Here is a 115,343-nt window from a genome sequence, read left to right on the forward strand (position 1 = left end):
GCAGTCAGGATGGGAGCCGCCTCGGGCCGACGTCCGGCCGGGGCCCGGTGACGGCCTTCAGCACCGCACGGGCGCCCAGCACCTGGACGCCGTTCTCACCCACCAAGACGGGGTCGAGCCGCAACGCCGCGACCTGCGGATGCGCGTCGGCCAGCCGCCCGATCCGGCACAGCAGCTCCTCCAGTTCGGCCACCGCCACGGGCGGGTAGCCGTGCGCGCCGAACAGCAGCGGCGCGGCCTTGGGGGCCCGGACCAGCCCGGCGGCGTCTTCAGCCGTGAGCGGAGCGAGCCGGTAGGCGTCGTCGCCGAGCAGCCGGGCGGCGATCTCGCCCAGTCCGAACGACACCACGGCCCCGAAGTCCCGGTCCTGCACCGAGGTGATCACGGTCGGCACCGCGGGCTGCGGGGCCATGCGCTGGACCGCCAGCCGCGGCCCGGCGACCCCTGCCAGGTCCGTGTACGCCCGCGCGACCGCCGCCGCGTCGGGCAGCGCCAGGCGGACCGTCCCGGCGCGACCGGTGCCGTCCCACTTGACCACCACGGGAAAACCCAGCCGCTCGGCCGCCGCGACCGCCTCCTCGGGCGAGCCCACCGTCTCCGAGGGCCAGACCTCGACGCCGTAGGTCCGCAGCAGGGCGGCGGCGTCGATCTCGACCGGCTCCTCGGCCGCCCCCTGGACGATCTCCCGGGCGGCGACCACGTCGACGCCGCCCAGTTCGGGGATGCTGCCCTCGTCGCCGCGGCGCCACTGCGCATGGCGTACCGCCAGAGCAAGGGCCCTGACCGCCTCCTCGGGCGCCGGATACGACGGGATCGAACCCCGTGCGGGACCCTCTCCGGGCGCGCGCAGCGCGGCCGGGACCCCGGCCTCGCCCCGGAAGGTGGCCAGCACCGGCTTGCCGCTCTCCCCCGCGACCCGCACCAGTTCGGCGGCGACCTCGGCGTCGGGGCCGGGCACCGGCGGCATGTAGACGACCACGGCGGCGTCGACGTCGGGGAGGACCGAGGCGAGCGCCGCGCCGAACTCGGCGGCCCCGGCGCGGGCGCCCAGATCGGCGGTCGAGGGCGCGAGGCCCGCGCTGACGCAGGCGTGGGCGGCCAGCCGGGCCAGGGCGTCGGAGTTGCTGACGATGCCGACGCGCGGCCCCTCGGGCAGGGGCTGGCAGGCGAGCAGCTGGGCGACGTCGAACAGCTGGGTGAGGTCGTCGACGCGGATCACCCCGGCCTGCTCGAACAGGGTCGACACGGCGTCGTCGGGCAGCCCGAACTCGGCGGCCTGCGACTTGACCGCCACGATCGGCTTGGTGCGGGAGATGCGCCGGGCCAGCCGGGTGAACTTGCGCGGGTTGCCCATCGACTCCAGATAGAGGAGGACGACCTCGGTCGCCGGGTCCTCCTCCCAGTACTGGAGGAGGTCGTTGCCGGACACGTCGGCCCGGTTCCCGGCCGAGACGAAGGTGGAGATGCCGAGCCCGCGCTGGTCGACGCGGTGCAGCAGGGCGGTGCCGAGCGCGCCCGACTGGCTGAAGAAGCCGATGCGGCCGCGCGCGGGCAGCCGCCCGGCGAGGGTGGCGTTGAGCTTGATCGACCGGTCGGTGTTGGCGATGCCGAGGCAGTTGGGCCCGACGACCCGCATGCCGTAGGCGCGGGAGATCCGCACCAGCTCCTGCTCGCGCGCCAGCCCCTCCTCGCCCGTCTCGGCGAACCCGCTGGAGACCACGACCAGCCCCTTCACGCCCTTCCGCGCGCACTCCTCGACGACGTCGAGCACGCTCTCGGCCGGCACGGCCACCACCGCCAGGTCGACCTCGCCGTCGATCGCGGCCATGTTCTTGTACGCCCGCACGCCCGCGACCGCCCGCACCTCTCGGTGCACCGGGTAGACCGGCCCGGTGAACTCGGCCCGCAGCAGGTTGCGCAGCACGGTCTGGCCGATCCCGCCCGGCTCCCGGCTGGCCCCGATGACGGCGACCGACTCGGGCTTGAGCAGCCGGGCGATCGACCGCGCCTCGGCGCGGTGTTCGCGCCCGGTCACGACCTCGACCGAGTCGGGGGTGCTGGCGAGGTCGAGGGTCATCCTGACCACGCCGTCCTCGAACGTGCTCTGCGCGGTGTACCCGGCCTGCCGGAACATCTGGGTCATGCGGTGGTTGGCGGGCAGCACGTCGGCGATGAAGGTCCGGATGCCGCGTTCCCTGGCGGCGGCCCGCAGGTGTTCGAGCAGCACCGCCGCGAGCCCGCGCCCCTGGTGGGCGTCCTCGACCAGGAAGGCCACCTCGGCGTGGTCGGCGGGCTTGACCCGGTCGTAACGGACCACCGCCACCATCTCGGTTCCGATGGTCGCGATCAGGGCCAGCCGGTCGTTGTAGTCGACCGTCGTGAAGCGCGTCACCTCCCGGTCCGAGAGGCGCGGACGGGGCCCGAAGAAACGGAAGTAGATCGATTGGGCGGAGAGACGGGAGTAGAAGGAACGCAGGAGTTCGGCGTCATCGGGGCGGATGGGCCGCAGGTGAGCGGTGCCGCCGTCGGAGAGGACGACGTCGGCCGCCCAGTGCGGCGGATGCGCGGGTTCCACCTTTCGAGGGTATCTGTGCACAAACGCGGTGGTTGGGCAACGGATCCGCATCGACTGTGTACGAGTGTCCGCCTCACCCCCCACGAAGCTTGCAGAAGCTGTTAAGTTTCCGGGGTCAGCGTCGATTTGCAGTAAGCAAGGTGGTGACATCATGACGCGGGTCGTCGTGGTGGGCGATCTCATGACCGACGCGGTCGCCCGCGCCAGGTATCCGCTCGCCCGGGCAAGCGACACTCCGGCCGTGGTGACCATGCACGGCGGTGGTTCGGGGGCGAACATCGCCTCGTGGCTCGCCGTCGAGGGTTCCGAGGTCGCCTTCATCGGGCGTCGCGGCGCCGACATCACCGGCCGCAACCGCGACATGGAGCTGATGGGCTACGGCGTCGACGCCCGGCTCGTCATGGATCCCGAGCGCCCCACCGGCACCTGTGTCGTCCTGGTCACCCACAAGGGTGAGCGCACGATGCTCTCCGACCCCGGCGCCAACGCCGCGCTGTCGCCGGAAGACCTGCCCCGCGACCTGTTCACCCAGGGCAGTCACCTGCACATGTCGGGTTACACGCTGATCTGCGAGGGCTCTCGCGACGCCGGGCTGGCCGCCCTCGACCTGGCCCGCCGGGCGGGCATGTCGATCTCGGTCGACTGTGCCTCCTCCGCGCCGGTCGAGCGCACCGGCGCCGAGCCGTTCCTCGAGTGGACCCACGGCGCGAAGCTGCTGTTCGCCAACGCCGACCAGGCCAAGGTGCTGACCGGCCGCGACGACCCCGAGGCGGCGGCCAAGGTGCTGACCGCCTGGTTCCCGCAGGTCGTGATCAAGTGCAACGCCGACGGCGCGCTCTGGTTCAGCAACAACCGGTCCGAGGCCGTCAAGGTCCCGGCCGAGCAGGTCGAGCGGGTCGTCGACGGCACCGGCGCGGGCGACGCGTTCGCCGCCGGGTTCCTGCCGAGCTGGCTCGACGGCAAGCAGCCGGCCGACGCCCTGGCGGCGGGCAACGCGCTGGCCGCCAAGTGCCTGGCCAACCTCGGCGCCCGGCCCCGCCTCTAGCCGAAAGTACGCCCGATCACCGGCTTTTGGAACGATCGGGCCGGAGCCGTTGGCGCGATGTGAACGGGTGCCTTGGATCGCGACGATCTGAGGCATGACCGCCAGACGTCTGTGGATGTTGCCCACCGGGCTCGTGCTGCTCGCCCTCGTCCCTTCCCTGGCCGGGGGTCTCCGGCTGGCCGAACTCTCCGGCGGCGGGCCCGTCACGCCCGGAAACGCGCGTTTCTTCGACCTGCCGCTGCCGGTCGTGGCGCACATCGTCGGCGCGGTGGTCTACGCGCTGCTCGGGGCGTTCCAGTTCGTCCCGTCCCTGCGGCGCGGCTCGTGGCACCGGCGGGCCGGGCGGGTGCTGGTGCCGGCCGGGCTCACGGTGGCCCTGAGCGGGATCTGGATGGCCCTCGCGTACGACATGCCCGCCTCCGACGACGGGCTGCCGATGACGATCATGCGCGTGGGCGTCGGCGGGGTGATGGCCTTCGCCATCGGCTACGCCGTCGTGGCGGTCCGCAGACGGGACTTCGCCACCCACCGGGCCTGGATGATCCGCGCGTACGCCTTGGCGATGGGCGCCGGCACCCAGGCGTTCACCCACATCCCGTTCGCCGTCGCCGGGGTCACCCCCGACGACACCGGGCGGTTCGCCGCGATGGCCGCCGGGTGGGCGATCAACGCGGCGGTGGCCGAGTGGGCGATCAGGCGTTCCTGATCCGGCCGGTCTCGTAGGCCCACATCGCGATCTCGACCCGGTTCCGGGCGCCGAGCTTGGCCATGAGGCTGGCGACGTGGGTCTTCACGGTGCTGACCGAGATGTGCAGTTCGTCGGCGATCTCGTGGTTGGTCCGCCCCCGGGCCACGGTCGTGATGATCTGCTCCTCCCGGTCGGTCAGCGGCTCGAACGGCTGCACCGGGTCGGCCGTGCCCGCGAAGGCGCGCAGCAGGCGGGCCGTGACGTTGGGCGCGATCAGGGCGTCGCCGGCCGCCGCGGCCCTGATCGCCTGGGCGAGCAGCGCCGACCCGGCGTCCTTCAGCAGAAAGCCCCGCGCGCCCGCGCGCAGCGCGGCGTAGACGTACTCGTCGAGGTCGAAGGTGGTGATGACGACCACCGCGACCTCGTGGGAGAGCTCGCGGGTGGCGTCGATGCCGTTCATGCCGGGCATGCGGATGTCGAGCAGGCACACGTCGGGCTTCAGCCGGCGGGCCAGTTCGACCGCGCGGCGGCCGTCGGCGGCCTCGCCGACGACCTCGATGTCGTCCTGGGCCTCCAGGATCATCACCAGGCCGGTCCGGACGATCTCCTGGTCGTCGGCCACGATCACGCGAATGGTCATGCGGTCCTCGGGAGCACGGCGGTGACGGTCCAGCCACGGCCGGGGGCGGGACCCGCCTCGCAGGTGCCGCCGAGGAGGGTGGCCCGTTCGGCCATGCCGAGCAGACCATAACCCGTCGCGCCGGGGGCCGGGGCGTCGCCGTCGTCGGTGACCCGCAGCCTGACCCGGTCTCCGTCGGCCGCGACGAGCACGTGGATGCGGGTGGCGTGGCGGGCGTGCCGCCGGGCGTTGGTGACCGACTCCTGGGCCAGCCGGAAGATCGCGGCGTCGGTCGGCGGCGGCAGCGCGCCGAGGTCGCCGGCCACCTCGACGTCGACCGGCACGCCCGAGCCCTTCTGCAGCTCCGGCAGGTCGGCGACGCCCCTGGCGGGGTCGAGGTCGGCGGGGTGGCGCAGCACCCGCACCATCGTCCGCATCTCGGCCAGCGCCCGCGACGCCTCGGCCTCGATGACCTTCAGCGCCTCGACGGCCGCGCCGGGATCCTTCTCCGCGCGGGCCAGCCCGGCCTGGGCCCTGATCGCCATCGCCGACACGTGGTGGGCGACGGTGTCGTGCAGGTCGCGGGCCAGGCGTTCGCGTTCGAGCAGCTTCACCTGCTCGCGGTCGCGCTGCTGGACCCTGACCCGGAACCGGACCGCGATCCCGGCCAGCAGCGCGATCGAGACGACGGCGAGCGCGCCGACCAGGTCGGCCGGCGCCGGGACCGACAGCACGACGTTGGCCGCCATCAGCGCCGCGCCCGCCAGGATCTCGCGCCCCGACCCCCACCGGCCGAGCGTGTAGGGCAGGATCAGCAGGAACACCGCCGTATGGGTGTCGTCGGGGCGGCCCATCAGCAGGTCGGCCACGAGGGTGCCGCCGAAGGCGAGCCCGGCCACGAGCAGCGGATGGGAGCGCCGCCACCACAGGGTCGGCACCAGCGCGAGCGTCAGCGCCACGACCGGCCACGGCAGTTCCGGCCGCAGCACCCCTTCGAGCACCACGGCCGGCGCCAGCACGCCGATCAGCGCGTAGTCACGCCAGACCCTCTTGGGGGGAGGCGGAAGCGGGCGCGGCTCGGTCCACACGCCGTCATGGTACGAGTTCGCACCCGATCGCGGATCCGCCCGGAGTACTACCGTTTCCGAGGGTCACCGTGCCCGTCCGGCCCTGGTGTTCGATCGTGTACGTCCCCCGGAAGCCCCGCAGCGGGATGCGGCCCTCCTCGTCGGTCCGCATGGTCGTCTCGGGCATCCACCACTCACCCCTGACGAGGTCGCGCAGGGCGTGGAAGGAGGGCTTGGGGCTGCCGTCCTTCCGGACGAAGCCGCCGGGGGCGCCGAGCCATTCGCCGTCCTGGATGCCCCAGTAGGTGATCGCCCGGACGGCCGGGTGGCCGACCAGGGTGCGGTAGTGGCGGACGATCTCGTCGGCCTGGCGCTCCTCGCCCTCGGGGGTCGAGGGCCAGTCGTCGATCTGGTAGTCGTTCAGGTCGACGATCTCGGGCGGCATCAGGTGCCCCGACACGATGGTCGTCTCGGTGAAGTGGATCGGCAGGCCGTACCGGGAGAAGCGGTCGAGGGTCTCCAGGGTGCGCTCCTCGCCCCAGTAGCCCTGGTGCATGTGGCTCTGCAGGCCGAGCGCGTCGATCCGGACGCCCGCTTCGAGCACGCCCTCGATGAGGCACTCGTAGGCGGCCGACATGTCGAAGTCGTTGAGCAGCAGGGTCGCGCCCGGGTTGGCGTGGCGGGCGGCGTCGAAGACCATCCGGATCATCGGGATGCGGCCGATGTCGCGGCACAGGTGGGTGATGCCGTTGGGGTACTTGTCGAAGATCGGCATGATGACGACCTCGTTGATCACGTCCCACATGTCGATCACGCCGGAGAAGTCGGTGACCTCGCGGGTGATGCGGGCGACCTGGGCGGCGGCGATCTCGCCGTTGTTCAGATCGAGCAGCCAGTCGGGGGCCAGGGTGTGCCAGGCCAGCGGGTGACCCTTGACGGGCACGCCCCGGTCTTTGAAGAACCAGGCCATCTCCATCAGCTTCTCGGTCTGCGGCCTGCCCATCTCGCCCTCGAACTGGCCCCAGTAGAAGGGCAGCGTGGCGAAGTTGAACAGCTCGAACCAGTGGTCGGCCAGCGGGATGTCGCGATCGAAGCCGGTGCAGCCGAACAGGAACTCGTGATCGGTCTGCCTGACGAGAACGTCCTGCCCGGCGACGGGGTTCTGGTCGGCGGTGACGGTGACGAGGGCGTCCGCGACGCGGTGGGAGGGAAGCACCCCTCCCCTATACCTACGTGGCGGTCGCCAACACCAGGGGGAGCACGACCGGTGCGCCCGCGTGCCGGATCTGTGCGGCGGCGAGCGTCAGCGTCCAGCCGGTGTCGGCGCGGTCGTCGACCAGCAGGACCGGGCCCTGAGCTTCGGCGATCTGCCCCGCGAGGTCGCGGGGCATGGCCAGGGTGGCCCTGATCGCCTGGACCCGCTGGTTGCTGTTGAACTGCCTGCCCGGGGCGCCGGCGCGGTAGCCGAGCTCTCCCAGATAGGTCAGGCGGCCGACCTGGGCGAGGCGCTCGGCGAGGCTGCGTACCAATCGGGGCTTGGAGACGGACGGCACGCTGACGACGGCGACCGGCCGCTGCTCCCAGCCCCAGCCCTTCAGCACCTCGACGACGGCCCCGAAGACGTCGTCGGGGATCTCGGCGTCGGGACCGGCCAGGAGTTCCCGCAGCCGGGTGCCCCAGCCGATGTCGGTCAATCTGCCGAGCGCGCGGCCGGTGCCGGCGGACAGTTCGGGCTTGATGCGGCCCTTGAGGTCGTCGAGGCCGGTCGGCCACTGGCGGCGGGGTTCGAGGTCGACGCCGGGCCGGACCAGCCGGTCGTGGGCGCTCTTGACGGCGCTGTCGGCGACGCCGGAGTCCCACCAGGAGCCGGTGCAGTTGTCGCAGCGGCCGCAGGGGGTGGCGGTGTCGTCGTCGAGGTGGCGGCGCAGGAACATCTCGCGGCAACCGTCGGTGGTCAGGTAGGCGAGCATGGCCTCCTGCTCGGCGGTGCGCTCGGCGGCGACGCGCTTGTAGCGGTCGGCGTCGTAGGCCCAGTCTTCGCCGGTGGCCTCCCAGCCGCCCTTGACCCGGCGGACCGCGCCGTCGACGTCGAGGACCTTGAGCATCATCTCCAGGCGGGTGCGGCTGAGGTCGACCCGGCTCTCCAGGGCGGCCGTCGAGAGGGTCTGGTCGCCGAGCGCGGCCAGGGCGGCTCTCACCTGGTTCTCCGGCGGGAACGCCAGGGATCCGAAATAGGCCCAGATGTCGCGGTCTTCCGTACCGGGAAGCAGGATGACCTCGGCCCGCGCCACCCCGCGCCCGGCGCGGCCGACCTGCTGGTAGTAGGCGACCGGCGACGGCGGCGCACCGACGTGGACGACGAACCCGAGGTCGGGCTTGTCGAAGCCCATCCCGAGCGCCGAGGTCGCCACCAGCGCCTTGACCCGGTTGGCGAGCAGGTCGTCTTCGGCGGCGAGCCGCTCCGACGGTTCGGTCTGCCCCGAGTAGGCCACCACCGGGAACCCCTGGTCGCGCAGGTAGGCGGCGATCTCGGAGGCGGCGGCGACGGTCAGCGTGTAGACGATCCCGGAGCCCGGCAGCTCCTTGAGCGCGGTCGCCAGCCAGGCCAGCCGCTTCTCGGGCCCGCCGGGGTTGACCACCGACAGGCGCAGGCTGTCGCGTTCGAGCGGCCCGCGCAGCACGAGCGCGTCGCCGAGCTGCTCGGCGACGTCGCGCGTCACCCGCGCGTTGGCGGTCGCGGTCGTGGCCAGCACCGGCACGCCGGGCGGCAGCTCTTCGAGGAGGGTGCGCAGGCGGCGGTAGTCGGGCCGGAAGTCGTGGCCCCAGTCGGAGATGCAGTGGGCCTCGTCGACCACCACGAGCCCGGCCGACTCGGCCAGCTCGGGCAGCACCTGGTCGCGGAACTCGGGGTTGTTCAGCCGCTCGGGGCTGACCAGCAGCACGTCGACGAGCCCCTCGGCGACCTGGCCGTAGATCTTCTCCCACTCGCCCGGGTTGACCGAGTTCACGCTGACGGCGTGGATCCCGGCCCGCTCGGCGGCGGCGATCTGGTTGCGCATCAGCGCCAGCAGCGGCGAGATGATCACCGTCGGCCCCTCGCCGAGCTCGCGCAGCAGCGCGGTGGCGATGAAGTAGACCGCCGACTTGCCCCAGCCGGTGCGCTGCACCACCAGCGTGCGCCTGCGGTCGAGCACCAGCGACTTGATCGCGGTCCACTGGTCGTCGCGCAGGGTCGCGTGGTCGCCCGCGAGCGCCCGCAGGCGCTCCTCGGCCTCCTCGCGCAGCATCTCCTCTTCGCTCACGGTGTCCTTAGTACCAGTAAATTCCTCCTGTGGACGTCACCACCTGGTACCTCGAACAGACCTCCCCCTCCGATCTGCGCCCCGCCCGGCCCCCGCGCGACGACGTCGACATCGTCCGGGCCGAGATCCCGTCGGCCGCCTTCCACCGGTTCCTCTACGGCGCGGTGGGCGGCGGCTGGCAGTGGACCGACCGGCGGTCGTGGACCGACGACCAGTGGCTCTCGTGGCTCGACCTGGGCGTGGAGACCTGGGTGGCCTACCTGCGCGGGACGCCCGCGGGCTACATCGCCCTCGAACCGCAGGGCGCCTCGGTGGAGGTCGCCTACTTCGGGCTCCTCCCCTTCGCCATCGGCAAGGGCCTCGGCGGCCACCTGCTGCACTACGGCGTCGAGCGGGCCTGGAAGCTCGCCACCGAGCGGGTCTGGGTGCACACCTGCTCACTCGACTCCCCGGCGGCCCGCGGAAACTACGAGGCCAGGGGATTCCGCCTGTACAAGACGGAAGTCTCGAAGGTCTGAGTCGCGGGCGTCGGTGGGGACCGGCAAAATGTTCGACATGGCCCGACGAACCACCAGCCCCCCGCCCGACGAGGACTTCGAGGAGCGGATCGTCGACATCGACGTGTCCGCGGAGATGCGCACCAGCTTCCTGGAATACGCCTACAGCGTCATCTACCAGCGCGCGCTCCCCGACGCCCGCGACGGGCTCAAGCCCGTGCAGCGGCGCATCCTCTACTCGATGAACGAAATGGGGCTGCGCCCCGACCGGGGCCACGTGAAGTCGTCCCGCGTCGTCGGCGAGGTCATGGGCAAGCTCCACCCCCACGGCGACGGCGCGATCTACGACGCGCTGGTCCGCCAGGCCCAGCCGTTCTCGATGCGGCTGCCGCTGGTCGACGGCCACGGCAACTTCGGCTCGCCCGACGACCTGCCGGCCGCCATGCGCTACACCGAGGCCCGCCTGTCCGACGCGGCGATGCTGATGGTGCAGTCGATCGACGAGGACACGGTCGACTTCAAGCCCAACTACGACGGCCAGGAGACCGAGCCCTCGGTCCTGGGCTCGGCGTTCCCCAACCTGCTGGTCAACGGCTCGACCGGCATCGCGGTCGGCATGGCGACCAACATGGCCCCCCACAACCTGGTCGAGGTCGTGGCGGCCGCGCGGCACCTGCTGAAGCACCCCGACGCGACGCTCGACGACCTGATGAACTTCATCCCGGGCCCCGACCTGCCCACGGGCGGCTACATCAACGGCCTGTCGGGCATCCACGACGCCTACCGGACCGGCCGCGGCACCTTCAAGATGCGGGCCACCGCGACGATCGAGAACGTCACCCCGCGCCGCAAGGGCCTGGTCGTCACCGCGCTCCCCTACAACGTCGGGCCCGAGCGCGTCGTCACCAAGATCAAGGAACTGGTGACGTCGAAGAAGCTGACCGGCATCGCCGACCTCAAGGACCTCACCGACCGGCACAAGGGCCTCCAGCTGGTCATCGAGATCAAGAACGGCTTCAACCCCGAGGCGGTGCTCGAGGAGCTCTACCGGCTGACGCCGATGGAGGAGACGTTCGGCATCAACAACGTGGCCCTCGTCGACGGCCAGCCGCGCACCCTGGGCCTGCGCGAACTCCTGTCGGTGTACGTCGACCACCGGATCGACGTCGTGCGCCGCCGGTCCCTCCACCGCCGCCGCAAGCGCGAGGAGCGGCTCCACCTGGTCGAGGGCCTGATCGTGGCCCTGCTGAACATCGACGAGGTCATCCAGGTCATCCGCAACGCCGACGACTCGGCGGCGGCCCGAACGGGCCTGATGGAGCGCTTCGAGCTCAGCGAGATCCAGGCCAACTACATCCTCGACACCCCGCTGCGCCGCCTGACCCGCTACGACAACCTGGAGCTCGACAAGGAGAAGGCGACGCTGACCCGCGAGATCGCGGAGCTCACCGAGATCCTCTCCTCCGACCTGAAGCTCCGCAAGGTCGTCTCCGACGAGCTCGCCCAGGTCGCCAAGACCTACGGCACCCCCCGCCGCACCCTGCTGCTGGAGGGCGGGGTGGCCGCGCTCGCGCCGGTGCCCCTGGAGGTCGCCGACGACCCGTGCCTGGTCCTGCTCTCCTCCACCGGCCTGCTGGCCCGCACCGCCGACGCCTCGCCGCTGCCCGCCGAGGGTGAGCGCACCGTCCACGACGTGCTGGTGTCGGCCGTGCGCTCGACGGTCCGGGGCGAGGTCGGGGTGGTGACCTCGCTCGGCCGCATGATCCGGGTGAGCGTGGTCGACCTGCCGACCCTGCCGGCCTCGGCCAACCCGCCCTCCCTGGCGGGCGGCCACCCGGTGGCCGAATACGTCTCGCTGGCCGCCGACGAGACCGTGGTCGGCATCGGCTCCCTCGACCCCGACGGCCCCGGCCTGGCCATCGGCACCGAGCAGGGCGTGGTGAAGCGGGTGGTGCCCGACTACCCGGCCAACCGCGACGAGTTCGAGGTCATCGGCCTGCGCGACGGCGACGTGGTGGTGGGCGCCGTCGAGCTCACCTCAGAAGACCACGACCTGGTCTTCATCACCTCCGACGCCCAGCTGCTGCGCTACACCGCGACCAACGTCCGCCCGCAGGGCCGCCCGGCGGGCGGCATGGCCGGGATCCGGGTCGAGCCCGGCGCGAAGGTCATCTGGTTCGGCGCGATCGACCCGGCGCGGGAGTCGCGCGTGGTGACCATCGCCGGTTCCTCGACCGCCCTGCCCGGCACCCAGATCGGCGGCGGCAAGATCTCCGACTACGCCGAGTTCCCGCCGAAGGGCCGCGCGACGGGCGGCGTGCGCGCCCAGCGTTTCCTCAAGGGCGAAGACGTGCTGCTGCTGGCCTGGGCGGGCCCCGGCCCGGCGAAGGCGGTGTCGTCGGTCGGCAAGCCGGTGCCGCTGCCCGACGAGATCGGCCGCCGCGACGGCTCGGGGGTCAGGCTGACCCACACGGTCGCGGCCATCGGCGGAGCCCTGTGAGTCAGGCCAGCTTCGTCTCGTAGGCGGCGCGGAGGTCCTGCCAGCCGTGGTCGAGGGCGTCGTCGCCCACGACCCGGCCCTGGGGCGTGCCCGACAGGAGCAGGTCGGCGGTGTCGAGGCAGACGTGCCAGCCGGCCGCGTTGCGGGCCGCCCAGTCGGGGCCGGGCATCGTGTGCGACAGGCGCAGGCGGGTGCCCGACTCCGTCGGCTCCAGCTCCCAGCGGAGCAGGTCGCCGCCCCACGTGTATTCGAGCACGGCGGGGCGGTCGGCCCTGACCACCGTCTCCTCGGTGCCGGCGCCGTCCATGACCAGGGTGGCCTCGCCCGGGGCGCCGAGATCGCGGTCGGGCTCGAACGGGGCCCACTCCCGCAGCTGACCCGGTGCGGTCAGCGCGGCCCAGACCTTCTCCGGGGGGTGGCGGAGGTCGCGGGTGAAGACGAGGGTCCAGCGGCCGTCGTCTGCCGGGTGCGCGGTGACGTCTGCGAGTTCCATGGGCTACTCCTGGCGGTCGAGGTGGGCTTCGAGGGCGTCGAGGCGGTCGTCCCAGAGGCGGCGGTAGGGCGCCAGCCATTCGTCCAGGGCCGCCAGCGGGCGCGGCTCGACGCGGTAGATGCGCTGTTGCGCGGCCGTGCGCGAAGAGACCAGCCCGGCCTCGCGGAGCACCTTGAGGTGCTTGGAGACGGCGGGCTGGCCCATCGACAACTCCCGCACGAGCTCGCCGACGCTGCTCTCCGACCGGCGCAGCCGGTCGAGGATGCGGCGCCGGGCCGGCTCGGCGAGTACGGCGAACACGTCCACCCTCTTATATTCCCCTTCAGGAATATAAGCCGTCAATCGCAGAGGCAGAACAGGTGGCCCGCCGGGTCGAGGTAGACGACGAAGCCCTCCTCGTTCCCCGGCTGGTGGTGGTGCTTGACCGCCCCGAGCGCGGAGACCCTCTTCCCGGCCTCGACCAGGTCGTCGACGACGACGTCGAGGTGGGCCTGCTGCGGGTGGTCGACCTGCGGCCAGACCGGCGGCACGTAGTCGGGGGCGAGCTGGAACGCCATGCGGATCGGACCGCCGTCGCCGATCGTGACCCAGTCGTCGTCCTCCTTCACGATCTCCCAGCCGAGGAGTTCGGTGTAGAAGCCGGCGAGGGCCTTGGGGTCGGGGCAGTCGTACACGAACGAGTGGAGGGTGGCGATGGCCATGGACGTCTCCTGCTTTCCCGTGACAATGTAACCGGCTAAGAACTTATACCGGTGTTGCCGGATATAGCCAGACAATTACCCCGATCCCCGAGGCTCATGCGCCCGCTACCGCGTCAGGGACGCCAGCAGCAGCGCCGGGTCGCCGCCCGCCCAGTCGGCCAGCAGCTGCGACTCGCGGTCGCCCGGCTCGAACCCGTCGGGCTTCAACATCCCGGCCTCACACAGGGCCACGATCACCGGGTCGTCCTCCGGCAGCGTGTCGACATAACAGGCGGCGTCGATGAGCGCGAGGGCCAGGCGGGCGTTGCGGCCCTCGTCAGACGGCTCCACGCGGTCGAGACGGTTCCGGGCGCGGGCGCGGAGATGGTCGGACAGGGGCGCGGTGGTGCTCATGCTCTCGGGTCTCCTCAGACGGTCGGCGACTTTACGTCACGGATAATTACCTAGGGTGACACGAGTTCGGGGGTCCTTCATCGCATTGGTAGACCCCGGGAAAGGTCACGAATGCGGTCTGCGGGAACATTCCGTACATGAACGGTGCCTTCGATGATCTGCTGTCGGCCAACGAGACCTACTCCGCCACGTTCACCGGTTCCGACCTGACCGGCACGGCGGCCCGCGGACTGGCCGTCGTCACGTGCATGGACTCCCGCATCGACCCCCTCGGCCTGCTGGGCCTCAAGCCCGGCGACGCCAAGATCCTCCGCAACGCGGGGGCCCGCGTCACCGACGACGTGCTGCGCACCCTCGTCGTCGCCGTGTTCGTCCTCGGCGTCAACCGGGTCCTCGTCATGCCGCACACCGACTGCGGCATGACCAAGGTCACCGACGACGACATCCACGACCTGGCCCTGGCCCAGGGGGTCGACACCCGGAGCCTCGACTTCCACACCGTCCCCGACCAGAACGCCGCCCTGCGGCACGACCTGATCCGCATCCGCACCAGCCCGTTCCTCGACGGCGTGGTGTCCGTCGGCGGCGCGATCTACGACGTCCGGACCGGGAAGCTCACCCCGATCGAGGAACTCCGCCGGGACGCCGCGGCCTAATGACCGAGCTCGACCGGATCCTCCGGTTCAAAGAGGATCACATCCGCTCCCAGGCCGACGACGTCCAGGAGCACCTCTTCGGCTTCGCCGTCCGCAATCTCCGGTACGCCGCCTCGCACCACCACAACAAGGTCGTGATCACCGGCCCGGCGGACGCGGCGGAGATCCTGGCCCTGGCCGACCACGCCCTCGACGGGTCGGCCCACCGCCTCGTGGAGATCCACCACGAGCCCACGGCCCTGGTCGCAGCCGCGGCGCTGACCGAGGCCGGCTACGACCGGGAGACCAACCTCCTGATGCGCCACCAGGGCCCCCTGCCGCCCCCAGCGACCGGCGTGGCGGTGGTGACCCTGGAAGACCTCCACGGGCCCGTACGGGCCAGCTGGGCCGCCGACCTCCCCCAGCTCACCGACGAGGAACTCGACCAGCTCACCGACCGCCGCTCCACCCTCCTCCAGGAGGCCTACGAGACGACCTTCCTGGCCGTGCGGGACGGAGGGACGATCGTCTGCCACGGCGACCTGTACGTCCACCGGCCCTCAGGGGTGACCCAGTTCGAAGACCTGTCGACCCACCCCGACCACCAGCGCCGGGGCCACGCCCGCGCCGTGGTGACCGAGGCGATCCACCGGGCGGGCGACTTGCTGCTGTTCCTGGAAGCCGACGGATCGGACTGGCCGAAGGACTTCTACGGCCGCCTCGGCTTCACCCCGGTGGGCCGAACCCACCACTTCCGCCGCATGGTGTGACCGCCGGCAGCCCGAATGCGGAGACCTGGCCGCCCTGTCAGGCCGACCGGCGCATCACGCCGGGCGTCGGAGCGACGGTCGCGCGCAGCTGCCGAGGGGTCTCCTGACAGACGCGGCAGACCGCGTCACCGCGAGCGGCGTGGCAGCACGTGCGCGGACCCCGTCAGGTGCCGGAAGCCCCTGACGGGTGGTCCAGGCGGCGTCGTCAGGCGTCGATGTGGTCGCGGTCGATCTCGGAGGCCGAGCTGACGATGAACTCGCGCCGGGGCGCGACGTCGCTTCCCATCAGCAGGTCGAAGATGCGCTCGCCCTCTTCGACGTCTTCGATCCGGATGCGCCGCAGCACGCGGTGGCGCGGGTCCATGGTGGTCTCCGCCAGCTGGTCGGCGTCCATCTCGCCGAGACCCTTGTAGCGCTGGGGCGGTTCCTTCCACTTCTTGTTCCGCTTGCGGAGCCCGGCCAGCACCTTGTGCAGTTCGGCGTCGGAGTAGCAGTAGATGTACTTCTCCTGCCCCCGCCCCGGATTGGTCAGCTCCACCCGGTGCAGCGGCGGCACCGCGGCGAAGACCCGCCCGGCCTCGACCATCGGCCGCATGTAGCGGTGGAACAACGTCAGCAGCAGGCACCGGATGTGGGCGCCGTCGACGTCGGCGTCGGCCATCAGGATGATCTTGCCGTAGCGGGCCTGCTCGATGTCGAAGGTGCGGCCCGAACCGGCCCCCACCACCTGGATGATCGCGGCGCACTCGGTGTTCTTCAGCATGTCGCTGACGGACGCCTTCTGCACGTTGAGGATCTTGCCCCGGATCGGCAGCAGCGCCTGGAACTCCGAGTCGCGGGCCAGCTTGGCGGTGCCCAGCGCCGAGTCTCCCTCGACGATGAACAACTCGCTGCGGTCGACGCCGTCGCTGCGGCAGTCGACCAGCTTGGCCGGCAGCGCCGAGCTCTCCAGCGCGGTCTTGCGCCGCTGGTTGTCGCGGTGCTCCCGGGCCGCGATGCGGGCCTTGGCCGCCGCGACGATCTTCTCCAGGACCGCCCTGAGCTGCTGCTTGGCCCCGCGCGGCGGGTTGGTGAAGGTCTCGCGGAGCTCCCGCGAGACGACGGTCGAGACGATGCGGGTCGCCGCGGAGGTGCCGAGCACCTCCTTGGTCTGCCCCTCGAACTGCGGCTCGGCCACGCGCACGGTCACCACGCCGGTGAGACCTTCGAGGATGTCCTCTTTGGTCACGCCGTCGTCGTTGGCCCGCAGCAGCCGCGACTCACGCAGTAACTCGTTCATGGTCCGGACCAGCGCGCGCTCGAAGCCGAGCACGTGGGTGCCGCCCTTGGGCGTGGCGATCACGTTCACGAACGACCGCACGGTCGAGTCGTAGCCCTTGCCCCAGCGCACCGCGACGTCGACGACCATCTCGCGCTCGACCTTGGTCGGCGTCATGTGGCCCTGCTCGTCGAGCACCGGCACGGTCTCGTGGAAGTGGCCCTGCCCCTGCATGCGCAGCACGTCGCAGACGGCCTCGTCGCGGGCCAGGAACTCGGTGAACTCGCTGATGCCGCCGTCGAACCGGAAGGTCTCCTCGGTGGCCTCGTCGGCCCGGCTGTCGCGCACCGACAGCGTCAGGCCGGGCACCAGGAACGCCGTCTGCCGCAGCCGGACGTGGATCTCGTCGAGCGAGACCTCGGCCTCGGGCAGGAAGATCTGCCGGTCGGCCCAGAACCGCACCCGCGTGCCGGTGACCCGCGAGCCGAGCGGCCCGCCGTCGCGCAGGCCCGACTTCTTCTTGAACTTGGCCGAGGGGCCCTCGCCGTCGAAGATCCCGGGCACGCCGCGCCGGAAGCTGATCTCGTGGACGCGCCCGTCGCGGTCGACCTCGACGTCGAGCCGGGAGGACAGGGCGTTCACCACCGAGGCGCCCACGCCGTGGAGGCCGCCGGACGCGCCGTAGGAGCCGCCGCCGAACTTCCCGCCGGCGTGGAGCTTGGTGTAGACCAGCTCGACGCCCGGGAGCCCGCTCTTGGGCTCGACGTCGACGGGGATGCCCCGGCCGTCGTCACGCACCTCGATCGACCCGTCTGGATGGAGCTCGACCTCGATGAGGGAGCAGTATCCGGCCAGCGCCTCGTCGACGCAGTTGTCGACGATCTCCCACAGGCAGTGCATGAGCCCGCGGCTGTCGGTCGACCCGATGTACATGCCCGGGCGCTTGCGGACGGCTTCGAGACCTTCCAGAACCGACAGATGACGAGCCGTGTAACCCGTCTCCGCTACCGTCACTCCAGCTCCCACGCTCAACAGTCGAACACGCGTACGCAGCTTAGCGGTAGGCGTGGTTTTACGCCTACCAGCTTGCCAGCTGTCGAGGGCTTCTCGTTACCTGCGGTGTGATCCACGTCACCTTTCGGAACATTCCGCTCTCGGCGTAGTCAGGAGGTGATTGGGAACGCCCTCATCCGGTTAGATGTTGTCCCAAGTGACTGTGACGCCAACATCCCCGGTCAACGGGGTGACCCGAAAGGCGATACGTGACTGGAGCTCTCGCCCCCACCAAGCCGCTGACCGCCCTAGACCGCTGCGACCGATGCGGCGCTCAGGCCTACATTCGCGCGACTCTTCCGGTAGGCGCCGAACTCCTGTTCTGCGCACACCACGGCCGACAGCACGTGGCCGCATTGCGCGACAAGGGCGCTGAGATCCAGGACGAGTCGGCCCGACTCAGTACCACACCCGCCTCCGCCGCTCCTGACGAGCGGTGATCCGGCGGCCGAAATCGACGACGACGGCGTGACCAGGCTCTCCCTGGTCACGCCGTTCGTCATTCTCTCTTGCGTTGCCGCTGGCCTGGGGTTTCGGCCCTAGGCTGGGCGGGTGCTGATCCTCCTGCCGCCCTCGGAGGGCAAGGCGGCCTCCGGCCGGGGTCGTCCCGTCGATCTCGACGCGCTGAGCTTCCCCGAGCTGACCTCCGCCCGTGAGAAGGTCCTCGACGCCCTCGTCGAGCTCTGCCACTCCCCCGAGCAGGCCCACCAGGTCCTCGGCCTGCCCCCGGGCCTGGCGGGCGAGATCGTCCGCAACCAGGGCCTGCGCTCGGCCCGGACGGTCAAGGTCGCCGATCTCTACACCGGCGTCCTCTACGACGCCCTCAGCCTGGCCACGCTCGACTCCCAGGCCAGGGCGCGGGCCACCAAGCGGCTGGTCGTCTTCTCGGGGCTCTGGGGCGCGCTCAGGCTCGGCGACCGGGTCCCGCCCTACCGGCTCTCGATGGGGGTGCGCCTCCCGCCCGTGGGCGGCCTGGCCGCGTTCTGGAAGCCCAATCTCGCCCCGATCCTCGACGGGGGCGGCGGGCTCGTGGTCGATCTCCGGTCGTCCACCTACGCGGCGGCCTGGAAACCCAAGAGGGAGAGCGTCGCGGTGCGGGTCCTGCGGCCGGACGGCACCGTCGTCAGCCACATGGCCAAGCTGACCAGGGGCCTGATCGCCCGGTCGCTGGTGGAGAGCCCCGCCCCGGCGAAGGACGCCGGCGAGCTCGCCCACCTGCTGACCAGGCTCGGTCACGCCGTCGAGCTCCACCCGGGCAGGCTCGACGTGGTGCTCAGTTCGTGATGACGTTCAGTTTGTTGCAGGCCCGCTGAAACTGGTTCTCCGGCTCTCCGCCGAGGTGCGACCACGGCAGCCTGCTGAACCGGCCGCCCGTCCGCGTGAGATGTCCTCTTGCCGGACGTCGCAGGTCGGACAGGAAGAACGCGGCCCCGAAGGCGTTGTGGGCCTCGATGGAGCGGGGATGGGCGGGGCCGATCCGGCGCTGCGACCACTGGCCGGCCGCCGCGACGATCTCCCGTTGGGCGTCGAAGCCGAACCAGGCGCCGCGTGACATGGGAGTGCGGTCGGCGGCGGCGTTCTCGAAGTGGGCCAGCGGGATCAGGGCCGGCAGGGGGCTGCCCTCGGGGGCCTTGGCGACCACCGCGCGGGCGAATTCCATCATCTCGGCCGAGCTGCCGCCCCAGGCGGGCGAGAGGGTGATCAGCCGGGCCACGTTGGCCGGATAAAGCGTGGGCCAGCGGCGGGCGCATTCGTACCAGACCGAGTCCTTGTCGGTCCGGGGTCGTTCGAGGCCGACGGCGAGCCAGAGCATCGACTCCCACGGGACCGGGTCGGCGGGCATCAGCCCGGCGGCGGTGACGAGCGGCTGGCGGGCCGACTCCATCGCGGTGTGGTAAGCCTCCAGCCGGCGGGCCTGCACGGCCCGCGCCTTCACTTCGGGTTTTATCTCGAACGCTTCCTCGATTCTGGTCCGGCCGAGCCACAGCCATAAATCGGGATTCGACTGGTCCCGGGCGATGAGGCTTTCGATGCCGCGGCTCATTCCCATCGCGGCGCGGGAGAGGGCCTCTATACGCAGGGCGCGCACTTCGGGATCGCCTCTGGTGGCGGCCAGGAGGGGGATGGCCGCCTCGACGTTACGGCGCTGAACGGCCAGAACCGCCTCGTCCAGCATGATGTCCGCCCATGGGCGGTCCGGGATCACTCGTGGCCCCCGAGCACGTGCTCGATCCACTTCGATTACTCCCATGGGGCGGCAGCATAGAAGTGACCGGTCGATCAGGCGCAACCATCGTGTTACACCCACGTAAAAACAGAACGTAAATACGGCCCGGCGCGCATATCGCACGCCGGGCCGTATTTACGGATATCCGTTAGTCGAGGTAGTCGCGCAGCACCTGCGAACGGGACGGGTGACGCAGCTTCGACATCGTCTTCGACTCGATCTGGCGGATGCGCTCGCGCGTCACGCCGTAGACCTTGCCGATCTCGTCGAGGGTCTTGGGCTGACCGTCGGTCAGACCGAACCGCATCGAGACGACGCCCGCCTCGCGCTCGGACAGGGTGTCCAGAACGCTGTGGAGCTGCTCCTGGAGCAGCGTGAAGCTGACGGCGTCGGCCGGGACGATGGCCTCGGAGTCTTCGATCAGGTCACCGAACTCGCTGTCGCCCTCCTCGCCGAGGGGGGTGTGGAGCGAGATCGGCTCGCGGCCGTACTTCTGGACCTCGATGACCTTCTCGGGGGTCATGTCGAGCTCGCGGGCCAGCTCTTCGGGCGTGGGCTCGCGGCCCAGGTCCTGGAGCATCTGGCGCTGCACGCGGGCCAGCTTGTTGATCACTTCGACCATGTGGACCGGGATGCGGATGGTCCGCGCCTGGTCGGCCATGGCCCGGGTGATCGCCTGCCGGATCCACCACGTGGCGTAGGTCGAGAACTTGTAGCCCTTGGTGTAGTCGAACTTCTCGACGGCGCGGATCAGACCGAGGTTGCCCTCCTGGATCAGGTCCAGGAACAGCATGCCGCGGCCGGTGTAGCGCTTGGCCAGCGAGACCACCAGACGGAGGTTGGCCTCCAGCAGGTGGTTCTTGGCCCGGCGGCCGTCTTCGGCGATCCACTCGAGCTCGGCGCGGACGTCGACGGGGAGCTGGTCACCGTCGGTGCCCAGCTGCTCCTCGGCGAACAGGCCCGCCTCGATGCGCTTGGCGAGCTCGACCTCCTGCTCGGCGTTGAGCAGGGGGACCTTGCCGATCTGCTTCAGATAGTCCTTCACCGGGTCGGCGGTGGCGCCGGCGGCGGCGACCTGCGCCACGGGGGCGTCATCGTCGTCGTCGGTGAGGATCAGGACTTCTTCTTCGACCTTGGCGACGACTTCGGCGCCCTTGGGCTCTTCGGTCGTCTCCTCTTCGGAGTCGCCCTCGCCCTCGGACTCCTCGGACTCGACGTCGACTTCGACGTCTTCGATGTCCTCGATGTCGAAGTCTTCGATGTCGACGTCTTCGATGTCGTCGTCGTCTTCGGACATCTCGGCCGACTTGGGCTTCGAGTCGGCCTTGCCCGCGGGGGTCGTGGCGGGACCCGTGGCCGGTGCGTCGGCCTTGGGCTTCGCGGCGGGGGCGGTCTTCTTCGCGGACGCGGTGGGCTTCGCAGCCGGGGCGGCCTTCTTGGCGGCCGGCTTCTTCGCGGCCGGAGCGGGCGCCGGATCGGTCACCACGGCGGTGACGGTCTCGGGCTGCGACTCCTTGGCGGCGGCGGCCTTGGTGGACGTCTTCTTCACGGGCGCGGCCTTGGTGCGGCTCTTCGCGGGGGGCTTCGCCTTCTTCGGCCCCGCGGAGTCTTCGGCGGTGAGCCTGACGATGATGCCCTCTTTGCTGAGGCTACGCAGGATTCCGGCGACTTGCGGTACCGGAATGTCCGCTTCCTCGACGGCCCGGCGGACATCCTCGGCTTCGAGGAAACCCTGCGAGCGCCCACGCTCGAGGAGCTGCTGAATCACTGGCTCGTTCAGCTCCGACGGCTTCGAGCGAGTCGAACTTGCAGGCGACACGAACACCTCTCGAACGAACGCATGGCGAGAATGGACCCAGGTGGTTGCTTCTTTTCCGATGGCGAGGCCGCGCGGAGGGCGACAAACCATTCTGGCACGCCGCGACACCCCGTACGGCCACCTCCGGCCGGTTGCCCTCCACCCTAGGCCGACCGAGACACTGGTGCGTACGGAAGCCGGTCACCGATACCCGAAAGCAACCGTTATGACTGATTCATTCAGTCACTCTTCGTGGCAGCGGGGACATGAACCGCAAGCACCGTGACGTCATCATCCTGTTCATACCCGGACAACATCCGGTCCACCAGGAAATCAAGCAACATATGGGGACTTGTCAAGATCTCCTCAGGGGCTTCCGCGACGACCGCGGAGAGCTCCCGCAGGCCCGCGTCCAAGCCCCGCTTGCGGTTTTCGACGAGACCGTCGGAGTAGAGCACCGCCGTGTGGCCGGGCGGCACGGCGAACCGGAACTGCTTGCGGCTGGTGGCCCAGCCCAGAGGGGTGCCGGGCTGGTCGCTCTCCTGGAGGATCGCGGTGCCCTGCGGGGAGACCAGCAGGGGCGGCGGGTGACCCGCGAGCGCGAGGGTGCCCTCGCCCGTGGTGGGCTCGACGACCATGTAGGCCAGCGTCGTGACCTGCTCTTCTTCCTCGGTCGCCTCGAAGACGCGGTCGAGGCCGGTGAGCACCGCCGCGGGCGGCGGGTTGGTCAGCGCCAGGGCCCGCATCGCGTTGCGGATGCGGCCCATTCCGGCGGCGGCCTTGACGCCCTTGCCCATGACGTCGCCGACCACGGCGGCCACGCGGCCGTCTTGGAGCACGAAGGCGTCGTACCAGTCGCCGCCGACCTGGACGTGGCGCGAGCCCGAGCGGAAGCGCTGGGCCAGCACGAGGCCGCGCACGACCGGCAGCCGCTCGGGCAGCAGGCTGCGCTGGAGCGTTTCGGCCGTGCGGTGCTCGCGCTCGAACAGGGTGGCCCGCTCGACGGCCAGCGCGCACTGACCGGCCAGGGCCTCCAGGAACACCCCGTCTTCCTGGGAGATCTTCTGGGGGCGGGTGAAGGAGAAACGGAGCGCTCCCAGCGCGCGGCCGGCGGCCAGCAGCGGGAGGCCCACCCAGGCCCGTTCCTGGGTGTGGGCGAGGAAGCCGTTGATCTGGTCGGTCTCGCCGCCGGCGTCGGTGAGCTGGGCGCGCAGGCTGTCGGGCGACTCGGCGAAGACCGGCCGGCGGCTGTTCACGGCCATGGTCATGACGCTGGAGCGCGACAGTGAGATGTCCTCGCCGGGGGCGCCGCCCGCGTCGGGGATCGCGCCGGAGTTGATCACCTTGAGGGTGCCGCGGTCGGGGTCGAGCAGCGCGACGGCGGAGTGGTCGGCGGCCAGGGCGGTGCGGCCGACGTCGATGATGACCTGGACGACCTGCTCGACCGTGAGCGCCTCGGCCAGTATTGCCGTCGCGCCCTGGAGCCGGGCGGTGCGCAGGGCGGCGGCGCCGAGCTGGTCGGTCAGGCGGCCGCGCATCTCCTCGGCCTCACGCTGGGCGGTGACGTCGGAGTTGGCGCCGACCCACTCGACCACGCGGCCGTGGCGGATGATCGGGACGGCCCGCACCTCGAAGTCGCGGTAGCCGCTGGCGCGGGTGCGGACGCGGTAGCTCCACTCGAACATGGTCCGGCCGCGCAGGGCCTCGCGCCAGGCCTCCTCGGCGGCCGGGCGGTCGTCGGGGTGGACGGCGTCGAGCCAGCCGTGGGCGAGGTACTCCTCCAGCCCCTGGCCGGTGATGGCGCGCCACTGCGGGGCGTCTTCGACGACCGCGCCGCTGGGCGAGGTGATCCAGACGAGCTGCTGCTGCGACTCGACGAGCGAGCGGTAGCGCTCCTCGCTGCGGCGCAGGTCTTCTTCGGTGGTCTGGCGCTCGGTGACGTCGACGCCGAACAGGGAGGTGCCGATCGCGGCGCCCTCGTCGTCGTGGAGCGGGAAGAACGAGATGGTCCAGTGGCGGGCGTCGCCGTTCTCGGCGCGGGTGCGAAGGCGCTGGTCGGTGACGGGAAGACGGTCGTCGTTGATCCTGCGCAGCGCGGAGTCGATCACGGTGGCCAGGTCGGCCGACAGGATGTCGGCGGGGAGGCGGTCGATATGCCGGTCGACAGCGATCCCGGTCAGCTCGGTAAAGGTCGAGTTGACACGGACAAAACGGCCAGTGGTGTCGAAGAAGGCGAAGGCGTAGGGAGCCTCCGACATGAGGCCCTTGAACAGGGCAGAGTCTGAGATGTCCAAACCCGACTCCCGGGGACGGGGCACGGAGGTTTCGGCGCTCATGGTCGGCACCTCCGTCGCGTGCCAGGGTCTCCCACGAGGCACATCTCCATAACTGTATTGAGTAGCGCAGTGCTGCCCTACATCATCGGCGATGGGCACGCGCGGACGGAAGCCCCGCCCGGCATGCGGTCAACGCATCCTGTCAAAAAAGCGCCACCTCGCGCAGCAAGATCTGACTTACTTTTTGGCGGCCTTCTTCGCTTCCTGCTTGGTCGCCCGCACTTTGGCGAGGCTGCCGGCGTCGACCACGTCGGCGACCGACCGGAACGCCCCCTCCTCGCCGTAAGCCCCCGCGGCCTCGCGCCAGCCCGGCGGCTGCACGCCGAGCTGTTTGCCCAGCAGCGCCAGGAAGATCTGCGCCTTCTGCTTGCCGAACCCGGGAAGGCCCGTCAGGCGGCGCAGCAACTCGGCTCCGCTGCCCGCGTCGGCCCAGACCCGCTCGGCGTCGCCATCGTAGTGGTCCACCAGATGGGCCGCCAGTTGCCTGATCCGCCCGGCCATCGAGCCGGGATAACGGTGCACGGCCGGTTTCGCCGAAAGTATCGCGGCGAAGGCCTCCGGGTCCATCGCGGCGATCTCATGGGCGTCGAGATCGTGGCCCAGCCGCTCGGTGATCGTGTAGGGCCCCTGGAAGGCCCACTCCATGGGGATCTGCTGGTCGAGCAGCATTCCGATGAGCAGGGCCAGACCACTGCGTCCGAGGAGTTCGTCGGCCTCGGGACGCTGTGTTAGCCGGATGTACATGTTTCCAGCTTCGCACGCGTCACCCGGGTGTGTTTGGCTCATGTAACAAAACCACGCGGAGGGTTGACACCAGCGCGGAAAGTTATGGAATGAGAGACGGCACTTTCGCCCGACAACCGGTGCCCCACCGAGCACCGGAATTCCCACATTCAGCGAGGATGCCTGCCTCTATGCCTACTCTCGCCACGAGCTCCACAGCCGCCACGACACGCGCTGGAACACGTGAGGCCGTCACCGCCCGGCTCGCCGAGGAATTCCTCACCGTCCCTTTGGTCACCGTCGAACGGTGCGTCGACGACGTCTGCGCCTGCACCGAGCACCTCGGTGTCGACGTCACTCCCGTGAGCATCGAACGCATCGCCCGGGAACACCTTCTCGCCCTGGTCAACTCCGCGCCTCCGAGCAGGAGATAAATAACGGGGTAGTCACCGGGCCGCGTTACGGTGCCTTTTGGCGTCGTAATGCGAGAAGGTAGAACAGTGAGTCGAAGACGGAGACGAGATCCCCGGGAAAATCCGCCGGACGACGTCTTCGCGGAGATGCTCCTCGCGGCCCGCGAGCTGCTCGCCGTCAGGAGTCCGCTGGACGCCGAGCTCATGGTGTCCGACATGCTGGGCGCCTGGTGGGGGAAGCGGCTCCGCGGCGGCGACGTGGAGCAGATCCTCGGAGAGGGCCTCGTCGACTACGCCGCCAAGGCGGGCACCCCCGCCGCGCTCACGCTGCTGATCTCGGTCGCCTACCTCGGCACCGCCCGGCAGGCCGCCAAGGCCGAGGGGGCCGCGCTGGCCCTCATGGAGTCCGACGTCGCCCGTCCCGGCTGGGCCGACCGCGTCGGCGCGGTCAAGCCGCAGGGCTGCTACGTCTCCCGCGACGTCTACGGCGACCAGGACACGGTGGTCAGCACCTTCGCCTACAACGGCGACGACACCCACGCGCTGGTGCTCGTCGTCGACTACAACATGCGCGGCATGGCCCGCGACGCCTGGGTCTCCACGCAGGTCGACAAGCTGCTGGAGCAGGCCGGCCTCGAAGCCGCGGGCAACCCGATGTTGCGGTTCGAGGAGATCGAGCCGCAGCAGGCGCGGGCGCTGCTCGAGTTCGCCATGAAGGCGGCCAGGGAAGAGGCCTACGACCGCAAGGCCCCCAAGGTCGTCAGCGACAGCTACTCGGCCTACCACGCCTTCGCCCGGTCGCGGATCAAGGCGCTGCCCCCCGGGCGCAAGCGGCCGGCCCCGGCCCACTCCGAGGCGCCGTACACGAGGGAGCGGCGGGCCATGCTCGGCGCCGAGTTCCTGGCGAGCGACGCGGCCGAGAACCTGAGCGACCCGTCGGCGGCCTCGCGCTGCGCCGACCACATCATCGACTACGGCTGCGACCAGGATTTCGGCCGTCCGCATCGGGTCAGCCCGGCCAAGTGCGAGACGTTCCTGCTCGACTGGCTGCCCCGCAAGATCATGCTGACCCCGGCCGAGCAGGACGCCATGCCCCACGTGCTGGCCGCCTGGGTGCGCTTCGCGGGCTCCCGCATCGGCCTGCCCGACCAGGCGATCAGGGCGACCCTCGACGCGGTGTGGGAGGCGACCGCCCGGTTCAGCGTCGCCTACCGCGACCCGACCTCGTTCGGGCTCGACCGGGAGCTGGTCGAGCGGCTGCTGCCCGACGGCGACCTGTCCGCGCTGGCGCGGCGGGCGTTCGTGTTCCCGGTCCTCCAGGGCATGTACGGCGACGTCGAGCTCGACCGCCTCAACCCGGCCGACGAGGCCGACCGGCGCATCCTGCTCGAAATGGACCACGCCGGGGAGTTGTCGCGGCCCGACTTCGCCGAGCACCTGGCCTGGCACGAGGAGATCGCCAAGCGCCTGTGGGACGGCGACCCGCCCCAGATGTGGGAGGCGGCGCAGCGCCTGATCGACCTCGGCCACGACCGCCACGACGTCTTACACGTGCTGATCGAGATCGCCGAGCGCATCGGCGACCACCCCGACGAACTCGCCGCCGCCCTCGACGACATCGCCGACATCCCCGACGAGCCGCCCATCTAGGCTGGGGATCATGACGATCGACCTGAACGCCGACCTCGGCGAGGGGTTCGGGGCCTGGAAACTGGGCGACGACGACGCTCTCCTGGAGATCGTCACCAGCGCCAACGTGGCCTGCGGCTTCCACGCGGGCGACCCCCTGACGATCCGCCGGGTGTGCGAGGCGGCGGTCGCCCGGGGCGTGGCGATCGGCGCCCAGGTCTCCTACCGCGACCTGGCGGGGTTCGGGCGGCGGGAGATGGACGTCCCGGCCGAGGAGCTGCGGGCCGAGATCCTCTACCAGCTGGCCGCGGTCGACGGGATCGCGCGGGCCGTCGGCGGGCGGGTGACTTACGTCAAACCGCATGGAGCGCTCTACAACCGGGTGGTCTGGGACCCTGTGCAGGCCCGCGCCGTGGTCGACGCGGTGACCGACTACGGCCCGCTGCCGGTGCTGACCCTGCCGGGGTCGGCGGTCCACGGGCTGGGCGCGCCGACCGTGGCCGAGTGCTTCGCCGACCGCGCCTACACGCCCGAGGGCACGCTGGTGTCCCGGCGCGAACCCGGCGCGGTCCTGCACGATCCCGGCGAGGTGGCCGCGCGGGCGGTCCGGATGGCCCGCGACGGCCTGGTGACCGCCGTCGACGGCTCGGAGGTGCGGGTGGTGGCGCGGTCGATCTGCGTCCACGGCGACACCCCCGGCTCGGTCGGCCTCGCCCGCGCCGTCCGCGACGCGCTCGCCGACGCGGGCGTGACCGTCGAGGCGTTCGCGTGATCCGGCGCGTGGGCGAACACGCCCTGCTCGTCGAGACGGGCTCCCTGGCCGCCTCCCACCGCCTCGACGCCCGCCTGCGGCTGCTCGTCGACGTGGACGAGATCGTCCCGGGCCCCGAGACGGTGCTGGTCGTCGGCGGCCGCGCCGACCAGCTGATCCCGCTGATCGAGCAGCTCGACCACGGCCCCGTCCACGACCTCGACGGGGAGACGGTCGAGATCCCGGTCGTGTACGACGGCGCCGACCTCGCCGACGTCGCGGCGCTGGCGGGGATCTCGGTCGACGAGGTGATCGCCCGGCACACGGGGTCGGAGTTCGTGGCGGGCTGGCTGGGCTTCGCGCCCGGGTTCGCCTACCTGGTGGGGCTCGACCCCTCGCTGCACGTCTCCCGGCTCGACCGGCCCCGGACCGCCGTGCCGGCCGGGGCGGTGGCGATCGCGGGGGCGTACTCGGCGGTGTATCCGGCGGCCTCGCCGGGCGGCTGGCGACTGCTCGGGCACACGACACTCCCGGTCTGGGACGTGACCAGCGACTCCCCTGCCCTGCTGAAGCCGGGCACCCGGGTCAGGATGGTCGCGACGTGACCGAACGACGAGATCACGAAATTTCCGGCGGGGGCAGTCAAAGGCCCGAGTTGTCCGATGCCGAAGAAACCAAGGACAGCACAGGCCCGGATCACGCAGCCGGTCATGAGCCCGGGTTGTCCGGTGCGGAAGAACACAAGGTCAAAGCAGCTTCGAATCACGAAATTTCCGGCAAGGGCAGTCACGAGACCACGTTGTCCAGTGCTGAAGGAATCAAGGACAGCGCAGGCCCGAATCGCGATATATCCGGGCGGAGCAAGTTCCCGGGAGGTCGCGACGGCCGGGACCACGGGGTGGCCTCTGTTGTCGAGGTCGTCGTTCCGGGTCCCTACGCGACCGTTCAGGACTTCGGGCGGCGGGGGTTCGCCCATCTCGGTGTCCCCCGGTCCGGGGCGGCCGACCTTCCGAGTCTGCGGCTGGCGAACCGGCTGGTCGGGAACGCCGAGGATGCCGCCGCGGTCGAGCTCACCTTCGGGGGCGCTGTGCTCAGGTTCGCCCGGGGGGCGTGGGTGGCGTTGACCGGGGCGCCGGTCCGGGCGTCCAGGGGCGGGATGTGGGCGCCGTTCTGGGTGCCCTCTGGCGAGACCCTTGAGATCGGGGTGCCCTACGAAGGGCTGCGGACCTACGTCGCGGTGAGGGGCGGGATCTGGGTGCCTCCCGTGTTGGGAAGCATGTCGACCGACTCGCTCTCGGGGCTCGGGCCGGCGCCGCTCGAACCGGGAACGGTCCTGGCGCTCGGGGAGCCGGTGTTCGGGTTGCACGCCGACGTCGCGCCGCAGCGGTCCATCTCGGCCGAGCCGACCGTCGGGGTGGTGCGCGGGCCTCGTGACGACTGGTTCACCGACGACGGGTTCGCCACGTTGTGCGCGGGGGCGTACAGGGTGAGTCAGGACAGCAACCGGGTCGGGGTGCGGCTGGCCGGGACGGCGCTGCGGCGGGCGCGGGCTGGGGAGCTGCCCAGTGAGGGCATGGTCGCGGGGGCGATCCAGGTGCCGCCCGACGGGCAGCCGATCGTGTTCCTGGCCGACCATCCGCCGACCGGCGGCTATCCGGTCATCGGCGTGGTCGCCTCGGCCGATCTGCCGAAGGTGGCTCAGCTCAGGCCCGGTGACCGGCTTCGGTTCCGGGCGGTCAGATAGGGGTCACCACCACTTTCAGGGGCTTGCCCAGGACGTCCACGACCTTCTCGGCGGCCTGTTCCACGCCGGGGGCCTGCTCCAGCATCGTGGCGGTCAGCACGCCGTCGCGGGCGTCCCAGGTGCCGACGACGCGGCCCCGGTGGACGACGACCGGGGAGATCCACCCGGCCGTGCGGCTGACGGCCGCCTTCGCCGCCGCCGGGAGGAGGGGCTCCAGGTCGCGGGGGGCGCCCATGACGTATTGGTCGAAGCCGGGCAGCAGGAAGGTCTCCTCCGACGGGCGGGTGGCCATCAGCTCGTCGACGTGTTCGGGGAGGACGGACAGCTCCCTCCCCTCTACGGTGATGGTCGCGGGGGCCAGGTCGGCGAACCATCTGCGCAGGACCGCGCGGCGGGTGAGGCCGCGGAACAACCATCCGTCGAAGGCGGCCATGTCGGCGGGGCCGTGGGCGCCCAGGAAGGCGCGCAGCAGCTCGACGCCGCCCTCTTCGGCCGACATCTCCCCCACCTTCGGCGGCGCGGTGAAGGTCACCTTGCCGCCGCGCGGCACCCCGTGGCAGAGCTCGCCGAGGAAGCTCAGCGGCTTGAACAGCTGGCCCCAGCCGGAGGCCATCTTCTCGCGCAGGTGCTCGTCGCCGGTCACCTCGATCACGGCGTCGACCAGCTCTTCCCTGGTCAGCGGCCCCGCGGCGAGCGCCTCGGGCACCGCGCCGATGATCGCTTCGAGCTCGGCGGCCGACACGCCGCTGCCGCGATACCAGGACGGTTTGTCCCAGTAGCGGAGGGTGCCCAGCACCGCGCGGTAGACCGGCCACGACGCGGTCGGCAGCAGGTGCAGGGTGCCCCTGATCGACCACGTCTTGATCAGGGTCTGGTCGGTGTGCAGGGCCTGCTCGATCTCCGGCCCGGCCGGGCGGCCGAGCCGGAGGGAGAGCGCCAGCTCGGCCGAGGACGCGACCTGGGCCTGCACGCCGCAGAGCCGTTCGGCCACGGCCACCGCGCCGGGGCCGGGAGAGGTCACGAACTGGCGGCCGAGCCGCCACGCCAGCACTTGGGGCCACGTCAGGTCCATGGCCCGCACGCTAGCGGACGGCTACGACACGAATCCGATGTCGGCGTAGTCGAGGTCGCGGAACCCGCGCGCCCCGACGTTGGCCAGCTCGGCGTCGACGGCCACGGTCTGCGGCCGCTGGTAGAGGGGCAGCACGTTGACCTCGCGCCACACCAGCCGGTCGGCCTCGTTGACCAGCTTCAGCGCCTTGGCGGGGTCGAGTTCGGCCATCGCGGCCCGCAGCTTGGCGTCGATCTCGGCGTTGCCGCTGCGGCCCAGGTTGGCGTTCCACGAGATGTCGTCGCCCTGGGAGCGCACGCCGTCGGCGTAGGTGCCGTAGGAGGCCGAGACCGGGAAGGGGGTGCCGACGTACGAGAAGGGCGCGATGTCGTAGTTGCCGGGGATGACGTACTTGGTGAAGAAGTCGTTGCTCGGCACGGTCTCGATCGTCAGCTTGACGCCGAGCTTCGCCAGCATGGCCTGGGTGATCTCGCCCTCCGAGCGGGCCAGCTGGAGGCCCGACGGGATGACGAAGCGCAGGTCGAGCTGCTTGCCGGCCTTCTGGCGGACCGCGCCGCTCATGCGCCAGCCGGCCGCGTCGAGCAGCGCGCCGGCGCGGGCGGGGTCGGGGCCGGCCAGTTCGCCCGCGTTGGGGCGGTAGCCCTGCTGGCTGTTCATCAGGAAGTGGTTGTCGAGCAGCGTGACCGGCCAGTTGAGGCCCTTCAGGTCGCTCTTGGCGATGACCGCGCGGTCGATGCCGAGCGCGATGGCCTGGCGGACCCGGATGTCGGTCAGGATCGGGCTCTCGCCGTTGAAGGTGAAGTGGCGGAAGTCGGGACCGGCCGCCTGGCGGACCACCGCGCCCTCGGCCGACTTGGCGCGGGAGAGGTCGGCCGCCGACGGGCCGATGTCGAACACGTCGAGCTCGCCGTTGGCGAAGGCGGCGACGCGGGCGTCGGACTCCAGCCCGCGGAACACGATCGCGTCGAGCTTGGCGGGCTCGCCCCACCACTTCTGGTCGCGGTTGAGGGTGATCGTCTTGGCCCGGGTGTCGAAGGCGCCGAACCGGAACGGGCCGGCCGTGGCCGGGATCTTGCCGACCCAGCCGGCGTTGAAGTTCTGCGGCGAGGCGGTCGCGCTCTTGGGGTAGAGCGGCGCGAACAGCGAGCGCCAGTCGCCGAACGGCCGCGCGAAGGTGACCACGACCTGGAAGTCGTTCCTGCCCCTGGCGACCGAGGCGATGTCCTGGTAGCCGGTCACGTTGGCGACGTGGAAGGCCGGGTCCTTGCCGCGCAGCGCCCGCCACTGGGCGTCGTAGTCGGCCCAGGTGATCGGCTGGCCGGTCGACCAGCGGGCCTTGGGGTTGAGGGTGTACGTCACGACCTGCTTGGGCGAGGTCGCCGTCACGTCGGCCGCGGCCACGTAGTCGGGGTCGAGCGCGGGCACCCCGTGTTCGTCGGCGCGGAACGGGCGGGGCATGAGGGCGTCCATGACGGTCTTGACGTTGGTGTGGTTGCCGTCGATGTGGTTCTGGTTCCACTGGGCCGGATATTCGGTCAGGCCCCAGCGGAGGGTGCCGCCGGTCTTGAGCTTCTCGCGCGCGGTCAGGTTGAGGTCGGCCGCGGTGACCGGGGCGGCCTGCTCGCCGGGTGCTCCCGGCTGGGCCGCGCAGGCGGCGGTCGTCAGGGCCAGTAGCAGGGCGCATGCGCGTTTCACGGTGCTTCTCCTGGATGGTGGTGGCAGGCGGCTCCCGAGTCGCCGCTGATCTCGGGTTCCTCGGTGACGCAGCGGGATCTCGGGGCGGCGGGGAGCTCGGCGTACAGGGGACAGCGGGGGCGGAAACGGCAGCCGGCAGCGATCTTCGGGTCGTCGTCGCGCAGCGTGGAGGCGCGCAGCAGGGCCTTGGTGTAGGGGTGGCCGGGGGCGGTGAACACCTGGTGGGCCGGGCCGATCTCGGCGATCCGGCCCCGGTACATGACCGCGACGCGGTCGGCGATGCGCCTGATCAGCGGCAGGTCGTGGGCGACGAACAGGTAGGAGAGGCCGCGTTCGGCGCGCAGGCTCTCCAGCAGCACGATGATCTCGGCGCGGATGGTCGGGTCGAGCGCCGAGACGGGTTCGTCGAGCACCAGCACCGCCGGGTCGAGCGCGATGGCGCGGGCGATGGCCACCCGCTGGCGCTGGCCGCCCGAGAGGTGGACGGGGTGGCGCGCCGCGTAGGCGGGCGGCAGCCCCACCTGGGCCAGCAGTTCGGGCACCCGCCCCGCCGAGCGGCCGTGGGTGACGAGCGGCTCGGCCACGATCGCGCCGACGGTCATGCGCGGGTCGAGCGAGGCCGACGGATCCTGGAAGACGATCTGCAGGTCGCGCCGCACCCGCCGGCGCTCGCGCCGCGACAGGGTGGCGGTGTCGCGGCCGAGCACGGTCACGCTGCCCCGCTGCGGCCGGGCCAGCGCCATGATCTCCATGAGGAGGGTGGTCTTGCCCGACCCCGACTCGCCGACGAGCCCGAGGGTCTCGCCCGACCGCAGGTCGAAGCTGACCCCGTCGACCGCCTTCACGCCGGGATGGTGGCGCACCAGGTCGCGCACTTCGAGCACGGTCCGCACCGGCCGCGCGGCCGCGGGCCGGTCGTCGGCCTCCATCGCCGCGATCAGGCTCTTCGTGTACGCCTCTCTCGGCGCCCGCAGCACCTCCTCGACCGTCCCGGTCTCGACGGTCAGGCCGCGCCGCAGCACGTGGACGCGGTCGGCGGCCCTGGCGACCACGGACAGGTCGTGGGTGATGAGCAGCAGCGCCGCACCGGTCTCGCGCTGCGCGGTCTTCAGCACGTCGAGCACGTGGGCCTGGACGGTCACGTCGAGCGCGGTGGTCGGCTCGTCGGCGATGAGCAGGTCGGGGTCGTTGGCGATGGCCATCGCGATGAGCGCGCGCTGGCGCATGCCGCCGGAGAACTCGTGGGGGTAGGACCTGGCCCGCTGGTGGGGGTCGCGGATGCCGACCAGGTCGAGCAGCTCCACCGCCCGCCGCGCGGCGACCTTGCGCGGCACCCGCCGGTGGGCCCTGATCGCCTCGGCGATCTGCGCCCCGACGCGGTGGACGGGGGTGAACGCCTGGAGCGGGTCCTGGAACACGATGGCCATCGCCCGGCCGCGCAGCGCGGTCAGCCGCTTCTCCCCCGCGGTGGTGAGCTCCTCGCCGTTCAGCCGGATCGAGCCGGTCGTGGACGCCGTGCGCGGCAGCAGCCCCATCACGGCCAGCGCGGTGGCCGACTTCCCGGAGCCCGATTCGCCGATGAGCCCGAGGACCTCGCCCCGGGCGACGGAGAAGCTCAGCCCCCGGACCACGGGCGTGGCCCCGAAGGAGACGGACAGGTCGGTGACGTCGATCACGCGCACGCTCGCAGGGCCGGGTCGAACCGGTCGCGCAGGTCGTCGCCGACCAGGTTGACCGCGACGATCAGGGCGATGAGCAGCCCGGCCGCCCACCAGAAGGTCCAGGGGGCGTAGAGGGCGGTCGGCGCGCCGTCGGCGATCAGCGAGCCGAGCGAGACGTCGGGCGGCGCCACCCCGAAGCCGAAGTAGGACAACGAGGTCTCGGCGAGGATCGCCGCGCTGACGTTCACGGTGGCGTCGGCGACCAGCAGCGAGGCCAGGTTGGGCACGACGTGGCGCAGCACGATGCGGTGGGACGGCACGCCCATGAACCGGGCCGCTTTCACGTATTCGCGGTCGCGCATCACGATCGTGACCCCGCGCACCGCCTTGGCCGTCACCATCCACATGAACGCCGTCAGCAGCACGACCAGGGCGATCCAGTCGTCGTGCCCGGAGGAGACGACGGCCACGACGAGGAAGGCGGGCAGCACGAGCAGCAGGTCGGTGACCCACATCAGGGTGCGGTCGACCCAGCCGAGGAAGTAGCCCGCGAACGCGCCCACGAGCGCCGCCACGGTCGTCGCCGCGACCGCCACCACGAACCCGATGAGCAGCGACTTGCGCAGCCCCAGGAGGGTGAGCACGAGCAGGTCGCCGCCGGAGGCGGTCGTACCGAACGGGTGGTTCGCCGAAGGCGGCTGGAGGAACGCCTCGAAGTCGCGGTCGGCGGCCGTCCACGGCACCAGGATCGGGCCGAGGACGGCGAGCGCGGCGAGGAAGCTGAGCAGCGCCAGCCCGGCGATGCCGGTGGCCGAGAACATGCGCGGCCGGGCCTCGGGGCGCGCCTCGACCGGGGTCGACAGGTCGGGGAAGCGAGACGCGGACGGCCGAAGGCCGGTCGTGGCTCGCGTTGTGAATCTGCCCCAGAGACTGGCGCTCATCGGGCCCTCCCGGGGTTGAGCACCCGCTGGAGCACGTCGGCGGCGACGGCCGACAGCAGCAGCGCGGCGGCGGCCACGGCGGTGATCCCGGCGACGGTGTTGACGTCGCTGGTCTGGATCGCGGTGATGAGGCGCTGTCCGAGGCCGGGGCGGCCGAAGACCGTCTCGGTCACGGTCGAGCCGACCAGCAGCGCGCCGAAGGTGAAGGTCAGGTAGGTGGTCGTGGGGATCAGCGCGGTCCGCAGGGCGTGCCGGACGACGACCGTGCGCCGGGGCAGGCCCTTGGCGCGGGCGGTGCGCACGTAGTCGGCGTCGAGCACGTCGAGCATCGCGTTGCGCTGGTAGCGGCTGAAGACCGCCGCCAGCGGCAGCGCGAGGGTGAGCGCGGGCAGCACCAGATGTCGCAACCGGTCGAGCGGGCCGCCGTCGCCCTCGCCGCTGACCATCAGGAACCGGGTGCCGGTCGCGTCGTTGAACCGGATCGCGCCGATGATCAGCACGTTGGCCAGCACGACCGCCGGCACCGCCAGCAGCAGGAACACCACCCCGCCCGACAGCCGGTCGAACCAGCGGCGGTGGTGGACGGCGGCCAGCGTGCCCACCGTGAGCCCGAGCAGCGCTCCGACGAGCAGCCCCGCCGTCACCAGCCGCAGTGTCACCCCGGCGCGGTCGGCCAGGTCGGCGCCGACGCTGAGGCCGTCCCACGTGCGGCCGAAGTCGCCGCGCGCGACGCCGGAGATCCAGGTGAGGTAGCGGTCGAGCAGCGGGTCGTGGTCGTTGAGGTTGACCTCCGACAGGGCGGCGTCGACCACGGCGACCGGCGGCGCGGGGGTGCGGCCGGCGTAGTTGGCCCGGGGATCGAGGGTCACGGCGGCCAGCAGCCACGCCAGGCTGGAGGCGACGACGATCAACGCCGTGTAGTTCACCAGTCGCACCATGATTCCCACCACCACCTCGCGTCACAGAGTAGTGGCAGAGCGTGATCAAATCAGGCGAGCCGAACGCGTGGATCGAGGAACGAATACGCCACGTCGACGAGAATGTTGGCGATCACGATGAACGCGGCCGCCATGATGGCCGCGCCGATGATGACCGGCAGGTCGCCGTCGCGCACCGACCGGATCATGAGCTGCCCGATCCCCTGCAGTCCGAAGACCGATTCGGTGACGACGACGCCGCCCAGGAGGGTCCCGACGTCCACGCCGAACTGGGTGATCACCGGCGTCAGCGCGGCCCGCAGGCCGTGCCGGTAGGTGACCGACCGTTCGGGCACGCCCTTGGCCCGCGCGGTGCGGATGAAGTCCTCGCCCATCGTGTCGAGCATCGAACCCCGGGTCAGCCGCACGTAGACCGCCGCCTGGACGACCGCCAGGCAGATCCACGGCATGACCATGGTCGACAGGAACGCCCCGACGTCGATGAACGGGGAGATGTAGGGGCCGGGCTGCAGCCCCGTGCCGGGGAACACCGACAGGGCGAGATAGATCATCAGGATGCCGAGCACGAACGTCGGCAACGAGATCCCGGCCAGCACCAGCACCGTCAGCGTGCGGTCGCGCAGGCTGCGCGGCTTGGTCGCCGAGACGACGCCGCCGCCCACCCCCATGATCATCCACAGCACGGCCGCCCCGAAGACCAGCCACAACGTGCCCGGCAGGCTCTGCAGGATCAGCGTCGAGACGGGCGTCTGGCTGATGAACGAGGTGCCGAGGTCACCGCGCAGCAGGTTGCCGAGGAAGCCGAAGTACTGCTCGTAGAGCGGCCGGTCGAGCCCGAGGGTGTCCTTGATCTGCTCGACGACCTCGATGGGCGCCCGCGGCCCGGCCAGCCGCCGCGCCACGTTGTCGGCCGGACCGGCGAAGAACAGCAGGAACACCGTGGTGGCGACCAGCCACAACACCACGATCCCGAAGACGATCCGCCGGATGAGAAAGCGCCACACAGGTCACCTCCTGGGGTCGAGCGCGTCGCGGATGCCGTCTCCGAGGAGGTTGAACGCGAGCGTGGTGAGCAGCAGCAGCACGGCAGGGAAGACCAGCAGCCCCGGGGCGACCCGGTAGAAGTCGGTCGAGTCGGCCAGGATGGCCCCCCAGCTCGGGGTACGGGGGTCGACCCCGAGCCCCAGAAAGCTGAGCGTCGCCTCGAACACGATCGAGGTCGGGATGAGCAGCGAGGCGAGCACGGTGACCGGCGCGACCAGGTTCGGCAGCACGTCGATCACCATGATCCGGAGCGGCGAGGCGCCGAGCGACCGGACCGCCTCGGTGAACTCCCGCTCCCGGAACCCGATCGTCTGCCCCCGCACCACCCGCGCCATCGCGGCGAACGAGAAGAACGCGATGACGAAGATCGTCAGCGGCACCGACGCCCCCACGGCCGCGACCAGCACGATCGCGACCAGCAGGTAGGGGAAACTCAGCACGACGTCGAGCACCCGCGCGAGCACCCCGTCGACCCACCCGCCGTAGAACCCGGCGAGCAGCCCGACGACGACCCCGAACACCGTCGCCAGGACGGTGGCGCTCAACCCGACGAGCAACGAGATCCGCGCCCCGTAGGCGAGCCGGACGAACAGGTCCCGCCCGAGGCTGTCGGCCCCGAGCCAGAAGTCGGCCCCCGGGCCGACGGGCAGCCCTTCGGGGGTCAGCGCGGTCGACGGATACTGCGTCAGCGGGTCATGCCCGGTGATCAGCGCGAACAACGGCGCGAACAGCGCCAGCAACGCGACCAGGACGATCACGACCATGGACGCGACGGCGGCCTTGTCCCTGCGCAGCCGCTCCCAGGCCAGCCGCCAGGGGCCCTTGCCATGGACGACGTCGACGTGGACGGGCTCCGCCTCAAAGGCGGCATCGGTGAGACTCACCGGGGCCTCCCCTCGAACTCGAACCGGGACGCGGGCGACCCGCCCGCACGATCGCCGTTCACTCGTCCACCGGCCGGCTCTGGAGGCGTTCGCCCGGTTCCAGCGGGAAGTGGCAGGCCCACTTGTGGCCGTCTCCCAGGAGCAGTGGTTCCTCCACGGTGCACCTCTCCTGGGCCTTCGGGCAGCGGGGATGGAAGCGGCAGCCCGCCGGCGGGGAGATCGGGGACGGCACGTCGCCCCGCAGCACCACCCGCTCCCGCTGCCGGTCGGGGTCGGCCACCGAGGCGGCCGACAGCAGGGCCGCCGTGTAGGGGTGGCGGGGGCGTTCGTAGAGTTCCTCGCCGGGGGCGATCTCGACGATCTTGCCCAGGTACATGACGGCCACGCGGTCGCTCACGTATCTGACGACCGAGAGGTCGTGGGCGATGAAGACGTAGGTCAGGCCGAGGTCGGTCTGCAGGTCCTTGAGCAGGTTGACCACCTGGGCCTGGATGGAGACGTCCAGGGCCGAGACGGGCTCGTCGCAGACGACCAGGCGGGGGTTGAGGGCCAGGGCCCGCGCGATGCCCACCCGCTGGCGCTGGCCGCCGGAGAACTCGGCCGGGAAGCGGTTGTAGTGCTCGGGGTTGAGGCCCACCAGGGCCATCAGGTCGCGGACCCGGTCGCGTCTCGACGCGGGGGTGCCCTCGCGGTGGATGACCAGCGGGTCGGCGATGATCGAGCCGATGCGGCGGCGGGGGTTGAGCGAGCCGTAGGGGTCCTGGAAGACCATCTGCACGTCGCGTCGCATGTCGCCGTCGAAGGCGATGGTCCCGGAGGTCACGTCGTACAGGCCCGTGATGCAGCGGGCCAGGGTCGACTTGCCGCAGCCCGACTCCCCCACCACGCCCAGCGTCTCCCCCGCCTCGACCGACAGGCTCACGCCGTCGACGGCGTGGACCCGGCCGACCTCGCGCTGGAAGAAGACGCCCGACTTGATCGGGAAGTACTTGCGCACGTCGGAGACGTCGAGGAGGCTCACCGGCCCTCCTCCAGCCAGCAGGCGTCGGGGTGGTCGTCGGGCCCCAGCATCGGCGGCTCCTCGATCGGGCAGCGGGGGATGCGCACGGGACAACGCGGGTGGAAGGAGCAGCCCGTCGGCGGGCTGAGCAGGCTCGGGGGGCGGCCCTCGATGGGTTTGAGGCGCTCCTTGCCCTGCGGCAACGAGTTGAGCAGACCCCTCGTGTACGGATGCCGCGGGTCGTGGAACAGCGCGCGGCGGCCGGCCTTCTCCACCGGCTTGCCGGCGTACATGACCATGACCTCGTCGGCCATGTCGGCGATCACGCCCAGGTCGTGCGTGATGACGATCAGGGCGCAGCCGAGCCGTCCGAGGAGTTCCAGGATCTGGGCGCGGACGGTCGCGTCGAGGGCCGTGGTCGGCTCGTCGGCAATAATCAGTTCGGGGTCGAGGGCCATCGCCATGGCGATCATGACCCGCTGGCGCATGCCGCCGGAGAACTGGTGCGGGTAGTCGCGGGCCCGTTCGCCGGGGATGCCGACCTGTTCGAGCCGCTCGCGGGCCACCGCCCACGCCTGCTCCTTGCCGACGCGGCGGTGGACCAGGACCGCCTCGGCGATCTGGCGGCCGACCGAGTACATCGGGTGCAGGCTCGACAGCGGGTCCTGGAAGACCATGCCGATGCGGGCGCCCCTGATGCGGCGCAGCCGCTCGGCGGGCATGCCGATCAGCTGCTCGCCGTCGAACAGGGCCGAGCCCTCGACGCGTGCGCCGGGGATCAGGCCCAGCAGCGCCTGCACGCTGACGCTCTTGCCCGAGCCCGACTCGCCGACGACGCCGAGCGTCTGCCCGGCCTCGACCTCGAACGACACGCCGCGCACCGCCCGCAGGTCGCCGTCGGGCGTCGAGAACGTCACGCGCAGGTCCGCGACCTCCAGCAGGCTCATGACGCCAGCCAGAGCTGCGTGTAGTCGAACTGCTGGGTGAGCGGCGTGTAGAGCGCGTTGCGCACCCGGTCGGAATGGAAGATCGGCACGTTCTGCGAGGTCAGCGGCACGATCGGCGCATCCGCCATGATGCGGGCGTTGGTCTGCTTCCACAGGCCCTCGGCCTCGCGGGCGTCGGGCGCGGTCAGCGCGCGGGTGATGAGGTCGTTGACGGCCGGGTCGTTGTAGGCGCCGTAGTTGGTCGAGCCCTCGGTGTAGTTGCGGCCGTCGAACAGCGGCACCACGATCGAGCGGGCGTTGTTGCCGTACCAGTCGGGGATCCAGCCGGGCGCGCCGATGTCCCACTTGCCCTCACGGCTCTTCTGGACGCTGGACAGATAGCGGCCGTAGAAGTCGTCGGGGGCGGTCGGGATGAGCTGCGTGGTGATGCCGCACTTGGTCAGGTCGCCGGCGATCGACTGGGCGACCTTCGGGTGGTTGCCGTTGGTGCGGTAGGGGAACTGCAGGTTGAGGTTGGCGACCCCGGCCTCGGCCAGCAGCGCCTTGCAGCGGTTCACGTCGCCCCGGCCGCCCGGGGTGGCGTAGGGGCGGACCGCGGCGTCGTACCCGATGGAACCGGGCGGGATCGCCCCGTCGAGCACGGAGTTGATCTTCGAGCCGCCGTAGATCTGCGCGATGGCCGCCTTGTTGACGACGTAGTTGATCGCCTGCCGGACCTTCACGTTCGCCAGCGCGCGGTTGTTGTTGGGGCTCTGCATGTTGAACGCCAGGAACGGGTTGAGCGTCGAGCCCTCGTAGACCTTGTACGCCGGGTTGCCGGTCAGGCGCGGAATGGCCGAGGTGGGCACCGGCTGGTCCCACGACAGGTCGGCGACGCCCGCCTCCAGCTGCTGCTGGACGACGTCGGGGCTGTCCTGGCCCAGGGTGACCAGGATGCGGTCGACCCAGCGGTGGCGTACCGGATCACTCGACTGCTTCCACACCGGGTTGTGCTCCAGCATGATCTGCCGCCCGGCGAAATAGGTGGTGATCTGGTAGGGCCCGGCGGAAATGGTGTTCTGCCGGAAGTCCGGCCCGTCGGGCACGTATTTCTCGTATTCGACCGGGGCGGCCGAGGCGAAGCCCAGCGCCATGATGTTGGGGAAGTCGCTGGCGGGCGCGGTGAGCTGGATCTTCAGCGTGGTCGCGTTCACCGCTTGAACGCCGGAGATGCGGGTCGCGTTCATGAACTTCGCCATTCCGGCGGCCGTCTTCGGCTGTTTCTGGAACGCGGTGAAGAATTCCTGGAAACCCGCGATGGTCTGGGTGAAATAGGAGATGCCGCCCGACGGCTGCACGGGGTTGGCCAGCCGCTTCAGCCCCCGCTCGAAGTCGGCGGCCACGACCGGGCGCGGCGGGCTGGTGTTCCACATGACGTCGGGCCGGAGCGTGAAGGTGTACGTCTTCCCGTCGTCGCTGACCTCCGGCAAAGCGGCGGCGACGTCGGGCACGACCTTCCCGGCGACCGAGATGTCGCTCCCGGCCGGATAGGTCACCAGCTGGCGGGTCCAGGTGCGGCCGAGGTTGTAGGCGACCACCGTGTAGGACGACGACGGGTCGAGGTGGTCGACGTCGCCGGAGCCGACGACCCGGAGCATGCCGCCCCGCTGCGGCCCGCTCCCCGTCGCGGTGGTCTGGCCGCCGCCGCAGGCCGCGAGGACCAGGGCGAGGGCCGGGACCAGCAGGCCGGCACGTTTCCTCATGGGTCACCATCATGTGATCACGCCACCGATGGGCCCGCAAAACCCGTGCCAGGTGTCGGTCAGGACAGCTCGTCGACCGCCGACCGCACGTCGTCGCCGGTGATGGTGGTCAGCTCGGCCGAGGTCGCGCTGCCCTGCGCGGCCAGCCGCACGTCGCGCCGCATCGCCGCCCGTTCGTAGAGGGACCGGGCGAACCGCCCGTTGCCCAGGCCGTCGATGAGGCGCTCCTGGCAGACGTAGCCGAACACGTCGCCGAGGTCGCGCGCTGCGGCGGCGTCGAACCGGTCGCCCGCGTCGGCGGCGGTCATCTCGGCGATCTCGGCGAGCTCCGCCGGCGAGTAGCTCGGGAACACGACCCGGCTGTTGAACCGGCTGCCCAGCCCGGGGTTGGTGGCCAGCAGGGCGTCCATCTCCCGCTCATAGCCCGCCAGGATGATGACGAGCCGGTCGCGGTCGTCTTCGGCCCTTTTCAACAGGGTCTGTACGGCTTCCGCCCCGAACGCGTCGCCACCCGAGTAGCCCGAGTTGACCAGCCCGTACGCCTCGTCGATGAACAGCACCCCGCCGAGCGCCCGGTCGACCAGCTCGTTGGTCTTGATGGCGGTCGCGCCCAGATGCTGGCCCACCAGGTCGGGCCGCGACGCCTCGACCACGTCGGGCCGGGCCAGCAGGCCGAGCGCCGAGAAGATGCGGCCGATGATGCGGGCCACGCTGGTCTTGCCGGTGCCGGGCGGCCCGACGAACACGAAGTGCCGGGTCTGCGACTGGACCGGAAGCCCCTGCTCCTCCCGCATGCGGGCCACCCGCAGCTGCGCGGTGATCGCCCTGACCTGCCGCTTCACCGGTTCGAGCCCGGCCATGCGGTCGAGGTCGGCCAGCGCGTCCTCAAGGGTCGGGGTCGCCTGGTAGCCGCGGAAGCGGGCGGTGATCTCGCCGAACGCCTTGGAGACGTCGGAGGCGGTCGTCGTCACCAGGTCTTCGCCCCGGGGCGCACCCCCGACGCTGATCACCCGCACGTCGCGGGCCTGCGCGGCGGCCTCGACGACGCTGCGCGCGAACCGGGCGTTGCCCAGTTCGTCGACCAGGCCGCGCCGGTGGACGTCGTCGAACAGGCCCAGCAGCACCGGCCGCGCGGCCGGGTCGAGCCGGTCGCCGCGCTTGACCTGGAGCGCCTCGGTGATCTCCAGCAGCTCCGACGGCTGGTAGCTGGGGAACCGGACGCGGGTGGAGAACCGGCTCGACAGGCCCGGGTTGGAGGCCAGGAACGCGGTCATCTCCTTCTCGTATCCGGCCAGGATGATGATGAGCCGCTCGCGGTCGTCTTCGGCCCGCTTCAGCAGGGTCTGCACGGCCTCGTGGCCGAACCGGTCGGTCTGGCCGTCGCCAGAGTTGATGAGCGCGTAAGCCTCGTCGATGAACAGCACCCCGCCGAGGGCGCGGTCGATGAGCTCGTTGGTCTTGATGGCGGTCGCGCCCAGGAACTCGCCGACCAGGTCGGCCCGCTGGGCCTCGACGACGTAGGGGGTCTCCAGCAGGCCGAACGCGTAGAAGATCGAGGCGAGGCTGCGGGCGACGCTGGTCTTGCCGGTGCCGGGCGGCCCGACGAAGACGAAGTGGCGCATCGGCGCGTCGGAGGTCAGCCCGGCCTCGCGGCGCAGCCGGGCCGCCTCGATGGAGGCCGCTATCGAGCGCACCTGCTCTTTGACGGGTTCGAGGCCGATCATGCCTTCGAGCTGGGCGAGGGCCTGCTCGACCGTGATCTGCGGCGGACGGCTCTGGTTGTCGGCGTGCGCATGGGCGTGGGGCGGCGCCCCGGCGCGGACCCGCTGCTGGGCGGGCACCTCGGGCGGCGCCTGACGGGCCTTGGCCTGCCGGGCCAGCACGAACCGCCACACCAGCACGACGGAGGCGGCGCCATAAGCGCCGTAAAGCGCGGCCGGGTCGCTGACCAGGCGCAGCAGCATGCCCGCGACCGCCGCGGCGGTCAGCGCCAGGGCGGTGGTGAGCCACGGCGGCACCCAGCGGATGAGGTGGGCGATGGCCGCGACGATGAAGCCCAGCAGCCACATCGGGATGAGCAGAAGGGTGCCTGCGGCCTGGCTGTTGGCCATTTGCAGCGTGAACGCCGAGACCGGCGACCACACCGCGACCACGATCATCGTCGCCGCGGCTCTGGGGAAATGCAGGGCCAGGACCGTGAAAGCCAGGATCGTCAACGTGACGAAAAAGGTATAGAGCATATCCCAGCCGAGTCCGGCGGCCAGCGCCACCGAAGCGACCAGTAACACGATGAAAATGGTTCTTCGGGCGACCGGAGGAAGAGCGAAATAGCGCTGTCGCGCCTGCTCGAAAGCGTTTCTCGCAGCCACTCGCCCCGTGGGGCGGGCTCGGCCGTCCTCCCGCATCCTGCCTCCCCGGTCCGCCCCCGGTTATACCGCACGGGAAAGACGAATGGGTGGACCTAGCGCGTGCGAGCCTGGTGGCGGCCGGGATATTCCCGGACCAGAACCTCACGCGGGGTGATCCGCAGAACATCGTTGTCGGCGATCGCCACTCCCCGCACCTCGGCCCAGAAACGGGGGTCGCCGACGAACACCGCGACACGGGGATCACGCTCGACGGCCTCCCACGCGTCGTCTCCGGCGATGACCCGCATCTCGCCCGACGGGCTGACCGACGTCACCGCACTGACCGCGACCGAGCGACGCCCGCCGGGACCGGAGTAGGACAACACGACGCTCCGGGAGAAGGTGGCGGCGTGCCGCACCTCGTCGGAGAGCCCCGACGACGGCCCGAGGTCGGCGGCCGGATGATCGCGCGGCACCAGCGAGGCCCGGGTGGGCCCCGGCGCACCCCGCCACCAGGCCAGCGAGCCCCGCACGGCGAACACGAGAACCACCCCGCCCAGCGCCGCCCAGCCCACCCGCCGAGCAGACGCCACCTCGGGCACGACCCCAACGGCGAGCGCAACCGCCGCGACCGCGAGCAACCCCAGCGCGGCCCCCAGCCAACGGTCCCCGCGCAACACCCGCAAGGGCCGAGCCCGCCGCACGGCCAGCACGAGCCAGACGGGCACCGCAAGCAGAACCGGTACAACAACCACACCGGCCACCAACGGCCCGCCAGACACCGCGAGGACGCCCGGCACGGCGGAGACGCCAGACACCACAAGCGCGTCAAGCACAGAGACGCCAGACACCGCGGACAGGCCGGACATCACAGAAACGCCAGGCACCGCCAAAGCGCCAAGCACCACAGGGACACCGGACACCACGAAAGTGCCAGCCACCGCAGAAACCCCCGGCCCCGCAGAGACGCTGGGCGCCGCACGATCATCGGGCATTGCAAAGGTGTCGGGCGCCGCGAGGACGCCGGTTACCGCGACAGTGCCGGGCGTCGCGAAGGCGGTGGTGAGCGCGAGCCAGGTCAGGGCGGCGGTGAGGGTGATCCACCAGGCGCGGCCGACGATCATCCACAGTGTGACGTCGGCGTCTCGGACGGCGACGGGGTCGCCGGGGACCTTGGCGAAGTGGGTGAGGGCGCTGACCGGGCGGCCGCGCCAGGCTTCCACGAGGAGTCGCAGGACCAGGACGGCGGGGGCGTTGAACAGGACGAAGCCGAGGGCGCCGGCCCACTCTCCGCCGGCCGCCGGGGTGAGGAACGAGCCGGTCAGGGTGATCTCCAGGGCGGGCAGGCCGGTCACGCCGATCACGTAGGCGGCCACGGTCATCGCCGCCACGGTCACCGACACGCTCAGCCACAGGTCGCGGCCGAGCATGGCCGGGACCAGGGGCCACACGGAGATCTTGGCGGCCTGGCGCCAGGTGATCACCGGGACCGCCGCCAGGACGAGGTAGCCGGCGATTCTGGCCTCCTGGTGGAGGTCGAAGCCGAGGCCGGCGCCCGAGACGGCCGTCAGGGCGAGGGCCAGGAGCAGGCGGATCCGGCGGGACCAGGTCTCCAGGGCGCGGCGGGCCCGGCCGGTGTCGCGGGGGTCGGCTTCCCAGGCGGGGTCGTGGTGGTCGCGGTGGCGGTCCCAGCGGAGGAAGGTGAGGCCCAGGTTGACGCGGGCCCCGGGCTGGGCGGGGTCGCGGCGCAGCGCGGCGCGGTAGCTCGCGGCGGCGGTCTCGTGGTCTCCCCTGATCAGGGCCAGGTCGCCGGTCAGGGCGTGGGGGCCGGGTTCGTCGGGGGCGTAGCGGACGGCGCGGCCGGCCTCCTCCCAGGCGTCTCGCCAGCCGGCCGGGAGCCGACGCAGCGCGCCGGCCAGCCGGAGTCGCGCGGCCCAGGAGCCCGGCGCGAGCCGGACGGCCTCCTGGGCCGACGCGACCGCCTCGGAGTCGCGGCCGAGACGTTCCAGAGCGAGGCTCGCCAGGCGATGCCCCCACTCGCCGTGCGGATCACGTTCCACCGCCTGACGAGCGGCCTCCAGCGCCTCTTCGGGCCGGTCGCGGCGTAATCGTGCCGCCGCGACCCCACACCAGGCCCGTGGATCGGCGCGGTCGCTCGGGGGCGGCACCTCGGACGCGGGTTCCCGCCGGGCACGGGAAGGGTGATCCTCGGCATCGCTCCCCACCCCCGAATGATCTGGTGCCGGGCGGGGCGTGGCTAGGGCCCGCGATACACCTCTATCTCTCTAGAGAGGTCGCCCCGGAGTCAAGCGCGGCGACAGCCACTCGACCGCCATCACGTAGCGGTCTTCAAGGTTGGCGTGGGTCCCCTCGAAGAGCTCGAAGAACACGTTCTCGGGCGGCACTCCGGCCTTCTTCACCTCCTCGTGGAAGGCGGTGGCGCCCATATCGATGAAGTATTCGTCGTTTCGTCCGGCGTCGATCCAGATGCTGTGCAGGCCGCGCAGCGCCTCGGCGTGCTTGGGGGCCATGACGACCGGGTCATATTCCCGCCACCTCGACCACACTTCGGGAACCAATCTCCCGACGTGGTCGAAAGGGATGTCAACCGAACCGCCGGGGTCGGCGGAGTAGGAGGCGGCGTTGCCGTAGAAGAGGATGAGGTGGCTGCCGGGGCAGCGTCCGCCGGTGGCGTGGAAGCGGTCGAGGAACCTCTCCCAGGAGCCGTCGTACTCGTCGCGGAGGATGCGGGCGGCGGCCACGAACTCGCGGGGGTAGAGCACGTCGAACAGGGCGTCGCCCGCGTGGGTGGCCAGCGCGCCGAACAGGTCGGGGCGCAGCATCGGGGTGATCATCGCGCCGTAGCCGCCGCTCGACTTGCCGGTGATGGCGCGGTGTTCGGGCGCAGCGAGGGTGCGGTAGTGCTCGTCGACGTAGGGCACGACCTCGTCGCAGAGGTAGGAGTGGTAGGCGCCGTGTCCGTGCGAGTCGACGAACTGGCTGCCGCCGAGGCGGGTCCAGGCGTCGACGTAGACGACGATCGCGGGCGGGGTCCCGCCGGCGAAGAGCCGGTCGAGCATCTCGGGCACGGTCGGCCGCCACGGCTGGCGGTTGTCCCACATGACGACCTGGCCCGAGTAGCCCTGGAGGACGTAGATCGTCGGGTACGCCGTCGCGCCGTCGTCGTAGCCCGGCGGCAGGTACACCCACAGGGGGCGTTCGTACGGGTCGCCGAGGGGGTTGTCGCGCAGGACCGCGCTGACCACGGTGACTCGATCGAGGCGTCCGGACATTTCCGCATTCCAGGGCAGCATGCTCATCACACTATGACGGGACTTATAGGGACACTTGGGCGGAGACCGAGTCTTGGCAACCGCCTGAGTGATCTTCGGTGGATCACCTAAGCTGCGCCTCATGTTCCCGAGGGCCGACCCGAGAGCGGACCGGTGGGCGATCCTCGCGCTGCTGTGCTTCAGCCTGCTCCTGATCGCCGTCGACGCGACCGTGCTGCACATCGCCGTGCCGGCGCTGACCGCCGCGCTCGAACCGACGGGCGTGCAGCTCCTGTGGATCATCGACGTCTACTCGCTGGTCGTCGCGCCGCTGCTGGTCACGTTCGGCACGCTCGGCGACCGGTTCGGGCGGCGGCGGCTGGTGCTGCTCGGCTACGTCGTGTTCGGCGTCGCCTCGCTGGCCGCCGCGTTCGCGGCCACGCCCGAGGCGCTGATCGTGGCGCGGGCGTTCCTGGGCGTCGGCGGGGCGATGATCATGCCCGCGACGCTCTCGATCATCCGGCAGGTCTTCACCGACCGCCGCGAGCGGGCCGTCGCGCTGGGGGTCTGGAGCGCGGTGGCGGCCGGGGGCGCGGCCCTCGGGCCGGTGCTCGGCGGGGTGCTCGTGGAGCACTTCTGGTGGGGCGCGGTGTTCCTGATCAACGTGCCGCTGCTGGTGGTCGCGCTGCCGCTGGCTGCCCGGCTGATCCCCGACGTCAGCCACCGCGACGGCCACTCGTGGGACTGGCCGAGCGCGCTGCTGTCGGTCGTCGGCGTGCTCGCCGTCGCCTTCGGGCTCAAGGAGGCCGGGTACGGGCACACGGTCGACCGGGGCGTGGCCGTGCTGATCCTGCTGGGCGGGGTCGCGGTGCTGGCCTGGTTCGTCGCCCGCCAGCGCGCGCTGGCCGCGCCGCTGCTCGACCTCGGGCTGTTCGCCAACCGGGGGTTCGCGACCGGGGTGGCGTGCGTGTTGTTCGCGGTGTTCGCGCTCGTCGGGCTGGAGCTGCTGCTCGCGCAGTACCTGCAACTGGTTCTGGGCCTGCGGCCGCTCGACGCGGCGCTGCGCATGCTGCCGCTGATGGTGGCGGCGATCTGCGGCGGGCTCGCGGCCGCCCACGTGCTCCAGCGGATCGGGTTGCGGGCCACCATGAGCGGCGGGCTCGCGCTGACCGCGCTCGCGCTCACGCCCACCCTCGGCTGGGGCGTCGAAGACCACCCGGTCACGCTGACGTTGTGCTTCGTCGGCATCGGGTTCGGCATCGAGGTCGCCCTGCTGGCCGCCTCCGACGCCATCATGTCGGCCGCGCCCGAGTCGCGCGCGGGCGGCGCCGCCGCCATCGAGGAGACCGCCTACGAACTCGGCGCGGGCCTCGGCATCGCCGTCCTCGGCACGATCACCACCATCGTGTACGCCCCCCGGCTCGCCGCCGTCGCCGGAGTGCCCGGCGACCTGCTCGACCAGGCCCGGGGGTCGCTCGCGGCGGCCGCCCACGTGGCCGGGGAGGCGGGCGGCGCGGCCGGAGCGGCCCTGCTGCAAGTGGCCCGCTCGGCGTTCGTGTCGGGGCTGCACGCCGCCGTCGCGGTGAGTGTCGTGTTGCTGCTGGCCAACGCGCTGGTGGTGGCGGTGCTGGTGCCCGCCCGTGAACGCCGGAGCGAGAAGGAACGTCTCTCCGTCTGACATAGGAGGGTTGGTTCTGGGGCAATTGCCTCGTAAAGCCATCCCATAACCCCCCAGAATGAGTCCCGTGAAGAAAACCTTCATCGACCTCGCCACGCTCGCGGCCCGTATAGGCGTCGGCGGAATCTTCTTCGCCAACGGCTGGGCCAAGCTGCGGGCCGGCCTGGACGCCACCGAGACACAGTTCCTCCAGCTCGACGCGCCCATCCCGTCGTTCTGGGCGGCTTCCACCATGCTCATCGAGCTGCTGGGCGGCACCCTTCTCATCGCCGGGCTGGCCGTGAAGATCGTCGGCGTGCTGCTGTTCGCCGAGGCCCTGGCCGTGTTCATCCTGGCCGCCGGAGACACCGGCCTGCCGTTGACGGGCGGCAGCGTGCAGCTCGTCGTGGCGCTCGGCGCGGCCTCGGTGCTGCTGTCGGTGAACGGCGGCGGACGGCTCTCGGTCGACCACATGGTCGTCATCAAGCGCCGCGACGCCGAGGCGGCCGACGAGATCGCGGCCGACATGGAGGCCGACACGGTCATCAACGCGCTGCGCGAACCGACGCCCACTGCGCCGGCGCAGTCGAAGCCGTCGCCGGATTCGGAGCGCACCGACGCGCACAAGGGCCCGGTCACCTTCCCGAACCAGCCCGACGAACCGACCGCGCCCCACCCGAAGCCCAAGCCCGCGCCGCGCAAGCCGCGCCGCGACACCACGACCGAGAGCCGCAGCGAGCCGACGAGCGGCGGCGAACCGGGTGACACGCTGGTCGCCGGCCGCCGGAGCGGCAAGTCGGAATAGGCCCTCACCCGCCGTCGCGGCGGGAGGGCGGCGCGACCGGCCGGCGCCGGATGCGGCGCGTCCGGACGGCGGCGGGCGGTGCCGGGGTAGGCGGAGCCGTAACGGAGAAGAAGAACACATGACGCTTCCGGTGATCGACGTGGGCCCGCTGCTCGACGGCGGGCCCGCAGATCGGGTGGCCGCCGAGATCGAGGCGGCCTGTGCCGACAGCGGCTTCTTCTACGTCTCCGGGCACGGGGTGCCGGGCACGCTGATCGAGGAGCTCGACGACTGCGCGCGGCGGTTCTTCGCGCTGCCCGAGGAGACCAAGCTCCAGATCGCCATGGCGCGCGGCGGCCGGGCCTGGCGGGGGTTCTTCCCGGTCGGCGGCGAGCTGACCTCGGGGCGGCCCGACCTCAAGGAGGGCCTCTACTTCGGGGCCGAGCGGGAGCCCGACGGGCGGCCGCTGCACGGGCGGAACCTGTTCCCCGAGCAGATCCCCGAGATGCGCGGCGTCGTGCTGCGCTACCTCTCTGAGGTCGAGCGGGTGGCGCAGGCGGTGCTCGGCGGCGTGGCCCTCAGCCTCGGGCTGCCGCGCGACCACTTCTCGGCGGGGTCGACGGCCGATCCGACCGTGTTGTTCCGGATCTTCCACTATCCGCCCGGCGCCGGCGACTCGTGGGGGGTCGGCGAGCACACCGACTACGGGCTGCTGACGCTGCTGCTCCAGGACGCCAACGCCGGGTTGCAGGTGCGCACCTCGGCGGGCTGGCTGGACGCGCCGCCGATCGCCGGCACGTTCGTGTGCAACATCGGCGACATGCTCGACCGGCTGACCGGCGGCCACTACCGCTCGACGCCGCACCGGGTGTTCAACGCGACCGGCCGCGGCCGGTTGTCGTTCCCGTTCTTCTTCGATCCCGGCTGGGACAGCGAGCTGCCGCCGCTGCCGCCGACCGCCAAGGGCTTCCGGCGCTGGGACGGCCAGGACCTGCGGGCCTTCACCGGCACCTACGGCGACTACCTCCTCGGGAAGGTCTCCAAGGTGTTCCCGGGTCTGCGCGACGAAGTCATCTGAACCTTTCACCTGGTCCGGACAGGCCGCAACCTCGCCCGGTGGCCCCGGACCAGGCCGGGGTCTTCCTCGCCGCGGCGGATTACGGGCCCGCCGGAACCACCCGCTCGTTGACCTCGGCAGGCGGGGGATGCTGCATTCGCGGTGGCCCCATGTCCCAAGCTGAGGAGAAACGGTGAAAGCTGCCGCGACACTGGCTCGCCGGGCGATGACGCTCGGATCCTTACTGGTCACCACCGGCGCGCTGGCCCTCGTGGGCCTGGCGCAACCCGCCGCCGCCTCTGCCATCACCCTCCAGGGGACGGTGGACTGCACCAGCTCCAACAACTACGGGGACACCCGCGACTGGTATCCCTCGGCGGTCAACCTCTCCACCTCACCGGCCACGTCGGCGCCCGGCCTGGTCGCGGTGCCCGCCACGAAGGCGTTCTCGTTCACCCACACGCTCCCGGCCGGCGCCACCTCGGCCGGGGTCACCGCGTTGTGCAGCAGCGGCCACTACCCCTACGGCGACTTCACCGGGTACTGGAGCGGCTTCTCCATCCCGGCCGGCACGACGAACGTCGTGGCGAACTGGGGTTGCTCGGCCCAGCCGGTCAACCCCGGCCCGTGGGTCACCAGTTGCAGTCTGACGTCGGTGTCGTTCAGCTAGAGGAGGCCGTTGCGGGCGATCACCTCGCGGTACCAGTGGGCACTGGACCGCGGGGTGCGCTCCAGGGTGTCGTAGTCGACCCTGACCAGGCCGAAGCGCTTGTGGTAGCCGCGCGCCCACTCGAAGTTGTCCATCAGCGACCAGACCAGGTAGCCCCGCAGGTCGGCGCCGCGCTCGATGGCGTTGGCGGCGGCGCGGAAGTGGCCGTCGAGGAAGGCGACGCGGTCCTGGTCGTCGACGGAGTCGGGGTAGGCCGCGCCGTTCTCGGTGATGATCAGCGGGACGCCCGGATACCCCGCCGACAGGCGGACCAGCAGGTCTTCGAGGCCCTGCGGGACGACCTCCCAGTTCATCTCGGTCGGCGCGCCGCGCGGCGGGAGCCAGGCGATGCCCTCGCAGCCGGGGTACTCGTCGTGGCCCTTCGACGCCGGGTCGGCCGCGAGGCGCGCGACGGTGTAGTAGTTCACGCCCAGCAGGTCGATCGGCTCGTAGGGCAGGTCGCCCAGGTCGGTGTACTTGGCGATGTGGGCGGCCACGTCGTCGGGGTAGCGGCCGTCCTTCAGCGCCGGGTCGAGGAACAGGCGGTTGGCCAGGCCGTCGGGCAGGGTCGTGACCTCGGGGTCGCCGACCATCGGGGTCAGGTTGAGCGTCAGGCTGACCTCCTGCGCGCCGCCCGCCCGCAGGGCGCGCACGCCCAGCATGTGGGCCAGGAGCAGGTGGTGGGCGACCGTGAAGGCGGCGGCCGGGTCGGTGACGCCGGGCGCGTGGCGGCCGGAGGCGTGGCCGACGAAGGCGGAGACCCACGGCTCGTTCAGGGTGGTCCAGGTCGGCACCCGGTCGCCGAGCCGGGCGTGCACGATCGCGGCGTACTCGGCGAAGCGTTCGGGGGTGGCCGGGTCGCGCCAGTCGAGGGCGGCCGGCAGGTCCCAGTGGTAGAGGGTCGCGATCGGCTCGATGTCGTGGGTGAGCAGGGCGTCGACGAGGCGGTCGTAGAAGTCGAGGCCCGCCGGGTTGGGCTCGCCTGTCCCGGTCGGCTGGATGCGCGGCCAGGCGATCGAGAAGCGGTAGGACTTCAGGCCGAGGTCGGCCATGATCGCGACGTCTTCGGCGTAACGGTGGTAGTGGTCGCAGGCGACGTCGCCGGTGTGGCCGTCGGCGGTCTTCCCGGGGGTGTGCGAGAAGACGTCCCAGATGGACGGCCCTCGGCCGTCTTCGGCGACGGCCCCCTCGATCTGGTACGACGCGGTGGCCGCACCCCAGCGGAAGCCCTCCGGAAACGTGATCAACGTGTGCTCTCCCTGATCGTGAGACGTGGTTCCAGCAGGATCGACCCCGCCGGCAGCCCGTCGAGCTTGGCCATCAGCAACCTGACCGCCTCCCGGCCGAGTTCCTCGGCCGGGATGAGGACCGAGGTGAGCCGGGCCCGCTCGGCGATGTCGTCGGGGCAGATCGCGACGACCGACACGTCCTCCGGCACGGCCCGGCCCAGGGCGCGCAGCGCCCCCAGCACGTGGCCGACCGCCGCCTCGTTGTGCACGACCAGCCCGGTCAGCCCCGGGTGGGCGTCGAACAGCAGCTTGACCGCCGAGGCGACCTCGTCGTAGGTCTCCTCGCACGGCACCGCGACGGCGTGGAGCCCGCGGCCGGTCGCCTCCGCCAGGAACCCTGCCCTGGTCCGTTCGGCGAAACCCGTGCCGCGTTCGTAGACCACCTCGGGGGCGCCCAGGAGGGCGATCTCCCGGTGCCCGCGCTCGGCCAGGTGGGCGGCGCAGAGGGCGCCGGCCTGGTGGAAGTCGAGGTCGACGCAGGTCAGGCCCTCGGCGTCGGCGGGGAACCCGATGAGCACACTCGGTTCGCCCAGGTCGCGCAGCAGCGGGACCCGGGTGTCGCGGACCTCCACGTCCATCAGCAGCAGGCCGTCGACCATGGCGCTGGCGGCCACCCGGCGGATGCCGTCGGGGCCCTCGTCGGCGGTCATCAGCAGGACGTCGTGGTCGTACTGGCGGGCGGTGGCGACCACCGAGGTGGCGAACTGCATCAGCACCGGCAGGTTCATGCCGGCCCGCAGCGGCAGCACCAGGGCGATCACGTTGGCGCGTTTGCTGGCCAGCGCGCGGGCCCCGGCGTTCGGGTGGTAGCCGAGCACCCGGACGCTGTCGAGCACCCGCTGCCGGGTGGTGGCCGAGATGGCCCGCTTGCCGCTGAGCACGTACGACACCGTCGAGACGGCCACCCCCGCGTGCCGGGCGACGTCGGCGATCGTCACCGTCCTCACGCGTGGAGCCTCAGCGTGGTCACGGTCAGTCCCTCGTTCTCGCACACCAGATAAACATCGCGTACTCCGGTCACCGGCGGAAGGCTCACCCGGGTCTCGACCGCGTCGAACCGGGAGGCCGTGCGCGGCACCGCGACGGTGGCGGCGACCTCGCCCAGCGGGTCGTCGAGCCGGAGGGTGACCACGCCGCCCTCCTCACCGGCGGCGGTGACGACGGCCGTGGTCTCGCCGTCGAGGGCCACGTCGCGGAAGCGCACCCAGGCGCCCGGTTCGGCCGACCTGACCGCGTCGCCCCGGTCGCGGGCGGCCTCGCAGAGGGTCATGCCGTCGTACTCGTCGCACGCGGCGGCCGCCAGCCGCGCCGGGTCGCGCGGCGGCACGGTCTCCCCCGGCAGGTCGAACCGGGCGCACAATCGGATCGCGCCGCTCGACGGGCCCACTTGGGCCTTGCAGGGGGCGGCCTCGACGACGAAGCGGTCGCGGGCGACGTCCCAGAAGGCGAGGTCGCGCAGCGGCACGGTGACGCCGACCCGGCGCGACTCGCCGGGCGCGAGCCGGACCTTCACGAAGCCGCGCAGCGACCGCACCGGCTGCTTGACCCGGGAGCGGCACTGGTGGGTGTAGAACTGCACGACCTCGACGCCCGCGCGGTTCCCGGTGTTGGTGACGGTCGCCTCCAGGCGCAGCGACTCCTCCCCCGGCACGGCGGTCAGGTCGGCGTAGCCGAACGTGGTGTAGCTCAGGCCGTGGCCGAACGGGTAGAGCGGGCTGCCCCGGAAGTAGAGGTAGGTGGCGTCGGTCGCGATGATGTCGTAGTCGAGCAGGTCGGGCAGTTCGCAGGCCGACCGGTACCACGTCTGGGTGAGCCGCCCGCCGGGGTCGGCGTCGCCGAAGACGACGTCGGCCAGGGCGTGGCCGTACTCCTGGCCGCCGTGCGACGACCACAGGATCGCGGGCACGTGCTCCTGGGCCCAGTTGAGCGCGAACGGGTAGCCGCTGGAGACGACCAGCACGGTGCGCGGGTTGGCGGCGTACACGGCCTTGAGCAGGTCCTCCTGGAGCGGCGGGAGGGCGAGGTCGGCGCGGTCCTCGGTCTCGCGGCCGTTGACCAGCGGGTGGTCGCCCAGCACGACCAGGGCGACGTCGGCCTCGGCGGCGAGCCGGGCCGCCCTGCCGGGGCCGCTCTCGACCGTCTCCACGACGAAGACGGCGGCGTTCTCGGGGTCGTCGGCGAGCCCGAGAACGCCGTCGCGGATCCCGACATAGCGCCCGGTGGAGATGTGGCGGAGGACCACGCCCCTGAAGCGGTCCTCCATCCGGAACGTCTGCCGGACCTCCCAGCCGCTCGGCCCCGGCTGGTCGTTGACGAGCACGCCGTCGTCGTCGACGCCGACGTGCCGGCCGTTGGGCACGCTGCGCAGCGCGACCGCGCCGCCGCCCCAGTCGAACAGGTCGAACTCGGCCGACGGGCCGGTGGTGAGCGGCCCGCCGGTGGTCTCTGCGCTGGCCGAGACGTAGCCCTCCTCGGCGCGCAGCACGATGCGGTCGACGCCCTCGCACCACACGGTCTGGGCCCGCGCGGCCAGGCCGGCGCGGGCGGTGACCTGGTAGGGCAGGGTGCCGCTGTACCAGTCTTCGAGCAATACGTCGGCCAGCGGGCCGACCACGGCGATCTTCCTGGTGGACGGCAGCGGCAGCAGCCCGTCGTTCTTGAGCAGCGTCATCGACTCGGTGGCGGCCTCGCGGGCCAGCCTCTGGTGCTCGGGCCGGTTCACCACGGCCTCGGTGATCTCCAGGAAGGGCTCGACCGGGTCGAACTCGCCCAGCCTGACCCGGATCGACAGGGCGTGCCGGACGGCGGTGTCGACGTCGGCCTCGTCGATGAGGCCGCGCCGCAGCGCCTCCCGAATGTGGCCCAGGGTCGCGGCGGGGTCGGCGTCGTCCTGGGTGAAGCTGTCGAGGCCCGCCTTCAGCGCGTGGGCGTAGGCGGCGGGCGCGTCGTCGTGGTAGCCCTGGACGCCGAACAGGTTCGCGGGGGCGTAGGCGTCGCTGACCACCAGCAGGTCGTCGCGGGCCCACGTGCGCAGCACGTCGTTGATCAGCGGCGACAGGTGGGCGGGGCGGCCGTTCACCAGGTTGTAGCTGGGCATCACGGCCACCGCCGCGCCCGCCTCGACGGGGGCGCGGAAGGCGCGCAGTTCGTATTCGTGCAGCACGCGCGGCGGCAGGTTGCTGCTGGTCGCGCAGCGGTCGGTCTCGTTGTTGTACGCGAGGAAGTGTTTCAGCGTCGGCGCGGTCTTCATGACCCGGCCGTCGCCTTTCAGCCCTGAGGCGTAGGCGGTGCCCAGGACGCCGGTCAGCCACGGGTCCTCGCTGTAGCCCTCCTCGTTGCGGCCCCATCGCGGGTCGCGTAACGGGTTCACGACCGGCGCCCACACGTTGCGGCCGGCGCCCGAGCGGTCTTTGCGGTGGAAGGCGACGACCTCGTCGGCGGTGGCCGCGCCGACCCGGCGCACCAGTTCGGGGTTCCAGGTGCTGGCCAGCCCCACGGCCTGCGGGAACACCGTCGCCGGGCCCAACCAGGCGAGGCCGTGGAGGGCCTCGGTGCCGGTGCGGAACGGCTCCAGGCCGAGCCGGTCGACGGGGGCCTGGTACTGGTGCAGCAGGCCGATCTTCTCGTCGGCGGTGAGCCGGGCCAGCAGGTCGGCGACGCGTTCGGCGACCGGGCGCGCGGGGTCGCGGAAGGGTTCGCTCATGGACACGTCCTCGATCGAAGCGCTTCGAATTACGACGGAGAAGAAGCGCTTGGAGGTCAGGTGTCGAAGCGCTTCGAAATCATTTCGTCGGTGTTAAGTCCGACATATCCGAAGGGTGCCGCTTAACCGGTTCGGGGTCAAGACCCAATGGTTCACTCCGCCCTCAGGGTGCCCGCCACCGGGAGCCGGGCGGCCCGCCGTCCGGGCGGCGTCGCCACCGCGAGGACGACGACCGGCGCGACGGGCACGGCGAGCGCCAGCGCCTCGACCGGGGTCGGCGGCACGTAGCCGAGCGGGGTGCTCTCGGCCACCAGCCGCCAGAGCGCCCGACCGGCCGCCACCCCGAGCGGCACGCCCGGCAGCAGGCCCGCCGCCGCGAGCGCGGCCGCCTGGACGCGGAAGATCCACCGCACCTGTCCCGGCGTCATGCCCAGGGCGCGCAGCACCGCCACGTCGTGCCGCCGCCTGCGCCCGGTCGTGCCCACCGCGTGGGCCAGCGTCGCCACGGCGAGCAGCCCGAGGCAGCCCGCCAGCACGACCGGCAGCACCCGCACGTCGCGCACCTCGGCGATCTGCGGCGGCAGCACCGCGGGGATCACGCTGACCTTCGGGCCGACCGCCCGGCGGAGCCGCTCCAGCGCCGCGCCCGGCTCGGCCGCCGGCCGGAGGGCGACCAGCCCCAGGTAGAGGTCGAAGGAGCGGGCCAGCCGGTCGTAGCCGCCCGGGGTGAGGAGCGCGCCGTCGTCGTAGGTGTTGGACACCCCGAGGGGCAGCAGGCCGACGGCCGAGACCCGGAAGTCCGCGCCGCCGCCGTTCCCGGTGAGCCGGATCGTCTCCCCCGCCCCGACGCCGAGCCGCTCGGCGGTGGTCACCCCCAGGAACACCTCGCCGTCGGTCGCCGGGGGCCTTCCCCTGACCACCTCCGGCCGCACCCGGCCGGTCACCGGGGACAGGCCGTAGGCGACGAAGACCGTGTTGCCCGACGAGACGGTCGTGGAGCGGGCGGCCACCAGGCCCGTCACGCCGGGGTCGCGGGCGACGGCGTCGAGCACGCCCGCCTCCTGGCGGCCGTTGTAGCCGACGAACACCATGGCCTGGTGGGTCTGGCCGAATCGGGCCGGGTCGCCCGACGCGTCGGCCACGCCGGCCGCGAAGGTCAGCGCCGCGACCAGCCCCAGGACGCCCGCGAGCGTCCCGGCGACCGGGCGGCGCACGGCGTACCGCAGGCCGACGGCGACGTGCGCGGGCAGGTTCAGCCGCGCCAGCGCCGAGGCGACGACCGGGACCGCGGGTGGGCGCGCGGTCCGCCCGGCCCGGGTGAGCACCGCCACCTCGGCCGCGACCAGCAGCGGGACGACCACGAGCGGCGGCAGCAGGACCAGCGCGTCGAAGCGGAAGCCCGGCGCGGGCTCGAAGCCGGCCGCCGCGCCGATCGGCGTCCAGAACGACGCCGTCGCGGCGGCGGCCGTGCCGAGCACGCTCCCGGCCAGCGCGGCGGCGACCGGGCCGAGCGCGGCGGCGGCCGTCTCCTGGCGGGGCGTCAGCCCGCTCGCCCGCAGCACCCGCAGGTCGGCCCGGGACGCCTCGACGACCCGGGCGGCGTGCAGGCCGGTCGTCACGGCGGCCACGCCGAGGGCGGCCAAGGCGAAGGCGAGCACGGTGAGCGCCTGGTAGGAGGTGAGCCGGTCGTGGTGGCCGCCGGTCTCGCCCAGGTCGTCCACCTGGAGCGGCTGCCCGGTCAGCGCGGCCATCTGGGCGCGCAGGCGCGGCACCCCGGCCGACCCGTCGGCGAGCCGGGCCAGCGCGATCGAGAAGCCCCGCCCTGAGGCGCCCATGAGGTTGGCCCGGTAGTCGCGGTAGAGCCCGGCGGACGGCAGCACGACCCCGGGGCCGTCGACGCCGTCGGAGAAGAACGGCGACCTGATGACGCCGACGATGCGCGCGGTGACGCGGGGGCCGTGGCCGCCGGCCTGGCCGCCGCCCGCGTCGGCCAGCAGGTCGGTCTCGTCAGGGGTGTTCAGCGTGATGGTCACCGTGTCGCCGACGCCCTTGCCGTGGAGCGTGGTGAACCGGTGCTGGACGACCACCTCGTCGGCCCGCGCCGGGTCGGGCAGCCGTCCCGCCAGCAGCACCGGCCGTTCGAGGTCGCGCCACAGGGCGGCGTCGACGGGCGGCACCGACTGCCAGTTCAGCGGCAGGTCGTCGACGTAGAGCGCGGCGATGGCGTAGGGTGCGACCGCCTCGACGCCCGGCAGGGCGCGCACCCGGTCCCAGTCGAGGCCGGGATCCTGGTTGGCGATGAGCGCGTGGGCGGGCAGGGTCACGGCGCGCAGCCGGTCGAGGGCGCTCTCGCCGCGCCGCGCGCCCGCCAGCGCGGCCGACACCACGCCCACCCCGGCGGCGACCAGCAGCACCAGCACGCACAGATCACGCCGGCGACGGCGGGCCTCGACGGCGAACCAGGCGGTCAGCAATCCCACACGCCGACTGTCCGCCTCCAGAGGGCCGCCGCGAAGGGTGCTGGCCCCCCAGTCACAGCCCCAGGTCGCTCAGGCCCGGGTGGTCGTCGGGGCGGCGGCCGATGGGCCAGTGGTACTTGCGCTCCGACTCGGCGATCGGCAGGTCGTTGATGGAGGCGTGCCGGAACGCCATCAGGCCGTCGTCGGCGAACTCCCACTGCTCGTTGCCGTAGGAGCGGTACCACTGGCCGGAGTCGTCGTGGCACTCGTACGCGAACCGCACCGCGATCCGGTTCCCGGTGAAGGCCCACAACTCCTTGATGAGGCGGTATTCCAGTTCCCGCCGCCACTTGCGGGTGAGGAACTCGACGATCGCGTCGCGGCCGGTCAGGAACTCGGCGCGGTTGCGCCAGCGGCTGTCGGCGGAGTAGCCGCGCGAGACCCGCTCGGGGTCGCGGGTGTTCCAGGCGTCCTCCGCCAGACGGACTCGTTCCAGCGCGCTTTCCCTGGTGAAGGGTGGTGTCATGGCGGCGACCTACCCGTGATCACCGTGCTTCCAACCGAGGGGCGTGGTCCGGCGTCCATATGGGTGTGGACCGATATGAGGGTTTCCGGGAGTTCCTCCGCGCCCGGCAGATGGCGCTGATGCGGACCTCCTTCCTGCTGTGCGGCGACGCCCACCAGGCCGAGGAGATGCTGCAGAGCGTGCTGGTGAAGGTGGCCGGGAACTGGCGCGGGATCGCCCGCGACAACCCGGAGGCGTACGTGCGGCGGGCGCTGGTCAACGAGCACATCTCGTGGTGGCGGCGGCAGCGGCGGATCTTCGCGTTCACCGGGCCGCCGAGGACGGGCCGCGACCCGGGCGACGAGAGCGTCAGCCGCATCGTGTTGTGGCAGGCGCTGGCCCGGCTGACGCCCCGGCAGCGGGCCGTGCTGGTGCTGCGCTTCTACGAGGACCTCAGCGTCCAGGAGGCCGCCGACCTGCTGGGCTGCTCGCCGGGCACGGTCAAGAGCCAGACCAGTCACGCGCTCGGCCGGCTGCGCGCCCTGGCTCCGGAACTCGCCGATCTGATGGACGACTCTGCCCCCCAGGAGGCGAAGTGACGACCAGGATGCACGACGAACTGGCGCGCATCGCCGCCTGCACCCCCGACGTCGACCTGGCCGACCGGGTGCTGCGCGGGGCGCGGCGCAGGCGGGCCCGATCGCTCGCCTCGGCCGCCGTCGCCGCGGCCGTCACGGTCGCCGTGGCGATCACCCTGACCGTGATCGGCATCGGGCCGAAGAGCACGCCGATGCTGGGCGCGCCGGTCGCGTCCCCCGGGAAGGGCGAGTTGCCCGTCAAGGGGGTGGGCCCGGCCGCCTACGCCTACTACGACTGGTGCGGCGAGGAGATCACCTCCGGGACCGCCCGCCTGCGCGGACGCGACTGCCTCCAGTGGCGGCTGGTCACCCGGTCGGGCGAGCGCTACCGCGTGCCCGAGGCGAGGGCCGCCTACGCCGGGCCGACCGAGAACGACTACTCGCTCATCGCCCCGCCGATGAGCGTCAGCGCCGACGGCCGGAAGATCGCCTACTTCAGCGACCGGGACCGGCGGTTCGCGGTCCGCGATCTGGAGTCGGGCGTGATCCTGCTCGCGCCGCCCGTCGTGGCCGACGCCGACATCCGGCGGAACGCGGCGCAGATCGCCCTGTCGGCCGACGGGCGCTACCTGGCCGTCAGCGTGACGGACGTGCTCAACACGCTGACCGACCTGGAGACCGGCGAGCTCACCGAGATCCCCGCGAAGTGGACGGTGCACAACATCGGCCCGGGTGGCCGCCCGGTCGTCGTGGGCGACACCCTGCGTCTCGGCCTGTTCGCCGGCGGAGAGGTGACGCCCTTCACCGGCGACGCCTGGCACACCCCCGGCCCGGTGAGCGCCGACGGGACGACCCTCGCCTACCTGAGCCGGGCCCTGCCGGAGAACGGCGGCTCCACCGACCCCGCCACCGCCGACCTGACGGTCACCACCGCCGACGCCGTCACCGGCGAGGTCCGGACCACGGTCACCGTGCGGGACCTGGCCTCGGGCCTCATGCCCCTGGGCATGGGACCCTGGCTCACCACCACCGAGGTCATGGTGCTGGCCAGGGATCTCGGCGCCCGCACGGCCGGCACCCTCGCCTTCGACACCTACGCGATCAACGTCACCACGGGACGGACCCGCGAGCTGGACGCCTACTCGTGGAAGGGCTGGTCCGGCGGGATCGTCCTGCCCGGTTTCTAGTTGTACGGGTTGTCGTAGAACGCGGAGCCGGTGTGATAGGTGCTGTTCGGCGGGTTGAACTTCACGCCGTCGACGACGATCGACACGTTGGCGATGGTCCCGCCGGTGGCCTCGCCGGAGACGAGGGTGGCCTGGCCCGTGCACTGCGGGATGCTCACCGCGGTGCTCGTGCCGGACAGGGGGGAACGCCAGGCGCCGTTGACGGAGGCGTAGAGGGTGGGGCGGCTGTAGCTGCCCTGCCAGCACACCGCGATCGAGTAGCGGTACTTGGTGTTCCCGTCGTCGAAGGAGATCGACCCGTAGGCGCCGGACAGCTTGACGCCCTGGCCGTACACGTCGATGTGCACCGGGAGGTCGGCCCCGTAGGCCGCCTGTGCGGGGGCGGCCGGAATGGCGAGGACGGCCAGCAGCGCGATGGCGAGGAAGCGCGATAAACGACCCATGGGCTGAATATCTGCTAATCCACGCCTTAAAACAAGCTATCTCTTCGAGGTCAGCGTGCAGCCCCTGCGAGACAGGTCGAGCCGCGAACCCGTGGTGAGGCAGGCGGTGATCGGGTAGACCTGCTGGCCGTACGACCGGCCCTGCACCGAGGTCACCGTCCCGTGCGGGCCGACCTCGCAGGGGTTGTCGTCGGTGCACCGCGCGCCCGACTCGTTGTGGGTGTTGTGGACGCCCACCACCGTGTCGCCGGCGAGCAGCGCCGAACCGGAGGTGCCGTGGCCGGGCGCGCAGTCCTCGGCGGTGGCGTACCGGATGGCGTTGCGCTGCCGGTAGCCGCCCTCGCGCAGTTGCCCGACGACCGCCTCGGCGGTGCACTTCATGCGCCGGGTGGTGTACGCCAGCGAGAGCCGGTCGCCCGCGCGCACGGGGGTGGAGGTGAGCCGGAAGACCTTCGCGCCCTTGGCCGCCAGCTGCGCGTAGGTCCGGTCGAGGCGGTAGAGGGCGATGTCGGTGCCGGTCATGGTCGCGTACACCAGCCGCTTCGCGTGGGCGGTGACCTTGGGGTAGCCGTGGCGGTCGGCGATCGGCACCAGCCGGTCGGCGGGCCGGTCGACCAGCGCCCTGCCCGGCGCGGGTCGCTCGCCCTCCACACAGTGGCCGTTGGTCAGCAGCAGCGCCGGGTCGCCGGGACGGGAGGCGGCGGTGCGCACCACGGAACCGACGCACTCGCCCAGGTTCACCGAACCCGCCACGTTCGGGATCCGATCGTCGGGCGGCACGTCCGTGCCCGAGATGACGCCGCGGATCCAGGCGGCGTGCCGGGTGGCGTCGGTGTAGAGCGTCGGGGCCCTGTCGCCGCCGCCGGGGCCGCTGACCACCCCGGCCACCGCCCACACGCCGTTCTCGCGGACCAGCACCGGCCCGCCGGAGTCCATGTTGCCCGCGGCGACGGAGCCGTCGCGGCTGCCGACGCACAACTCCCCCGTCTGCGCGGCCGACGGGCAGGCCGAGAGCGGCTGCACCACGGTGTCGGCCTCCCGCAACTTGGTCGGGAAACACGTCTGGTCTTGGACGTCGTCGCAGGTCATGCCCCATCCGATGATGCGGACCGGGGTGCCGGGCGGGGGCGTGGCCGAGGCGAGGCGCACCGGTGCGGCCTTGACGGGGGTCCGCAGGTGCATGAGGGCGAGGTCGCGGCCCCAGATGCCGCCCTCGTCCTGGTAGTTCGACAGGCGGTAGTAGTGGTCGACCTCGGCGACCTCGCCGCCGGAGGTGGTGCCGAGCGACCCGACCCGGACCTTCCAGCCGCGCGGCACGCCGACCTTGGAGACGGTCGGGTTCTTGCCGGCGCAGTGGCTGGCGGTGAGCACCCACTGGGGCGCGAGCACCTCCACCCCGCAGCCGTGCCCGTCCGGGCGCGGCGGGGCGGGGTAGGCCGGCTGGAAGGAGCCCATGAACGAGTAGGCGCGGGGCGACGCGTGGCCGCCCACGATGGCCTGCGCCGGGGAGACGGCCGACAGGAACGGGGCCAGCACGAGCGCGGCGCCGAACAGGAGGGATCGTTTTCGCATACGTCCCACCCTGGACACGCCGGGCATCCGGCCGGCCGCCCCCGTGTATCAGGACGCGCTCAGAGGTGTGTCGGTCAGGCGGGCGCGGGCAGCCGGCCCGAGTCGACCGAGTCGAGGACGCGGGCCGCCGCCCCCAGCGCGGCGGCGCCGTAACCCAGGCCCGAGACGACCAGGCGGCAGCCGCCTCCGCCGGGGGCGAGCGTGCGGGCGAGCATCTCCTGTTCGACGCGCGCCAGGATCCACGGGGCGAGCTTCACGTAGTAGCCGCCGAGCACGACGACCTCGGGGTTGAGCAGGTTCGCGACGATGCCGACGCCCCGGCCGAGGTTGCCGGCGAGGGTGTCGAGCAGGTCGAGCACGACGGGGTCGCCCGCCTCGGCCCGCTGCACCACCTCGTCGATCTCGGGCTCCAGCTCCGCCGGGGACACCCCGCCAGGAACGGTGCGGTCGAGCAGCGCGCCCAGCCCGGCCACCACCTCCAGGCACCCGCGCCGCCCGCAGTGACACGGCGGGCCGCCGGGCACGATCTCGATGTGCCCGATCTCGCCGCTGAACCCGGCGCCCCCGCGCCGCAGCCGCCCGTCGAGCACGATTCCCGCGCCGACGCCGATCTCGCCGGTCAGGTAGACCAGGTCGCGCACGCCGCCGTGGGGGCCGAACCGCAACTCGGCCAGCGCGCCCAGGTTGGCGTCGTTGTCGACCAGCACGGGGAAGCCCGGGTCGCGCAGCACCTTGGCCAGGTCGCCCGCCAGGTCGACGTCGCGCCAGCCCATGTTGGGCGCCAGGCGTACGGAACCGGTCAGGTCGACCAGGCCCGGCACGGCGACGGTGAGGCCGAGCACCTGCCGGGCCTCCTTCGTCATGCGGGTCACCACACGGCGGGCCACCCCGGCGATGCCGGCGACCGCCTGGCCGGCGGAGGCCGAGCCGCCGGGGAAGGAGCGCCGCCACGACAGCAGGGCCTCGCCCTTGAGGTCGACCGCGACGGCCGTCAGGTAGTCGACGTTCACCTCGATGCCCACGGCGGCGTAGGGCGAGCCGTCGAGCACGAGCATGGTGGCCGGACGGCCCACCCGGTTCTCGGTCAGCCCCGTCTCACGCAGCAGCCGCCGGTCGATCAGGTCGGCCACCAGGCTGGACACCGTCGCCTTGTTGAGGCCGGTCGAGGCGGCGATGTCGGCGCGCGAGCAGGGGGCATTCTCGCGGACGAACCGCAGCACGACGGCGAGGTTGGTGGCCCGCACGTCGGTGAAGTCGGCCGGCTGGGGGCCGGTGCCCGGAGCGCTTCCCTGAGTATTGGTGATCAATTGAGCCCCGTTCCGTGTCGGCCTCATCATGCCGCATAGGCGGCGCCACTTGTGGTGCCCTGCCTTCTGGACTAGTTTGTTTGGTCGTTAGACGAACTAACTCTACCAGGAAGGGGGCGCTCTGTGAGAACCACCACGAGACGGGGATTCCTCGGTCTCGCCGGGCTGACCGTGCTCGCCGCCTGCTCCGCCCCGCCGGGTCCGAAACCCGGCGCCAAGGCCACCGCGGCCGCGATGGACAAACTCGCCGCGCTGGTGCCCAAGTACGTGCCGCGTACGGTGACGACCCCCGACATCCCGGCGGTGGTGCCCGGCTTCGGACGCGACGGATACCTGTCCTATCCGCCGAGCGACAAGCTGGTCGACCTGGTCACCGCCGTCCCGGGCAAGGGCGGCACCTACAAGGCGATGGTGCCCACCTGGAGCCCGCTGCCCGCCCCGCTCGGCGAGAACTCCTACTACGACGCGGTGAACAAGGACCTCGGGGCGACGATCGACTTCAACTACCTCGACGGCATCACCATCAACGACAAGCTGCCGACCCTGCTGGCCGGCGGCGACGTCGCCGACGTGACCACGCTGCCGGGCTGGGCGCTGGCCGCCGTGCCCGACTACGCCCGCGCGGTCGACGGCCTGTTCGAGGACCTCACCCCCTACCTGGCGGGCGACGTCTCGGCGAGGTACCCCGGCCTGTCGGCGATCCCGACCACGGCCTGGCAGTACTCCGTCTTCGGCGGCAAGCTGAAGGCGGTGCCCGCCTGGCCCGCTCCGCAGTTCGGCTGGGTGCTCTTCCACCGCAAGGACCTGTGGGAGGAGCTCGGCCAGGGCGCCCCGAAGAACGCCGACGAACTGCTCGCGATGGGCAAGGCGGTCACCGACGCGTCGAAGGACCGCTGGGCGTTCAGCGACATCTTCCCGATGATGGAGGAGATCTTCCGCGCGCCCAGGAAGTGGCGCAAGGAGAGCGGCAAGCTCGTCCACCGCTACGAGACCCCCGAGTACGCCGCCGCCGTCGAGTGGATGCGCAAGGCCGTGGACGCCGGGCTGGTGCACCCCAACGTCCTGTCGGCGAAGTCGGCGGCCGACGACAAGGAGCTCTTCAAGTCGGGCCAGGTCCTGGTGAAGAGCGACGGCTTCTCGTTCTGGACCGAGACGCTCATCCAGGTCGGCAAGGAGCAGCCCGACTTCTGGATGGAGCCGCTGCCGGTCTTCGGGGCCGACGGGGGCAAGCCCGAATACCGGATGAACCAGGATCCGTCGTACACGTTCATCAAGAAGGGCACCCCGAAGGAGAAGGTCGAGGAGCTGCTCGCGATCTTCGACTACCTCTCGGCGCCGTTCGGCACCCAGGAGCAGCTGCTGTTCAACAACGGCGTCGAGGGCGTGCACTTCACCCGCGACGACAAGGGCGCCCCGCAGGTCACCGAGCTCGGGCCCAAGGAGATCGTGGGCAGCTACGTGTGGCTCGGCGGCCGGGTCGACCCCATCTTCGAGTCGCAGGCCCACCCCGACTACGTGCGGGCCGCGACGGCCTGGTGGAACGCGGCCGTGACGGTGCGGCACCAGGACCCGTTCGACGGCATCCGCGTCGAGGAGCCCGGCGACTTCACCGCGGCGGCCAAGCCGTTCGAGGACAAGGTCGTCGACATCATCCGGGGCCGGCGCGGGGTCGACACCCTCCAGCAGGCCATCACCGAGTGGAAGGCGGGCGGCGGCGACGCGGGGCGTGAGTTCTACATGAAGGTCCTCACGGAGAACGGCCGTGCTTAGAAGGTCTCCGCCGGCGGATGCCCTGACCTCATCCGCCGGCACGAGACGGCTTCCGCTGCGGGCGCGGCTGCGGCGCGACTGGCAGCTGCTGGCCATGACGGTCCCGGCCGTCGCGCTGGTGATCGTGTTCCACTACGTCCCGACGCTCGGCAACGTCATCGCCTTCCAGGACTACAGCCCCTACGACGGCGTCACCGGCAGCCCGTGGGTCGGGTTCTACAACTTCCAGTGGCTGCTGTCGGACCCCGAGTTCTGGAACGCGCTGCGCAACACCGTCACGATCACGGCCTTCCAGCTCGTGTTCTACTTCCCGGTCCCGATCGCGCTGGCGATCCTGCTCGACAGCGTGTTGTCGCGGCGGCTGCGGCTGTTCATCCAGGGCGTCGTCTACATGCCGCACTTCTTCTCGTGGGTGCTGGTCGTCGCGCTGTTCCAGCAGATCCTCGGCGGCGCGGGCCTGCTGGCGCAGACCCTGCGCCAGGCCGGGCACGAGCCGTGGAACGTCATGACCAACCCCGACGCGTTCATCGTGCTGGTCACCGCGCAGTCGGTCTGGAAGGACGCGGGCTGGGGCACGATCATCTTCCTGGCCGCCCTCGCCGCCATCAACACCAATCTGTACGAGGCCGCGGCGGTCGACGGCGCCTCCCGGTGGCGTCGCCTGTGGCACATCACGCTGCCCGGTCTGCGGCCGGTCATCCTGCTGCTGCTGATCCTGCGGCTGGGCGACGCGCTGAACGTCGGCTTCGAGCAGTTCTTCCTCCAGCGCGACGCCGTCGGGTCGGAGGCGTCGGAGGTGCTCGACACGTTCGTCTACTGGCGCACCCTGATGACCGGCGCGTGGAGCTACGGCGCGGCGGCGGGGCTGTTCAAGGGCCTGGTCGGGCTCATCCTCATCGTGGTGGCCAACAAGGTCGCCCACCGGTTCGGCGAGCAGGGGATCTACAAACGATCATGAGTACCCGTCCCGTCTGGCAGGAGCGGCCGACCGTCTTCGGGCTGACGCTGAAGACCGTCGTGCTGACGCTGATCGTGCTCGCCATGGTCTACCCGATCTACGTCGTGGTGCTGACCAGCCTGTCGACCGCGCGGGCCGTCACCGAGGCGGGCGGCCTGGTCACCCTGCCGGGCGAACTGTCGCTCGACGCCTACCGCGAGCTGTTCGGCGGCGGCGTGGTGACGCGCGCGGTGCTGGTCTCGACCGGGGTCACGGTCGTCGGGACGGCGCTCAGCCTGGGGCTGACGATCCTGGCGGCGTACGGGTTGTCGCGGCCCGGGTCGGTGCTGCACCGGCCGCTGCTGTTCATGTTCCTGCTGACGTTCCTGTTCACGCCCGGCATGATCCCCAGCTACCTGATCGTGCGGGAGCTCGGGCTGATCGACAGCTACTGGTCGCTGATCCTGCCGACGGCCGTGTCGGCGTTCAACCTGGTCGTGATGCGGGCGTTCTTCATGAACATCCCCGGCGAGGTGCTCGACAGCGCGCGGATCGACGGGGCCTCCGACTTCCGGATCCTGTGGCGGATCGTGTTGCCGATGTCGAAGGGCGTGACGGCCGTCATCGGGCTGTTCTACGCGGTCGGCTACTGGAACGCCTTCTTCAACGCCGTCCTCTACATCAACGACAACAGCAAGTGGCCGCTGCAGCTGATCCTGCGGCAGTACGTGCAGCAGGGCATGAGCCTGGTGCCGAACCAGCGGGCCGTCGACACGGTCGCCGGGTACGCGCTGCCGCCGAACCTCGCCATCAAGATGGCGATCATCGTGGTGGCGCTGGTGCCGGTCCTGCTGATCTATCCGTTCGTGCAGCGCCACTTCACCAAGGGCGTGATCATCGGCGCGGTCAAGGGGTAGCCTTCGCCGGGCTTGTGTGCTCCCATCTAGCCGCATGAAGGTCATCTCAGCGGCGGCCCTGGCACTGGTCGCGCTGGTCTCCGCGTGCGCCCCCGCCGAGCCGCCGGAGCCGGGCGGGATCCGGGTGGTCGCCACCGGGCTCGGCGACCCCTACGAGATGGTGTGGGGCCCCGACGGGTTCCTCTGGGTCACCGAGAAGAGCGGCGGGCGCGTCACCCGCGTCGACCCCAAGACCGGGGAGAAGACCGTGGCGCTCACGGTCGAGGGCGCCCTGCACACCGAGGGCGGCCAGGACGGCGTCCTCGGCCTGGCCCTGCACCCCGGCCTGCTGAAGGGCGAGGGCCGCGACTGGGTCTACCTCGCCCACACCTACGCCGGGGAACGCCGCCAGACGAAGATCGTCCGATATTCCTACGACGCGGCCACGCAGGCCCTGACCAGCCCCGTCGACGTGCTCACCGGCCTGGTCTCCAGCGTCGACCACCAGTCGGGCAAGCTGCGGTTCGGCCCCGACGGCACGCTCTACTACACGATCGGCGACCAGGGGGCCAACCAGTTCGGCCTCTACTGCGAGACCATCGAGGCGCAGACGCTGCCCACGGCGGCCCAGGTGAAGGCCGGCGACCGGAGCGCCTACCAGGGCAAGGTGCTGCGCCTGAACCCCGACGGCACGATCCCCGCCGACAACCCGGAGTTCGGCGGCGTGCGCAGCCACGTCTACGCGGTCGGCTTCCGCAACGCCCAGGGGCTGGCCTTCACCCCCTCGGGCCTGCTCTACGGCACCGACCAGGGCCCCAAGACCGACGACGAGGTCGATCTGCTGCGGCCGGGCGGGAACTACGGCTGGCCGCACGTCGCCGGTCACCGCGACGACAAGGCGTACGTCTACGCCCGGTGGGCCGAGGCCGAGGGCGGCTGCCAGGCTGAAAGATTCAACGACTACGACATTCCGCCGGGCGTCCCGACGTCGGAGGAGACCGACTGGGACGACCCCGCGTTCACCCCGCCGCTCGTCACCTTCGACACGGTGGAGGACGGCTTCGACTTCCGCGCCGACGCCGACTGCGACCCGGCGACGGCGTTCGTCTGCTGGCCGACCCTGGCCCTGTCGAGCCTGGAACCCGGCCCGGCCGGGACCCTGCTGGCGACCTCGCTCAAGGACGGCGCCGTCTACCGGATCCCGCTCGACCCGGGCGGGGAGAAGGCGGGGAAGGCGGAGCGGATCGCCGACACCGTCAACCGCTACCGCGACACCGCCCTCGACCCCGGCGGCAGCACCCTCTACATCGCCACCGACACCGCCGGCCTCACCCGGGGCCCCGACGGCAAGCCGACGCGGGACCTGGAGAACCCCGGGGCGATCCTCGCCTACGAGCTCTGATCGCCCCGGGCGCGGGCTAGTGGCTGAAGCGCTGGACGCGGCGCAGCTTGTTCATCGCGTCGAGGGCGGCGACCTTGTAGCACTCCGACAGGGTCGGGTAGTTGAAGACGGCGTCGACCAGGTAGTCGATGGTGCCGCCGCAGCCCATGACGGCCTGGCCGATGTGCACGAGCTCGGTCGCCTGGGTGCCGAAGACGTGCACGCCCAGGAGCGTGCGGTCTTCGGGCGAGACCAGCAGCTTGAGCATGCCGTGGGTGTCGCCGATGATCTGGCCCCGGGCCAGTTCGCGGTAGCGCGACAGGCCGGTCTCGAACGGGATGTGGGCGTCGGTGAGCTCGTCTTCGGTCGCGCCGACGAAGCTGATCTCGGGGATCGTGTAGATGCCGATCGGCTGAAGCCGGCTCATGTCGGAGACCGGTTCGTCGCACGCGTGGTAGGCCGCCAGGCGGCCCTGCTCCATGGACGTGGCGGCCAGGGCCGGGAAGCCGATGACGTCGCCGACGGCGTAGACGTGCGGCACGCCGGTCCGGTAGTGCTCGTCGACCGTGATCCGGCCGCGCGCGTCGGCCTCCAGGCCGGCGGTGTGCAGGGCGAGCGACTCGGTCATGCCCTGGCGGCCGGCCGAGTACATGACCGTGGCGGCCGGGATCTTCTTGCCGCTCTCGAGGATCGTGAGGGCGCCGCGCTCGTGGCGTTCGACGGCGGCGACGGTCTCGCCGAACCGGAACGTGACGGCCAGGTCGCGCAGGTGGTACTTGAGCGCCTCGATGACCTCCAGGTCGCAGAACTCCAGCATGCGGTCGCGGCGCTCGACCACGGTGACCTTGGTGCCGAGGGCGGCGAACATGGAGGCGTACTCGATGCCGATCACGCCGGCGCCGACCACGACCATCGAGTCGGGCACGTGGTCGAGCTGGAGGATGCCGTCGGAGTCGATGATCGTGGAGCCGTCGAACTCGACGCTGTCGGGGCGCGCGGGGCGGGTGCCGGTGGCGATAATGATCTTGTCGGCGGTGACCTTGGTCTCCCGGCCGCGGTCGTCGATCACCGCGATGGTGTGGGGGTCGAGGAAGTGGCCGGAGCCGGTCAGGGTGGTGATGCGGTTGCGGGAGAGCTGGTTGCGGATCACCTCGACCTCGCGGCCCACGACGTGGGTGGTGCGGGCGGTCAGGTCGGCGATGCCGATCTCTTCCTTGACGCGGTAGTTGCGGCCGTACATCTCGCGCTGGCTGAGTCCGGTCAGGTAGAGCACGGCCTCGCGCATGGTCTTGGAGGGGATCGTGCCGGTGTTGATGCACACCCCGCCGATCATGTTGCGCCGCTCGACGATCGCTACGCGGCGCTCCAGCTTGGCGGCCGCGATGGCGGCCTTCTGCCCGCCCGGCCCGGATCCCAGGACGAGTACATCAAAGTCGCTCACACCTAGCAGTGTGGTCGCTGCGACCAGCGACGAGAAGACCTTGACCGGCTTCACCGGACAATTGGCCGGGTTGTGCGACGGCGGCAACGTGGCGGCCACCATACCGGTGCAATCGGGAGACAAGCAGACATCAAGCGGGCTCCGCCAAGATCTGGCCCCATGTGGAAGGACACCCCTCAGTACCTCGGCGAACTGCTCATCTGGGAGATCGAGGACTACCTCATCGCCCAGTCACAACGGCCCGAGCGGGCCAAGGTCGCCTTCATCCGGCTGGCCGACGCCTGGGGCGCCGCCTCGATCGCGGCCGAGCTCGACGACGGCGGCAGCTTCTACTCGGCGGCCAAGCGGGCCGACGCCCTGGGCATGACCCTGCCCGGCGACATGTTCGGTACGGTGACCCGCGAGCAGATGCCGCACGTCTTCACGGCGGTGCCCGGCACGACGTTCCCGCCGATGCTCGACGGGGACGGGTGGGTCATTGTCCGATTGGTCGCTTTCGAATCCTGATATTTCGGGATTCGGCAGTAGGCTGGTCGCCATAATGATCCACCGACGCGTAATCGGAGGATCCACTTGGCAGTGCCACAGCCGCTCCGCGATCCCCGCCGGCTCGGCGGCCACACCCTGGTCGGCGCGTATCCGCCGGGCGATCGGTCCGCCTCCTACGAGACGGGCGACGGCGCCCTGCTGACGCTGTTCCACACCCGCCTGCCCGACCCCGACGCCTTCCTCGAACGCATCGACGAACTCCAGCGCGCGGGCGGCTACCCCTGGCTCTCGCTCCTGGACGCCGGCACCTCCGGCGGCGAACCCTACGTGGTCGTCGAGAAGGCCGACGGCCGCCACCTCGACGCCGCCCTCCCGGAGAGCGACGCGCAACGCCTGGCCATCGCCTCGATGACCGGCCTGGCGGGCCTGCACCGCGAGGGCACGGCCCACGGCTCCTTCACCCCGTGGTCGGTCATCCTGACCGGCGCGGGCCCCCGGCTCGCCCTCCTCGACCTCGACGCCCTGGTGGCACAGGGGGTCACCCGAACCTCGGCCGCCCCTTCCCCGGCCGCCGAGGCAGGCGACCCGGATGCCACGGCGCGGGTCCCCGGAGGCGGCACCGCGGTGGAGAGGGGCGACCCCGAGGCCACCGCACGTGTCAACGGGCGTGCCGCGGAGACCGACGACCCCGACGCGACCGCTCAGGTCGCCGGGCATGAGGCTGCGAGGGCCGCCGAGGCCACTGCTCGGGTCGCCGAAACGGTCGCCACTTGGCCCAAAGGCAAGGCCGAATCGCCTGGCCTGGGTGATGAGACCCGGCCCATCGGGTCGCTCGCCTATCTGCCGCCCGAGGCGTTACGTTCCGGCGTGCGGCCCCCTGCGCCGCCCGGGGATCTGTTCGCCTGGGCCGCCGTCATGGTCTTCGCCGCCACCGGGCGGCACGCGTTCGAGCGGGACTCCCCCGCCGCCACCATCAACGCCGTCCTCCACGACGATCCCGATCTCGGCGGGATGCCCGACGGGCTGGCGGGGGTCGTCGCGGCCTGTCTCGCCAAGGACCCGGGGCAGCGGCCGACGGCCCGCGAGGCGCTCGAACGGCTGATCGGCGAGACGCAGCTGACCATCGACCGGGCCACGCTCGACGTGGTCGCCACCCTCCCTCCGGCCGAGCCGGCGGAGACGGAACCCGCCGTCGCGCCGCTCCCCGATCGCCGGGGGCCGCGCTGGGGCGCGCTCACCGCCGCCGCCGTCGCGATCGTGCTGGTCGGCGGGCTGGGCGGGTATCTGCTCGGGGGCACCAAGACCGGTGCGGCGGCCACCGCCGCGAACGCCTCCGGGGTGCCCTCCACGTCGGTCAGCACGCTGGCCGCCGTCGACGACCCGGCTCCCCCGCCGCCCGCCACGGGCGGGTTCACCGCCCCCGGACCGGCGATCGCGCTGAAGGAGAATTCGGCCGACCCGGCCCGGCTCACCGGTTACCGCAGGGGCGCCGACACGTGGGTCCGGGGCGAGGGCGACGTCTTCACGCGGTTGCCGGGCGCCGACCTCGAACCGGCACGGTCGCCGGGCGGGAAGTGGCTCGCCGCCGTCGGTCCGGAGACCATCACGTTCACCGGCGCGGGTGAGTCGTTCACGGTCACGCCGGGGGGCGCCTACACCCGGCCGACCTGGTCGCGGGACGGCGCGAAGCTGATGGTCACGACGACCTCCGGCGACGACGGCCGTCCGGGCGGGTTCGCCGTCGTCGACGTCGCCACGCGGGTGGTCGCCACCGTCGACACCGACGACGAGACGACCGGCGGGGAAGGGCACTTCGCCTGGTTGCCCGACGGCTCGGGGGTCGTCGTCGGCTACCGGACCGAGACCGAGCACGGGATCAGGTTCCGCGACCTCACCGGCGACCTGACCAAGTCCTACCACTGGGTGGGCGAGACCTACGGGCGGCGCATGTTCTCGCCGTCCGGGAAGACGTTCGTGACGTTCTGCCCGAGCGGCGGCACGTACTGCGTCTGGGACACCGCGACCGGGGTGCGGCAGGCGTCGATCGCGCTGTTCTACCCCGACGGCCTCCTGTACGGCTGGTACGACGACGCCCACCTGATCGTCGCCGACCCGAGGGAGGACCCGCACCGGATCGTGGCCATGGACCTGCGCGGCCGGCCGCAGCGGGTGCTGGCCGAGATCCCGCCCGAGGACGACACGACCGACCTGCTCCTCTACTACACGGGGAACTGAACCCTGATGCCTCCCGTCGAGCCGCTCACCCCGCACGACCCGGCCTCGCTCGGCCCCTATCCCCTGGTGGGCCGGCTGGGCGGGGACGTCTATCTGGCCACCGCGCCCGGCGGCGAGCAGGTGGCCGCGCGCAAGCTGGCCCGGCCGCTCGACGCGCCCGGACGCGAGGCGCTGGCCCGCGTCTGGGAGGCCGCCGCCGTCGGCACGCCGCACATCCTGGACACCGGGCGCGACTACATCGTGTCCGAGTACGTGCCGGGCCCGAACCTGGCCGAGGAGATCGCCGAGCGCGGCGCGCTGGCCGGGCCCGCGCTGCACCGGCTCGCCGTCGCCACGGCGACGGCGCTGGCCTCCCTGCACCGGGCCGGGCTCACCCACGACGCCATCGCGCCCGAACGGGTGCTGCTCGGGCCCGACGGGCCCCGGCTCATCGGGGCCGAACGGCCGGTCACGCCCGCCTGGCGGGCCGACGACTCCCGCGAGCTCTGGCAGGACCCCGACGAGCCGCCCGGCCCGGCGGCCGACGTGTTCGCGTGGGCGGCGGTCATCGCGTTCGCGGCGACGGGGCGGCCGCCGTTCGGGGAGAACCCGACGCGCGTCTCGTACGGGGCGGCCGACCTCGGGCCGCTCTCCGGCGCGCTGCGCGATCTGGTCGCCGACTGTCTCGCCGACGAACCGGCCGCCCGGCCGGGGGCCGAGGAGACGCTGCTCCGGCTGCTCGGCCACGCGGGGGCGCTCGACACGATGCTGCCGGCGACCGCGCCACGGGCCGTCGTGGCGCCTCAGGTGGGCGTGAGCCGTACAGTCCCGGAAAAGCGGAGGAGGGGCGGCGCGGTCGCCCTCGCGGCGGGCGGGCTGGCGCTGGCGCTGGTGTCCGGCGCGGGAGGGTACCTGCTCGCGCCCGCCCCGGCGCCGCAGGCGCGCAAGGCGGCGCCGAGCGCCGCGCCGACCGCGCGACCGGCCGCCTTCCCCTCGCCGGGGGCCTCGCCGCTGGCCCTGGCCGGCGGGGTGCTGAACGAGCGGCCGGGCGATCCGCTGCGGCTGGCCTCCTACCGGGCCAGCGTGTCGGACGGCGCGACGGCCGCGTTCGCGCGCAGCCGCGACGGCGCGGGCTTCGACCGGACCGGCGGCGACAACCACGTCTCGGTCGTCTCGCCCGACGGCCGCTGGACGGCCACGATCGACGAGCTGTTCGTGGCGAGCACCGACCGGCTGTCGGTCGAGTTCACCGAGCGGGGCAGCGGCCGGCGGTTCACCGTGCCGACCGTCGCCGCGCCGCTGAGCGCGCACCATCCGGCCTGGTCGCCCGACGGGACCCGGCTGCTGCTGTCGCTCTGGGTCAGCCAGGGCGCGACCGACGTGGTGCCCTTCGGGTTCGTGGTCGTCGACCCCGCCACCCGCGCCGCCACCGTCGTGGAGACCGCCAACGACGCCGACCGCGACGCGTTCCTGGCCGCCGACCCCGAGGTGCGGCTCGGCGCGCTTCCCGCCTTCCGGTGGACGCCCGACGGGCGCGAGGTCGCCACCGCCTACCTGACCCCCGAGGGCCGGTTCGGCGTGCGCTTCCACGACCTGACCGGACGGGTCGTGCGCGGCTTCCACTGGGTCGGGCTCCCGGCCGGCACGTCGTGGTTCTCCCCCGACGGCAGCTCGTTCGTGACGACGCAGTGCGAGAAACGGCACGTCTTCTGCGTCTGGGACACCGCGACCGGCGCGCGGCGCGGCGGCGTGCCCTCGGAGAAGGGCGACGGCATGCTCGGCTGGTTCGACGCCACCCACCTGCTCTTCTCGCGGGAGGAGAAGGGCGAGTACCGCGCCGACGTGATCGACTTCGCCGGCGAGACCACCCGGACCCTGGTCGAGCTCGACCTGCCCGGCGACGACCCCCTCGTGCAGTTGTTCTTCCTGCGGAGCTGACCCCGTGGAGGGCACCCGGCTGGGCGGCTACACGATCCTGCGGACCCTGGGGGCCGGCGGTCAGGGCACCGTCTACCTGGCCTCGGCTCCCGACGGCGGGCGGGTCGCGGTGAAGGTGCTGCACGCGGTGCCGGAGGACGGCTCGGCCGAGCGGTTCCTGCGGGAGGCCGAGGTGCTGCCGGAGGTGGCCTCGTTCTGCGCGGCGCAGGTGCTCGGGTTCGGGGTGGCGGACGGGGTGCCGTACATCGCCAGCGAATACGTCGAAGGGCCGACGCTCCAGGCCCTGGTCAGGGAGCGCGGGCCGCTGACCGGGGGCGCGCTGCGGTCGGTGGCGGTCGGCACGATCACCGCGTTGTCGGCCGTCCACCGGGCCGGGGTGGTGCACCTCGACTTCAAGCCCGCGAACGTGATCCTCGGCCGCGACGGCCCCCGGGTGATCGACTTCGGCATCGCGCGGGCGGTGGACGCCGAGGCGACCGGGACCGGCGCGGTCGGAACTCCGACCTATATGGCGCCGGAGCAGCTCGGCGAGTCGCCGCCCGGCCCCGCGGCCGACGTGTTCGCGTGGGCGTCGACGGTGGTGTTCGCGGCCTCGGGGACGCCGCCGTTCGGGGCCGACTCGGTGCCGGCGGTGCTGAACCGGCTGCTGCGCGGGCAACCCGACCTCGGTCCGCTGACCGGGGACCTGCGGGAGGTGGTCGCGGCCTGCCTGGTCAAGGATCCGCTCGCCCGGCCCGCCTCCTCCGACGTGCTGCTGCGGCTGCTCGGTCGGGCGCCGGCGGCCTCGCGGCCGATCGGGCGGCGGGTCGTGGTCGCGGGGGCGGCGCTGGCCGTCGCCGCCGCGGCGGCCGGGGTGGCGGTGTGGGCGTCGCGGCCCGAGCCGTTGCGGACGTCCGGGCCGCCGTCGGCGGCCTTCACCTCCATGCGGGTGGCCGAGTTGCCCGGCAGCCTTCACGAGCACGCGTCCGATCCGGTGCGGCTGACGTCGTTCAGCGTCAGCGGGTCGGCCGTGAGCATCCGGTCGTATGTGCGCTCGCGCGACGTCTTCACGCCGATCGAACGGCAACGCCATCCGGTCGTGTCGCCTGACGGGACCACGTTGGCGGAGGTCAACTGGGTGCCGCTGCGGGCGTCCGACGGGAACGTGGTGACCTTCACGCGCGACGGGTCCGTCTTCACGGTGCCGACGGTGGAACCGCCGTTGGCCGTGCGCTCGCCGGTCTGGTCCCGGGACGGGGGCCGGGTGCTGCTGACGGTGTCATCCGAGGCGGAGCGGGCGGGTTTCGTGCTCGTGGACGTCGCCTCGCGGCGCTCGACCTACGTCGCCGTGGCGTCGGCGGAGACGGACTTCGGGTTCGGGCCCGGGGCGACGGTGACGTCGGGTGGGGTCGTGTACAGGGTGGACGGAGCTCCGATGCGGACCTACGAGGGGATGTCCAGCCTGGTCTTCTCGCCCTCGGGGCGGCGCTATGCGGGGGCCTGCGCGTCGGGCGTCTGCGGTCCCGGCCCTCTCCGGACGTCGGGCGAGGTGATCGGCTGGTTCAACGAGGACACGCTGATCGTCCGCGACGGGCGCAGGGTCCTCACGGTGGACGCGACCAGCGGCGCCACCGGGCGAACCCTCGCCGACCTCGACTCGGACCAGGAGACGATCCTGCACTTCTCCTGATCGGCCGGCGGCCGGTCCTGGGCGATCAGGCCGGTGATCGCCCAGGGGTTCGCTCAGGCCATGACTCGGTCGACGATCTCCGAGGCGCCCATCGAACGGGCGCAGTGGGCGCCGCAGAACCACTTGCGGTCGGCTTCCACGCCGTGGCCGATGATGCGGCAGCCGCAGTGTTCGCAGATCGGCGCCATCCTGGTGATCGCGCACTCGAAGCTGTCGAAGGTGTGGACGGCCCCCTGGGCGTGCACCTCGAACGTCATGTCGTAGTCGTTTCCGCATACTTCGCAAGCGGCCATGATTCCCCCCGGATAGGTCGTTAGGGCTTACCTACCCAGGGGGAAACCGGCTACAGCGTCGCGAGCAGGCCCTTCGCCATCTCCTTGGCCCCGGCGGCGGCCTCCGGCAGGGCCATCAGCACCGCCCCGGTGTTGTTGATCTCCGTCCCGGCCGGGCGGTCGGCGCCGCCGAACAGGACCGTCACGACGAACGTGTCCTGCATGACCTTGACCTCGTACGCGCCGCTGTAGGCGGTCTCGGTCTGCTGCCTGATCGCCTGGCCGTAGTTGTCGGTGCCCAGGCCCGGGATCTTCTGGATCTTGCTCCACTGGATGCCGCCGATCTTCGACCCGGCCGTGCCCCGGCTCTTGCCGCGCTCGTCGACCAGGTAGAAGCGGGCCATCTCGGCGTTCGGGAACTCCCGGATGCCGATCCGCAGGTTCCGCCAGCGCACCTTGCCGCCCTCGACCGGCATGGCGTCGTTCCACCACTGACACTCGGTCAGCTTCGCCTTGCCCTCCGTGAGCGACTGCGCCAGCCCCTCCGTCTGGGGCACCAGCTTCGCGGCCGTGGCGTTCATCGCGACGCAGTTCGGCGGCAGCGCGATCTTGACCGGCGACGGGCTCGCCGTCGGGGTCGGGCTCGGGCGGGCCTTGCCCGCGAACGGGAGCGGCTTCTTGGCGTACCAGGCCTCGGCCGACTGGGCCAGCTGGGTCAGCAGCGCCTTGACCTCGCGGATCGCGTTCTCCTCGGTGATCGACTGCTTGGTGTCGTTCGTGAGGACGTTCGCCTCCTTGTGCTGCTGGCTCGCTTCGTACTTGACGTCGAAGGTGATGTTGCCGACCCGGCCCATGCCGGTGCCGAAGGCGTAGCGGTAGTCGTCCTCCCGCGTCCACTGGTACTGGGCGACCGCGGCCTGGCCGATGCCGGTGAACACGGCCGGCTTGGAGTAGTAGCGCTCCTCGTTGGAGACCGAGGCGGTGTAGTCGTACTGGCGCTTCTCGCCGTCGAACTGGATCGAGGCCGCCTTGTCGGCGGTGGTGTCGCCGATGGCCTCGTACCGGGCGACGTTGACGGTGATCTGCCGCTGGCGGTTGAACTCGCCGAACGAGATGTTGCGGTTGGTCCACTCGCAGGTCCAGCGGACGTAGCTGACCAGGTTGCCGTCACGCTCGTCCGACATCCGCATGTCGATCTTGGCGGCCGGGACCAGCCGCTCGGTCTGCTCCGGGTCGAGCATCGCGCAGACGTCGAAGTCGGTCCCCTTCGCGCCGTCGCCAGCCGCCGGAGGAGCCGCGCCCGACGCCTCGGGCGTGGCCCCCGCCTTCGGCGGCGGCGGTGTCTGCGGGGTCTCCTCGCCGGTCGTCTGGAAGAAGACGAACGTGCCGCCCGCCACGACCAGGACCACCACGGCCGCGATCAGCGGCCAGAGCCACTTGTTCCTGGACGGCGGCCCGGGAGGCTGCGCCCACCCGGGCTGCGTGGTGCCCTGCCACGGACCGGAGTTCTGCTGCTGCCACCCGCTCTGCGCCTGCCACGGGTCGCCGCCCCCGCTCGGGGCGCCGTTGGCCTGCGGCTGGAACAACACCGCCGTGCCCTCGGGCCCCGCCTGGTTCTGCGGGGCCTGCGGGTTCCAGGGACCCTGCGGGGGCTGCTCGGCGTCCGCCGGGCCACGCCAGCGCTCACTGCCCCGGGGGACGTGACCGTGCGGGCCGGGGGGTTCGGGGGTGCTCGGCGTCTGCGGAGGCCAGGCGGTTCCGTCGGACGGGGTGGACCAGGCCGACCCCGGCGCGGTCAGGCCGGAGGACTCCTGCCGCGACTCGGGCGACGGGGCTTCGGTCCCGGGCCACTTGGCGGTGGGGGAACCCTCCGTGCCGGGCCAGGGGGCGTCGCTCTTCGACTCGGCCCCGGGCCACTGCGGGGAGTCCGCCGGAGGCCGCTGCGGGCCCGAGGCGGACTCGGCACCCGGCCACTGCGCACCGCCCTGAGCTTCGGAACCAGGCCACTGCGAGCCGCCGGAACTCTCGGCACCGAATCGCTGCGGGCCGGATGCGGGCTCCGAGCCGGGCCACTGCGCACCGCCTGGATTGTCCGCACCGGATCGCTGGGGGCCCGACGTGGATTCCACCCCAGGCCACTGCGGGCCGGTCGATCCCTCCGCGCCAAGTCGCTGCGGGCCAGACGTGGATTCCACCCCAGGCCACTGGGGGCCGGTGGGACCGTCCCCGCTGAACGGCTGCGGGCCGGAGGGGAACTCCGAGCCGGGCCACTGGGGACCGCTCGGGCCCTCCGCGCCCAGCCGCTGCGGGCCGGACGTGGATTCCGGGCCGGGCCACGGCGCACCGCCCGGCGCGTCGGCGCCGAAGCGCTGGGGGCTCGACGGTGATTCGGGGGCGGGCCACTGCGGGCCGGGGCCGCCGAAGGCGGGAGGCGGGGTCGCTGGTGCGGACTGGCGGGGGTCGGCGGGGGGCTCCGGCATGCCGGGCCAGTCGGGTCCGGCCGAGGGCCACGGCTGGGGCGGGTTCGGGGGCTGCGGGGGGCGGTTGGAGCCGAAGGCGTCGAAGCCCTGGCTGGGGCCGGCGGGCGGAGCCGGGGGCTGGCCGGGGCGTCGGCCCGCGCCGGGGCCGTCGGCGATCGGGGAGACGCCATTCGCGCCGGGTGCGTGCCGGTCGGAGGGGCCGTGGGGCACCGGGCCGCCGCCGCGTCCGGGGGCGTCCGGGCGCTTGAAGTCGCGGAAATCGGAGCGGCCCTCGGGCGGGCCCTCCGAGACGGGGGCGCCGAACATCGCGGGCGGGCGGAGCTGGTTCGGCGGGCCCTCGGGGGTCTGGGGCTTTCGGGACTGGCTGGCCGGGGTGTCGAACCAGCCCGGGCGGTCAGACGGCGGAGACGACGGGGTCGACGACTGCCTCGTCGATGACTTCGGGATCCGCCGGGGCAACTCGGAGGCGCTCTCCCGTAACCGCGTGGTCGCCGGGTCGACGCCACCGGGGTCGCCGCCCTGCGGCGCGGCGGGCGGCTCACCGGAGCGGGCGGCCGCGTCACCACCCGGACGCGCGGCCGCGTCGCCGCCGGGACGCTTGGCCGTGTCATCGCCGCCCAGCCGCCTCGTCGCGTCGTCACCCGGGCGCTTGGGCGCATCATCACCCGGGCGGTTGGCCGAGTCGTCGGGGGTGGCGGCGGGCGGCTGGTCGAGGTCGTGGAGCATGGTGCCGAACGGGTCCGGGTCGTCCGGGTTCGGGCCGGGCGGGGGTTGCGGAGCCACAGGGTCCTCGGTGCGCCAGGAGGCCACTCTCGTCGGGTCGCCGATCCGGGGGGGTTCGCCCGGACGGCGGACGAACGGCAGGCTCGGGCCGGTCGTCTTCGGGATCTCGCCCGTGGCCGGGTCGTCCTCGTCGTAGGCGTGGGGGCGCGAATCCCGTACCGGAGAACCGAAGGCCTCGCCCGGCGGGTCAGCCGGCGGGGTGTCCTCCGGGGGCGGGGGGACCGCACGCAGGTGGTTCCGGGGCTTCTGGGGGTCTTCGGACATGGGGGGACTCCTTGGTCAGCCGATTCCGGCCGCGACCAGCTGGGCGGCCTGGCGGGCGCGCTCCCTGGTGTCGTCGCCGGGCGACTTGTAGGTGACCTGGGCGGACAGGTTGCTTCTCCGGAACCAGACGGTGGCGCCGCCGTCGGCGGGCGCGACATAGGCCTCGTCGGCGACGCCGGTGAGGTTCTCGGCGCCGTCGGGGCGGGCGGGGGCGGCTCCGGTGGTCAGGCGGTAGCCCACGACCACTTCGGTGCCGCCGGAGCGGTTGATCCAGCGGCAGCCGCCGTCGGGCGTGGGTTCGGCGTTGGCCTGGGTGCCGAGCAGGCGGGTGATCTGCGCGGTGGTCAGCGACGTGCAGGCGTCGGGGGCGGCGGTGAAGCGGGCCGGTACGTCGTCCGGTCCGGCCGCGAACTGGGAGGCGGCCCAGCCCGCGCCGACGCCCAGGCCGATCGTGAGGGCGGCCCCGACCGCCCAGCGGCCGGTCCGGCGCGAGCGCGGGGGCACCGCGGCGACGGCGTCTCTGAGCAGGTGGCGGGTGGTCGCGGCGGGCGGGCGGTGGGCGGGGTCCTTGGCCAGCAGCGCGCCGACCGCGCGGGCCAGCGCGGGGGTGGCCTGCGCCATCGGGGGCGGGTCGTGCATGACGACGGCCGCGACCACGGCGGCGGGCAGGTTGCGGTGGAAGGGGCCGCGGCCCTCCACGGCCGCGTAGAGGGTCGCGCCGAGCGACCACAGGTCCGAGGGCGGGCCGGCGGGCAGGCCGCGGAAACGTTCGGGGGCCATGTACGCCGGCGACCCCGAGCTGTCGGCCGGGTCGGCCCCGAACGGCGCGGCGATGCCGAAGTCGGCCAGCATGGCCCGGCCGTCGTCGCCGACGAGCACGTTGGCCGGTTTCACGTCGCGGTGCAGGATGCCGTGGGCGTGCGCGAGTTCGAGGGCGTCGAGGATCGACAGGCCGATCTCGGCGACGCGGGTGCTCGGCAGCGGCAGCAGCTTGTCGAGGGAGGTTCCCGGCACCAGGTCCATCACGATCCACGGCGCGCCGTCATGCGGCACCACGTCGTGGATCTTGACGATCGAAGGGTGGTTGAGCCGCCCGGCCGCGCGCGCCTCGCCGATCGCCCGGGAGGTGTATTCGGCCAGCTCACCGGGGCCGAGGCCGGTGGGCGTGCGCATCTGCTTGACCGCGACCTCACGCCGCAGCAGTTCGTCGTGGGCGCGCCAGACGGTGCCCGCGCCGCCCTCTCCGAGGGGTTCGGCGAGCCGGTAGCGGCCGGCGAGCAGGGTCACGCGTGACCCCACAGCGTGTCGGCCGCGGCGCGGGCGGCGGTCTCGGCGCCCTGGCGGAGCTGGTCGGGGGTGCGGTCGCCCAGGTCGGCGTACTCGACGCGGCCGACGAAGTCGCCGACGCGGAAGTAGACGTCGACGGCGATCATCCGGTCGTCGGACGAGGTGACGTCCCAGGCGAACGCCTCCTCGCCGACGCCGTCGAGCGGGCGGATCGCGGAGGTGACGGTGGGGATGCGGCGCTTGGTGCCGATCTCGTACCAGACGAGGGAGGAGTCACGGGGCATGTTGGCGATGCGGCGCTTGATGCCGCCGTACAGGGAACGGGCCGCTTCGGGGTCGAGGTCCCACCAGTTCGGGGTGTCGGAGTCGGTGGTGGGTTCGAGGCGCAGGCCGGTGCCCTCGACCGTCCACTGGCAGCCGCCTTCGATCTCCTTGGGCCGGGCGTCCTGCCCGAGCAGCGCTTTGACCTGGCCGGCGGAGACGACCCGGCATAAGTCGACCTTCTCGGTGAACTCCGGCGCGGGCGGCCGCCGCGCGGCGGGGGTGGCCGCGCCGCCGGACTCCCACGGCGCGACGACGACCACGGCCGCCGCGACGACGGCCGCGACCCCGGCGGCCACGGCGACCCACAGGCCGTTGGTCTTCTTCCGGCGTACCGGCGCGATGTCGGGGTTGCCGCCCCGGACGATCTCCTGGAACAGCCGTCCGGCGGTCGCGGAGTCGGGCCGGTCGGCCGGGTCGCGCGCCATCAGCCAGCTGACCAGGGTGCCCAGCGGCCCGCCGACCCTCGGCGCGGGCACCGGCTCGGTCAGCGTCGCCTGGATGACCTGCACGTGGCTGCCCCGGTACGGCGGCACGCCCTCCAGCGCGGTGTAGAGGGTCGCCCCGAGCGACCACAGGTCGGCGGCCGGGCCGCCGGGGTCGCCTTCGAGCCGTTCGGGCGCGATGAAGCCCGGGGAGCCGATCAGCATGCCGTCGCCGGTCAGGTTGGTCGTGTCGGCCTGCCGGGCGATGCCGAAGTCGGTCAGCACGACCCGCCCGTCGACGGTGAGGAACACGTTCCCGGGTTTGACGTCGCGGTGCTGCACGCCGTGGGCGTGCGCGGCCGACAGCGCGTCGACCATCCGGGCCCCGATCTCGGCCACCGCACCGGGCTGCAGCCCGCCGTGGGCGGAGATCTCCGCCGACAGCGGCCGTCCGTTGAGGCGCTCCATGACGATCCAGGGACGGCCGTCCTCGACCAGGACGTCGTGCACGCTGACGACGGCCGGGTGCCGCAACCGTGCGGTCACCTCGGCCTCGCGCATCACGCGGATGACGAGCTCCGCCCGCTCCCGCTCCCCCATCCCGTCGGGAACCCGCAGTTCCTTGACGGCGACCTCGCGGTCGAGCATCTCGTCACGGGCGAGCCAGACGGTGCCCATGCCGCCGGAGCCGAGGGGGCGCAGCAGGAGGTAGCGGGAGGCCAGTCGTTCCCCGATCGATTCGGCCATACCGGGAGAATAGCGAAACCGGACCGGCCCGAATTGACCATTCGTCAATGCGGGCCCAGCTTCCGGGCCGCGACCGGCGGCTCCTACTCGACGACGACCTCCGCCGAAGCGCCCACGATCTCCACCCCGACGACCGTCTTCGGCCCGGCCGACCGCACGACGAGCCGTCCGTGCTCGTGTACGGCCGTCACGACCGTCTCCCCGTCGACGTCGCGCACCACGGTACGGGATTCGCCGTCAGGAAGGCCGTACACGAGAAGGGAGATCTCCGGCGTCTCAGTCACGGTCGGGCCGGGGGTCGTGGTGGGGATCAGCGCGCCGTGGCGGCCGTAGAGGGGGATGCGGTCGAGCGGCGGGGCGACGCGGATGTACCGGCCGCCGGTGTGGTGCTCGCCGGTCCAGTGGTCGACCCACGTCCCGGCCGGGAGGTAGACGTCGCGGGTGCCGTCGGCCGAGGTCATCGGGGCGACGAGGAGGTCGGGGCCGAGCAGGTACTGGAGGTCGGCCTGCCAGCTCACCGGGTCGCTGGGCCGGTCGACGCAGAGGGCGCGCATGATCGGCAGCCCGGTCGTCACCGCCTCGACGGCGGTCGAGTAGAGGTAGGGCATCAGCCGGTAGCGCAGGCGCAGCGCCTCGACCGCGCCGCGTTCGGCGTCCTCGGGGAACTCCCACGGCTCGCGGCTGGTGGTGCCGTGGAACCGCACCAGCGGCGACAGCGCGCCGAACTGCGACCAGCGCACGAACAGGTCGGGCGTGGGCGTGCCGGTGAACCCGCCGGCGTCGTGGCTCCAGAACGGGATGCCCGACAGGCCGTGCGACAGGCCGCCGCGGATGGTGCTGCCCATCGCCGGGTAGGTCGCGTCGACGTCGCCGCTCCACTGCGCCGGATGCCGCTGCCCGCCGAGGTAGGACGACCGCGCCCAGACCAGCCCGTGCCCGGCGACCTCGCGGGTCACCTCGGCGACCAGGTCGTTGAACAGCAGCGAGTAGACGTTGTGCAGTTCCGCGCCGCTCATCCCGTTGTATGCGACCGCCCGCGCGGGCACCCCCTCGGCGAAGTCGGTCTTGAACACCTGGACGCCCTGCTCCAGCAGCCCCTTGAGCAGCCCGCGGAACCAGACGCGGGCGGCGGGGTTGGTGAAGTCGACGATGCCGCAGGCCGGGTAGGAGCCGTGCCAGGCGTCGGCGACGTAGGGCTCGCCGTCGCGGGTCAGCAGCAGGTAGCCGCTGCTCGCCGCCTCCTCGAAGGCCGGGCTCAGATGCGAGATGTACGGGTTCATCCAGAGACACACCTTGAAGCCCTGCGCGTCGAGCTCCCGCAGCATGCCCTCGGGGTCGGGGAACGCCTGCGTGTCCCACCGCAGGTCCGACCAGTGCCCGTCGATCTGCCAGAACGTGTCGAGGTGCAGCACGTCGCAGGGGATGCCGCGCTCCCGGATCTTCCGTGCCCGTTCCAGCACCCGCTCCTGGCTGTCGCGGAAGAACCCCGAGGAGATCCACGCCCCGAACGCCCACTTGGGCGGCAGCACCGCCGGCCCGGTCAGCGCGCGCAGCCGCCGCAGCACGTCGGCCGGGTCGGGGCCGCCCAGGACGTAGTAGTCGATCAGGTCGTCGGGCACCACGATCTGCACGTCGCTGTGGGTCGACTGGCACATGTCGAACTCGACCGGCATCCCGCTGTCGACGACGATCCCGTATCCCCGGCTGGACAGGTAGAAGGGCACGTTCTTGTACGCCCGCTGCGACTCCGCGCCGAACGCGTCGAAGTTCCACATCAGCGGCCGCTGCCCGCGTTTGTCGAGCGGCGTGAACGACTCCCCGAACCCGCCGAACGCCTCGTCGGCCGGGGCCAGGAACGTCTCGTGGTAGGCGACGGTGACCCCGTCGACCTGCGAGCGGCCGAAGGGCAGCGTGCGGAGCCGTCCGGAGATGTCGGGCCGGCCGGGGTCCTGCTCGGTCAGCACCCGCCCGGCCGGGTCGGTGAAGCGCAGGTTCCACGGGTTCAGCCGGATCTCGGCCCGCACGGCCCCCGCGTCGACCACGATCGTGTCGTCGCCGACGGTGACCTCGGCGGACCACCGCACCGGCCGGGTCAGCCGCAGCGCCCGCGCCGAGCGGGTGCGCGCGTCGGCCTGCTCGCTGAGCTTGACCCGCACGATGCCCTCACCCGCCGCGCTCACCTGGACGACGAGCGACTCGTCGGTCGTCGTCACGCCCTTGAGGGTGACGCCGCAGGAGTCGGAGGCCACCACCTCGGCCCGCGCCAGCCTCGCGATCCCGCCTTCGCCGTGCTGCCGCACGGGCAGCTCGGGCGGGTCGGCGACGAAGTACTCGCGCGCGATCAACGGGGGGCGATACGGCATCGCTGCACTCCAACGGTATGGCGGCTGATATGATAATTAGTTTGCCGTCCATCCCAACAAACGTCAACGAGAGCGGGAGACGATGTACTTCGGCGGCGACTACAACCCCGAGCAGTGGCCCGAAGACGTCTGGCACGACGACGTCGCCCTGATGCGCCGGGCCCGGGTCAACCTCGTCACGATCGGCGTGTTCTCGTGGAGCAGCATCCAGCCCGCGCCCGGACGCTGGGAGTTCGGCCGGCTCGACCGCGTCTTCGACCTGCTGCACGCCAACGGCATCGCGATCAACCTGGCCACGCCGACCGCGTCACCGCCCCCGTGGTTCGGCCGCCGGCATCCCGACACGCTGACCGTCACCGCCGACGGCACCCGGCTGAGCCACGGCAGCCGCGACACCTACTGCGTGAGCGCGCCGGCGTACCGGGAGGCCTCGAAGGAACTGGCGTCGGTGCTGGCCGAGCGCTACGGCGGGCACCCGGCGCTGGCGATGTGGCACGTCCACAACGAGTACGGCACCCGGTGCCACTGCGACCACGTGGCCCGCGCCTTCCGGGCGTGGTTGCGGGCCCGCCACGGCGACCTGGCCACCCTGAACGAACGCTGGACGACCGCCTTCTGGTCGCAGGGCTACTCCGACTGGGACGAGATCGAGCCGCCCCGGGCCACCCAGTGGTTGCCGAACCCGTCGCAGCTGCTCGACTTCCGCCGGTTCCTCTCCGACGAGATGCTCGCCCACTACGTCGAGCAGCGCGACCTGCTGCGCCCGACGGGCAAGCCGGTCACCACGAACTTCGCCTTCGGCGCGTGGGTGCCGGTCGACCACTGGAAGTGGGCCCGCGAGGTCGACCTGGTGGCCGTCGACGACTACCCGACCGGCGACCTGGCCGAGGAGTCGGCCTTCACCGCCGACCTGGCCCGCTCGTGGGCGGGCGGCAAACCGTGGATCCTGATGGAGCAGGCGGCGGCCGTCGAATACACCCCCCGACGCACCCTCCCCCGCCCGCCGGGCGACCTCGCCCGGACCACCCTGATCCACGTCGAGCGGGGATCGATCGGCGCGATGTTCTTCCAGTGGCGCGCCTCCCGGGGCGGCGCGGAGCAGTGGTTCCACGGCATGGTCCCGCACGCGGGCCCCGACACCCGCACCTTCCGCGAGATCACCGCGTTGGGCGAGACCCTCGCGGCGCTTCCGACCCCTGCGGCGCGGACCCCCGAGGTCGCGATCGTCTGGGACGACGAGGCGTGGTGGGCGCTCCAGGGCCGGGGGTTGCCCTCCCAGGATCTCGACTACCTGGAGGCGGTCAAACAGCCGCATCGGCTGCTCTACCGGGCCGGGCACCACGTCGCCTTCGTCCACCCGGAACACGATTTTTCGCCATACCGGTTGGTGATCGTGCCGAGCCTGCTGCCGGTCACCGGCACGGCTCTCGCCAACCTGGCCGCCCATCGGGGGGCCGTGCTCATGTCCTACTTCTCGGCCGTCACCGACGAGCATCTCCGGGTGCGGCTCGGCGGCCGGCTGCCCGCCTTCGGGATCACGATCAAGGAGCACCGCCCCCTCGCCGCACCGCTGACCCTCTCCGACGGCGCCGAGGCTTCGCTCTGGAGCGAGGAGATCGCCCTCGACGGGGCCGAGGCCGTCGTCTCCTACCCCGACGGCACCCCCGCCCTCACCCGGTTCGGTAAGGCGTGGTATTTGTCCACGCGATTGGCCGACAAAGCCTATGAAAACCTTCTGACCTGCCTTTTACGCCCTACTTACTGTCCAACCGGTACATATGAGGAGAGGTAAGGGAACCATCACGGCGGGGGAGAACGATGCTCAAGGTGGTGCCATCGCTCGCGAAGGTCAGAGACATCACGTCGGCGCTCCGCCGGCGGGCGTCTCACCGCGAGAGCAGGGGCGATTCGACGGTGATCGACCTGCGAGCGTACCGCGACGCCAAAATCATCAGATTTCCCCGCACCGGTGGCCCGACCACGGTCGCCTGAACGGCCGTATCAACCCGTGAGGGCCGCGCGGCAATCGGCGCGCCGCGCGACAGCACAACGGTGACGGGGTGCCGGCCGTGCCTGAACACGGTCGCCACCCCGTCACGCACTCAGCAGACGGCGGGCTCGGTCGACGACGGGTTTGTCGACCATCCGCCCCCCGACCACCCCCACTCCCCCGGTCGACGCCGCCAGGACCTCCCGTGCCCAGGCCAGGTCCTCCTCCGACGGCGTGAACGCCGCCAGCACCGGCCCGACCTGCCGGGGATGCACGCACAACTTCCCCCCGAAGCCCAGCGCGGCCGCGTGCTGCGCGTCCTCGCGCACCCTGTCGTCCGAGGTCAGGTCGGTGGTCACCCCGTCGAGGGGCGCGGCCGTTCCGGCCGCGGCGGCGGCCAGCACCAGCACCGAGCGGGCGTGCAGCAAGGCCGTGCGGTCGTCGGGTGACACGCCCAGCTGGGCCGCCAGGTCGACGCCGCCGAAGGCCGGCCGCACCACCCCGGGCGCGGCGCAGATCTCGCGGACGTTGAACAAGCCCGCCGCGGTCTCGATCAACGGGTAGGCCGTGCCGAAGACGTCGGCGGCCGACTCGGCCTTGGGGATCATCACCGGGCAGCCGAACTCCGTCACCAGGGCCACGTCGTCGTCGTGCCATTCGGTGCCGCGCGCGTTGATCCGTACCAGGCCGGGACCGCCGCCCGCCAGCCACGCCCGCACGTGCTCGCGCGCCGCCGGTTTGGCGGCGGGGGCGACCGCGTCCTCCAGGTCGAGGATGATCGTGTCGGCCCCGGCGGCGGCCGCCTTCGCGAACCGGTCGGGACGGTCGCCGGGGACGAACAGGGCCGCCCGGACCATCAGCCGGGCACCACGGGAAGCAGCAGGTAGGAGGCCGTGTCGCCGCCCGTGTGGATGGTCACCTCGTTGTGGAAGACCTCCGCCGGGCGGTCGGCCGGGTCGTCGTGCAGGAAGGGGCCGCAGCCCCTGAGCGGGTTGCGGAGGTTCGACAGGTGCCCGGCGGGCTTGTCGTGCTCGTAGTCGCGGCCGCGTACCTCCAGCACGATCCGGTAGCCCTCCGGCACGACCAGGCAGGTCGGCAGGATCTCCACGTCGAGTTCGTAGACCTCCCCCGGCACCAGCGGGGCCGGGTTCGTGTGGGTGTGCACGGGCAACCACGGCTGCGACAACTCGGGGTCGAGTTCGCGGTGGGAGGCCCGCAACCAGCCCTGCGCGACCGGGGTGTGCGGGTCGAGGGCGCCCTGGAAGGCGATCTCCTCCCCCGCCGGGTCGAACACGCGGACCACCAGGAACAGGTCGGCGTCCGAGGTCGACGACGACACGAACAACTTCGCCGCCAGCGGCCCGGTGATCTCGGTCGTCTCGGTCAGCGCGGGCAGTTCGAACTGCACGCCGCGTCCCGTGGCGGCGTAACTGACCTGCGCGGGCGCCGCCGGTTCTCCCAGCGTCATCGCGGCGGCGTCGAGATACTTCCTGGTCCATTCGGTACGGGGGATCGGCCACGCCTCCTCGAACCGGGGCGTGAACGTGGCGTCGGGGTGGCGGACCTGCAACTGCACGGGCGGCTGCTTCGACCAGCCGGTGTCCTCGCCCTTGAGGAAGTGGCCGAAGAAACGTTTCTGCAGGTCGACGCCGTAGTCGGCGTAGAAGAGCGACCAGTGGGTGTCGCCGTGCATCTCCAGCCACTTGTCCTCGGAGGCGGCCCGCAGGTAGCCGTAGGTGTTGCCGCGCAGGTGCAGTCCCTGGCCGCCCCAGTTGCCCGCCGACAGCAGAGGCACCGTCACCTTGTCCCAGACCGGCGAGCGCTCGCGGTGGTAGTCGTCGTCGAGCGGGTGGGCCTGGATGCCGCCGCCCAGGTCGGCCCGGTTGGCGGCCAGCTCCTCCTCGGAGAGGGTCTGGGAACCGGTGGCGAGGGCGCCGGTGACCGGGTTGCGCGGGCCGTTCTCGCCCAGGCCGTGCTGGACGGTCGTGACCTGCATGCCGTACCAGTTGTCCCAGAACGTGGTGCGGATGCCGCCGTGGTGGGTGGCGTCGCGGTACCAGTCGGCCGCGCCCTCCCACACGATGATCGCCGCCAGGTGGGGCGGCTGGAGGGAGGCGACGTGCCACTGGTTCATGGCGAAGTAGGAGATGCCGTTCAGGCCGACCTTGCCGTTGCTCCACTCCTGGACGCCGGCCCACTCGACGCACTCGTAGTAGTCGCGCGTCTCCCTCGGCGAGAAGCAGTCGATCACGCCCGGCGAGGCCCCGGCGCCGCGGGAGTCCACCCGTACGCAGACGTAGCCGTCGGGCACCCACTTCTCCGGGTCGACGACCTCCCACGCCTGGTAGACGTTGGACGAGCCCGCCAGCGCGTCGGGGTGCTCGGCGGCCATCTTGTTCCAGGCGCTCGGGTAGCCCTCCTGGAACGACAGGCCCTTGGCGTAGGGGCCGTAGGTGAGCACGACCGGGTGGCGGCCCGGGGCGTCGGGCCGGAAGACGTCGGCGCGCAGCACGACTCCGTCGCCGGTCTCGATCGGCACGTCCCATTCGACGATCATTGACAGGGCTCCTAGTCCTGGTGGGTCTGCTGCCACGGCGCGACGCGCCGGATCAGCCGTTCGGTTCCGGCGCGGGCGAGCACGCCGAGGAGGGCCAGCACGGCCACGCCCACGAACGCCTGGTTCTGGGCGAACGAGCGCGCGCTGGTCAGGATGAAGGTGCCCAGTCCGTCGATGTTGGCCAGGAACTCGACGGCGGCGGCCCCGACGAGGGCGCGCCCGACGGCGATGTGCAGCCCGGCGACCGCGAACGGCAACGCCGAGGGGAGCACGAAGTCGAGCACGAACCTGCCCCTGGGCACGTTGAGCACCCGGGCGACGTCGCCCAGGTTGGCGGGCAACGATCGGGCCCCGTCGGCGGTGGAGACCGCGCACGGCAGGAACGCCGACAGCGCGATCACGATCACCCGGGTGGTGTCGTCGTAGCCGAACCAGATCGTCGCCATCGGCACGATCGCCAGCATGGGCATGGCGTACAGGCCGCTGATGTACGGGGTGGTGAGCTGCCGCAACCAGGTGACGCGCCCGATGAGCAGCCCGGCGGCGGTCCCGGGCACGCACCCGAGCACCAGCCCGAGCACGACCGCCACGACGGTCTCCCCCAGCGCGGTGAGGAACGCGGCGGAGGTCAGCGTCGGCACCAGCTCGGTGAGCACGCCGGCGGGCGTGGGGAGGTAGTCGGGCAGGAACGCCGACCCGGCGACCTGCCACACACCGAGCAGGACCACCACGGCGACGACCTTGCCGATCACGTCCTTGCGGACCGGGGCGTCCACGGTCAGGACGGTCATTCGGTGCTCCCCTCGCGCCAGGGCGCGAACGCCTTCTCCAGCCGCCGGCCCAGGCCCATCAGCAGGGCCGCGATCACCGACACCAGCACGGTCAGGCCCAGCACGGTCGCCGAGTCGAACCGGGCCGAGGCCGACAGCAGCAGCCCGCCGATCCCGGTCGCCTGGAGGAAGAACTCGGCGATGAACGTGCCGACGAAGGCCATCGCGATGCCCTGCCGGATGCCGCTCATCGCGTAGGGCAGGGTGTGCGGGATCAGCACGTCGCGCCACAACGGCCATTCCCCGCTGCGGTGCACGCGGGCCACTTCGAGCAGGGTCTTCGGCGCGTGCCTGGCCCCCTCGACCGTGTTGATCAGGATCGGGAAGACCGCGCTCAGGAACACCACCAGCGTCTTGGCCCCGAAGCCGAACCCGAACGCCGCCAGGATCAGCGGCGCCAGCGCCACGATCGGCACCGACTGGAAGGCGAAGACCAGCCAGCCGGTGCTCCCGCGCAGCACCTTCGACCGCGACAGCACCAGCCCGTAGCCGACCCCGCCGACGATCGCGGCGGCCAGCCCGACCAGGAACAGCAGCCCGGTGTCGAGCAGCGCGGCCGGCAGGGTGCCGTCGGACACCATCGCGGCCAGCGCCTCGAACGAGCGGACCGGGGTGGCCAGCAGGACCGGGTCACGCTGGCCGGCGAACTGCCAGGCGATCAGCCCGAGCAGCAGACCGGCCAGCGCGACCGCGACGGCGCGGGGCCGCGAGTCACTTCCCGAGCGCTTCATCGAACACCGTGAGGTCGACGAAGTCCTCGTACTCGGGGGCCTTGTCGGCGGCCACGTTCCCAGCCTTCACCTGGGCTTCGACCGCGTGGTCGACCCGGTCGCGGGCCAGGCCCGCGTCGGCCGGCCAGAACTTGATGCCGACGAACTGGCCGAGGGCCTCCTTGGAGATCTCCGGAGTGCGCTTGGTCATGGTGGCGGCGATGCCGGCCACCTCGTCGGCGTTGGCCGGGTCGTTGATGAACGTGATCGCCTTGTGGAGGGCCGCCACGGTCTTCACCCAGGCGGGGCGCTTGCCGCCGTCGCCGAGCTCGTCCTGGCGGGTGACCAGCATCGTGTAGTGGGAGGTCGGGTCGACCTTGGCGAGCGCGACCACCTCGTGGGCCTGCGTCTTCTCGTTGACGGCGGCCAGCTCGTCGGGGTGCAGCACGGCGGTGTCGACCTGCCCGGCGATCATGGCGTCGACCGACTGGGGGCCGCCCACGTTCACGGTCGTGATGTCGGCCGGGGTCAGGCCGCAGGAGCCGATCATCTGGTTGACCGACAGGGCCTTGGGGGCGCCCGCGCCGTCGACGGCGACGGTCTTGCCCTTCAGGGACGCGCAGTCGGTGACCTTGGGGTCGGAGGACGCGATCAGGAACGACGGGTTCTCGTTGCCGAGGATGGCCACCACGTTGCCGCCCGAGGCGCGCAGCGCGACCGCGCCCGAGGTGCCGATGACGCCGCCGTCGAGTTCCTTGCTCTGGATGGCCCGGCCGACGTCGGCGCCGGTCGGCAGGGGCCGCAGGGTGACGGTGACGCCACCCTCCTTGAAGTAGCCCTTCGACTCGGCGACGTACGCCATCAGGTTCACGAAGACCGGGGGGATGCCGGGGACGCCGACCGACAGGGTGGTCGCGCCGCCGTCGCCCGAGGAAGAGCCGCCGCCGCAGGCGGCGAGGGCGGTGAGGGAGACCAGGGCCAGCGCGGCCGCTCCCAGGCGCTTGATCGACAACATGTGCCGTCCTTCCCAGGTGCCGCCCCAGGGCGGGCACCGTTGTGCTTTCAGCCCGCCTGACCGGCGTCGGGGGACATGACGAGAGACCAGACGCGTTCGCGCAGCGCGGCGAACTCCTCCGACCTCGCCACCGCACGGTCGCGCGGATGAGGCAGCGCGACGTCGATGACCTCGTGCACCCTGCCGGGACGGCCCTTCAGCACGACCACCCGGTCGCCGAACAGCACCGCCTCGTCGATCGAGTGCGTGACGAACAACATCGTGATCGGGTGCTCCTCCCACATGCGGAGCAGCTCGAAGCGCAGCACCTCGGCGGTCTGCGCGTCGAGCGCCCCGAAGGGCTCGTCCATGAGGAGCACCCGGGGCCGCACGGCCAGCGCGCGGGCCAGGCCCGTGCGCTGCTGCATGCCGCCGGAGAGCTGGTGCGGGTAGGACTTCTCGAATCCGGAGAGGCCCACCATGCCGATCAGCTCACGCGTGCGGGCGGCGATCTCCTCTTTCGGGAGCCCGCGCAGCCGCAGCGGGTAGGCGACGTTCGCCTCGACGGTCTTCCACGGGAACAACCCGAAGTGCTGGAAGACCATCCCGACCCCTTCGGGGGTGCCGTCGACGACCTCGCCGTCGACCTTCACACTCCCCTCCGACGGGGTGAGCAGCCCCGCCACCGCACGGAGCAGCGTCGTCTTCCCGCAGCCGGAGGGCCCGACGACGGAGACGATCTCGCCGGGCGCGACGTCGACCCGGATGCCCGACGCGGCGACACGGTCCCCGAACCGCATCGTCACGTCGTCGATGGCGACGGCCGCACCGCCCCTGCCGGGGCTGGTCAGCGTGGTGGCTTTACGCCGGTCGTGCAGTGACATGCGACGTACTGTTGCATAATGATGCCTTCTATACAAGAGTGATGTGTCATGAGAGTTAATAATGCATGATTTCCGGCATCCTGTACTGCTCCTGCACACCCTGGGAGCCTCCGGGGAGACCTGGGCCGACGTCATCGGCGCAGATCAGAGCCGCTTTTCCGCCCCCGACCTCCCTGGTCACGGTATGCGCCGAGCCGAGGTGTTCGACACCGCGAAAGCGGTCGCGACCTGCCTGAAAACCGGACCCCGCTTCCACGTCGCCGGCTCGGGCCTGGGCGCCTACGTGGCCCTGGAGGTGTGCCGAGCCGCACCCGAGCGGGTGGCGTCCCTGGTTCTGGCGGGCTTCCCGGCGGCGGGCGGCCCGGAGCGCGTGGAGGCGACCGCGAAGGCCCTCCAGGAGCAGGGCGTGGAAGGGTTCGCCACCTCTTATATGCAGAACACTCTCCACCCGGGCGGCGCGGGCTCTCGGGAGGTCTTCTCCCGGACGTTCCGGGCGATGCGTCCCGAAGGGCTGTTGAGCGCCCTGGCGGCGGCGCTGAGCTGGCGTCTCCCCGAGAGCCGCAGGCCGGCCATGGTGCTCCGGGGGGAGCACGACGTGCGGGTGGGCGAGGAGGCGGCGCGATCACTGGCCGCCACCCTTGGGGCGGATTACGTTACTCTTCCCCTGGCCGGGCACGTCGCGTACGTTGACGACCCTCGCGGCTTCCGCGAAGTTCTCGATGCCTTTCATCGCGCCACCGAAGCGCAGGAGGAACACTGATGACCGGCAGTCCGCGCACCAAACGCGACATCATCGTCGCGGAACTGCGCCGCATGATCTCCGCGGGCGAGCTCGCGCGGGGCAGCCGGATCCGGCAGGACGTGCTGGCCTCCCAGTTCAAGACGAGCATCACCCCGGTCCGCGAGGCCCTGCGCCTGCTGGAGGCCGAGGGCATGCTGATCAGCGAGCCCCATCGCGGGGTGCGGGTCGCCGACGCCGACTACGACCGCGTCAAGACCGTCTACCTGCTGCGCATGTCGGTCGAGCCCTACGCCATGCGCCGCGCCTCCCGCCGCCTGTCCCCCAAGGACCTCGACCACGCCCAGCGGCTCGTCGAGGAGATGGAGAAGGCCGCCGCCGAGGGCGACCGCGCCACCCTCAACGAGAAGAACCGCCAGTTCCACTTCCTCTTCTACGACCGCTGCGGCAACGAGGGCCTGAGCGAGGAGATCGCCCTCCTCTGGCAGCGTTTCCCGTGGGACATGCTCCAGGTGGTCGAGAGCCGGGCCGACGAAGCCTCCCGGGAACACCGCACGATCCTCGACGCCGCCCGCGCGGGCGACACCGACGCCCTGGCCCGAGCGACCGAGATCCACCTGACCAACAGCTTCCTCGCCCTGGCCCGCCATCTCGTCGGCCACGACGTCCCCGACCCCTATGAGATCGACAACGACTGACCCCGCTCGGGTCCACGCGCCGGCCGACCGCGCGCGCATCGGACCGCCCGCCCTACGGCCGGTCCACGGCCGGGCGGCCGACCACGCCCGCTGCGGCCAGCTCGGACACCTCTTGTTCCGACAGCCCCAGCTCCGCGAGCACCTCCGTCGTGTGTTCCCCCACGTCGGGCACGGCCCGGAGGTCCTCCTCCGCACTGCCCGGGTGGAACGGGGAGGTCACCACGGTCGCCTTCGCGCCGTCCGGGAGCACGGCCGACGACCACCGGCCCGTCGCCCGCGCCTGCGGGTGGGCCAGCACGTCCGGGAGGCGGTTGAGGCGGGCGTTGGGCACGTCGGCGCGCTCCAGGCGATCGGTCAGTTCGTCGGTCGGCAACGCCCGCAGGGCCGCCTCGACGACCGTTTCCAACCGGTCCCGGTTCCGCAGCCGGTCGGTGTTGAGCGCGAAATCGGGGTCGCCGGCCAGGGCCGGGTCGCCGACGACGACCTCGCACAACCGCCGCCACTGGCCCTCGTTCTGCACCGCGATCAGCACCAGGTCGCCGTCGGCCGAGACGTAAGGGCCGTAGGGGGCGATGCTCGCGTGGCTCAGCCCCGCGGGTTCGGGGGCGGTGCCCGCGTGCGACTGGGCCAGCAGCAGCGGGCTCATCCATTCGAGCAGCACGTCGAACATGGCCACGTCGATGCGCTGCCCCCGTCCGGTCCGCTCCCGCGAGTAGAGGGCAGCCGTGACGGCCGACAGCGCGTACGTCCCGCCGCTCAGGTCGGCCAGTGAGACCCCCGGCTTGGCGGGCTGGGCGGGCGTCCCGGTCGCGGTCACGACCCCGGCCTCGCCCTGGATGAGCATGTCGTAGGCCTTGCGATGGGCGAACGGGCCGCGGGTGCCGTACCCGGACAGGAAGAGCCTGATCAGCCGGGGGTTGAGCGCGACCAGCTCGTCATCGGTGAAGATGCGGTCGAACGCGCCCGGAGCCAGGTTGCAGACCAGCACGTCGGCCGTGCGGAGCAGCTCCCCCAGCACGCGACGGCCCTCCGGGGTCTTCAGGTCGAGGGCGACGCTGCGTTTGCCCCGGTTGAGCCAGACGAAGTGGCTGGACATGCCGCCGACGAAGTCGTCGTAGTCGCGGGCGAAGTCGCCCGACAGGCGCTCGACCTTGATCACGTCGGCGCCCAGGTCGGCCAGGTGCCGTGAGCAGAGCGGCACCGCGACCGCCTGCTCGACCGCGACGACCCGCACCCCGGCGAGGTCGGCCCTCACCTCGCGCCCCACGTGAACACGCTGCCGACGGCGGGCTGCACGTAGCGGTCGGCCAGCGCCGCCGACATGTGGGCGTGGCTGCGCAGGCCGGAACAGTGCATCGGTACGACCGTCTTCACGTCGAGGTCGCGGAACGCCTCGGCGGTGAGCTCCACGTTCTTCGCGGGCGTGGTCGGGAAGCCCAGGTGGAAGCCGCCCAGCACGGCCCTGATGGGCTTGTCGCCCGCGATCGCCCTGGCCTGGTGGAGCGTGTTGACCACCCCGGCGTGCGCGCAGCCGGTCAGCACCACCAGGCCCTCGTCCTTGACGTCGATGATCAGGCCCATCTCGTCCATGACCTCGTCGCGGCGGACCTCGCCGGTCGCGGAGACCTGGTAGAGCCCCGGCTTGCCGCGCTCGAACGGCGGCGCGGCGGCCTCGAACGGGACGTTCCTGGGGATCTCGCCGGTCGTCCAGACGCCCCAGCCGAGGTCGAGCGGGTCGCGGCTGAGCACCGGCGCGCCGCCGCTGGCCTCGATCTGGCCGAAGGTGAAGGCGGTGTTGTAGACGGGCGAGACCCGGCCGTCGCCCATGACCGCGTAGCGCGGCAGCTCGGCGTCGTGGTGGGTGGCGACCGGGACCCGGCGGCCGGCCAGTTCGAGGAAGGTGTGCACGCCGCCGAAGTGGTCGGGGTGCCCGTGGCTGATGACCAGGTGGTCGACCGCGCCGGCGTCCACCCCGAGGACCTTCATGTTGTGCGCGAGCACGCTGCCCGTCAGGCCGGCGTCGAACAGCACCCGGGTGGTGTGCCGGCCCCGGGTGGCCTCGACGAGCATGCTGATCCCGTTCTCGGCCTGCGGCGGCACCCTCCTGCCGTCGAAGTGCTCGATCAGCCCGTACCGGCTGACGCAGTGGTCCGCCACGTCGGGCAGCAGCATGTCGACCCAGTTCTCGACCAGGACGGTGACCGTGACCGAATCGGCCTGGAACATCCGGCGGCTCCTTCCATCGCACAATTAGGAAGGAACATTACATGATCGATACAGATAATGCATCATCTGTCGCGTCATGCCTTACGGAAGTAGGACGAGGCCGGCACGCCTCCCCTCAGGAACTCCTGGAACGTGATGCGCCCCACGGCGTGCTCGGGCGTGAGCTGGTAGCCCGCGCGGAACGCCTTGCTGACCCGGCCCGGCACCAGCAGCTCGACGATCGGCTTCTTCTTCCCCTCGGCCGCGAGGTAGAGCTCGGCCATCTCCCGGAAGCTGAGGACCTGCGGCCCGCCCATGTCGGCGACCCGGCCGGCCGGGTCGCCCATCGCCAGCGTGGTGAGCTGCGACGACACCTCGGAGATCGCGATCGGCTGGGCCGCCCACCCGAGCGGGACGGGCACGATCGGCGACTTGGCCATGCTCCGGCAGAGCGAGGCCATGAAGTCGTGGAACTGCGTGGTCCGCAGGATCGTGTACGGCAGCCCGGAGGCCTCGACCATCTGCTCCACGGCCAGCTTGACCTGGTAGTACGAGTAGGGATGCCGGTCGACCCCGACGATCGAGATGTAGACCACGTGGGTGCCGGGCGCCAGCGCCGACAGCAGGTTGCGGGCCGCCTGCACGTCGGTCTTGCCGGGCGGCTTGCTGGCGAGGTGGACGACCGTGCCGACGCCCTCCGCCGCCGCGGCGACCCCCTGGCCGGTGACCAGGTCGCCCTGGTAGGGCCCGTCGGCGCTACGGGCCAGATTGCGGACCTCCCGGCCCGCCCGCCGAAGGTCCGCGATGACCTGACGGCCCAGGATCCCGGTGCCGCCGGTGACGAGAATCGTACCGTCCATGATGGTTTCCCACCTTTTGAGGCATTTTCAGGATCCATACCCCATCACGACGCGCTGAACGAACTCACCCCACAGGCTCATGAATCCGGGGCCCAGGTCTGTCAGGATGGGGGGGTGAGCCATTCCCCGGCCGTGGTCCAGCCCGACCAGGAACTGATCATCGAGATCCTCAACGAACTCGACATCGACTTCACCTTCGACGCTGACGGCGACCTCGCGATCTCCACCGAGGCGCTCACGGTCTTCTTCCTGTTCGGGTCAGAAGGCGACCTGTTCACGATCCGCACCTTCTACGACCGCCACTACTCCGTCGACGAGAAGCCCCTGCTGCTCACCGCGCTCAACGAGTGGAACGCCGACACCATGTGGCCGAAGGTCTACGCCTTCACGCCCGACAACGGCGTGATCCGGGTGATAGGCGACGCCCAGCTCTACATCGGCGCCGGGGTGACCTACGAGCACCTGATGACGATCGTCGCCCACTGGGTGAGGTCGGCGATCAAGTTCCACCGCTGGCTCAGCGACCGTCTGGCCTTCGAAGAGGACGACGCCGAATAGTCCTGGCCAGCGCCTCTTCGAGGGTCTTCTGCGGGTACGGCGATCGCGCCACCGCCCCCTCGATGTCGATCTCCCCACGGTTCAGCCGTTCACAGAGCGTCACGATCTCGGTGATCTCCGCTCGCTGCCGCTCGACGAAGTCGGGCGTCACCGGGTCGCCGTGGCCCGGCACGATCACCCGGGGCGCGGCGTCCAGCATCTTCTCCAGCGCCATCGGCCAGGCGGCCGGGTAGGAGTCGCCGAACTGCGGCGGCGCGCCCTGCTCCACGAGGTCTCCGGCGAACAGCACCCCCGCGTCCGGCACCTCGACGGTGAGGTCGTGGCCGGTGTGGCCGGGCCCGGGATGGCCGAGCAGCACCTCCCTGCCGCCGAGGTCGACGCTGAACGGCGCGCGCAGCGGCAGCACGATCGGCGCGGACGCGATGCCGGGGAACTCGCCCGACCATTCGGCGACCTGCTTGTGCGCCGTGTCGACCAGCGCCTCGCGGCAGCCCTCGGTGGCGAAACAGGTGCCGAAGGCGGCCGTGCCGAAGGCGTGGTCGAAGTGGGCGTGGGTCAGCACGACCGTCCAGGGCAGGTCGGTGACCTCCCTGATCGCGTCGGCCCACGCGTGGCCGAAGGCCTCGTCGATGCCGGTGTCGACGACGAGACAACCGGTGTCCCCCACGACGAGTCCGAGGGTGAGGTCGAGTTCGGTGTGCCGGCGGATCCAGACTCCGTCCGCAACTTCGATCATGGTCAGTGCTTACCACACCGGAGCCCGGCCCGACCGAATTTCGCTCCGTTGACACCCCGAAAAATCCGGATCACACCGCAGAAGTCCGGAGCCGTCCGGCGCGTCAGGCTTTGGCGAGCGCCGCGCGCAGCTCCTCGGCGGTGAACCGGGACACGTAGGCGGGCCGGTCACGGTCGTGCCGCCACCCCTCGGACAGCGGGCCGACGTCCACGACGTCGAAACCGAAGGAGTCGGTCAGGTCGGCGACGACCTTCTTCGCCCCCGGGTCGTCGCCCGCGATCGGCAGCGCCCGGCGGCCCGGGGTGCCCGGCGGAGTGCCGTCGGACAGCAGGTGGGCGGCCATGATGTTGTTGAAGCCCTTGACCACGCGCGAGGTCGGCAGATGCTCCTGGAGCAGCCCCGACGGCGTCTTCTCGCCGGAGTCGATCTCCGGGAACCGCCCGTCGCGCTCGAAGTAGTAGTTGTTCGTGTCGATCACGATCTTCCCCGCGAGCGGCTCGACCGGGACCTTCGTGTACGCGTGGAACGGCACCGTGACGACCACGACGTCCCCCGCCTCGGCCGCCCCTTCGGGCGTCGACGCGGACGCGCCCGGCCCGAGCGACCCGACCAGGTCGGCGAGGGTCTCGGGCCCCCGGGAGTTGCTCATCACGACGGTGTGACCGGTGCCGACGGCCAACCGGGCCAGCGCCGACCCGATGTGCCCGCTACCGATGAATGCGATGACCATACTCACGGGAACCAGACCGAAGGGGATGGAATTCCCCCTCCGCCCTCCAACGCGACCACCCGCAAGGCCCCCTTGGTGACCATGAGCACCCTGCCGTCGCCCAGGTCGTGGATCGCGTAGATCCGCCGTTCGCCCGTGTGCACCCGCCCTCCCGCGCCGGTCACCAGGCCGAGCGGCTCCGCGACGAGGAACGGCAGCACCCTCGGCCAGTCGAACGGGCACTCGACGTACCGGACCTCGGGCGTGGACAGGCGTAACTCCACGACCCGCCGGGACTCGGTCCGGGCCAGGCACCGATCGGCGTCCACGACCCGGAACACCTCGACCAGGTCGGCCTGGTGGAGCGGTTCGGGCGGCCGCCAGTCGTGCAGCCGGGCTCCGTCACGGGGGCTCACCAGCCAGGCGCGGTCGCCGTGCCCGAGCAGCGCCCGGTCGCCCCAGGCCGCCGGCAGCACCGTGGCCGTTCTGGCGGGGGTGCACCACGACACCGCCCCGGTCTCCAGCTCGGCCGCCCCCACCGGCGTGTACCCCCGCCAGCCTCCGAAGAGGACCAGCGGGCCGCACACCACGGCATGCGCGCTCCACTCCCGCGTCGACGCGCACCAGAGCTCCGCGCCCGTGGCCAGATCGAGGCAGCGCAGCCGCGATCCGCCGACCAGGACCCGGTCTCCTGCCAGCACGATCTCGCGCGGCCACGGTTCGGTCGCCACGTCCCACCGCACCGAGCCGTCGCGGGGATCGAGGCAGACCAGCCGGGTGTGGCGTTCGTACACGACGATCACGTCACGACGGACCGCGGGGATCGCGGCATATCCGGCGATGTGCAGCGATCTCTCCCAGACGTGACGCACGGGGTGATCATACAAACCTCGTCTCCAGCATTGACGAGGTTTTCTCCCGCCCCTACATTGTCTCCCCTAGAGACGATGTTCCGTCGTGGTATGAAGTGACGCACCAGGAGGCCCACAGACGAGTTGAGGCACCATGACCGAGCGATACCTCGGCGTTCTCGGCATCGGCGAGGCGCTGGGGGTGAGCCGGCACGCGGTGCACAAGTGGCGGGCCCGCCACCCCGCAGGCTCCGCCCACCCCTTCCCCGACCCTGACGCCGAGATCGACGGCGCCCCCGGCTGGCGCCCCGACCGTCTCGGCGAGATCGTGCGCTGGCGTGAGAGCCTGCCCGGCCGCGGCGCCGGCGGAGGGCGCCCGTCCGCGGCCCGGCAGGACTACCTGAAGGCGGCCGCCGAACGCGGCCTCGACCGTGACGAGGCGCTGCGGGCCCTCGTGACGTTCACCGAAGAGTTCCCCGAGATGACCGAGCCGGAGATCTGCGCCTGGCTCATCGAGAGCTGGCGTCCCTTCTAGCCGTAAGGCGATGACGCATGCCCCTCAACGGCACGACCGCACCCGGATTCGAACCCGTCCGCGACGCGTTCGCGGCGAACTTCGAGCACCACGACGAGATCGGCGCCGCCGTCTGCGTCTACCTCCACGGCGAGAAGGTCGTCGACCTGTGGGGCGGCGTGGCCGACCCCGAGACCGGCCGCCCCTGGACCGAGGACACCCTCCAGGTCGTCTTCTCCACCACCAAGGCGATCACCGCCGCCTGCGCCCTGCACCTGGCCGACCGCGGCCTGCTCGACCTGGACGCCCCCGTCGCCGACTACTGGCCGGAGTTCGGCAAACCCGAGATCCCGGTACGGTGGCTGCTCACCCACCAGGCGGGCCTGGCCGCCCTCGACAAGCCGGTCACCCCCGCCGAGGCCATCGCCTGGGAGCCGGTGGTCGCCGCCCTGGAAGCCCAGCAGCCCCTCTGGACGCCGGGCACCGAGCCGGGCTACCACGCCCACACCTTCGGCTGGCTGGTCGGCGAGGTGGTCCGCCGGGCGTCGGGGCGGACGCTGGGGACCTACCTGCGCGAGGAGATCGCCGGCCCGCTCGGCCTGGACTTCTGGATCGGGCTGCCGCCTTCCGAACACCACCGCGCCGCCCGGATCGTGTCCCCGAAGATCGACCTGTCGGTCGACCCGGCGACCCTTCCGGAGGAGCTGCGCCCCTACTTCGACCCGGCGTCGCTGACGATGCGCGCCTCGATGGCGGTGACCCCGTTCCTGAACCACAACGACCCCATGGAACTGGCGGCCGAGTTCCCCGCCTCGAACGGGGCGGGCAGCGCGCGCGGGCTGGCGGGTTTCTACGCGGCCCTGCTCGACGGGCGGATCCTGAGCCCCGAACTGCTGGCCGAGGCCACGACCGAGCAGGTCGGCGGGGTCGACAAGGTGCTGCGGGTGCCGGTACGGGTGGGGCTGGGCTTCGGGCTGCCGAACCCGGACGAGTTCTGGTACGGGCCGCGCGCCTTCGGCTTCCCCGGATATGGGGGCTCGCTGGGCTTCGCCGACCCCGACCGGGGGCTGGCCTTCGGCTACGTCATGAACCACGGACAACATGCGGCGAACGACCGCCGCGCGGCCGACCTCGTGCGGGCCGCCTACTCGTGACGGCGGCCCGGTGGGCGCGGCCGGGTGGCGCCGGTTGCGGCCCCGGCCTCGGCCTCGGTCGGTGCCGGGGTGGGCGGAGCCGTAACGGAGAAAAGAAGATCTCCCGGGCCTTCACTCGGCCCGGGAGATCTCGGGATCAGCTGCAGCCGCTGGTGCTGCCGCAGCCTTCGCAGACGTAGCAGCTACCGGCCGGACGCATCTTCGTGCCGCAGGTCATGCACAGCGGCGCGTCGGCGGTGAAGCCCTGGTGGCCTTCGAGGTGGCCCTCCGACGAGGCCCTGACCGGCTCGGCGATCGGGACCGGCTTGGTCACCGGCGGCTCGATCGGGGCCGACTGGGCCAGCGCCGCGGTGTCGAGCTGGGCGGCCGGGTCTTCGCCGCGCTGCTGCGCGGCGCGCTCCGACGCCGAGAAGATGCCCAGGGCGGCCCGGTCTTCGTAGGCCAGGTGGTCGAGGGCCAGGCGGCGGAAGATGTAGTCCATCACCGACTGGGCCATGCGGACGTCGGGGTCGTCGGTCATGCCGGCCGGCTCGAAGCGCATGTTGACGAACTTCTGCACGTAAGTGTCGAGCGGCACGCCGTACTGGAGACCGATCGAGATCGCCACGGAGAAGGCGTCCATGACGCCCGCGAGGGTCGAGCCCTGCTTGGACATCTTCAGGAAGACCTCGCCGAGACCGTCGTCGGGGTAGGACGACGCGGTCATGTAGCCCTTCGCGCCGCCGACCGTGAAGCGGGTCGTGATGCTCGGGCGGCTGTTCGGCATGCGGCGGCGGGTCGGGCGGGAGACCTCGATGACCTTGGTCTCGGGCTCGGCGACGACCGCGGCCTCTTCGGTCTTCTTGCTGCCGCCCGCCGACAGCGGCTGGCCGACCTTGCAGTTGTCGCGGTAGACGGCCAGGGCCTTCAGGCCGAGCCGCCAGCCCTCGAGGTAGACCTGCTCGATGTCGTCGATCGTCGCCGACTCGGGCAGGTTGACCGTCTTGGAGATCGCGCCCGACAGGAACGGCTGGGTCGCGGCCATCATCCGGACGTGGCCCATGGGCGCGATCGCCCGCTCGCCCATCGCGCAGTCGAACACCTCGTAGTGGGCCTCCTTGAGACCGGGGGCGCCGACCACGTGGGAGTTCTGCGCGATGTACTCGACGATCGCCTCGACCTGCTCCTCCTGGTAACCCAGCTGACGCAGGGCCCGGGGGATGGTCTGGTTGACGATCTGCATCGAGCCGCCGCCGACGAGCTTCTTGAACTTGACCAGGGCCAGGTCGGGCTCGATGCCGGTGGTGTCGCAGTCCATCATCAGGCCGATGGTGCCGGTCGGGGCGAGCAGCGACGCCTGGGCGTTGCGCCAGCCGTTCTTCTCGCCCAGCTTGAGGCACTCCTGCCACTGCTTGGTGGCCTCGGTGTGGATCGCCTTGTCCATCGCGTCGACGGTGCGCACCGCGTCGTTGGCCGCGGCGTGCTTGCGCATGACCCGCTTGTGCGGCTCGGCGTTGCGCTCGTATCCGTCGTACGCCCCCACGATGCCCGCCAGCTCGGCGCTGCGGCGGTAGGACACCCCGGTCATCAGCGACGTGATCGCCCCGGCGATGGCCCGGCCGCCGTCGGAGTCGTAGGCGTGGCCGGTGGCCATCAGCAGCGCGCCCAGGTTGGCGTAGCCGATGCCGAGCTGCCGGTAGGCGCGGGTGGTCTCGCCGATCTTCTCGGTCGGGAAGTCGGCGAAGGTGATCGAGATGTCCATCGCGGTGATGATCAGCTCGGTCAGCTTGACGAACCGCGCGATGTCGAAGGCGTCGTCGTCGGTGAGGAACTTCAGCAGGTTGATCGACGCCAGGTTGCACGAGGAGTTGTCGAGGTGGACGTACTCCGAGCAGGGGTTGGACGCGGTGATGCGGCCGGTCTCGGGGCAGGTGTGCCAGTCGTTGATCGTGTCGTCGTACTGGACGCCCGGGTCGGCGCACTCCCACGCCGCCTTGGCCATCTTGCGGAAAAGGTCCTTGGCGTCGATCTCCTCGATGACCTCATGGGTGAGGCGGGCGCGCAGGCCGAACTTCCCGCCGGTCTCGACCTGGCGCATGAACTCGTCGCTGACGCGGACCGAGTTGTTGGCGTTCTGGTACTGCACCGACACGATGTCCTTGCCGCCCAGGTCCATGTCGAACCCGGCGTCGCGGAGGGCGCGGATCTTGTCCTCCTCACGCGCCTTCGTCTCGATGAACTCCTCGATGTCGGGGTGGTCGACGTCGAGCACGACCATCTTGGCCGCCCGGCGGGTCGCCCCGCCCGACTTGATGGTTCCCGCCGACGCGTCGGCGCCCCGCATGAAGGACACGGGCCCGCTGGCCGTGCCGCCCGAGGAGAGCAGTTCCTTCGAGGAGCGGATGCGGGACAGGTTCACACCCGAGCCCGAACCGCCCTTGAAGATCACGCCCTCTTCCTTGTACCAGTCGAGGATCGACTCCATGGTGTCGTCGACGGCCAGGATGAAACAGGCGCTGACCTGCTGCGGCGACAGGGTGCCGACGTTGAACCACACGGGCGAGTTGAACGCGAACAGCTGGTGGACCAGCGCGTGCTTCAGCTCGTGGTCGAAGATCTCGGCGTCTTCGTCGCTGGCGAAGTAGCCGTTCTCGACGCCGGTACGCGTGTAGACCCCCGTCACCCGGTCGACGAGCTGCTTCAGGCTCCACTCGCGCTGCGGCGTGCCGAGCGCGCCGCGGAAGTACTTGGTGGTCACGATGTTGGCCGCGTTGACCGACCAGGCCGCCGGGAACTCGACCCCGCGCTGCTCGAAGTTGACCGAGCCGTCGCGCCAGTTGGTCATGACGACGTCACGGCGCTCCCACTCCACCGCGTCATAGGGGTGGACGCCCTCGGTGGTGAAGATCCGCTTCACCTTCAGCCCCTTGGCCCGCCCACGCCGTGCGCGCGTGGATGTGCCGTTGACCGTCTCCGTCATGACTCCCCCTTGGCATGTGCCTTGAGTTGCTGGATCTCTGCCTCGAAGTCGGCGAGGGTCTCGAACCCCCGGTAGACCGAGGCGAAACGTAGATAAGCCACCTCATCGAGGTCGCGCAGCGGCCCGAGGACCGCGACGCCGACCTGGTGGGCGGGGATCTCGGCGACACCGGACGAACGGATGCTCTCCTCGACCCTCTGCCCGAGCTGCGCGAGCGAGTCCTCACTGACGGGCCGCCCCTGGCAGGCCCGCCGGACCCCGGCGATGACCTTCTCCCTGGAGAAGGCCTCGGTCACCCCGCTGCGTTTGCTCACCATCAGCAGGACCGTCTCCTGCGTGGTGAAGCGCCTCCCGCATTCGGAACAGGTGCGCCGGCGGCGAATCGCCCCGCCGTCTTCCGTCGACCGGCTGTCGACGACCCGGGTGTCGGGATGACGGCAGAACGGGCAATGCACGCCGTCGCCTCCTCACTGACCAGACGCTCGCGCACGCCCCCACATGTGATGAGGTGCGGCAAAGGAAACACAATCTATGGTTCGCTCAGTTGACCACGACCACTAGATGTTGTGGTTCCCCAACCCTAGAAGTGAGTCCCCTAGATCGCAACTCAAACAACACGCCCCTCAGGGGCCTACTGACCTGGGACGTCTCGGGGGAGGTAGAGCGTCGTGCCTGGCCGGATGAGGGGATCGGGTAAGCCGTTCAAATCCATGATCTCGCGAACGAGGACCCCTGCGTCGCGGCCATCGCCGGATGACGTGGCGATGCCCCAGAGGGTGTCGCCCTCCTGAACGGTGACCGTGGGCAACCCTTCTACGGGGCGGGTGGTGGACGCGGTCACGGCAGCCCGCGTGCCCAGCCAGAGCACGGCCAAACTCAACGCGGCGATGAGCGCCACCAGCACGATCCTGCCCCGCCTGGTCAGGCGGAGGGGCGGCGTTCCTTCTCTGCCTGTACGGGGGCCTGCGGAGTGGGGCGGGCGTCTGACGTCGCCCCATCGGGTGAGCGCTTGCGGGGCGTGGATGCGGTCCTGCCCGGGAGGGCGGCCTGCCTCCTCCCGGGTGGAGGGCCCAGAACGGCCGATGACTTCGTCAAGCGTGCCAACCCTGGCATGGCCTGCGGCTACCTCACGGGCGGAGACCTCATTGGCCCCATCACGAACGCGGACCCGATCGCGACCGGCAGGCCCGGCGAGGCCTGCGGCTCCAGAACCATCAACCCCAGAGCTCCCAGCAGAAGAACTGTCGCGCGCCCGGATGTCTTTGCCGGAGAAGCCGTTACCTCCGAGTGCGCCCTTGCCGTCAGAGAGGCGCATACCTCCGAACGGTCGAACAATGCCGACGACCAGGCGATCAGCGATGCGAGAAATGACGGATCTGCTCAGCGTGTCGCGGCCGGCGACTTCAGCCTGGGGAAGACCCTCAGCCGGAGGAGCCATCCGACGCCCCGCATTTGAAGAAGTCTGCGCACAGCGGACACGAGGACTGGCGTCGTCACCCGCCCGCCGGCCTGATTCGGGGCGTCTGGCATCGGCCACATCGATCGGCTTACGCGGATCCCGGTCGAGACGATTCCGAGAATCGGCTTGCCCCTGCGATTTCCGCCCTGAACTGGACCTTCTCTTCCCATCGCGCTTCTGACCCACGCGAGTCTCCGAGCCTCGCCTTGGCCCTACCTGCCCGACCGAATCTTGCCCCCACGTGCCCGAAGCCGCCGCACCCTGCCAGGAATCCGCGTGATCATCTGAATTCCGCGATGGACCTAGATGCGCGGGCGAATTGCGCCATGGACCGGACCGAACCACTGAACTCAGCCCTGAGCCCGCTCGACCATCCGCCTCTCGCCCTTCACCTGGACGCGGGCATGTGTCAGGCCACAGGGCGGGCCGAACCACCGGACTCGGCTTTGCGATCGTTTGGGCACCTCGTGCTTCACCCGGACCCGTGCGCACGTCCGGCCACGGGCCGGGCCGAACCGCCATACCCAGCCCTGAGCCCGCTCGACCATCCAAATTTCGCCCTTCACCTGGACGCGGGCGTGCGTCAGACCACAGAGCGGGCCGAACCACCGGACTCGGCTTCGAGCTCGTTCGGGCATCCGAATTTCGCTCTTCGCTCGGGCACCTGGGCACGTCTTGTGCCGTGCCGGACTGAACTGCCGAGCCCTGCCTCGGTACTGTCCGGCCTGACCCCGTATTCGTCGGCGAGCTTGGCCGTGGACTCGAGTCGTTCTCGGAATCTCCGGTCGGTGGCGCCGGGACCAGAGTGAGGTGGCCGCGCCTTATATGGGGGTGTTCCGCCGGGCGCGGATCCGCAGCCCTCGGCGGGCGAGTGTTCGAGTGTGTGAGTGGAGTCGTAGGGGTGTCCTTCTGCGTGGGCTTCATCGTGAACCTCCTCGACTGCCCTGCAAGAAGGGAAGAAAGATCGCGCAAATCGAACACGATGTCGATCGAACTCCCGTACGATGTTGTACACCACGCCACCGACGTTTTCGAGGGCAATCGAACAACTGTTTGATATTGATCTTGAATCGCGGTAGCGTCGCTCTGTGCGACGCGAGGAACACGGATTGGGAGGTGCCCAGGTGAACAACGACGGGCTGGCCGGCCAGCGCGACGAGAGCGTGAGCGATCTGGCGGTTCGCCGCCGCGACTCGCTCGGGCTCACCCCCAGGCAGCGCAAGATCCTGGAGGTGATCCGCGACTCGGTCCAGCAGCGGGGCTACCCACCGTCGATGCGCGAGATCGGTGAGGCGGTGCAGCTCACGAGCACGTCGAGTGTGTCCCACCAGCTCACCGCCCTTCAGCGCAAGGGCTACCTGCGGCGCGACCCCCATCGCCCGCGCGCCCTCGAGGTGCGCCTGCCCGGCGAGCCGGTTCTCTGGGTCGACCCCGACGCCGCCGTGGAAGACTCCGCTTTCAACCGCCCGACGGCGGCCTATGTTCCCCTCGTGGGGCGCATCGCCGCAGGTGGGCCGATCCTGGCCGAGCAGAACCTCGAAGACGTCTTCGCGTTGCCGAAGCAGCTCGTCGGCGAGGGCACCCTGTTCCTCCTCCAGGTCTCGGGTGACTCGATGATCGAAGCCGCCATCGCCGACGGCGACTGGGTGGTCGTCCGCCAGCAGCCGGTCGCCGACAACGGCGACATCGTCGCCGCGATGATCGACGGCGAGGCGACCGTGAAGACCTTCAAGCGCAAAGACGGCCACGTCTGGCTGGTCCCCCACAACCCCAACTACGAGCCGATCCCGGGCGACGAGGCGACCGTCCTCGGCAAGGTGACGGCGGTCCTCCGCAAGCTCTAGCCACGACCTCTACGTTCGGGGCACCCATCCACGCGGCCGGGTGCCCCGACGTATGAACGGTCCCGCTCAGGGCGACCCAGATCTACACACACTCGGCTCAGCGCAGCCCTGCCTTATGGCTCAGCGCAGCCCTGCCGTGCCCTGGCACAAGCTCGGCCTGGCAGCTGGTCGGCACCTGTACTTGGGCCAGCCCATGCTCGGCATACCTCAGCTTCGCCCAGCCCGTGCCCAGCACCTCAATCGGCCTTGTTCTGCATATCGCGGCCACCCACCCAGCTCAGGTCAGCGCGGCTCAGCCAGCCCAACCTAGGTCAGGTCAGGTCGATGCAGCGCGGCTCGGCCAGCCCACCGGTTTGACGGGCACGATCTCGGTGTCGAGGAGGTGCGTCGCTCGGCTCAGCTCATTCGCGCAGCCCACGGTAGCTCATCGCACCTCAGCACCTCCACTCGGCCCAACCCGGCTCGGCATACCTCGGATTTGCCTCACCCACACTCGGCAGGTCAATTGGCCTTGTTCCTCACATCTCGGCTCCACCCAGCCCGTTCGATGCAGCGCGGCTCGGCTAGCCCGCCGGTGGTGACGGGAACGATCTGCGCGCCGAGGCAGTCCGCCGCTCGGCTCAGTTCAGCTCAATCGCGCATCCCAGCTCGGCTGGGGTGGGGTGCCCGGTGTTTCCGCTTGGCACCCAAGCTCAGCACCCCCGGCTCGGCACCCCAGGTCGGCATCCCCAGGTCGGCATCCCCAGGTCGGCATCCCCAGGTCGGCATCCCCAGGTCGGCATCCCCAGGTCGGCGCCCCAGCTTGCCCAGTCAGCCCTGCCTGGCCCAGCCCCGCTTGACCCAGCCCCGCTTGACCCAGCCCCCTTCGGCCTCGCTTGGCCCAGCCCTGCTCGGCTCTGCTCGGCCCTGCTTCGGCCCTGCTCAGTCCAGCTGGTCCGCCTCTCTGGTCGTTCTCAGGCCGCTACAGGCCCGGCGGGCGCTCTCAAGGTCCTCCCAATGCCCCGCCCCGACCGTGGCTCAGCTCTGCCGTCGCTCTAGGGGCGGTATTGCCGATGCAGAGTGAGATGTCCCGTCATACGCTGTTTGCGTGGACTTTGATCAGTTGACGGTCGAGCAGGCCCGCAGACGCGACGGAACCAAATGGGCTCAGGCCAAGGGCGATGTCATCCCCGCCTGGGTCGCCGACATGGACTTCCCCGTCGCCGACCCCATCCGCGAAGCGATCATGCACCGGGTCACCACCGACATGGGTTACGCCGACTGGCCCTGGGAGCGGCCAGGGTTGCCGCTGCCCGAGGTGTTCGCCGAGCGCATGGCCGCCCGGTACGGCTTCCACCCCGATCCCGTCCACGTCAGGCCGTTCACCGATCTCAACCAGTCGTTGCAGGCGCTGCTCGACGTGCTCACCGAACCCGGTGAGGGTGTGCTCACCCACACGCCGACCTACAACGCCTTCCTGATGACGCTGGAGGCCATGAACCGGCCCCCGGTCCCGATTCCGCTGGTCCCCGACGGCGACAGTTGGCGGGCGGAGCTGCCGGCCGATCCTCAGGGCGCGCGGGTGCTGCTGCTGGTCAATCCTCACAATCCGACGGGGCGGTGCTTCACCCGTACAGAGCTGGAGGAGATCGCCGAATACGCCGATCGGCACGATCTCACCGTGATCTCCGACGAGATCCATGCCGATCTCGTGTTCGCGCCGAACGAGCACATTCCCTTCGGGCTGCTGCGGCCCGAGCGCACCGTTACGATCACCTCGGCCAGCAAGGCCTTCAACATGGGCGGATTGCACTGCGCCATCGCGCACATCGGCTCCGCGCGGGTGCGGGAGGCGCTGGCCACGCGTCCGCCGGCTCTCTACGGGTTGCCTAGTGTGCTCGGGGTCGCCGCTACGGTGGCCGCTTGGCGGCAGTGTGACGCCTGGCTCGACGGGGTCGTGGCCGTGCTCGATCGCAACCGGAAGACGCTGGCTCAGCGGCTGCCCGCCGGGTGGAGTTATCGGGTGCCGGAGGCGACCTATCTCGCCTGGATCGATACCGGCATTCCGGACGCGGCGGTCGTTCTGGAACAGGAGGCCCGGGTGAAGGTCGCGTCGGGGTCGATCTACGGTGCGTCCGACACCTGGATCAGGCTTAATTTCGGCACGTCGGGGCCCATTCTGGAGGAGATTCTCGACAGAATACGAGGGTGACCGACGTTTCTCACTATCTCGGGCTTCTCGCGGACGAATGGCCGTCGTCCCACTGGGGCACCGTCACCTGGATCTCCGGCGTCGAGCTCGAGACCGCTCTCGACATTCTCGGCGGCGACCCCGATTCCGAGCTCTCCCTTTCGTTTCACGACTGCCATTCCGCGGCGCTCAAGGATTTCCAGTTGCGCGGCCCCCTCGGCAGCGAGATCCTGCTCGACCGGGCGGGTCCGTGGCTGGTCTGCATCGAGCCGTTCGGCGACGGCGATGCCATAACGGGCACGCTGCTGGAACTGTCGAGAAAGGGAACCGCTTTCTCGCTGCAATTCCATCCGGACGATTCTCACACCTTCAGCTACGCCGCCGACGGGGAGGCCCTGGTGGTCGTCCATCGGATCGGCGAACCCACGGTCGAGGGGCCGATCTCCCTTGACGAGATCGCCGGTGACCTGGTTGTGCTGGGCGCCGACGCCGAGCCCGTCACCTGGGCGGCGCACGCGCTGAACATCGCCGAGCGGCTGACCGGGTTCCGGCTCACCGCCGAATGGCTGCGCGCCGAACACCCCTGCTTCATCGGCACCCGCCGCGGAGCAGCGCGGGTCTGAGCTCGTCCCAGGCCCGCACCTCTTCCGCCAGGTCGGCCGAGGTCAGCAGGGGCAGGGCCGACCGCACGACGTGGATCTGGCTCCTCAGTCTCCGGGCGAGCCGGATCTCGTCCGGGGAGCGGCCTGCCAATGCGTGGGCCTCCTCCAGAGACGGGATCGTGGCCAGCCAGCGCGCCACGGCCTCATCCAGAGACGGAATCGTCACCGGCTGGCGCGTCAGGGCCGCGTCCAGAGACGGATTCACCGCCGACCGGCGGGCTGCGGCCTCATCCAGAGATGAATCCGTCATCGGCCGACGGGCCACATCCATATCCAGACGTGGATTCACCGCCGGCCGGTAAGCAACAGCCCCATCCACAGGCGGATTCGCCGAAGACCGGCAGGCCACAGCCTCATCCCGAGACGGATCCGCCACCGGCTGGCGGGCCACATCCATATCCAGACGTGGATTCACCGCCGGCCGGTGGGCAACAGGCGCGTCCAGAGGTGGATGCACCGCCGACTGGTGGGCGATGGCCGCATTCAGGGACGGGTTCATGGCCGGTCGGTGGGCGATCGCCGCTCTTAGAGACGGCTGTTCGCCGGCTCCCTCCAGCAGGGCGCCGATCAGGGTGACGGCGGCGAGGTTGGGGCTGTCGATGCCGCGTTCGGCCGCCTGGCGGTCGAGGGCTAGGCGCAGGAGGAACCAGGTCGGGTCCTGAGCGGGGTGGAGGGCGACCGTTCGGCGGAGGTGGAACCACCAGTCCTGGTCCGGGACGGGGGCGCGCCGGTCGAGCCAGGCGGCGATCTGTGATTCGTCGCAGGTGAGCAGGTGCCGGATATAGCCGGCGAACTCCTGGTCGCGGCCGTTGAACCGCCGGTAGACATTGGGACTCGTCGGTGCGAGGATCTTGAGGACGGTGCCGGGAGGTTCGTCCCACACCTCCGGGTCGAGCTGGACCAGGATGCCCATCCGCGCCGTCGGCTCCCAGTACTCGGCAGTGCCCTCGTTGACCGGGGTGTCTTCCGTCAAGGTGAACCCTCGGGCCTCCACGGCCTCCCGGAGGTCGGCGAAGTCCAGCCGGGCCGGAAAGGCGCCGTATCGCTCGGTCAGCACCGGTTCGACGTCGCCGTGTTCGGCGAGGTCGGGCAGGCGGTGGGCCTGAGGGCCGAAATAGAGACACTGCCAGGGATCGCGGCGCCGAGAACGCCACCAGCCGAACTCGATCAGGCCGAAGTCGTGGATCATGTTGGTCGGCTCGTCGAGCGCGGGACCCCGCCCGAAGACCTCCTCGACCTCCGCCGGGGTGCTCGTGTGGTCGAGGCCAAGCACGGTTCCGGTCGTCACCAGGTCGGCGAAGAAGTCGAGCCCGCTCAATCCCGGCCCCGGCGCTCGATCCGCATACGCAGGTATTCGCCGAGCGGAATGTCAGCACATTTCCGCCAGGACTTGGGCCTCTTGAGGTAGAGACGGCCCGGCTCCGCGACGAGGATCTGCCGATCGCAGTGACGGTTCGTGCGGTGGGGATATCGCTTGTTGCGGGAGCTCTTGTCGTTCTCGCCGTAGTCGTTACGACGGTCCTTCGCGTAGCTCAGCCGTTTCTTCTCCTGCGGCGTCTTGCGGCCCATGGAGTCAACCGTGCCAGCACCTCCAGACGAAACCAATACATTTATCCCGCTGACCGGCCGCGCGAACGAGGCCGGTCAGCGGTCAGGTCGTCAGCTGCAGGTGATCGGGGAGGGCACCGCGTTGGTGCCGTTCCAGGTCCCGTTGAAGCCGAACGTCGTCGATCCGTTGGCCGCGATCGACCCGTTGTAGTTCAGGTTGTTCACCGTCACCTGCGAGCCGGAGACGGTGTGCTGACCACTCCACAACTGGGTGATCGTCTGCCCGTTGGCGAAGCTCCACCGCACCGTCCACCGGCTGATCGCCGCCGACGACGGCCGCACGGTCACCTCACCCTGGAACCCGCCCGGGTACTGGTTGATGATCCGGTACGTCGCCACGCACCCACCGGGAGACGGCGAAGGTGACGGGGATGGCGAGGGTGAGGGAGAAGGTGAAGGGGAGGGCGACGGGCTGGGCGAGCCCGACGGCGAAGGTGAGGGTGACGGTGTGGTGCCCGGCGGCACCGGGGCGATCAGATACGGGCTCAGGATGTTCTGCTTGGCCGTCTGGACCGTCACCCAGTCGTCCAGCACGATTCCGCCCGTGTCGCCCGAGTTCGGGTTCCACGACCAGTACGTGAACGACATGCCGTTCACGCCCGTGCCCGTGTACTTCATCAGCTCCGTCAGCCAGATCCGGTCGACGTTGGACGTCATCGTCGTGCCGAACTCGCCCATCATGATGGGCGCGATGTTCTGCTTGTACAGGTAGCCCCAGTACCGGTCCCAGATGGCCGGCATGTTGGCCGGGTACGACGGGTCGGAGAACCACGACTGGTTGTAGACGGACGTCGCGTACTCATGCGGCGAGTACACGAGCCGGTTGGCCACGTTGAGCCGAACCGGGAACTGTCCGGCCTTGGAGAGGTTGCCGCCCCACCATCCGCAGTCTTCGTCGTTGGAGGTGTCGTTGTCCCACACGTTCGACAGGCCGCCCGACGGGCACGAGACGCCCTCGACGAAGATCAGCCAGTTGGGCTGGACGGCGAGGATGGCGTTGCCGGCGCGTTCGGCGGCGAGACGCCAGTCGCGGGTCTCGACGCCGCAGCCCCAGCAGGCGCCGGTGGCGTTGGGGTTGGTGCCGTCGGCGTGGGGTTCGTTGTGCAGGTCGGCACCGATGACGGTGGTGTTGCCGGCGTACCGCTGGGCGAGCATGCGCCAGTCGTTGATCCAGGTCGCCTCCGAGACGGTGGAGGTGTACCAGAGGGCCGACTGCCCGGCGCTGGTCGGGCGGTGGCGGTCGAGGATGACCCGCATGCCCTTCGAGCCGACGTACTCGATGACCTTGTCGAGGATCTGGAGCGGTGACAGGCCGACGAGGTCGGGGTTGGTGAAGTCGTTGATGCCGGTGGCGACGGCGCCGGCCTTGAGCGCGTCGTTCGAGAACGGGATGCGCAGGGTGTTGTAGCCGAGCTGGGCCATGTGGTCGAGCTGGGACCGCCAGGTGACGCTGGCCCACAGACCGTGGAAGGTCTTGTTGTCGGTCTCCATGCCGAACCAGTTGATGCCGGTCAGCCGGACCGTCGCGCCGGTGCTGTCGACGATCTTGTTGCCGTTGGTCCGCAGGTAGCCGGTCCCCGTACCGGCCGCGTTGGCGGGGGTGCCGATCGCCACGAGTAAGCCGGCGATCAGCGCGGTCCCCGCCAACCAGGCGGTGATTCTGGACAAAGGTGCCTCCATAAGCGGGGGCACGCCTGGCCGTCGAGCCGGAACGGGTTCAGGCATGCCCCGCCGAGGCATGCCCGGACCGCACGCCCGACGATGTTCGAGATATCGGCTCGGGCGTCAATGCTGCTCCTACGGCACGATGTTGACCAGCTTGGGCGCCCGCACGATGACCTTGCGGGGGGCGCCGTCGAGGTGGGCCTTGACCTTCTCGGAGCTCAGGGCCAGCACCTCCAGATCGGTGTCCGAAATGTCCGGTGAAACTTCCAGGCGGTCGCGCACCTTCCCGGCCACCTGGA

General features: G+C 71.4%; 97 protein-coding genes (1 of these 97 running past the window's edge). 37 read left to right on the top strand and 60 right to left on the bottom strand.

The annotated features are described in order from the left end of the window. Positions 1–4: 4 nt before the first annotated feature. Entirely contained in the window at positions 5–2,575 is a 2,571-nt protein-coding gene (locus AW274_RS05140; RefSeq protein WP_232319977.1) for a bifunctional acetate--CoA ligase family protein/GNAT family N-acetyltransferase, read from the bottom strand. Between the two features lie 151 nt (positions 2,576–2,726). Here AW274_RS05140 and AW274_RS05145 point away from each other — a divergent pair, with 151 nt between their 5' ends. Together AW274_RS05145 and AW274_RS05150 are read left to right on the top strand one after the other, a co-directional pair. Next, entirely contained in the window at positions 2,727–3,620 is an 894-nt protein-coding gene (locus tag AW274_RS05145) for a carbohydrate kinase family protein (protein WP_062429820.1), read from the top strand. 94 nt (positions 3,621–3,714) lie between these two features. Then, positions 3,715–4,326 carry a DUF2306 domain-containing protein gene (locus AW274_RS05150; RefSeq protein ID WP_062429822.1) on the top strand — a complete coding sequence of 204 codons (612 nt, stop codon included), beginning with the start codon at positions 3,715–3,717 and terminating at the stop codon, positions 4,324–4,326. Here AW274_RS05150 and AW274_RS05155 read toward each other — a convergent pair. From AW274_RS05155 to AW274_RS05170, 4 genes are read right to left on the bottom strand one after another with little or no spacing between them, the layout of a single operon-like run. Next, positions 4,313–4,948 (bottom strand): response regulator transcription factor, encoded by a 636-nt coding sequence (locus AW274_RS05155; protein ID WP_062429824.1) that lies wholly within the window; start codon positions 4,946–4,948, stop codon positions 4,313–4,315. The two genes, AW274_RS05150 and AW274_RS05155, sit on opposite strands and share 14 nt — an antisense overlap. Next, entirely contained in the window at positions 4,945–6,015 is a 1,071-nt protein-coding gene (locus AW274_RS05160; protein ID WP_062429826.1) for a sensor histidine kinase, read from the bottom strand. Before AW274_RS05160 ends, AW274_RS05155 begins: the two co-directional genes overlap by 4 nt. Positions 6,016–6,019: 4 nt before the next feature. Next, on the bottom strand, positions 6,020–7,210 hold the full coding sequence (locus AW274_RS05165; protein WP_062429828.1) for an endo-1,4-beta-xylanase: 1,191 nt from the start codon (positions 7,208–7,210) through the stop codon (positions 6,020–6,022). Between the two features lie 13 nt (positions 7,211–7,223). Next, positions 7,224–9,281, bottom strand: a complete 2,058-nt coding sequence (locus tag AW274_RS05170; RefSeq protein WP_062430139.1) for a RecQ family ATP-dependent DNA helicase — start codon at positions 9,279–9,281, stop codon at positions 7,224–7,226. Between the two features lie 44 nt (positions 9,282–9,325). Between AW274_RS05170 and AW274_RS05175 the strand changes: the two genes are divergently transcribed. Together AW274_RS05175 and AW274_RS05180 are read left to right on the top strand one after the other, a co-directional pair. Further along, entirely contained in the window at positions 9,326–9,814 is a 489-nt protein-coding gene (locus AW274_RS05175) for a GNAT family N-acetyltransferase (protein ID WP_198169015.1), read from the top strand. A gap of 37 nt (positions 9,815–9,851) precedes the next feature. Further along, the gene (locus tag AW274_RS05180; RefSeq protein ID WP_062430140.1) at positions 9,852–12,293 is read left to right on the top strand and encodes a DNA gyrase/topoisomerase IV subunit A; all 2,442 of its coding nucleotides are present in this window, start codon (positions 9,852–9,854) and stop codon (positions 12,291–12,293) included. 1 nt (position 12,294) lies between these two features. On the opposite strand, the gene AW274_RS05185 is transcribed toward AW274_RS05180, so the two are convergent. The 4 genes from AW274_RS05185 to AW274_RS05200 form a co-directional block, all read right to left on the bottom strand. Beyond that, complete coding sequence (locus AW274_RS05185) at positions 12,295–12,786, bottom strand: SRPBCC family protein (RefSeq protein ID WP_062429832.1); 492 nt, start codon at positions 12,784–12,786, stop codon at positions 12,295–12,297. 3 nt (positions 12,787–12,789) lie between these two features. Continuing rightward, positions 12,790–13,086 (bottom strand): ArsR/SmtB family transcription factor, encoded by a 297-nt coding sequence (locus AW274_RS05190; protein WP_232319978.1) that lies wholly within the window; start codon positions 13,084–13,086, stop codon positions 12,790–12,792. A 38-nt stretch (positions 13,087–13,124) separates the two neighbouring features. Continuing rightward, a complete protein-coding gene (locus tag AW274_RS05195; protein WP_062429834.1) occupies positions 13,125–13,487 on the bottom strand; it encodes a VOC family protein in 363 nt (120 codons plus the stop codon). A 105-nt stretch (positions 13,488–13,592) separates the two neighbouring features. Then, positions 13,593–13,880 (bottom strand): hypothetical protein, encoded by a 288-nt coding sequence (locus tag AW274_RS05200; protein WP_062429836.1) that lies wholly within the window; start codon positions 13,878–13,880, stop codon positions 13,593–13,595. 137 nt (positions 13,881–14,017) lie between these two features. On the opposite strand from AW274_RS05200, the gene AW274_RS05205 reads away from it, so the two are divergent. Continuing rightward, the gene (locus tag AW274_RS05205) at positions 14,018–14,536 is read left to right on the top strand and encodes a beta-class carbonic anhydrase (protein WP_062429838.1); all 519 of its coding nucleotides are present in this window, start codon (positions 14,018–14,020) and stop codon (positions 14,534–14,536) included. Further along, positions 14,536–15,285 (top strand): GNAT family N-acetyltransferase, encoded by a 750-nt coding sequence (locus tag AW274_RS05210; protein WP_062429840.1) that lies wholly within the window; start codon positions 14,536–14,538, stop codon positions 15,283–15,285. The genes AW274_RS05205 and AW274_RS05210 overlap by 1 nt, the downstream gene beginning before the upstream one ends. A 205-nt stretch (positions 15,286–15,490) precedes the next feature. Here AW274_RS05210 and AW274_RS05215 read toward each other — a convergent pair whose 3' ends face one another. Further along, on the bottom strand, positions 15,491–17,557 hold the full coding sequence (locus tag AW274_RS05215) for a DNA gyrase/topoisomerase IV subunit B (protein ID WP_232319979.1): 2,067 nt from the start codon (positions 17,555–17,557) through the stop codon (positions 15,491–15,493). A 248-nt stretch (positions 17,558–17,805) separates the two neighbouring features. Between AW274_RS05215 and AW274_RS41780 the strand changes: the two genes are divergently transcribed. Both AW274_RS41780 and AW274_RS05220 read left to right on the top strand, forming a co-directional pair. After that, the gene (locus AW274_RS41780) at positions 17,806–18,036 is read left to right on the top strand and encodes a DUF7455 domain-containing protein (RefSeq protein WP_083973837.1); all 231 of its coding nucleotides are present in this window, start codon (positions 17,806–17,808) and stop codon (positions 18,034–18,036) included. Positions 18,037–18,148: 112 nt separating this feature from the next. Then, positions 18,149–18,880 (top strand): YaaA family protein, encoded by a 732-nt coding sequence (locus tag AW274_RS05220; protein ID WP_062429844.1) that lies wholly within the window; start codon positions 18,149–18,151, stop codon positions 18,878–18,880. Here the strand turns inward: AW274_RS05220 and AW274_RS05225 are convergent. From AW274_RS05225 to AW274_RS05240, 4 genes are all read right to left on the bottom strand, one after another. After that, positions 18,870–19,772 (bottom strand): hypothetical protein, encoded by a 903-nt coding sequence (locus tag AW274_RS05225; RefSeq protein WP_232319980.1) that lies wholly within the window; start codon positions 19,770–19,772, stop codon positions 18,870–18,872. The genes AW274_RS05220 and AW274_RS05225 overlap by 11 nt on opposite strands. A gap of 199 nt (positions 19,773–19,971) precedes the next feature. Next, a complete protein-coding gene (locus AW274_RS05230) occupies positions 19,972–21,642 on the bottom strand; it encodes an RNA polymerase sigma factor (RefSeq protein ID WP_062430141.1) in 1,671 nt (556 codons plus the stop codon). A gap of 218 nt (positions 21,643–21,860) precedes the next feature. Next, on the bottom strand, positions 21,861–23,957 hold the full coding sequence (locus tag AW274_RS05235; RefSeq protein WP_062334779.1) for a SpoIIE family protein phosphatase: 2,097 nt from the start codon (positions 23,955–23,957) through the stop codon (positions 21,861–21,863). 177 nt (positions 23,958–24,134) lie between these two features. Continuing rightward, positions 24,135–24,701, bottom strand: coding sequence for an HhH-GPD-type base excision DNA repair protein (locus tag AW274_RS05240; protein WP_062429848.1), 567 nt, complete (start codon positions 24,699–24,701; stop codon positions 24,135–24,137). A gap of 170 nt (positions 24,702–24,871) precedes the next feature. Here AW274_RS05240 and AW274_RS05245 point away from each other — a divergent pair, with 170 nt between their 5' ends. The 5 genes from AW274_RS05245 (at position 24,872) to AW274_RS05265 (ending at position 29,217) form a co-directional block, all read left to right on the top strand. Continuing rightward, on the top strand, positions 24,872–25,114 hold the full coding sequence (locus tag AW274_RS05245) for a hypothetical protein (protein WP_062429850.1): 243 nt from the start codon (positions 24,872–24,874) through the stop codon (positions 25,112–25,114). A 126-nt stretch (positions 25,115–25,240) separates the two neighbouring features. Continuing rightward, the gene (locus tag AW274_RS05250; protein ID WP_062429852.1) at positions 25,241–26,743 is read left to right on the top strand and encodes a hypothetical protein; all 1,503 of its coding nucleotides are present in this window, start codon (positions 25,241–25,243) and stop codon (positions 26,741–26,743) included. A 10-nt stretch (positions 26,744–26,753) separates the two neighbouring features. Continuing rightward, positions 26,754–27,494, top strand: coding sequence for a LamB/YcsF family protein (locus tag AW274_RS05255; protein ID WP_062429854.1), 741 nt, complete (start codon positions 26,754–26,756; stop codon positions 27,492–27,494). Beyond that, a complete protein-coding gene (locus AW274_RS05260; RefSeq protein WP_062429855.1) occupies positions 27,491–28,078 on the top strand; it encodes a 5-oxoprolinase subunit B family protein in 588 nt (195 codons plus the stop codon). The genes AW274_RS05255 and AW274_RS05260 overlap by 4 nt, the downstream gene beginning before the upstream one ends. 293 nt (positions 28,079–28,371) lie before the next feature. Then, positions 28,372–29,217 carry a 5-oxoprolinase subunit C family protein gene (locus tag AW274_RS05265; RefSeq protein WP_062429857.1) on the top strand — a complete coding sequence of 282 codons (846 nt, stop codon included), beginning with the start codon at positions 28,372–28,374 and terminating at the stop codon, positions 29,215–29,217. Here the strand turns inward: AW274_RS05265 and AW274_RS05270 are convergent. The 13 genes from AW274_RS05270 to AW274_RS05330 form a co-directional block, all read right to left on the bottom strand. After that, positions 29,210–30,289 (bottom strand): DNA glycosylase AlkZ-like family protein, encoded by a 1,080-nt coding sequence (locus AW274_RS05270; RefSeq protein ID WP_062429858.1) that lies wholly within the window; start codon positions 30,287–30,289, stop codon positions 29,210–29,212. The two genes, AW274_RS05265 and AW274_RS05270, sit on opposite strands and share 8 nt — an antisense overlap. A 21-nt stretch (positions 30,290–30,310) precedes the next feature. Further along, positions 30,311–31,984 carry an ABC transporter family substrate-binding protein gene (locus AW274_RS05275; protein ID WP_083973838.1) on the bottom strand — a complete coding sequence of 558 codons (1,674 nt, stop codon included), beginning with the start codon at positions 31,982–31,984 and terminating at the stop codon, positions 30,311–30,313. Further along, positions 31,981–33,666 (bottom strand): dipeptide ABC transporter ATP-binding protein, encoded by a 1,686-nt coding sequence (locus AW274_RS05280; RefSeq protein ID WP_062429861.1) that lies wholly within the window; start codon positions 33,664–33,666, stop codon positions 31,981–31,983. Before AW274_RS05280 ends, AW274_RS05275 begins: the two co-directional genes overlap by 4 nt. After that, positions 33,657–34,586 (bottom strand): ABC transporter permease, encoded by a 930-nt coding sequence (locus tag AW274_RS05285; RefSeq protein ID WP_232319981.1) that lies wholly within the window; start codon positions 34,584–34,586, stop codon positions 33,657–33,659. The genes AW274_RS05280 and AW274_RS05285 overlap by 10 nt, the downstream gene beginning before the upstream one ends. Continuing rightward, a complete protein-coding gene (locus AW274_RS05290) occupies positions 34,583–35,524 on the bottom strand; it encodes an ABC transporter permease (protein ID WP_232319982.1) in 942 nt (313 codons plus the stop codon). Before AW274_RS05290 ends, AW274_RS05285 begins: the two co-directional genes overlap by 4 nt. 50 nt (positions 35,525–35,574) lie before the next feature. Next, the gene (locus tag AW274_RS05295) at positions 35,575–36,528 is read right to left on the bottom strand and encodes an ABC transporter permease (protein ID WP_062429863.1); all 954 of its coding nucleotides are present in this window, start codon (positions 36,526–36,528) and stop codon (positions 35,575–35,577) included. A 3-nt stretch (positions 36,529–36,531) separates the two neighbouring features. Then, positions 36,532–37,452, bottom strand: coding sequence for an ABC transporter permease (locus AW274_RS05300; protein WP_062429864.1), 921 nt, complete (start codon positions 37,450–37,452; stop codon positions 36,532–36,534). A gap of 58 nt (positions 37,453–37,510) precedes the next feature. Continuing rightward, on the bottom strand, positions 37,511–38,473 hold the full coding sequence (locus AW274_RS05305) for an ABC transporter ATP-binding protein (protein WP_269750535.1): 963 nt from the start codon (positions 38,471–38,473) through the stop codon (positions 37,511–37,513). Then, positions 38,470–39,399 carry an ABC transporter ATP-binding protein gene (locus AW274_RS05310; RefSeq protein ID WP_062429865.1) on the bottom strand — a complete coding sequence of 310 codons (930 nt, stop codon included), beginning with the start codon at positions 39,397–39,399 and terminating at the stop codon, positions 38,470–38,472. The genes AW274_RS05305 and AW274_RS05310 overlap by 4 nt, the downstream gene beginning before the upstream one ends. Further along, complete coding sequence (locus tag AW274_RS05315) at positions 39,396–41,141, bottom strand: ABC transporter substrate-binding protein (RefSeq protein WP_062429866.1); 1,746 nt, start codon at positions 41,139–41,141, stop codon at positions 39,396–39,398. Before AW274_RS05315 ends, AW274_RS05310 begins: the two co-directional genes overlap by 4 nt. A gap of 59 nt (positions 41,142–41,200) precedes the next feature. Next, entirely contained in the window at positions 41,201–43,546 is a 2,346-nt protein-coding gene (locus AW274_RS05320) for an AAA family ATPase (RefSeq protein ID WP_062429867.1), read from the bottom strand. 56 nt (positions 43,547–43,602) lie between these two features. Beyond that, the gene (locus AW274_RS05325) at positions 43,603–45,657 is read right to left on the bottom strand and encodes a tetratricopeptide repeat protein (RefSeq protein ID WP_157519780.1); all 2,055 of its coding nucleotides are present in this window, start codon (positions 45,655–45,657) and stop codon (positions 43,603–43,605) included. A 117-nt stretch (positions 45,658–45,774) separates the two neighbouring features. Beyond that, positions 45,775–46,782 (bottom strand): alpha/beta hydrolase, encoded by a 1,008-nt coding sequence (locus tag AW274_RS05330; protein WP_232319983.1) that lies wholly within the window; start codon positions 46,780–46,782, stop codon positions 45,775–45,777. Between the two features lie 121 nt (positions 46,783–46,903). Between AW274_RS05330 and AW274_RS05335 the strand changes: the two genes are divergently transcribed. The 4 genes from AW274_RS05335 to AW274_RS05350 all read left to right on the top strand — a co-directional run bounded on the left by AW274_RS05335 (position 46,904) and on the right by AW274_RS05350 (position 50,929). Beyond that, the gene (locus AW274_RS05335; RefSeq protein ID WP_062429870.1) at positions 46,904–48,439 is read left to right on the top strand and encodes an MFS transporter; all 1,536 of its coding nucleotides are present in this window, start codon (positions 46,904–46,906) and stop codon (positions 48,437–48,439) included. Positions 48,440–48,506: 67 nt separating this feature from the next. After that, the gene (locus AW274_RS05340) at positions 48,507–49,223 is read left to right on the top strand and encodes a DoxX family protein (protein WP_062429871.1); all 717 of its coding nucleotides are present in this window, start codon (positions 48,507–48,509) and stop codon (positions 49,221–49,223) included. 118 nt (positions 49,224–49,341) lie between these two features. Next, the gene (locus AW274_RS05345) at positions 49,342–50,280 is read left to right on the top strand and encodes an isopenicillin N synthase family dioxygenase (RefSeq protein WP_062429872.1); all 939 of its coding nucleotides are present in this window, start codon (positions 49,342–49,344) and stop codon (positions 50,278–50,280) included. Between the two features lie 172 nt (positions 50,281–50,452). After that, positions 50,453–50,929, top strand: a complete 477-nt coding sequence (locus AW274_RS05350) for a hypothetical protein (protein WP_157519782.1) — start codon at positions 50,453–50,455, stop codon at positions 50,927–50,929. Here the strand turns inward: AW274_RS05350 and AW274_RS05355 are convergent. From AW274_RS05355 to AW274_RS05375, 5 genes are all read right to left on the bottom strand, one after another. Further along, positions 50,926–52,215: a GH1 family beta-glucosidase gene (locus AW274_RS05355; protein ID WP_062429874.1), complete on the bottom strand. Its 1,290-nt coding sequence runs from the start codon at positions 52,213–52,215 to the stop codon at positions 50,926–50,928. The two genes, AW274_RS05350 and AW274_RS05355, sit on opposite strands and share 4 nt — an antisense overlap. Then, positions 52,212–53,195 carry a LacI family DNA-binding transcriptional regulator gene (locus AW274_RS05360; RefSeq protein WP_198169063.1) on the bottom strand — a complete coding sequence of 328 codons (984 nt, stop codon included), beginning with the start codon at positions 53,193–53,195 and terminating at the stop codon, positions 52,212–52,214. Before AW274_RS05360 ends, AW274_RS05355 begins: the two co-directional genes overlap by 4 nt. A gap of 5 nt (positions 53,196–53,200) precedes the next feature. Continuing rightward, positions 53,201–55,960, bottom strand: coding sequence for a glycoside hydrolase family 3 protein (locus tag AW274_RS05365; protein WP_062429876.1), 2,760 nt, complete (start codon positions 55,958–55,960; stop codon positions 53,201–53,203). A 152-nt stretch (positions 55,961–56,112) separates the two neighbouring features. Further along, positions 56,113–58,440 (bottom strand): ABC transporter permease, encoded by a 2,328-nt coding sequence (locus AW274_RS05370; RefSeq protein WP_157519784.1) that lies wholly within the window; start codon positions 58,438–58,440, stop codon positions 56,113–56,115. 52 nt (positions 58,441–58,492) lie between these two features. Next, positions 58,493–58,945 (bottom strand): nuclear transport factor 2 family protein, encoded by a 453-nt coding sequence (locus AW274_RS05375; RefSeq protein WP_062429878.1) that lies wholly within the window; start codon positions 58,943–58,945, stop codon positions 58,493–58,495. Positions 58,946–59,010: 65 nt separating this feature from the next. On the opposite strand from AW274_RS05375, the gene AW274_RS05380 reads away from it, so the two are divergent. Both AW274_RS05380 and AW274_RS05385 read left to right on the top strand, forming a co-directional pair. Continuing rightward, positions 59,011–59,523, top strand: a complete 513-nt coding sequence (locus AW274_RS05380; RefSeq protein ID WP_063813072.1) for a SigE family RNA polymerase sigma factor — start codon at positions 59,011–59,013, stop codon at positions 59,521–59,523. Then, positions 59,520–60,689: a PD40 domain-containing protein gene (locus tag AW274_RS05385; protein ID WP_062429880.1), complete on the top strand. Its 1,170-nt coding sequence runs from the start codon at positions 59,520–59,522 to the stop codon at positions 60,687–60,689. Before AW274_RS05380 ends, AW274_RS05385 begins: the two co-directional genes overlap by 4 nt. Here AW274_RS05385 and AW274_RS05390 read toward each other — a convergent pair. The 3 genes from AW274_RS05390 to AW274_RS05400 form a co-directional block, all read right to left on the bottom strand. Further along, on the bottom strand, positions 60,686–61,132 hold the full coding sequence (locus AW274_RS05390; protein WP_062429881.1) for a hypothetical protein: 447 nt from the start codon (positions 61,130–61,132) through the stop codon (positions 60,686–60,688). The genes AW274_RS05385 and AW274_RS05390 overlap by 4 nt on opposite strands. A 36-nt stretch (positions 61,133–61,168) precedes the next feature. Continuing rightward, entirely contained in the window at positions 61,169–62,704 is a 1,536-nt protein-coding gene (locus AW274_RS05395) for a S1 family serine peptidase (RefSeq protein ID WP_062429882.1), read from the bottom strand. Between the two features lie 74 nt (positions 62,705–62,778). Beyond that, a complete protein-coding gene (locus AW274_RS05400; protein WP_062429883.1) occupies positions 62,779–64,011 on the bottom strand; it encodes an ROK family protein in 1,233 nt (410 codons plus the stop codon). A 123-nt stretch (positions 64,012–64,134) separates the two neighbouring features. On the opposite strand from AW274_RS05400, the gene AW274_RS05405 reads away from it, so the two are divergent. From AW274_RS05405 to AW274_RS05420, 4 genes are read left to right on the top strand one after another with little or no spacing between them, the layout of a single operon-like run. Continuing rightward, positions 64,135–65,781, top strand: coding sequence for a type 2 periplasmic-binding domain-containing protein (locus AW274_RS05405; RefSeq protein ID WP_062429884.1), 1,647 nt, complete (start codon positions 64,135–64,137; stop codon positions 65,779–65,781). Continuing rightward, positions 65,774–66,739, top strand: a complete 966-nt coding sequence (locus AW274_RS05410) for an ABC transporter permease (RefSeq protein ID WP_062429885.1) — start codon at positions 65,774–65,776, stop codon at positions 66,737–66,739. Before AW274_RS05405 ends, AW274_RS05410 begins: the two co-directional genes overlap by 8 nt. Further along, on the top strand, positions 66,736–67,635 hold the full coding sequence (locus AW274_RS05415) for a carbohydrate ABC transporter permease (RefSeq protein WP_062429886.1): 900 nt from the start codon (positions 66,736–66,738) through the stop codon (positions 67,633–67,635). The genes AW274_RS05410 and AW274_RS05415 overlap by 4 nt, the downstream gene beginning before the upstream one ends. A 34-nt stretch (positions 67,636–67,669) precedes the next feature. Continuing rightward, entirely contained in the window at positions 67,670–69,016 is a 1,347-nt protein-coding gene (locus tag AW274_RS05420) for a glucose/sorbosone family PQQ-dependent dehydrogenase (RefSeq protein ID WP_062429887.1), read from the top strand. A gap of 16 nt (positions 69,017–69,032) precedes the next feature. Here AW274_RS05420 and sthA read toward each other — a convergent pair whose 3' ends face one another. Further along, entirely contained in the window at positions 69,033–70,436 is a 1,404-nt protein-coding gene (gene sthA, locus AW274_RS05425; protein WP_062430144.1) for a Si-specific NAD(P)(+) transhydrogenase, read from the bottom strand. 159 nt (positions 70,437–70,595) lie between these two features. Between sthA and AW274_RS05430 the strand changes: the two genes are divergently transcribed. From AW274_RS05430 to AW274_RS05445, 4 genes are all read left to right on the top strand, one after another. Further along, positions 70,596–70,943, top strand: coding sequence for a hypothetical protein (locus tag AW274_RS05430; RefSeq protein ID WP_062429888.1), 348 nt, complete (start codon positions 70,596–70,598; stop codon positions 70,941–70,943). Positions 70,944–71,015: 72 nt separating this feature from the next. Then, complete coding sequence (locus AW274_RS05435; RefSeq protein ID WP_062429889.1) at positions 71,016–73,160, top strand: serine/threonine-protein kinase; 2,145 nt, start codon at positions 71,016–71,018, stop codon at positions 73,158–73,160. 6 nt (positions 73,161–73,166) lie between these two features. Beyond that, positions 73,167–75,077: a serine/threonine-protein kinase gene (locus AW274_RS05440; protein ID WP_062429890.1), complete on the top strand. Its 1,911-nt coding sequence runs from the start codon at positions 73,167–73,169 to the stop codon at positions 75,075–75,077. Positions 75,078–75,081: 4 nt separating this feature from the next. Then, positions 75,082–76,746, top strand: a complete 1,665-nt coding sequence (locus AW274_RS05445) for a serine/threonine-protein kinase (RefSeq protein WP_062429891.1) — start codon at positions 75,082–75,084, stop codon at positions 76,744–76,746. 53 nt (positions 76,747–76,799) lie between these two features. Here AW274_RS05445 and AW274_RS05450 read toward each other — a convergent pair whose 3' ends face one another. The 5 genes from AW274_RS05450 to AW274_RS05470 all read right to left on the bottom strand — a co-directional run bounded on the left by AW274_RS05450 (position 76,800) and on the right by AW274_RS05470 (position 85,688). Beyond that, complete coding sequence (locus tag AW274_RS05450) at positions 76,800–77,039, bottom strand: metallothionein (protein WP_083973841.1); 240 nt, start codon at positions 77,037–77,039, stop codon at positions 76,800–76,802. Between the two features lie 50 nt (positions 77,040–77,089). Beyond that, positions 77,090–80,545: a chromosomal replication initiator protein DnaA gene (locus AW274_RS05455; protein ID WP_062429892.1), complete on the bottom strand. Its 3,456-nt coding sequence runs from the start codon at positions 80,543–80,545 to the stop codon at positions 77,090–77,092. A 15-nt stretch (positions 80,546–80,560) separates the two neighbouring features. Beyond that, positions 80,561–81,832 carry a serine/threonine-protein kinase gene (locus AW274_RS05460; RefSeq protein WP_062429893.1) on the bottom strand — a complete coding sequence of 424 codons (1,272 nt, stop codon included), beginning with the start codon at positions 81,830–81,832 and terminating at the stop codon, positions 80,561–80,563. Continuing rightward, the gene (locus AW274_RS05465) at positions 81,829–83,325 is read right to left on the bottom strand and encodes a serine/threonine-protein kinase (RefSeq protein WP_062429894.1); all 1,497 of its coding nucleotides are present in this window, start codon (positions 83,323–83,325) and stop codon (positions 81,829–81,831) included. Before AW274_RS05465 ends, AW274_RS05460 begins: the two co-directional genes overlap by 4 nt. A gap of 83 nt (positions 83,326–83,408) precedes the next feature. Then, a complete protein-coding gene (locus AW274_RS05470) occupies positions 83,409–85,688 on the bottom strand; it encodes a TIM-barrel domain-containing protein (RefSeq protein ID WP_062429895.1) in 2,280 nt (759 codons plus the stop codon). Between the two features lie 82 nt (positions 85,689–85,770). Here AW274_RS05470 and AW274_RS05475 point away from each other — a divergent pair, with 82 nt between their 5' ends. After that, the gene (locus AW274_RS05475; RefSeq protein WP_062429896.1) at positions 85,771–87,480 is read left to right on the top strand and encodes a beta-galactosidase; all 1,710 of its coding nucleotides are present in this window, start codon (positions 85,771–85,773) and stop codon (positions 87,478–87,480) included. A 26-nt stretch (positions 87,481–87,506) separates the two neighbouring features. Then, positions 87,507–87,680, top strand: a complete 174-nt coding sequence (locus tag AW274_RS41080; protein ID WP_198169018.1) for a hypothetical protein — start codon at positions 87,507–87,509, stop codon at positions 87,678–87,680. A gap of 102 nt (positions 87,681–87,782) precedes the next feature. Here AW274_RS41080 and AW274_RS05480 read toward each other — a convergent pair whose 3' ends face one another. Genes AW274_RS05480 through AW274_RS05505 form a run of 6 tightly spaced genes read right to left on the bottom strand, consistent with a single transcriptional unit; the run spans position 87,783 to position 93,653 of the window. After that, a complete protein-coding gene (locus AW274_RS05480; protein ID WP_062429897.1) occupies positions 87,783–88,535 on the bottom strand; it encodes an HpcH/HpaI aldolase/citrate lyase family protein in 753 nt (250 codons plus the stop codon). After that, positions 88,535–90,235, bottom strand: a complete 1,701-nt coding sequence (locus AW274_RS05485; protein WP_062429898.1) for a CocE/NonD family hydrolase — start codon at positions 90,233–90,235, stop codon at positions 88,535–88,537. The genes AW274_RS05480 and AW274_RS05485 overlap by 1 nt, the downstream gene beginning before the upstream one ends. Before the next feature lie 11 nt (positions 90,236–90,246). Next, complete coding sequence (locus tag AW274_RS05490) at positions 90,247–91,026, bottom strand: ABC transporter permease (RefSeq protein ID WP_062429899.1); 780 nt, start codon at positions 91,024–91,026, stop codon at positions 90,247–90,249. Next, positions 91,023–91,796, bottom strand: a complete 774-nt coding sequence (locus AW274_RS05495) for an ABC transporter permease (protein WP_062429900.1) — start codon at positions 91,794–91,796, stop codon at positions 91,023–91,025. Before AW274_RS05495 ends, AW274_RS05490 begins: the two co-directional genes overlap by 4 nt. Then, a complete protein-coding gene (locus tag AW274_RS05500) occupies positions 91,777–92,790 on the bottom strand; it encodes an ABC transporter substrate-binding protein (RefSeq protein ID WP_062429901.1) in 1,014 nt (337 codons plus the stop codon). Before AW274_RS05500 ends, AW274_RS05495 begins: the two co-directional genes overlap by 20 nt. Before the next feature lie 47 nt (positions 92,791–92,837). Further along, a complete protein-coding gene (locus tag AW274_RS05505; protein ID WP_083973843.1) occupies positions 92,838–93,653 on the bottom strand; it encodes an ABC transporter ATP-binding protein in 816 nt (271 codons plus the stop codon). Positions 93,654–93,714: 61 nt separating this feature from the next. On the opposite strand from AW274_RS05505, the gene AW274_RS05510 reads away from it, so the two are divergent. After that, positions 93,715–94,413: an alpha/beta fold hydrolase gene (locus AW274_RS05510; RefSeq protein ID WP_062429902.1), complete on the top strand. Its 699-nt coding sequence runs from the start codon at positions 93,715–93,717 to the stop codon at positions 94,411–94,413. Then, a complete protein-coding gene (locus AW274_RS05515) occupies positions 94,413–95,090 on the top strand; it encodes a GntR family transcriptional regulator (RefSeq protein WP_062429903.1) in 678 nt (225 codons plus the stop codon). Before AW274_RS05510 ends, AW274_RS05515 begins: the two co-directional genes overlap by 1 nt. 52 nt (positions 95,091–95,142) lie before the next feature. On the opposite strand, the gene AW274_RS05520 is transcribed toward AW274_RS05515, so the two are convergent. The 3 genes from AW274_RS05520 to AW274_RS05530 form a co-directional block, all read right to left on the bottom strand. Next, positions 95,143–96,357, bottom strand: coding sequence for a CaiB/BaiF CoA transferase family protein (locus AW274_RS05520; protein WP_062429904.1), 1,215 nt, complete (start codon positions 96,355–96,357; stop codon positions 95,143–95,145). Then, a complete protein-coding gene (locus AW274_RS05525; protein WP_062429905.1) occupies positions 96,342–97,316 on the bottom strand; it encodes an MBL fold metallo-hydrolase in 975 nt (324 codons plus the stop codon). The genes AW274_RS05520 and AW274_RS05525 overlap by 16 nt, the downstream gene beginning before the upstream one ends. Positions 97,317–97,390: 74 nt before the next feature. After that, positions 97,391–98,155 carry an SDR family oxidoreductase gene (locus tag AW274_RS05530; protein WP_062429906.1) on the bottom strand — a complete coding sequence of 255 codons (765 nt, stop codon included), beginning with the start codon at positions 98,153–98,155 and terminating at the stop codon, positions 97,391–97,393. Positions 98,156–98,269: 114 nt separating this feature from the next. Here AW274_RS05530 and AW274_RS41085 point away from each other — a divergent pair, with 114 nt between their 5' ends. Continuing rightward, on the top strand, positions 98,270–98,713 hold the full coding sequence (locus tag AW274_RS41085; protein WP_062334923.1) for a YbjN domain-containing protein: 444 nt from the start codon (positions 98,270–98,272) through the stop codon (positions 98,711–98,713). Here the strand turns inward: AW274_RS41085 and AW274_RS05540 are convergent. The 3 genes from AW274_RS05540 to AW274_RS05550 all read right to left on the bottom strand — a co-directional run bounded on the left by AW274_RS05540 (position 98,673) and on the right by AW274_RS05550 (position 101,030). Then, positions 98,673–99,449, bottom strand: coding sequence for an MBL fold metallo-hydrolase (locus tag AW274_RS05540; RefSeq protein WP_062429907.1), 777 nt, complete (start codon positions 99,447–99,449; stop codon positions 98,673–98,675). The genes AW274_RS41085 and AW274_RS05540 overlap by 41 nt on opposite strands. Before the next feature lie 103 nt (positions 99,450–99,552). Then, positions 99,553–100,179 carry an NADPH-dependent F420 reductase gene (locus AW274_RS05545; RefSeq protein WP_062429908.1) on the bottom strand — a complete coding sequence of 209 codons (627 nt, stop codon included), beginning with the start codon at positions 100,177–100,179 and terminating at the stop codon, positions 99,553–99,555. Between the two features lie 2 nt (positions 100,180–100,181). Continuing rightward, a complete protein-coding gene (locus AW274_RS05550; RefSeq protein ID WP_062429909.1) occupies positions 100,182–101,030 on the bottom strand; it encodes an outer membrane protein assembly factor BamB family protein in 849 nt (282 codons plus the stop codon). 133 nt (positions 101,031–101,163) lie between these two features. On the opposite strand from AW274_RS05550, the gene AW274_RS05555 reads away from it, so the two are divergent. Then, entirely contained in the window at positions 101,164–101,544 is a 381-nt protein-coding gene (locus tag AW274_RS05555; RefSeq protein WP_062429910.1) for a hypothetical protein, read from the top strand. A gap of 17 nt (positions 101,545–101,561) precedes the next feature. Then, positions 101,562–102,677, top strand: a complete 1,116-nt coding sequence (locus tag AW274_RS05560; protein WP_062429912.1) for a serine hydrolase domain-containing protein — start codon at positions 101,562–101,564, stop codon at positions 102,675–102,677. Positions 102,678–102,813: 136 nt separating this feature from the next. Here AW274_RS05560 and AW274_RS05565 read toward each other — a convergent pair whose 3' ends face one another. The 3 genes from AW274_RS05565 to AW274_RS41090 form a co-directional block, all read right to left on the bottom strand. Beyond that, positions 102,814–105,636, bottom strand: coding sequence for a vitamin B12-dependent ribonucleotide reductase (locus tag AW274_RS05565; RefSeq protein ID WP_062429914.1), 2,823 nt, complete (start codon positions 105,634–105,636; stop codon positions 102,814–102,816). Beyond that, positions 105,633–106,091 carry a transcriptional regulator NrdR gene (gene nrdR, locus AW274_RS05570; RefSeq protein WP_062429915.1) on the bottom strand — a complete coding sequence of 153 codons (459 nt, stop codon included), beginning with the start codon at positions 106,089–106,091 and terminating at the stop codon, positions 105,633–105,635. Before nrdR ends, AW274_RS05565 begins: the two co-directional genes overlap by 4 nt. Before the next feature lie 176 nt (positions 106,092–106,267). Further along, positions 106,268–106,534 (bottom strand): LysM peptidoglycan-binding domain-containing protein, encoded by a 267-nt coding sequence (locus AW274_RS41090; RefSeq protein WP_198169019.1) that lies wholly within the window; start codon positions 106,532–106,534, stop codon positions 106,268–106,270. Between the two features lie 1,700 nt (positions 106,535–108,234). Between AW274_RS41090 and lexA the strand changes: the two genes are divergently transcribed. From lexA to AW274_RS05590, 3 genes are all read left to right on the top strand, one after another. Further along, positions 108,235–108,939: a transcriptional repressor LexA gene (lexA, locus tag AW274_RS05580; protein WP_235966260.1), complete on the top strand. Its 705-nt coding sequence runs from the start codon at positions 108,235–108,237 to the stop codon at positions 108,937–108,939. Positions 108,940–110,026: 1,087 nt separating this feature from the next. Next, positions 110,027–111,130: a MalY/PatB family protein gene (locus AW274_RS05585; protein WP_062429919.1), complete on the top strand. Its 1,104-nt coding sequence runs from the start codon at positions 110,027–110,029 to the stop codon at positions 111,128–111,130. Further along, the gene (locus AW274_RS05590; protein ID WP_062429921.1) at positions 111,127–111,732 is read left to right on the top strand and encodes a DUF6461 domain-containing protein; all 606 of its coding nucleotides are present in this window, start codon (positions 111,127–111,129) and stop codon (positions 111,730–111,732) included. The genes AW274_RS05585 and AW274_RS05590 overlap by 4 nt, the downstream gene beginning before the upstream one ends. On the opposite strand, the gene AW274_RS05595 is transcribed toward AW274_RS05590, so the two are convergent. The 4 genes from AW274_RS05595 to leuS form a co-directional block, all read right to left on the bottom strand. Then, positions 111,698–113,089 carry a hypothetical protein gene (locus AW274_RS05595; protein ID WP_062429922.1) on the bottom strand — a complete coding sequence of 464 codons (1,392 nt, stop codon included), beginning with the start codon at positions 113,087–113,089 and terminating at the stop codon, positions 111,698–111,700. The two genes, AW274_RS05590 and AW274_RS05595, sit on opposite strands and share 35 nt — an antisense overlap. Then, positions 113,086–113,340, bottom strand: a complete 255-nt coding sequence (locus AW274_RS05600; RefSeq protein ID WP_062429924.1) for a hypothetical protein — start codon at positions 113,338–113,340, stop codon at positions 113,086–113,088. The genes AW274_RS05595 and AW274_RS05600 overlap by 4 nt, the downstream gene beginning before the upstream one ends. A gap of 90 nt (positions 113,341–113,430) precedes the next feature. After that, positions 113,431–115,047 carry a cellulase family glycosylhydrolase gene (locus tag AW274_RS05605; RefSeq protein WP_198169020.1) on the bottom strand — a complete coding sequence of 539 codons (1,617 nt, stop codon included), beginning with the start codon at positions 115,045–115,047 and terminating at the stop codon, positions 113,431–113,433. Positions 115,048–115,176: 129 nt separating this feature from the next. Beyond that, positions 115,177–115,343, bottom strand: the 3' portion of a protein-coding gene (gene leuS, locus AW274_RS05610; RefSeq protein ID WP_062429928.1) for a leucine--tRNA ligase. It continues 2,287 nt past the right edge of the window; only the last 167 of its 2,454 coding nucleotides appear in the window; its start codon lies beyond the right edge, outside the window; its stop codon occupies positions 115,177–115,179.

Origin of the sequence: Herbidospora daliensis (assembly GCF_001570585.1) — a bacterium.
In the GTDB taxonomy this organism is placed as follows: domain Bacteria; phylum Actinomycetota; class Actinomycetes; order Streptosporangiales; family Streptosporangiaceae; genus Herbidospora; species Herbidospora daliensis.

What these genes read in the sequence shown, in the direction of transcription:
- AW274_RS05540 (WP_062429907.1), bottom strand. Translation starts at nt 99,449, where the DNA reads ATGATCGAAGTTGCGGACGGAGTCTGGATCCGCCGGCACACCGAACTC.
- AW274_RS05170 (WP_062430139.1), bottom strand. Translation starts at nt 9,281, where the DNA reads ATGCTGCGCGAGGAGGCCGAGGAGCGCCTGCGGGCGCTCGCGGGCGAC.
- AW274_RS05235 (WP_062334779.1), bottom strand. Translation starts at nt 23,957, where the DNA reads ATGAGCGCCGAAACCTCCGTGCCCCGTCCCCGGGAGTCGGGTTTGGAC.
- AW274_RS05145 (WP_062429820.1), top strand. Translation starts at nt 2,727, where the DNA reads ATGACGCGGGTCGTCGTGGTGGGCGATCTCATGACCGACGCGGTCGCC.
- AW274_RS05500 (WP_062429901.1), bottom strand. Translation starts at nt 92,790, where the DNA reads ATGTTGTCGATCAAGCGCCTGGGAGCGGCCGCGCTGGCCCTGGTCTCC.
- AW274_RS05315 (WP_062429866.1), bottom strand. Translation starts at nt 41,141, where the DNA reads ATGAGGAAACGTGCCGGCCTGCTGGTCCCGGCCCTCGCCCTGGTCCTC.
- AW274_RS05365 (WP_062429876.1), bottom strand. Translation starts at nt 55,960, where the DNA reads ATGAGCGAACCCTTCCGCGACCCCGCGCGCCCGGTCGCCGAACGCGTC.
- AW274_RS05345 (WP_062429872.1), top strand. Translation starts at nt 49,342, where the DNA reads ATGACGCTTCCGGTGATCGACGTGGGCCCGCTGCTCGACGGCGGGCCC.
- AW274_RS05195 (WP_062429834.1), bottom strand. Translation starts at nt 13,487, where the DNA reads ATGGCCATCGCCACCCTCCACTCGTTCGTGTACGACTGCCCCGACCCC.
- AW274_RS05270 (WP_062429858.1), bottom strand. Translation starts at nt 30,289, where the DNA reads ATGGACCTGACGTGGCCCCAAGTGCTGGCGTGGCGGCTCGGCCGCCAG.
- AW274_RS05455 (WP_062429892.1), bottom strand. Translation starts at nt 80,545, where the DNA reads ATGTCCGAAGACCCCCAGAAGCCCCGGAACCACCTGCGTGCGGTCCCC.
- AW274_RS05485 (WP_062429898.1), bottom strand. Translation starts at nt 90,235, where the DNA reads ATGATCGTCGAATGGGACGTGCCGATCGAGACCGGCGACGGAGTCGTG.
- AW274_RS05495 (WP_062429900.1), bottom strand. Translation starts at nt 91,796, where the DNA reads ATGAAGCGCTCGGGAAGTGACTCGCGGCCCCGCGCCGTCGCGGTCGCG.
- AW274_RS05390 (WP_062429881.1), bottom strand. Translation starts at nt 61,132, where the DNA reads ATGGGTCGTTTATCGCGCTTCCTCGCCATCGCGCTGCTGGCCGTCCTC.
- AW274_RS05430 (WP_062429888.1), top strand. Translation starts at nt 70,596, where the DNA reads ATGTGGAAGGACACCCCTCAGTACCTCGGCGAACTGCTCATCTGGGAG.
- AW274_RS05565 (WP_062429914.1), bottom strand. Translation starts at nt 105,636, where the DNA reads ATGACGGAGACGGTCAACGGCACATCCACGCGCGCACGGCGTGGGCGG.
- AW274_RS05205 (WP_062429838.1), top strand. Translation starts at nt 14,018, where the DNA reads ATGAACGGTGCCTTCGATGATCTGCTGTCGGCCAACGAGACCTACTCC.
- AW274_RS05470 (WP_062429895.1), bottom strand. Translation starts at nt 85,688, where the DNA reads ATGCCGTATCGCCCCCCGTTGATCGCGCGCGAGTACTTCGTCGCCGAC.
- AW274_RS05450 (WP_083973841.1), bottom strand. Translation starts at nt 77,039, where the DNA reads ATGGCCGCTTGCGAAGTATGCGGAAACGACTACGACATGACGTTCGAG.
- AW274_RS05330 (WP_232319983.1), bottom strand. Translation starts at nt 46,782, where the DNA reads ATGTCCGGACGCCTCGATCGAGTCACCGTGGTCAGCGCGGTCCTGCGC.
- AW274_RS05545 (WP_062429908.1), bottom strand. Translation starts at nt 100,179, where the DNA reads ATGGTCATCGCATTCATCGGTAGCGGGCACATCGGGTCGGCGCTGGCC.
- AW274_RS05310 (WP_062429865.1), bottom strand. Translation starts at nt 39,399, where the DNA reads ATGAGCCTGCTGGAGGTCGCGGACCTGCGCGTGACGTTCTCGACGCCC.
- AW274_RS05335 (WP_062429870.1), top strand. Translation starts at nt 46,904, where the DNA reads ATGTTCCCGAGGGCCGACCCGAGAGCGGACCGGTGGGCGATCCTCGCG.
- AW274_RS05255 (WP_062429854.1), top strand. Translation starts at nt 26,754, where the DNA reads ATGACGATCGACCTGAACGCCGACCTCGGCGAGGGGTTCGGGGCCTGG.
- AW274_RS05250 (WP_062429852.1), top strand. Translation starts at nt 25,241, where the DNA reads ATGCTCCTCGCGGCCCGCGAGCTGCTCGCCGTCAGGAGTCCGCTGGAC.
- AW274_RS05515 (WP_062429903.1), top strand. Translation starts at nt 94,413, where the DNA reads ATGACCGGCAGTCCGCGCACCAAACGCGACATCATCGTCGCGGAACTG.
- AW274_RS05530 (WP_062429906.1), bottom strand. Translation starts at nt 98,155, where the DNA reads ATGGACGGTACGATTCTCGTCACCGGCGGCACCGGGATCCTGGGCCGT.
- AW274_RS05225 (WP_232319980.1), bottom strand. Translation starts at nt 19,772, where the DNA reads ATGCTGGACGAGGCGGTTCTGGCCGTTCAGCGCCGTAACGTCGAGGCG.
- AW274_RS05210 (WP_062429840.1), top strand. Translation starts at nt 14,536, where the DNA reads ATGACCGAGCTCGACCGGATCCTCCGGTTCAAAGAGGATCACATCCGC.
- AW274_RS05245 (WP_062429850.1), top strand. Translation starts at nt 24,872, where the DNA reads ATGCCTACTCTCGCCACGAGCTCCACAGCCGCCACGACACGCGCTGGA.
- AW274_RS05185 (WP_062429832.1), bottom strand. Translation starts at nt 12,786, where the DNA reads ATGGAACTCGCAGACGTCACCGCGCACCCGGCAGACGACGGCCGCTGG.
- AW274_RS05465 (WP_062429894.1), bottom strand. Translation starts at nt 83,325, where the DNA reads ATGGCCGAATCGATCGGGGAACGACTGGCCTCCCGCTACCTCCTGCTG.
- AW274_RS05375 (WP_062429878.1), bottom strand. Translation starts at nt 58,945, where the DNA reads ATGACACCACCCTTCACCAGGGAAAGCGCGCTGGAACGAGTCCGTCTG.
- AW274_RS05180 (WP_062430140.1), top strand. Translation starts at nt 9,852, where the DNA reads ATGGCCCGACGAACCACCAGCCCCCCGCCCGACGAGGACTTCGAGGAG.
- AW274_RS05285 (WP_232319981.1), bottom strand. Translation starts at nt 34,586, where the DNA reads ATGAGCGCCAGTCTCTGGGGCAGATTCACAACGCGAGCCACGACCGGC.
- AW274_RS05155 (WP_062429824.1), bottom strand. Translation starts at nt 4,948, where the DNA reads ATGACCATTCGCGTGATCGTGGCCGACGACCAGGAGATCGTCCGGACC.
- AW274_RS05240 (WP_062429848.1), bottom strand. Translation starts at nt 24,701, where the DNA reads ATGTACATCCGGCTAACACAGCGTCCCGAGGCCGACGAACTCCTCGGA.
- AW274_RS05555 (WP_062429910.1), top strand. Translation starts at nt 101,164, where the DNA reads ATGACCGAGCGATACCTCGGCGTTCTCGGCATCGGCGAGGCGCTGGGG.
- AW274_RS05560 (WP_062429912.1), top strand. Translation starts at nt 101,562, where the DNA reads ATGCCCCTCAACGGCACGACCGCACCCGGATTCGAACCCGTCCGCGAC.
- AW274_RS05420 (WP_062429887.1), top strand. Translation starts at nt 67,670, where the DNA reads ATGAAGGTCATCTCAGCGGCGGCCCTGGCACTGGTCGCGCTGGTCTCC.
- AW274_RS05290 (WP_232319982.1), bottom strand. Translation starts at nt 35,524, where the DNA reads ATGGTGCGACTGGTGAACTACACGGCGTTGATCGTCGTCGCCTCCAGC.
- AW274_RS05510 (WP_062429902.1), top strand. Translation starts at nt 93,715, where the DNA reads ATGCATGATTTCCGGCATCCTGTACTGCTCCTGCACACCCTGGGAGCC.
- AW274_RS05395 (WP_062429882.1), bottom strand. Translation starts at nt 62,704, where the DNA reads ATGCGAAAACGATCCCTCCTGTTCGGCGCCGCGCTCGTGCTGGCCCCG.
- AW274_RS05480 (WP_062429897.1), bottom strand. Translation starts at nt 88,535, where the DNA reads ATGGTCCGGGCGGCCCTGTTCGTCCCCGGCGACCGTCCCGACCGGTTC.
- AW274_RS05440 (WP_062429890.1), top strand. Translation starts at nt 73,167, where the DNA reads ATGCCTCCCGTCGAGCCGCTCACCCCGCACGACCCGGCCTCGCTCGGC.
- AW274_RS05600 (WP_062429924.1), bottom strand. Translation starts at nt 113,340, where the DNA reads ATGGGCCGCAAGACGCCGCAGGAGAAGAAACGGCTGAGCTACGCGAAG.
- AW274_RS05320 (WP_062429867.1), bottom strand. Translation starts at nt 43,546, where the DNA reads ATGCGGGAGGACGGCCGAGCCCGCCCCACGGGGCGAGTGGCTGCGAGA.
- AW274_RS05475 (WP_062429896.1), top strand. Translation starts at nt 85,771, where the DNA reads ATGTACTTCGGCGGCGACTACAACCCCGAGCAGTGGCCCGAAGACGTC.
- AW274_RS05525 (WP_062429905.1), bottom strand. Translation starts at nt 97,316, where the DNA reads ATGTTCCAGGCCGATTCGGTCACGGTCACCGTCCTGGTCGAGAACTGG.
- AW274_RS05415 (WP_062429886.1), top strand. Translation starts at nt 66,736, where the DNA reads ATGAGTACCCGTCCCGTCTGGCAGGAGCGGCCGACCGTCTTCGGGCTG.
- AW274_RS05200 (WP_062429836.1), bottom strand. Translation starts at nt 13,880, where the DNA reads ATGAGCACCACCGCGCCCCTGTCCGACCATCTCCGCGCCCGCGCCCGG.
- AW274_RS41080 (WP_198169018.1), top strand. Translation starts at nt 87,507, where the DNA reads ATGCTCAAGGTGGTGCCATCGCTCGCGAAGGTCAGAGACATCACGTCG.
- AW274_RS05505 (WP_083973843.1), bottom strand. Translation starts at nt 93,653, where the DNA reads ATGTCACTGCACGACCGGCGTAAAGCCACCACGCTGACCAGCCCCGGC.
- AW274_RS05490 (WP_062429899.1), bottom strand. Translation starts at nt 91,026, where the DNA reads ATGACCGTCCTGACCGTGGACGCCCCGGTCCGCAAGGACGTGATCGGC.
- AW274_RS05150 (WP_062429822.1), top strand. Translation starts at nt 3,715, where the DNA reads ATGACCGCCAGACGTCTGTGGATGTTGCCCACCGGGCTCGTGCTGCTC.